This window comes from Paenibacillus sanfengchensis (assembly GCF_036864765.1).
GTDB classification, from domain to species: Bacteria; Bacillota; Bacilli; order Paenibacillales; family Paenibacillaceae; genus Fontibacillus; species Fontibacillus sanfengchensis.
Genome location: NZ_JBAGJC010000001.1, coordinates 403,701 through 519,043, shown reverse-complemented (window position 1 = coordinate 519,043; position 115,343 = coordinate 403,701). Strand labels below are relative to the sequence as shown.

The window sequence follows — 115,343 nt, the reverse complement described above, 5'->3', positions numbered from 1 at the left end:
TTAATAGCCCTTCTTTAATGCTGGCATCGGTTGTCACGAGATCATCGCCGCAGAAAGGAACAGGCGAGCGGGAGAAATCTCCGGTAATTTCTCTGGGAATGTGCAGTTTTTCCAGGTGCTCGTAATATTGCTCCGCATTCACAGGGACATACTCCAGGTCTTTGCCGGAAACTTCCTTGATGAGGTTGCACAGATCCCTTACGGAAACGGACTCTGATCCGACGATGTTGTAAGCCTTGTTGTTCTCGCCCTTTCCGAGCAGCGCTGCGGCTGCGGCCCGTGCGCAATCGTCTTTGTGGACGAGAGTAGCCCGCTCTTCACCGGCTGTGCTCAACCATTTATTGTCGGACATCAGCGCCAACATCGTATACATGGTCAGATAGTTTTCTAAATATAAGTTATTTCTCATTGCATTGTAGGCAATGCCTGTCGACTTTAAGTAGTTTTCAGTCGCCGTATGGTCCGGAGTTACAAAAACGTGAGCGTAATTAGGATCTGTCGCACCGATAAATGAACTATACGTGATGTGAGAGACTCCTGCTTTGATTGCCGTGTCAATCGCATTTTTGTGTTGTTGGACTCTTCTGCCTACTTCAAGGCCGGAGACAATATAGATACGATCCCCATCTTTGAAAGCCCGTTCCATGGATGGAATGTCATCATAATTGATTTCAAAGATTTTGACGCCCGCATTTTCCCAACGTTGAACCGTATCTTTGGGAATTCTGTCTTTCTTCATGCAGGTGAAGGTTAAATTGCGACCATCCACTTCTGCGAGCACCGTTTCCGCCACACGGCTTGCTAGTTGACCATCTACGCCTGTTACAATATAACGCATGTTTATTCCTTCTCTCTAGTGATTATTTTCACAACTAAAGAGTAGCACAGGTTGACACTTGAGTGAAATTACCCTATGTTATGAGTTATAAAAAGGATTTATATATTAAAAAGGGTGTTTCGAGTGAATATACAGCAACTCAAGTGTTTTGTTTCTCTTGCTGAAACACTGAATTTTTCGACAACGGCGGAGAAATTAAATTTGACCCAGCCCGCTGTAAGCCATAATATTAAAAGCTTAGAAAATGAACTGGGAATCACTTTATTTGTTCGCAACAAAAGAACCGTAAATTTGACGATAGCCGGCCATAGCTTCTACGAAGATTTAGAAGGACTTCTATTCCGATTGGACCAATCCATTAAGAAAGCACAGCGGCTTTCGGAGAAATATGAAAGTACCTTGATCATCGGATACACGGAGACGGTTTTTGAAAAGAATTTCTTGCCGGACCTTATTAAGCGATTTAAGGAACAATATCCGCAGATCCAAATCCAGTTGAAAAAGTCTAATTTGACAAGAGAGAAAGAAGACCTTTTGAACCAAAAGTTTGATATCGTCTTTACTACAGAAGATAATTTGGGAAAGGATACTGATTTTTGTTTTTACCCCGTACATCGAGGGTCTTATGGTTGTATACTGCCCCCCCATCATCCTTTTGCGAAGGAAAGAGAGTTGTCCGTCGAACAATTAAATCATCAATCGCTTGTTTTGTTTGATGATCACCAATCCCCCCCAACCCTAAAAAGGCTGCACAGGCAAATCATTGAGAATTGTCCGGATTCCGTTTATACCTACGGAGATACCATCAATACCGTACATACCATGATAAAGAGTGATCTTGGCATTTCGGTTCTGCCGGACTTCGTAATTGGAGAGGATCATGAAATCGTCTTCGTTCCTTTAAGCCATACTGAAGAAGTGATCTACGGTATCGCCTGCCTCAGAAGCGAAGAGCGCTTGGAAGTAAAACGCTGGATTTCAAATATTAGAGAGTTATTCACTTAAATCCAACCTGAACCGGGCAATGGGAAATCCTTGCTTTGGCTTCAGGTTTTTTATAGCTTTACGGCAACAAGGCGGGCTCTCGAATTAAGTTCACCAAACATATCCATGCGCAATAATATGGAGTTTTCGTGAAACTTCCCGATCATCGCCGCTGAACAGCCGTTCGGCGGCGATTTGTAGTTGAAGGGCTGAGACGACATTCGATATAATACGGGTCTGAGTTTGAATTATGGGGTGGATCATGTGAAATGGGGCATTGGTTTACGCAATATGAAGACAGGACTGGCCATCTGCATTTGTGTCTTAATATCGGCGATGTTGAAGCTGGAATATCCGTTCTACGCGGCGATCGCCACGATCATTTCGATGGAAAATTCGGTGACCAATTCATTTACGGCGGGCAAATACCGGACGATGGGCACGATAGTCGGGGCGATTGTGGGCGCCGGCTTCGCGTTTGTCGAGCCGGGAAACGCGGTGTACTGCGCCCTCGGTGTCATGATTGTGATCTATATTTGCAACCTGCTGAAATGGAACAAATCGGTTTCCATCGGCTGCATCGTATTTCTCGCGATCATGCTGAATCTTCAGCCGGGCGAGAGCCCGCTATTCTATGGGATTAACCGAATTACGGATACGCTGATCGGGATCGTTGTCGCCGTGGTCGTCAATTATGCCGTCTTTCCGCCCAAACATGAAATCAGCCTGCACAAAAAGCGTAAAGCGCTGGCCAGGCGGATGGCCGACGTATTTGAGCAGATCGCCGAGCGCGGGGAAGAAGCCGATTTAAAGAGCCTTCGTTCTGAACTTGGCAACCTGGAGAAATATTACCGGCTGTGTAAGGACGAGTTTCACCTGAAAAAAGACGTCAGTGAAACGATGGAACAAATCGGCGAGGAAGTTGAATCCTACCGGCATATTTACGAGCATTTGATTATTTTGCGGCGGCTCATGGATGAGCATCGCTTGGAGCTCGCGGCAAGCACGGAAGTTGCGGCCTGCAACTCGGATTGCGCTCGTGCCGGTCAGATCCAAACCGCAGCTAAAGCGGAGGCGGAACGTACGGATGTAGAGATTCGGAGCAGTATAGCCATCGTTTATGATTACCACGTAAATTGGATTTATAACAAATTGCAGAAGCTGGGGATGCCGGTCCCGCTAAAGGAAATGATCCGGCGGGCGAATGGAGCGGATCTGCGTCCCGTCAAGGAGGTAGTGCAATAATAAAATGCAGTCAGAAGGCCTTTGTCCAACGGGATAAAGGCCTTAATTTTGCCTGCAATTGTTTCATTCGTGAAATGAAGGGTCGGGAATGGTTATAATCGTTCTTAACATACCGTAAACCCGGGCGAGCTCGTCATAAGCTTCACGTTGAGCCAGACTAATCTTGAAATAAAGCACCATTTCACCGATAAAGAGCACAATCCGTTGTTCGACCCGCTCTTCCACATCTGCTGAGAGGAAAATCGCTGCTTTTTTGAAAAAAGGATCGCGGTCGTTCTCTTGAATTTCGTTAACAGGTCCCAGCGAGCTTAATTCTTTCCTCAGAAACTCTCGCATTTCGTGGACGTTCAGTGTTTCGTAGAATAGCCGGTTTATCGATACATGGGATTGTTCATCATAGGAAACAAGATGATCTTCCCGGGGTTTAATGGAGATTAGAGGAGTATATTCAGGTAATACATAGAAGTAATAACCTTGACTGCTGCTCAAGTAATAGGCCGTTTCAACAAGGCCATACCCGGTATCGATTCCTTTGGATTGTGGTAGAGCGGCGTTCCAATAGGGCAATGGGATGCACAAGTTTTGTCCGGGAACAAGAGCTTGAGGCGCGATGCCGGGATTTGCGGACATCAGTTTGTCCGGGGTGATTTTGACCCAATGCGACAATTCGTAGTAGGTATCTCCTTTTTGTATGGTATAGTTCCAAGAATGGAGACCGCACTGGCTGCGGTTGGGAAAGGGATATCCGTTGTATCGTGCCGGCGATAGTTCATACGATGGAATACAGATGACTTGGCCGATCATTAACCTATTCGGATTTAGAAAGGGGTTGGCCTGAATCAGGTGGGGTAAGGGCACCTGAAAAAACTGAGCGATTCGGTAAAGGGTATCCCCGGCCTTAATAGTATACGTAAAGGAACCTGGAGGACAGGTCCCGGTAGGGATGCATAGCTGTTGCCCCACATATAGAATATTCGGATCCTGAATGGACGGATTATAGTATAAGATGTCCTCCCAGTACACATTAAATTTATCGACTAAAGCTAACAAGGTATCCCCCGGCTGAACGGTATAGGGCATTCCCCAAGGGCACTGACTGGTTGGGCGATACATAAAAACTCTCCTTCATTGTTGGGATGAATTATTATATTCGCCTATTTATTTTTGGTGAGAGGGTCGTCCATTTACTTTAGGGCGACCCCGGAAGCGAATTTATCTATTCATTTGTATCATTTCTTTATAAGCGGGATAGTCATGAATCGCAATTCCGCCAAACCCGAAATGGTCCGCAAAAAAAGAGGATACCGTCCTTAACTGCTGATTCATATAATCCCGTCCTCCGTGATAGTACGTAATTTCGCTCGGGATGGTGCCGTCGTTGGGAGCATTGGTCTCCGCGCCGATGTAAACCTTCTTGCCCAGTCTCGCTGCGTAATCGATTTCCGCTTGGGTGGCGCGAATTTGCCGATCGGCCGTATTGCGGTACGCCATGATGGATACGGTGTCCACGATATCTATGACAAAATAACTCAACGGCTTTTTTTCTCCGCCCGTCTCTACAATGACCGGGTTTTCCCCTGTGGCGTACCACCACGGAATCGCCGCGTTAAACTCCAGAGTATTGTCGTTTAGGGCAATTTCGTTCGCTATTTTCTTAAGAATCTGAATAAATTGATAACTTACGGAGCCTCTTTTGGTTTTGTATTCGGGAAGGGTATGGGGTTCGATGTCATATTGGATCCCGTCAAATTTACTGGAAGGGTGGGACGTATTAAAGAGAAGGACTTGACGAAGCTCCTCCAAGGCTTCGCGATGATGGGTTTCGAGCGACCAGTTGGCTCTTCCGACGAGCGCAAAAACGCGAATCCCGTTGTCATGCGCTCTTCGGATCAGCTCTTCATAAGTAGCGGGTTGATCCGGCAACGTCCTTCGGGTGCCGATAAACAATAAGTTGATTTCGTGATCTTTTAGAAAACTCAATAACTGGGTAATCTTGTTTGAATCCGCGGCCGCTTCATAAAAGTCCCATACCCATAATGCTTTGGTATGCCCGCTGTCCGCGTTGACCGTGCTGGCCGTGTACGGGGTTGAGCTCATCAACAAACAAACGGAGAAAAACAGGATGGTTGCCATTTTTTTCACTTGTTCTCTACTCCATTCTCTATATATTTTCTAAACCAAAAACCAGATTATCATAAAATTGGAATTTGTCGAATGGTCTGTTTGGACTAATGTAGTGTGCTAATTAATTTTTAATTGAGTTAGTTCAATTGATATGATTGAGATAACTAGAAAAAGGGCTTAAAGGAGTGAGCTTGATGCAAGAAATGAGGTTGAAACTGGAAACCTATATCAATCAATACCTGGAATTATGGGACTTTTACGGTGTCATTCAAGTCAAACGAAAGGGAGAAGTGCTTTTTGAAAACGCATACGGTTACGCCAGTCTCGAATTTGGAATTAGGAACGAGATGAATTCCCGCTTCTCGTTAGCTTCCGTGTCGAAACAGTTTACGGCATTTGCGATCCTGCTTCTGCATGAGCGGCACCTGGTCGACATCGACGCATCCGCACAATTATATCTCCCACCCGAATTGAATATTGACGATTCGATCACGATCCACCACTTACTTTCGCATACATCCGGTTTATATAACTTTTATAATTTTGAAAGTGACTTTTTTGCCGGATACAACCGAATGAATTACTCGCAAACCGATTTCTTTCGGTTATATTTCGATAAGCCTGTCAAACCACCCGGCACGGTATATGATTACAATAACGCGAACTATAATTTGCTCGCTTGGATTATTGAATATGTCAGCGGAGAGACCTATGCGGATTTTATTCGCAACCAATTATTTTTACCTTTGGGGATGACGGACAGCGATGTGGATGACGGTTGCAAACCGATCCGAAACAAATCAAGCAATTATGTAAAAGATTTTGATGCGACGATTAAAAGCCCATATTATAACGAGAAATTCAGCATAGGTGCAGGCGCCGTCGTTTCCACATGCGATGATTTGTACAAATGGTATGCCTGTTTGCGCGACCGGAAGATCTTGTCGCGAGAAACATACGCCCGCTTTTTCAACAGGAATAAAAACAACTATTGTTATGGGCTGGAATATCGCCAACTTCGCGGCACAAACCAATATGGACATGGAGGTGATCACCTGGGGATAAGCACTTATGTGCAGTATGATTTCGGTGAAGATATCTGCATCCTCATTCTGTCGAATAACGAGGCCATCAATCAGTATAGACTGGGCGATGCCATTTCGAAAATCCTGAATCATATGGATGTTGAGGCTCCGGTTAAACGCGAAGAGGTTGTTGTCGAGGAAAATAAGCTTCATGAGTACTGCGGAACCTATTTGAAAGATAAGATCCGGGTTGAACGGATTAACGGAAAATTATACTTTACGCGATTCTCCGGCAATCTGCATATCGAGATTTATCCGGTAGGCGACGGGTTATTTGCGCGCAGATATAGCGATCAGATCGAACCTTACCGTTTTATCAAGAATGATAAGGGAGAGATGACGTTTTTCGGCTATCCCAAATTGGACTAGTGCCTCGTCAGGCATCGCAGTAGGGGAAAATGGGAACACGCTGTATTTAGTCCCACGGCGTTTAGGGTGCCTAGATCTTTTCGGCATTCTCCAATTCGAAAAAGATGCAAATCTGCAGGCTTTCAAAAGGGAAACGGGCTCCGCCGAATGGGATAAGGTTTGTTGGCCTAAAATTACAAATCTGCAGGAATTCTATGTTATCAAGATTGTCTAAAGGGACACTGGCTTGCGGAAGTAAGGAGGCCGGCCCGGGACGGGCCTGGCTACTTGATGGCACGTTTAAGAAAAATTGCGAAATCTTTTTCTATCCCGTATAATACTGAAGAAACGTTCAGTATTATTTTTTTTCTGAGCGACTCTTGATGCCCGGGGTCCTAATGAACTGCTTTAGAAAGGGGTGAGCGGGTGAACAAAAAGAAACAGCAGACCGAGCAGACCAAGAAGAGAATCGCCGATGCGGCCAAGGATTTATTTGTTCACAAAGGCTATAAGGCTACATCGATCGAAGATATTGTGAAAGCCACCGGATGCAGCGCCGGCAACATTTATTATCATTTCAAAAGCAAGGAAGGGCTGTTCTTCTATCTTATCGAAGATTGGAACAGGGAATGGGAAGAGAATTGGCTGACGAAGGAACCGCTCTATTCCACCACGGTCGATAAATTGTATGGTATGGCTGAACATTTGGCGAACGACCAAATCAACCATCCATTGACCAAGGCGATTGATGAATTCTACAACAATGCGGAGAAGGCTTCGGACATTGAGGAACGCATGAACGAAATGGTCAAGGGATATATCGCCTTTAATGAGCAGTTGCTGCAACAGGGTATCGATAAAGGTGAGTTTAAAAATAGGGATGTAACCGGACTGGCCATTATCCTGGACAGCTTGGTGCTCGGTTTGAACCAGCATACGCTGAGAATGGGACGCGAGCGAGCGCTGGCGACCTACCGTTTGGCGATGGATGTATTTTTGCATGGGATTGTTTAGCCGTCAGGCTAATTTTTTTACAAAGATATAGAATGAAAATTCAGTATTTAGGTTTGTTGAAGGAGAGTTAGAGAAATGGCACTATTACTTAAAAATCGGGGAGCTATACTGATCCTCATGCTCAATCTGTTTCTTGTCTTTACGGGAATCGGACTTGTCATTCCGATTATGCCGAAGTTCATCGAAAGTTTAGGCATTACCGGGGGCATCGTCGGTCTGTTGGTGGCGGCTTTCTCGCTCACCCAGTTCTTGTTTTCGCCGGTGGCCGGCCGCTTGGCCGATTTGTTCGGACGGAAAAGACTGATCGTCTTCGGGATGCTTCTGTTTGCTTTCTCGGAAGCGTTGTTTGGCTTCACGAACTCCACGGTACTGCTGTTTGCGTCCAGAATGCTCGGCGGCATCAGCGCGGCCATGATTATGCCGGCCGTTATGGCTTATGCGGCGGATATCACGACCAATGAGGAGCGGGCCGCGGGGATGGGATTTATCAACGCGTCCATCACGACGGGATTTATTATCGGACCGGGCCTTGGCGGGTATGTCGCCGAGTTGGGGCTGCGGGTTCCGTTTTATTTTGCGGCGATTGCCGGCGTGCTTGCGGCTTTAATCAACTTGTTGATCCTTCCCGAATCCAAGCCGGTTAAGCAGGAAAGCTCGAAATCACCGGCTGTGGCTAAGCAGCCGAGAGGCCTTTTGACACAACTGCGGTATGCGTATCGGGAGCCTTATTTTTTCAGCTTGATCATCGTTTTCGTCATGTCATTCGGCCTGGCCAACTTTGAAACTGTCTTTGGATTGTTCGTCGACCACAAGTTCGGATTTGGGCCGCAGGATATCGCTTTTATCATTACTTTCGGCTCCATATCGGGCGCGGTGATTCAAGCTACCGGCTTTAGCTGGATCCTCAAGCGTTTTGGGGAGAAGCGGGTCATCTCGGTTTGTCTGCTTTTTGCAGGCGTGTTTATTCTTCTGACGCTGTTTGTACACAAATTCTGGTTGATCTTTGCGGTGACCTTTATTATCTTTCTCGCGATCGACATCCTGCGTCCGGCCATCAGTACGCAAATGTCCATGGTGGCCGAAGATCAGCAGGGCTATGTCGCCGGCCTCAACTCGGCCTTCACCAGTTTGGGCAATATTGTCGGCCCGATCGTTGCCGGATTTTTGTTCGATCTGGATATCAATTATCCGTATACGCTCGCGTTTGTGGTTCTGTTGCTTTGCTTCTTCCTGTCCATTCGGACGGGTAAACCGGGGCGACAGGAAGCGCCGGCATCTTCTTGATAAAATAAATAAAAGGCAAAAAGGGGCCGTTCCTGAGCAAAGTCATTCGCTTGGAACGGCCCTTGGCGTAGGGTGAAAAGGCGGCAAAGCGATGGTTAGTTCTTGTCGGCGAAGTCGGGATATGCTAAACTTCTGAAAACAGGAGATGATCAGATGAATGGGAAGCTGTCGTTTAAAGCCTTGAACCACCCTAAGCTGGTGGACGAGGTGGTCAATCAGTTGCAGCAAAAAATATCCAGCGGCGAAATTCGTCCGGGAGATAAATTGCCTATAGAGCCTGAACTAATGGAACTGTTTGGCGTCGGCCGTTCCACGATCCGGGAGGCGATCCGGGTGTTGGTGCACGCCGGTTTGCTGGAGAAGAAACAAGGATACGGCACATATTTGAAGAGCGCTCCCGTTATTCAGGAACCGCTGGTTCATCGTCTGCATCGGGCGGAACTTATGGAAGTGTTCGAGGCGAGGAAGATGCTGGAAGTTGAAATTTCCAGGCTGGCCGCCCTTCGCCGTGATGAAGGAGATTTGCGGAACATGCGCGAACACCTGGACACACGCAGTTTAGCCCTGCAGCAAAACGATCGCGACCTTTACGTGAAGTCGGATATCGAGTTTCATTTGTCTATCGCAATCGCCAGCAAGAACGGCGTCATCATCGATATGTTCCGTACGTTTTCGCACGTATTAAGCGATGCTATGAGTAAACTAAACCAAGAGTACAGCTCGCACGATCCGCAATCCCATTGCCATGAGCAATTATATGAGGCGATTCGCGGCATGAATCCGGATGTTGCCGTATCCTGGACCCTGAAAATTTTGGAGGGCACCATGGCGGAGTTGTAATTCATTCAACTGCCAGTAAACAGCAGATGATATGATTGTTGTAACCCAGACGATGAGGAGGAGAAACAGGTGATGTCAAATATTGTTGAAGTGAAAGATGTCTATTGGAAACGCGAAGAGAAAGTCATACTGAAGGATGTCAACTGGACGATCTCCAAAGGCGAACACTGGGCCATCCTAGGACTTAACGGTTCGGGGAAGACTACGTTATTGAATATGATTACGGGGTATATTTGGCCGACGGAGGGGCAGATTTCCGTGTTGGGCGAACGTTATGGAACAGTGGATCTGCGGGAAATGCGGCGGCGGATCGGCTGGGTCAGCTCGTCTTTTCAAGAACGGATTCATCCCAATGAGCAGACGCAGCATTTGGTAATCAGCGGGCTTCACGCTTCCATCGGCTTGTTCGAGAAACCTACGGACGAGCACGTTCAAAAAGCCGTTCACCTTATGGAGACGCTGGGCTGCGGACACCTGGTCGACCGCCAATATCAGACCTGCTCTCAAGGGGAAAAGCAGAAGCTGTTGATCGCCCGCGCGCTGATGGCTTCCCCTGAGCTGCTGATCCTGGACGAAGCGTGCAACGGACTGGACCTCCTGTCCCGGGAATCCCTGCTGCAGAGCATCGCTAACTTGATGAAGGAAAAAGATGCGCCCACGCTTCTATATGTCACACATCATGTGGAGGAAATTTTGCCGGAGTTTACCCATTCCTTGCTGCTTCGGAAGGGAACCGTGTTTGCCAGCGGAAGAACGACGGAGGTTCTTACGAGCGAGCGGTTAACGGCTCTATTTGAAACCCCGGTTCAAGTGACCTGGAAAAACGAGCGGGCTTGGCTTTCGTTAACATAATGAACAAGAAAGGGCCGCCTAGAGCAACCATTACATTACCGGTTGTTCCTGGGCGGCCTCTCGTTATTTCAACACGATTCCGTCTTAGTTGGAGGGGGTGGGGGCGGGCTCTTTCGCTTTGGACAGCAGCAAGAGCTGGATGAAGGTTAGCAGCGCCGCCCCTAGGATACAGGCCAAAGCCGCGTACATGGCTGCAAGATAAGCCCCGCCGCTCGACTCGAGCACGGCGAAGTAGAGCGTACCGATGACCGCGACGCCCAATACATTGGCCGTTTGCATCATCGTGCTGAGAATGCCGGAGGCGGCGCCGATCTGGTTCGGACCAACCCGCGACAGAATGGCGGTAAACAAGGGCGCGCCGACGATTCCCTGGCCGATTCCCGCCAGAAAGAGCGAGGGAATGAAATGCGTCCATTGCAGGCTTTCCCCAAAATGATGGATCGTATAGAACAAATATCCGCAGCTGAGTGCCATCACCGCCGCACCGGCGGGAAGCAGCCGGAACCCCCATCTCTTAACACCGCGCGGCGCGAGCATCGATCCGAGAAAAAATCCGACGCCGATGGATAGGAAAGAAAGCGCCGATGTCATCGGTGAGAACGATAGGCCTTCTTGCAGAAACAAGGAAAGGGTCAAAAACAGAGCGGCATTTCCGCCTTGGTACGCCAGGATGGACAAAACGCCGAACCGGAACGATTTTTCCGCAAAAAGCGTGGCGGGCATCAGCGGAAACCCGTTCCGTTTCATCAGCCGCCCCTCATACCGAACGAAGCCGAACAGAAACAGGAGAGAAGCGGCAAGGCAAAAGAACACCCACAGGGGCCAACCTGCTTCACGCCCCATGACGAGCGGAAAAGTCATCGCTGTAAGACCTGCGGCGGATAGCAGGAGTCCTGCGAGGTCCAGTTTTTTGCTTCCTTCCACCATCGATTCCCGGACAAAGGGCAGGGACAGAGCCATCGCGATCAGACCGATCGGCAGATTGATCAGAAATACCGTTCGCCAACCGAGGCCGAACAAGTCGGCGTGAAGAAGAAGTCCGCCGGCGATTTGACCGGCAACTACGGCAATCCCGCTGATCGCACCGTACCAGCCGAGCGCCTTCGGCCGTTCTTCGGCCGGGAAACTGGCCTGGATCGTGGACAGCACTTGAGGCACCATGATCGCGGCCGCCAGCCCTTGCAGGATGCGGGCCAGAACGAGCATTTCCGCCGTGGGAGCGAATCCGCACAGGGCCGAAGCCGCAACAAAGCCGCCCATACCGGCGATAAACATCTTTTTCTGTCCGAATAAATCCCCGAACCGTCCTCCCGAAATCAAAAAGACCGCGTAGGACAGCACGTATCCCGCCAATATAAATTGCAGCTGAATCGAAGTGGCCTCCAGATCCTGCTGAATCGAAGGCGCCGCCACATTGACGATAAAAGAATCCAGGATAACCATAAATGTCGCCGAAAGGACGATGGCCAGCGACCCCCATCTTCGTGGATCGAGTTTAGTTAGAAGCTGATTTTGGATCAAGTGAATCACTCGCTTTCTTTTCTTTTTAAAAACATAAGGAGTATTTATGAATACCACTAATAAAACCGGAAAAATAAAGATGATTGGAATTAATACTAGTGTTATTTTGAAATACTACCATGGTCTAAGCGATTCGTCAAACCCCGCGAATTTAGAGCTTTTTGGAGTGGATAGGTGAAATATTCGCGCCGTAAAGCAAAGCAAATGAACGTGTTGCCTGCTTAAATCGCGGAACCCTTTGGGAGCAGCCCGGTAAATCGTTTGAAAAGCCGGGTAAATTGAGCCCGATCATGGGAAGGAGTCAACTTCCATTGGCTTAGCATGATATCAGTCCATCCGGCCCCACGGCCCGAAAGAAAGAGAGGACCTGCGCTGGTGTTGAAATCGAGTTCGGAAGGTTCTTTTCGCACTTTTGATCTGCAACTAATTGTTTGGTTCGAATTAAAGGGAATTCCTCCCGTTAATTTGGTGAATATGCGGCTGCAGAGGCGAATTAGCTGGAAAACCTCCCGTTAATTCGCCTGAAGTTGTGCATATCGGCAATCGGGCCGCGAAATAGATGGAGCTTTTCCAGCTAAATTCGGTCGAAAAGCCAAGAGCGGTACATTAACGGGAGATTTTCCCGTTATTGATGTAGACTCCGACGGTGGGGCTTTATATTAAATTTTGCGGATGTTAGCAACGTATCTCCTAGTTCAATCTATATAACTTGAATATAAAGGGCCACCTTTTGGTACTGGACGGTTCATACATATAGGGCAAGTGATTAAGTACCTTACACGCCGCTATTTCGGTGGCTAGGCTCCTCATTCGCATAGGCGCGAATTTACCGGAGAAGAAGATTTACTTTGTTTTTATTTGAAATTATGTATATTCAAAAATAAACAATAACGATATAATCATAAACAAACAAAAATAAAAAGGAGGCGCAACGTAAGTCATGGTACAAAATCTCTGGCAATCCTCTCAAGCTCCAACCGAAAAAAACGGATTGGCCGAACTCGTATACCGCTCCAACCTGATCGGGACGGACCGGCGGGTCTGTAACTGGGGCGGCGGCAATACCTCCACGAAAACCCGGATCATCGACTTTCGGGGGCGGGAAGTAGAGGTCATGTACGTCAAAGGCAGCGGCTCCGACCTCGCAACGATGGGTCCCGGCCATTTTACGGGCCTAAGACTGGAGGATATCGCTCCGCTCTTCGAGAGAAGCGAAATGTCCGACGAGGAGATGGTGGCCTACCTGGCCCAGTGCATGATCGACAGCAAGCACCCGCGGGCTTCCATCGAGACGCTGCTGCACGCCTTTTTGCCTTTTCCGCATGTTGACCATACCCATCCCGACGCGATTATCAGTATCTGCTGCGCGGACAACGGCCGAGAGATCGCCCAAGAGATTTACGGCGACCGCTTCGTATGGGTACCTTATATTCGCCCGGGGTTCAAGCTGTCGAAAATGATCGCCGAAGGCGTACGGGCCAATCCGAAGGCGGAGCTGGTTCTGATGGAGAAGCACGGTTTGGTGACCTGGGGGGATACCTCCGAAACCTGCTATGCGCAAACGATCAAGATCATCAATGAAGCCGAAGCCTATATCGAGGCGCGGATCGATCCGAAGACGCTGTTCGGAGGCGAAAAATACGTCCCCCTGGCGGCGGACGACCGTCGCAGCCTAGCCGCTCAAGTGCTGCCGGCTTTACGGGGATTCGTCAGCGACGACCGCACCATGATCCTAACCTTCGATGACGAAGAGGATGTTCTCCAATTCGTCGGCGGCCGGGATGCCTTAGCGTTGTCGCAAGTCGGGGCCGCCTGCCCGGACCACCTCGTTCATACCAAGGTGAGGCCGTTGTTCATCGACTGGACCCCGAATGCGGAGGATGCAAGCGGCCTCCTAAGCAAAATCAAGGAAGGGGTCGGCCGTTACAAGGAACAATACAAAGCCTACTTCGAGCGGAACAAGGCTCCCGGCGATGTCATGTTCGAGCCGGCGCCGCGAGTGATCCTGATTCCCGGCCTCGGCATGATCAACACCGGAAAGAGCTGGGCGAATTCCAAAGTGAGCGGGGCGCTGTACCGTCGGGCGGTCGCGGTGATGCGGGGGGCCACGGCATTGGGCCGGTTCGTTTCCCTGAGCGAGAACGAGTCGTACAACGTGGAATACTGGCCACTGGAACTCTACAAGCTTTCCCTGGCTCCGCCGGAAGCGGAATTTTCCCGGCAAGTCGCCTTTATCACCGGCGGTGCCGGCGGAATCGGCAGTGAAACCGCCCGCCGTTTGGTATCCGAAGGAGCGCATGTCGTCCTGGCGGATTTGAACCTGGAAGGGGCGCGAAAGGTCGCGGACGACATCAACGCCAAATACGGGGAGATGCGCGCGCTGGCCCTCCGCATGGATGTGACCCGCGAAGAGGAGGTTCGGGCCGCTTTTCTCGAGACTTCGCTGAATTACGGAGGCGTGGATATTTTAGTCAACAACGCCGGATTGGCGACTTCAAGCCCGTTTGAGGAAACGTCGCTGAAGGAATGGAACCTCAACATGAACGTGCTCGGCACCGGGTATTTTCTCGTGGCGCGGGAGGCTTTCAAAACGATGAAGCAGCAGGCCCTGGGAGGGAGTATGGTGTTCGTCGGCTCGAAAAATTCGGTCTACGCCGGCAAGAACGCCTCCGCTTACAGCTCGGCTAAAGCGCTGGAAGCCCATCTGGCCCGCTGCATCGCGGCGGAAGGCGGGGAGTACGGCATCCGGGTTAACACCGTGCTGCCCGATGCGATCCTGCAAGGGTCGGCGATTTGGAACTCCGGCTGGCGCGAGGAGCGGGCGGCCGCCTACGGCATCGAGCCGGACCAGCTCGAGGAATATTACCGCAAGCGGACGACCTTGCAGGTCAACATTTATCCGCGGGATATCGCGGAAGGAATCGCCTTCTTCGCCTCTTCCAAAGCGGGCAAAACGACAGGCTGCATGCTGACGATCGACGGAGGGGTTCCGGCGGCGTTTACCCGTTAAGGCTTTGATGGGTTACGGCCGCATACGGTATAATTTATTTCATGATTGGAACAACGTACGTGGTTTCATCAAATCCGGATCGAAAAGAGGATGTCAGATGCTGGTTGCAGAGCGTTACGAAAAAATCGTTCAGCTTGTGAATGAAAGGGGAAGTATCCGGGTCACCGAGTTAAGCGAGCTTTGCTCCGTCACGGAGGAAACGATCCGAAGGGACCTGGATCGGCTGGAGCAGGCGGGACGGCTCAAAAGATCCCACGGCGGAGCGGTTAGCGTAAAAGAAGCCCAGCTCGAGGTCCCTTACTTCGAGAGAGAAGTAACCCGGTCGGAGGAGAAGAAACGCATCGCCGAGGAAGCGGTCAAGCTGGTCCGGCCGCATGACCGGATTTTGCTGGACGCCAGCACCTCCGCCTGGTATATGGCGAAAATCATGCCGGATCTCCCGATGACGGTCCTGACCAACTCCATCAAGGTTGTCACGGAACTGAGCACGAAGGAGAAGGTGGAGGTCATCTCCGTCGGCGGCCGGCTGTCCCCCCGTTCGCTGTCTTTTGTCGGGCCGCTCGCCGAAAAATCGCTGGAGTCCTTCCATGTCGACAAGCTGTTTTTCTCCTGCAAAGGGGTACACCTCGAACGCGGCATCAGCGAATCCGGCGAACTGCAGGCCCGGCTCAAGCAGCAGATGATGGGAATGGCGGATCAAAAAATTCTGCTGGCGGATTCCAGCAAGTTCGGCGTGCAGGCTTTTACGCAGGTGGCGGATTTTTCCAGTGTGGACACGGTGATCAGCGATTCCAGCCTGGCACCGGATGTCGTGGAATCCCTCGGCGCAGCCGGGCTTACCGTCAAGAGGGCCTGAGTCTAAAGAAAGGCAGATCATCGCAAACTTTTACATGGGATAGAGGGTGAACGGGTTGAAGGTGTCCATGTTCATTACTTGCGTCAGCGATGCGGTGTATCCCCGGGTCGGGGAAACGATGATGCGGCTGCTGGCCAGGTACGGGATCCTGCTGGACTTCCCCAAGCTGCAGACCTGCTGCGGGCAGCCGGCCTATAACAGCGGGTACTGGGCGGAAGCGAAGGCGGCCGCTAAGACGATTCTTGCCGCTTTTGAGGATAGCGACTTCGTCGTTTCCCCTTCCGGTTCCTGCACCTATATGGTTCACCATTACGAAGAGCTGTTCAAGGACGAGCCGGAGTGGCGTGAGAAAGTGCGGCAGCTCCAGCTTAAAACGTTTGAATTTACGCAATTTCTGGTCCAGGTGCTTGGCGTGACCGATGTAGGGGCCCGGTTTCCCCATAAAGTCACGTACCATCCCTCCTGTCATGGGAGCCGTTTGCTGGGTGTGAAAAACGAGCCGATGGAGCTGCTGAGTCACGTTAAGGATCTGGAGTTCGTTCCGCTCCCTTTTGCTGAGGACTGCTGCGGTTTCGGGGGCACTTTCGCCGTGAAAATGCCGGATATTTCCGGGGCCATGGTTACGGAGAAAGTCGATCATCTCAAGGAGACCGAGGCCGAGGTTCTGGTCGGGCTGGATATGGCCTGTCTGATGAACATCGCCGGTCACTTGCGTTACCGTAACGAGCCGGTTCGGGTGATGCACCTCGCGGAACTGCTCTATGAAGGGGTGAAGCTGGTATGAGTGCGACGGGCAAAGCGGAGAAAACGGTACAGGAGCGGGCCGGCCTCGCCTTGAACGACGATTTTTTGCGGAAGGCGGTCCGCTTTACGACGGAACGGCTTCGCAGCGGCAAGCGGAAAGCGGCCGAGGAACACGGGAATTGGGAGGCATGGCGGGAACGGGGCAGGCAGATCCGGCTGCATACGATCGCCCATCTGGATTACTATCTCGGCCTGTTTGCGGACCAGGCCCGGGAGAACGGCGCGCATGTCCATTTTGCCGATACATCTGAGGAAGCCGTTTCACTCGCTCTTGAAATCGCTTCCAGACATGCGGCGGCTTCAGCAGTGAAATCCAAGTCGATGGTGACGGAGGAAATTCACCTGAATCAGGCTCTGGAGACGGCCGGGATCGAGGCGGTCGAAACGGATTTGGGCGAGTATATTATTCAACGGGCCGGAGAAACGCCGTCTCATATCATTATTCCGGCGATTCACAAAAACCGTTATCAGATTGCGGACCTGTTGTCCGAGGACGCCGGCGAACGGCTCGCTCCCGAAACGACGATACTGGCGGGGTATGTCCGGAAAAAACTGCGCGAAAAATTTCTGGCCGCCGACATCGGCGTTACGGGCTGCAATTTTGCGATTGCGGAAACCGGCTCGATCGTCCTGTTCGAAAATGAGGGGAATGCCCGTATGGTCACCACCCTGCCGAAGACGCAAATCTCTTTTATGGGCATGGAGCGGATTATCCCCTCCTGGAGCGATCTCGAAGTGATGGCCACGCTGCTTCCCCGTTCCGCGACCGGTCAGAAACTGACGGTCTACATGTCGGGAATTACGGGGCCGAAACGCCCTGGCGACACGGACGGCCCGGAGGAGATGCATGTCATCATCCTCGAAAACGGCAGGTCCTTGCAGTTGGGCGATCCCGAATTCCAAGAGCTGCTGAACTGCATCCGGTGCGGGGCATGTTTGAACGCTTGTCCCGTGTACCGCCATATCGGGGGTCACGCCTACGGCGGTACCTACAGCGGGCCGATCGGGGCGGTGCTCACACCGGCACTGAAGAGGAACGTTGCGGACTGGGATGATATCGCGGGTGCTTCCAGCTTGTGCGGGGCATGCTACGAGGCCTGCCCGGTCAAGATCCCGCTGCATGTTATGCTCGTCTCGCTGCGGCGGAGAAAGGTCGAGCAGGGATACGGCAATGCGCTCGAGACGGCGGGAATGAAAGCTTTCGGCTCGCTGATGTCCCGCTCCAAACGCTACCACGGGGCTTTGAGACTGGGGAGGTTTGGACAGAAGTTGATCGTGCGGGACGGCGGCATTCGGCTGAAACTGGGGCCGCTGAAAGGCTGGAACCGCTACAGAGTGGCCCCAAGCTTGGCCGCCGAACCGTTCCGGGAACGTTATCCAACCTTGGAGGCCGAGCTGCGGCAAGGACTTCGGGAGCTGGTACCGGAAATCGAGGCGCGGATGCGGGAACGGATCCGCGGCCGGGAGAAAAGCGCAGGAGGTGAGGAACATGGCGGAAGGCCACCGGGAGTGGCTGGATCACCTGAATCAACGCTCGAGGGCTAAACAGGAGGAGTTTCTGGGCAAGATTGCCTCACGGCTGCAGCGTCCGCGTTTGACGGAAAAGCCGCGGCAGCCGTACCGGGGAGCTCCCGAATTTTGGAATCGTTACGAAGGTTCCGAGGACGATAACATTCAACTGTTTACGCGGAACTTTGAGGCGGCCGGGGGGGATGTGATTCGGGCGGACAGCTTGCAGGACGCCGGCCGGTTCATGACGGAGAAGGCGCTGGAGCTGAAGGCAAAGCGAATTCTCCGTCATGACCGGCCGGCATTGGCGGAGTTGGGCCTGGAATCGTCTCTGCCGGAGGCGGAAGTGCACGTGTGGAACCGGGGATCGTCCCGGGACTGGAAAGCCCGTGCGGCCGAAGCGGATATCGGCATCGTCCTGGCGGATTACGCGGTTGCCTACACCGGCTCCATCGCCGTGCTCTCCGGCCCCGAAAAAGGCCGCTCGGTCAGCCTTCTGCCGATGCTCCTCTTCACCGTCATCCCGGTTTCTTCGCTGGTCACCAGGCTTGGCGAGGTGCTGACGGAGTTCGACCGGGTCGGGCGGGAAGGCCTGCCGGCCGGCATTCATTTCATCTCGGGGCCGAGCCGTTCCGCCGATATCGAGAACGATCTCACGATCGGCGTGCATGGCCCGGGCGTGGTCTATGCCGTGTTGGTTTCCGGTTGACGCCGTGCCGAAAAATTACTAAACGGCGGTTCTCCGGGTCCGGAGGCCGCCGTTTCCATATCGCAACGCGGATCGTCATTCCACGCGGTAAGCTTTCATATATAAATCCATGATATCCTGTTCCGTCACCGGCTTCGGGTTCCCGCCCGTACAAACGTCTTGCATCGCTTGGCGGGCCAGCTTGCCGATATCGTCCGGATGGAAGCCCGTTTCCTTTAAAGGAGGAATACCCACATCCCTGGACAGCGCTTTCAAACCGTCCAGGGCCATCCGTGCCGCTTCGTGAACCGAAGGTGCCGAAGAGGTGTCCAGGTCCAACGCTTCGGCGATCTTGGCAAATTTCTTGGGGCGGGCATCGAGGTTGTATTCCATGACATAGGGGAGCAAGATCGCGTTGGCAACCCCATGCGGGAGATCGTATTCGGAACCGAGTTGATGGGCCATGCTGTGAACGATGCCGAGGCCGCAGTTGGAAAAAGCGAGGCCCGCGACATAAGAGCCCCACGCCATCTCGGAGCGGGCTTGCAGGTTGGACCCGTTCTTCACCGCTTCGCGTAGAGAACGCGAGATAAACCGGATCGCTTGTTCGGCCAAACTGTCGGTAAGTTCAAATGAGCCTGCGGCCACATAAGCCTCAATGGCGTGGGTGAGCGCATCCATCCCGGTTGCCGCGGTTAGGCCGGGCGGCTTGTTAAGCATCAGCTCCGGATCGTTAACGGCAACGGCGGCCAGGGAATTCGGGTCAACCATCACCATTTTGATTTTCCGCTCCTCGTCGGTGATGACGTAATTGATGGTGACCTCGGAGGCGGTTCCCGCTGTCGTATTAATCGCTATGATCGGCGCCGATTTGTGGGCTGATTTGTTGATGCCTTCATAATCGGTAATCTTGCCTCCATTGGTGGAGAGGATGCCGATCGCTTTGGCCGCATCCTGCGGCGAACCTCCGCCGACGGAAATGAGTCCGCCGCAGGCATGGTCCCGATAGACCTTCAGCCCGTCATAGACATTTTGCGTGGTCGGGTTCGGCTTCACGTCGGAGAAAATCACGTAGTCGATCTTTTCCGCATCCAGGATGTCGGTCACCTTCTTGACCACACCCAGCTGCAGGAGCGTTGGATCGGTAACGAGCAGGACTTTGGACTTTGTTATTTTTTTCACTTCTTGACCGATCTCTTGGATACAGCCGGGACCGATCAGGTTAATCGATGGCCAATACAATTTGCGGGCGGTTAGCATATAAACCACACTCCAATATGTTGTTTTGTTTTTGATTATAAAATCGATTTCAAAAATATTCAATCTAAAAACAAACATAAAAACATATAAACAAACATAATTTCGTTGACAATCGGAAGTTCAGCCATTAGGATGAAGGAAAATCGTTCACTTTATTTGACCATAAGGGGAAAAACCTATGTTAAATCATATCGCGGTGGATATCGGAGCCTCCAGTGGAAGGCTGGTGCATGGCGCTTTGATTGCCGGACAGTTGATTATCAGGGAGCTGCACCGGTTTGAAAACCGGTTTCATAGGGTTGAGGGCCATGATTATTGGGAGATCGATCATTTGTTTGCAGAGATTTTGGCCGGCCTCGTCAAAGCCAAGCAGGAGGGCATCGCCCACTGCACACTCGGCATCGATACCTGGGCTGTGGATTACGTCCTGCTTGACCGGGCGGGGGACCGGATTCACGAAGTGTATGCTTATCGGGATTCCCGGACAAACGGAGCGCCCGATGATTTTCACCGGGTGATCCCGCGTGAGGAGGTCTACCGCAAAACCGGGATCCAGGAGCTGTCGTTCAACACGATGTACCAGCTTTTTGTCCACGATTCCGAACAATTGAAGCGAACGGATTCGATTCTTCTCGTGCCGGATTATTTATATTTCCGCTTGACGGGAAGGAAGATCAACGAGCTGACGAATGCGTCCACCACGCAACTGCTGAATTTGCAGGATGGAGAGTTCGACGAAGAGCTGCTGGGCATTCTGGGGCTTGACCGGACGCAGTTTGCGGAGCTGACGGAGCCGGGGATAAGACTGGGACCTCTCCTCCCCGAATTGAAGGAAGCTTACGGCCTCCCGGAATGCGAGCTGATCGTGGTACCGACCCATGACACGGCTTCCGCGGTCGTCGGGGTCCCGGCGGCCCACGATCGGCCATGGGCGTTTCTGAGCAGCGGGACCTGGTCCCTGCTTGGGGCGGAGTTGACGGAGCCGCTAAACACCGAGTCCGCGCTGACATGCAATTATACGAATGAACGGGGAGCTTACAGAACTTATCGGTTCTTGACAAACATTATGGGGCTGTGGATGATCCAGGAAACCCGCAGGGTTTCGGGGATGGACTGCAGCTTTGCGGAGCTGGTGCAATGGGCTGAGGAGGCTCCTCCCTTCCAAAGCCTGGTTGCCTGTAATCATCAGAGGTTTTTAAACCCGGTCGATATGGTCGAGGAGATTCGCAGCTTTTGCGAGGAGACAGGGCAACCGGTGCCGCAGACGCTTGGAGAAGTGGCGAGATGTATCTTTGAAAGCCTTGCGCTTACGTACTGCGATTATATGAAGGAGCTTGAAAGGTTAACGGACAGCACGTTCAAAGTTCTTCATATCGTCGGGGGCGGAGCCAATAACGGGCTGCTCAATCAATGTACCGCGGATTTGATGGAAAAAACGGTGAGTGCCGGGCCTTCCGAATCCACGGCCATCGGCAATCTCGCCGTGCAAATGATCGCGTGCGGGCGCCTTGGCAATGTAAGGGAAGCGCGCGAAGCCATCGCCAAATCCTTTCCGGTTACCCGCTATGTGCCGCGTCCCGTCGAGAACCGGAAGCAGTTGCTGGAGCGGTGGGAACGGGTGAAAGCAAGCCCGGTGTTTTAGCGGCGGTTGGAAGGAACTTGAATCTCATGTGAAAAAGGAGAGAACCAGATGGATGCCAAAATCGTCGGAAATTACGAATATGCCAAAGATCTCTATAGCAAGCACGGGATTGATGTCGATGAGGTATTGAAAAAGCTTGCGGATATCAAAATTTCCTTGCACTGCTGGCAGGGGGATGATGTTCGCGGATTCCTTTTTCGGGATAAAGACTTAAGCGGCGGAATCGCGGTTACCGGCAGTTATCCCGGGCGTGCCGGGACTCCTGGCGAGCTTCGTCAGGACCTGGAAAAAGCGCTCTCGTTGATCCCGGGGAAACATAAAGTAAACCTGCATGCCATCTATGCGGACACCGACGAGAAGGTGGATTTGGATCGGCTTGAACCCAAGCATTTTCAAAGCTGGGTGGACTGGGCGCGGGAACAGGGGCTCGGTTTGGACTTCAATCCGACTTGTTTCTCGCATCCCAAGGCGGAGGACGGGTTTACGCTGAGCCATCCGGACCGGGAGATCCGCGATTTCTGGATCGCCCATTGCCAAGCCTCGCGCCGGATCGCGGCGCATTTCGGCAAGGAACTCGGCCAGACTTGCGTGACGAATTTCTGGATTCCGGACGGTTACAAGGACATCCCGGTGGACCGGCTGTCGCCGCGCAGAAGGCTGAAGGAATCCCTGGATGAGATTTTCCGGGAGGATATCGATCCCCGCTACAATATAGATGCGGTCGAAAGCAAACTGTTCGGGATTGGGTCGGAGAGTTATGTGGTGGGATCGCACGAGTTCTATATGGGATATGCCATGTCTGCGGGGAAAGCCCTTTGTCTGGATGCGGGGCATTTTCACCCGACTGAAGTGATCTCCAACAAAATTTCGTCCGTTCTGATGTTTGTGGACCAGCTTCTTCTGCACGTAAGCCGCCCGGTCCGGTGGGACAGCGACCATGTCGTCATTATGGACGACGAGCTTCTGGAGATCGCCCGGGAGCTGGTGCGGGGCGAGCTGTTGCCGAGAACCCACGTGGGCCTCGATTTCTTTGATGGCAGCATCAATCATGTGGCCGCGTGGGTCATCGGGACACGCAATACGATCAGGGCGCTCCTGCGGGCCATGCTGGAGCCGGTCGAGCAGTTGAAGGTAGCGGAACTGGACAAGGACTACACGACGCGGCTCGCTCTGACCGAAGAGTTTAAAGCGTATCCGTTCGGAGCGGTCTGGGATTACTACTGCGCTATGTCCGGGGTCCCCGTACGCGAGCAATGGCTTTCGGAGGTCAAGGCGTACGAGCGGGATGTTCTTTTGAAAAGGTAGGGAACAAGTCCAACGGCCGATATACGCAATTTCAGGCGAATTAGCGGGAGGTTTTCCAGCTTTTTGCCTCTGCTGCTACGCAGGCATCAAATTAACGGAAGGAATTCCCGTTAAATGGGCTGATAGTTTAACAATATAAACGAATTTTTATAAAGGGGATAGGATGGTCATGACAGCTTATGTCACGGAATCGCAAAATTATATCGGGTCGGGGGAAGCGCCCTTTATCCGGGAAATGTCCGAGGTAACCTCCAATATGTGGAAGTACGGATGGGATGAGCGAAACGGAGGGAACGTCAGTTACTTGCTGGACGAGGCCGAGGTCGCCAAACACATCGATATTCACCGTGTGCTGCGGGTGATTCAGCCTTCTTTTCCGGTGCATGCTTTGGCCGGAAGGTACTTCATTGTGACGGGATCGGGCAAATACTTCAAAAATGTAAGCGATGATCCGGAAGTGAACCTGGGTGTCCTTCGCGTATCGGCGGACGGCGAGCGGTTGGAGCTGCTCTGGGGCTTCAAGGATGGAGCGGTGCCGACCAGCGAACTGGCCGCCCACTTCATGAGCCATATCGAGCGGCTTCAGGCGGACCCGGGCCATCGCGTAATCCTCCATACCCATGCGACGAATGTGATAGCGATGACCTTTATCCATGATCTTGACGAGAATGCTTTTACCAAAACGCTGTGGGAAATGTGCACGGAATGTCTCGTCGTCTTTCCCGACGGCGTCAGCATCGTGCCGTGGATCGTGCCGGGCACTACGGAGATCGGCCGCGCGACGGCGGAAAAAATGCGCACCAGCCGTGTGGTCATCTGGCCCCAGCACGGGATTTACGGCGCCGGCAACACGATGGATGAGGCCTTCGGCCTGATTGAGACGGTCGAGAAGGCGGCGCAGATTTACATGCTGATCGCTCCGCATGAAATCAAACAGCGGATTACGGAAACGCAGCTTTGGGACCTGGCCCGTGCGTTCGGAGTCACGCCGAAGCCCGGGGTGCTGGGGCAGGCAAAGTAGCCGTAAGCGCGAGATTCAGGCGCGTCGTCGGACGGCCGGACATGAATGAACCGGTCTAACGCACGATAACGCACGGGAATACAAGCAGGTCAGGGCACTATTTGTTCTCCGCGAATAACGCCTTTTTGGGGCGTTATTTTCCTTTTTTGGGAGGATGGTATTTCTCGGATTCGCTCGTTTGTCCGTAATCAGGGGGAGGTGGGAGCCGCCGAGTCAAAAAGATGCAAATCTGCAGGAATTTTCAGCGATTGAAAGGGCCATGCGAGAAATTGATGCAAATCCTGCAGGAATTTATTGAGATTTTTTTGAAGGGGGAAGACTTTGCCCAAAAAACCTGCAGATTTGCAGGAATTATTAAATTCCGGCCGCACGGAGGAGAAAAGCCTGCAGATTTGCAGGAATTTGCCAGAGAGGAGGGAAGTTCGCGGTCACATTTTGAGATTTCAGCATCTAAGCGTTTGACATCAGCTTATTGAACGTAGTATTTTTTAATAACACTATAATTAAAAAACAAGAGGTGAGCCAAGTGATCGAGCAGCTTAGAGCCATCGGCCTCTCCGATTTGGAAGCCCGATGCTATTTGGCGCTGCATGAAGAGCCGGGAATTTCGGGATACGAGGTGGCCAAAAGGGTGTCGGTGTCCCGGACCAATGTGTACTCCGCCCTCCGAGTGCTCGGCGAGAAAGGGATTTGCCGGACGATCGAGTCCGATCCGGTTCTTTATGAGCCCGTTCCGATCGGTCAGGTTATAGCTCTGCTCCGGTCGGATTTTGAGCGGACGACGCAGCAGCTGTTGGGGGAACTGAAAGCGCCGCCCAAACGGGCAGCTTCCTTCGGAAGCTGGAAAGGGGACAAGGCGGTGGAGACGACGATCCGGCGGCTGATCGCGAATGCCGAGAGGAATATTCTGGTCGATATTTGGGCGGAGGACTTGCACTGGGTGGAGACGCCGTTATTGGAGGCCGAAAGCCGAGGGGTCGCCGTCGTGGTCGTCGTGATTGGAGAAGCCCATTCGCCATTAAAAGGCATCATCGCCCACCAGCGGCTGGAAGAGTGGGGAGAACTCGGATCACGCAGATTTTCGCTCCTGTGCGACCATGAGACGGCCCTGCTCGGGAGCTTCGGGCAAGCCGTTCAGTTGACGGCGCTGGAAAGCGATCACCCGTCGGTGCTGGAATTGCTGCATACCGCCTTTTTCCACGACATCGTCATGGAGCGGATCGAACAAGATTTGTCGGAGGAACTCGCCGGCAGGTACGGCAGGCATTATGAGAACATCAAACGGGAGTTCGGGGGCGTTATTTAAATGGCAGACGAAGACAATGGCGGTTGAGCTGTTGTCTTTTTTATATGCAAGTGTTGCGGGCCTGATCAAATTGGAATATTATAAGTAGTAAGTAGTAAGTAGTAAGTAGTAAGTAGTAAGTAGTAAGTAGTAAGTAGTAAGTAGTTGAGTAATTAGCATGCCCTAATCGCAAATAGGGAGGTCAAGTCCATGCACGATTTTAGTCTGGTTCAGGAGTTCTCAATGATTTCGCTAAATGCGCAGCGAAGCCGGCATATGACCACAGCGAAGAAAGTCGCGCTGCGCTGCATGGCGGCGGCGGTGATTTTGGAAGCTTATATGGAAGGGTTCATGACGGGGCCCGATGATCAGCTTGGTGTGAGTAAGGAGATTCAGGCCACTTTTTCATCCGTTCCTTACCGGGAAGTGTTTTTTCAAGACCCTTATTTTGCAAAAAAAAGAGGAAGCCTGGGCGGGTGGTTAAAAAGAGCTTCAGGGTTGTCCAAAAGAAAACTAAACCGATTAGAGATGGCCGTCTCCGCATCGTTAATTCAAATGGGGCTGTTGGAAGAAATTCCGCATCTGATGGGGTGCGATCTTTATTTTCATTCGGCGGGACTTTCCATCAAAGAATACCGGTGTCACAAGCAGATGTACACGAGAATTACCGAGCACTGTCGAGCGGAGATTCTCGAGGAGGGAGCGGTCGATGAGAAGACGATCTGTATGTTGTGGCTGCTCCAGGAAAGCGGATGCATGCATGATCTTTTTTCGAGAAACGAGTTGGAACGGGTTGCTGTCCGCATGAATGAACTGCATAAAAATAACCCGCTTGCCCGGCTTGTGTATCCGATTCGCATCCGGCACGGCTGGGAATTGACGGTCAAGCGCTTACTTCGGGCGAAAACGCAGTTTGTTAAAACACCGGTGGGCAGCGGGGTAAACTTCATATTCCCGGTCATGGAGCGGGCGCAATCGGTATTTATCGAAACGGAGGTCTGGTTCTCCAATCCCCAGGAAAGGCTGAGCGATGTGACGAGACGGCTGGAATCCAACGGCCATTCGTACTCCATCCTAAGGACAGGGCCGATTCCGACGCTGAAAATCGATAATGTAGAGTATGAGGCGGTCCCGCAGGCTATTTACGGCAGAGTTCCTATTCATGGCGTACGCCTGCTTCCCAAGCGCTCTATTTAGAGGAGAGAACCCTACATGTCGAGACAACGATCGATGGAGGCGATTCTGGCGTCAGAATACGTATCTATCGGAGAATTAGTCAGGTTGACGGATTCCCGCTACAGCACGCTTAAATTTTACACTGAAGAAGGTTTGCTTCCCTACGAGCAGGCGGAGGAAAACTTAACGCGCCGATATAAAAGGGAGGAGACGATTGCCCGCATTCATTGGATCCGTGAGAAAAAAGCGGCAGGATTATCCATTTCCCAAATTAAAGAGGCGCTACAAATGACCGGAGATTCCTGAACCGGACTTTCCGGGCGAGCGGACGGAAAATTTATATCCGTTATTTACAATCCCTTTACTTGGATCAGATACGGTGAAAATAATTCCGTTTTAAAGTGTAGGTATCGTGGGATGAGGACAGACAGCCCCCTGCGCGAGTAGGGCGATGCTTTTAGCGATCCAGGCGGCGAATGTGTGATCATGCCGGATTGCAAAACCCAATCGAATACCGGGTAGAGACCAGGAGAAAACCCTCTTTTCGCTACGGAAAGCCGGAGGCCCTTTAGGGGCGGGCTTAACGAAGCGGACGGACGGTTTTTTTGTGCTGCCCAACGAAGCGGATGGCTGAGGCTAATGGTTCGGCTCTGGCCGTGACCGGGAGGGGAGTCTGCCGCATCCTTCAACCTATTCCTAGGAGGGATACCTAACGCATGAAAAAAGCGAAAAAGCTGCTGCATCTTATCACGGTTTTGTCCCTATTGGCCGGTCTTGCGAATATTGGAGCGGGAACTTCAACGGCTGCGGCCGCGGCCGCGGAGAAGGAACCGGGAAGGGCAGAGATGCAGGCGGTACGGACGCTGACGGCACCGGTCATTGACGGACGTTTGGAGGAATCTTTCTGGAGCGTGAGCGAGCCCCTTTCGGTGCGCACCGACCCGGTTTCAAACGAGGATCATCGGTTCGGGCTGCTGTGGGACGACACTTACTTGTATATCGGGGTGCGGATCGCGGACGAGACGCCGATCACCGGGGGCAGCGGATACTGGTTCGACCAGGACAGTCTCAACCTGTTTTTCGATCCTACCTTGCACCGGTCCTCTCCCTTTGCCCCGGAGGATATGCAGATCGGCCTGCTTTACGGGCAAGACGGAAGCACGCCGGAGTTCCGGTTCGGCGCGGCGCTGAACAATCATGCGGACAAGGATGAGAAGAAAGTGCTTCGGTCCATCCATACCACACCCGAAGGTTGGAGCGCGGAGCTTGCCGTGCCATGGGACATGCTCCACATGGACCCCCGGCTTCAGAAGCAGCTCGGCCTCGAAGTGGGCGTTACCAACCGCTACGATGCGGCGGATACGGCCAAACAGCGAACGAACTATTGGAGCGCCTACAATTCATCCAGCTTCTGGAACGATACGACGGGGTACGGCGTGGTACAGCTCTCCGATGACGCCCCGGTCTCCGGCTTTGTGGATCCGGTGCTGCTGGAGGAGAACTTCGAAGGCTATAACGAGGGAACGATTCCGCCAGGCTGGGTGTCCGACGTTAATGGAGGAAGCCCGGCGTTTACGGTCACCCGGGACACGTACTCCTCCGTGACGGGAGACACTTATGGCGAGGCTGCGGATCCGTCCCTTTCGGGCAAAAGACTGCGCTTTGACGGCAACGGTTCTGGATGGCAGGCGCGAATCACCGCGCCCGTGCAAGCCGACAACTACACCGTGGAAGCGGATGTCCGGTTTGAAAGCGTGCTGAACCCGGCGCGCTGGGCGGCGCTGATGTTCCGCGTTCCTTCGAACGGCAAGGCGCCGTACAATCAAATGGCCGTAAGGCAAAACGGCGCTTACGAACTGGCCTACCGGAACCCGGCCAACCAGTGGTCCGTACCGGAAAGCGGGACTTGGCAGCCGCTTACGCTCGGCAAGGACTACACGCTGAAAGTGCGGGTGTTCGGCGATCATGTCAAAGAATACATCAAGGCCAGGGATGAAGCGGAGTTCGCCCTGCTGGTGGACGCGACGCTGGACAGCGGGCTTCTGAAGCGCGGAAAAGTAGGCTTCCAGGCGGACCAGGCCGCTGTTTCTTTCGATAATCTGAAGGTGACCCGCCTAACGGCCGACCGGCTGGATCTCCTTTTGCCGAATTCAGCGGAAGCGCTGAGCGGACCGCTGACGGTGACCGCTACCGTGTATTACTCCGACGGGGTGGTGGAGCCACTCCAGATCAAGGACCTGAAGCTGTATTCTTCGGATGAGAGCGTCGTCAAGATCGTGGACAACCGGCCCGTACCGGTGAAGGAGGGCGAAGCGGTGATCACGGGGGTTTACCACCAGGCGGAATCCCGCGTCAATGTCACGGTGACGCCGTCGCTGACCGGGCCGAAGGTGTTGAAGCTGGCTCATGATCCCGGCTATTTGCTGATGGAGGCGGGCAAACCGGTACCGCTGAAGGACATCCGGTTCACGGCGGAATCCAGCGATTATACCGCGGCGGAAATCGATGGGAGCCAGCTGAACTGGAGCGCGTACAGCGGTGAGGTCACCGCGGACGGCATGGACTTAACGGTGAAAAGCCCCGGAGTCTATGAGGTGAAGGCGGCGAAAGACGGCGCGGAGTTCCGGTTGGTTTTGGTAGCGAAGGCTGCGGATCAGCACGAATATGTCCTGTTTGCGGAGGATTTTGACGGCATGGCGGACGGAGCGTTCCCGGAAGGCTGGACCCGTAAGCAGGGCGCTTCCGAAAGTGCGGCGGGCGTGCGGGACGGGGCGTTCGAAATGCGGGCCACGGTTTCGCCGGACAACCCCTCACGCGTTCTCCTGCCGGATTACTTAAGCCTGTTCGGCGACTATGCGATCGAAGCGGACATTACGAATACGGCGGCCAACAACTCCGGCCGTTGGAATTCGATCATGTTCCGGGTTCAAAACGGGGATTCCCCCTATTACCAGATGGCCGTGCGCAAGGATCCATCCGTTTACAATGGGGTGGAATTTGCGGAGCGGACAGCCTCCAATCAATGGAACGTGATGGAGCGCGGTTCCTACCCCGAGCCGATGGAGGAAGGAAAGCCGCTTCGGTATACGGTGAAAGCCTACGGCAATCGGGTCCAGGAATGGATCAACGAATTGTTGATTATCGATACGGCGAAGGCGGAAGCGTACAGCAAGGGGCATATCGGTTTTCAAGCAGACGGCAGCACCATGCGGATCGATAATATCCGGGTGACTCTGCTTGAACAGCCGCTTCCGGTGCCGGACATCAAACCGTTTGTCAAGGTGTCGGAGCCCGCTACGCGGATTCCGATGGCTCCTACGGTCGTAACCGAGGTAGTGTACGGCAAAGACCTCGCAAAGCTCGAGGGCGGGAGCCTGCCGGCGACGGCGATTTTTCATGTCAATGCCGATCTGGCCGTTACGGAAAAGAACGGCGGCAAGGTAATTTCCCGTCTGGATGAGGTGATCGCCGCCACGGGCGAAAAGGTAATCCCCGCCTTTTACGTCACAGAGGAGCTGGCGGTGGACCGGCTGGTTCACGAGCTGCGCGAGCGCGGTCTGGAGGATGCGTTCGTCATCTCCGACCGTCCGGATTTGATCCGGCGGGCCAGAGCGGCTTATCCGGTAATCCGCGGGATCGCGGACTTCACTTCTATGGTCAATCCAACACCGGAGCAGTTGCTGGACATCCGCAGACAAACGGCTTCGAGCCAGGCCAGGGTTGCACTGCTGCCGGCGGGAGCGGCGACCCGGGACAACGTTGCGTTCCTGCAAAAGCTGGCGGTGATGGTCTGGGCGCAGAGTGCCCCGAATACGACCGGAGGGTCGCTGCCGACTCACCGCTTGATCACGGCCGGTGTTAACGGGCTTGTGACGGCCGACCCGGCAAAGGCCCGTGAAGCGCTGGAATTGTACGGCCGCGACACGACGCTGATCCGCAAGGTGTACATGATCGGGCATCGCGGCATGCCTTCCGTATCTCCGGAGAATACGATCGAGAGCAATATTTTGGCGATTGAGGCCGGTGCCGATTACATTGAAAACGACATGTTCTTGACCAAGGACGGATATCTTATCATCACCCACAATACTTTGCTGGAAACGACGACGGACGGACGCGGACAGGTCGAGAATTTCACGCTTGAGGAGTTGAAAGCTCTGAACGCCAACAAGCCTTATCCGCAAGGTTTTCCGCTGGTGAGGATGCCGACCCTGGACGAGCAGTTGCAGTTGGCCCGGGAGCGGGGGCGCTTGGTTTATGCGGAGATCAAGACCCAAACCCCGGAGGCGGTAGATGCGTTCGTGAGCACGGTCAAAAAATACAAGGCGGAGGATATCGTCAATGTGATGTCTTTTTATCCGGCCCAACTGGAGCGCCTGGCTGTCTTGATGCCGGAAATGAACGCGGGTCTGCTGACCGGGTATATGGCGAGCGAAGCGAATGTGGAAGGTTCGCTGCGGGAGACGATCAAAGCGCTGTCCCGGCAAAATTGGACTTATAATACGGATTATAACGGCCTGGGGCCGAAATTCTTGGAAGCCGCCAAGCACCGCGGGCTGTTGATCTCCCCGTGGACCCTGAACAAGCGCGAAGATATCATCAAGTACTTCAAGATGGGCGCCTTCGCGATTACGACGGACTATACGTACTATGCCTCCGATTGGGCGGCTGCGCTGACGGCCAAGGAACCGGCGATAGTGTTGAACAAAGGAGAGTCCCGGGCTTTAAACGGGGTGGCGGAAACCTATCGGGGCGATAAAAAAGAGGTTCAGCCCGACATTGTGGTCATCGAGGGGGGCAACCTGGTGCGGGCGGACGGCAACACCATCAAGGCGGTCGGATCCGGAAAAGCTTACGCGCTGCTGCGTTACTCGGCCTCGATCGAAGGGGGCGGCACCTATGACCTGTATTCGGAGCCGGTTGAGATCACGGTTCATGGAGGTAATGACGGCGGCGGTGGAACGCCGGGCAACGGAGGCGGAAACGGAGGCGGCGGGAACTCTGGCAGCCATAGTGGAGCGCAAGGCGTTCCCGGGACGCCGATAGGGAATGAGGCCGAGCAGCCCGACGGAAGCGCCGATACTACCGTAATTGAAGCGATAAATGGGGCCGTCAAGGCGGAAGACTTGAAGCAAGCTCTTGAGGCGGAAAAACCTATCGAGGTCCGCTTCAAGGGGGAGAGCGTTAGGATTCCATTAGCCGGTCTGAAGCCGGAATCGTTGAAGCGGGACGAAGCTGTGCTTACGCTGGTCAACAGCGAGCTGCAAGCCGGCTACCGATTGCCGCTGCGGCGGATCGACCCGGCGGTGGCCACGCGGCTCCTTGGCGGCTCCGCTGCCGATACGGCGGAGCTTGTCGTCACCGTCCGCGAACTGAAGGAATCGGAGAAAGCCGCTGTGGCGGAAGCGGCCGGGCGTGCCGGAGGCACATTGGGCGGTCCGGCGGTGGAATTCGGACTTCGTCTTTCCTCCGGCGACGGATCTGCGCCACAGCGCAGCGTGTCCTTCTCCATCGAAGGAGCCGTGCAGTACATCGGAGCCTTGGGCGATGCGAAGAGCCGTACTTGGACAGGCGTTCGTTTTGATCGGGCCGGGAAGAAACTGGTTTATGCGCCGAGCCGTTATGTCTCCGAAGCTTCGGAAGTGATATTGACGCGCGGCCAAAGCGGAATCTATACCGTGTTGGCCGAGCAAAAGGCATTTGCCGACATGAAGGGCCATTGGGCTGAAACCGAAGCCAGCAAACTGGCGGAGCGGCTGCTGCTGGAGGGAACCGGCAGCGGCGCGTTTGAACCGGGGCGTGCCGTGACGCGGGCCGAGTTCGCGGCGATGCTGGTTCGGGCCCTGGGGCTGGATGCCGAAGCCGAAGCCGTTTTGGCGGCGGGGAACGGGGAAGCGGCTCCTCCGGCCATGAAGGATGTTGCCACGGCGGCTTGGTTCGCGCCTTATGTGCGGGCGGCGGTCCGGTCCGGGCTCGTCGGCGGCTACGGAGACGGAACCTTCCGCCCCGATGCTCAAGTCACGCGCGGGGAACAGGCGGCGATGATGGCCAGAGCGATGCGAATCTCCGGATCGGCTGCCGTATCCGGCCCTGCTGACGGCTCCGGGCGTCTGGCCGGGTTCAAGGACGCCGGGGAAATCAGATGGGGGCGAGCGGACTGGGAAACGGTCCTTGAGGCCGGCCTGTTCAACGGCGTTGCCGGGAATCGGCTGAATCCCGCCGCTGCGTCCTCACGCGCGGAATCCGCGGTGCTGCTCTATCGGTTCCTTCAATGGAGCGGCGATTTGGAGTAAATGTTAATCCAGCGCTGATAAACGGCCTCTATACTAGGGACAAACAACAAGGAGGCGTAAGAATGAAAAATGGACTATTCACGGGAACCTGGGGCCGGACGATTATTCCCGCCGTGCGAAAGCCCGAGGATCTGGATGCGGCTTGCGACAGCGGTTGGCCGATCCTGTTCCTGCTGACCGGGGATTTGTTTACGGTGCAGGATTATGTCCGACAGGCCAATGAAGCGGGAAAACGGGTGTTTCTTCATGTCGATTTCCTGGCCGGCTTGGCCAGTGATCCCGTCGCCGTGGAGTATATCGCCGACAAGGTTCGCCCGGCAGGCATTATTTCGACCAAAAGCCATATGGTCAAGCAGGCCAAAAAATGCGGACTCCAGGCGATTCAGCGGCTGTTCCTGATCGATACCTCCGCGCTGGAGCACGGGATTCATACGGTCCGCCAAAACCGGCCCGATGCGCTAGAGGTCATGCCCGGCTTGATTCCGCGAGTGATCAGCGAGCTGCGGGCAAGCACGTCGTTGCCGATCATTGCCGGAGGGCTGATCAAAGACCATGAGGAAATCGAAACGGCCCTGCGTGCCGGGGCCGCCGCGGTCTCCATGGGGAACAAGAGCCTGTGGCATTCTTTTGCAATGGCTTAACACGACGTTAATACGCCCTTGACAATGCGGAGCTAAATTAAAGAAGCAAGAACTCTTCAAGTTCAATTTTATAATTACAGGGTCGGAGACGAGGAGAAAGCCCTTATGCAGAACGCCGGAAACGGCATGGTTCGCCATGTCCGTTTCCGGGGCGGCTGCATAACGGGCTTTTTTGTGTTGTCCGCACCGCACCAAAGGAGGCTGCTCAATCATTGCCGGACACGCTGTCATTTGAGACGTACTTTTTTGATTTGGACGGCACGATTTTTCTGGGTGACGTCTTGCTGCCCGGCGTGCGGGAAACGCTGCGTTTTTTAAGGAGCCAGGAGAAGAAGGTCAGATTCTTAAGCAACACGACCATCAGGACAAGAAGGGAATGCCGTGACCGGCTTAGGCGGCTCGGACTGGCGGCCCACGAGGATGAAATCATCACGGCGGGGTCGATGTCGGCCGCTTATTTCGGGGAACGGCCCGAGCGGGCCCGGGTTCTCGTCGCCGGGGAACAAGCGCTCGTCCACGAGCTTGCCGCCGGGGGTGTGGATACGACGGAGAATCCGTCCGAAGCGACGCATGTGCTTGTAGGCATGGACCGGGAGTTCAACTACGGGAAGCTGCATCGGGCGATGAAGGCGGTCCGGGACGGGGCGCTGCTGATTGCCGCGAATCCCGACCCGAACTGCCCGGTAGCCGGCGATTTGATTCCCGACACCTGGTCCATGGTCAAAGCGATCGAAGCCGCGAGCATGGGGACGGTGGAGGAAATCCTCGGCAAGCCGTCCGCCTATTTCGCCGCCAAGGTGCTGGATTGGAGCGGAACGAGCGGGGACCGCTGCCTGATGGTCGGCGACCGGCTGGACACCGACATCCTGTTCGGTGCCAGTCACGGGATGCGCACGGCGCTTGTACTGACAGGTGTTTCGACACTCGAGGACCTGGACCGTTTTCAGGTTGTACCGGATTATATCTGGGCGACGATGGACGAAATGCTTCCGCGATCAAAGCGGGCCGGAACCGTAGTTTAACCGCGCGAATTTAACAGCGTTTTTACCCCGTGCTTACGAAAGAATTATACGGGTTTGGTAGAGTGGAAGAAATGCCGGTCTCTCAGCACGGAATTGTTCCGAAACATCAGCTTAACTAAATTGGAGGAGATGGAGCTATGCGGAAATGGAGTTCGAAAGTACTGGCGGCGGCGCTAGGGTTGTCGCTGCTTGCGGGATGCGGCGGAGGAAGCGGAAACGGGAACGGAAATAACAACGGCCATGGAGACGGGAACAACGCGGCGGCTTCGCAAGGGACGGCTCAGACGGCATCCGCGGCAAACGGCGGAAAAAAAACGGAGCTGACCTTCTACTATCCGATCGCGGTCGGCGGACCTTTGACCACTACGATCGAAGCGATGACTGCGGATTTTGAAAAAGAGCATCCCGAAATCGATGTAACCCCCGTATATACGGGCAGTTATGCGGATACCGCGGTGAAAACGCAGGCGGGCGTTCAAGCGAAGCAGCCGCCGGATGTGGCTGTACTGCAGTCCACGGAGCTGTTCAGCCTGTTGGATATGAACGCCATCGTTCCGCTGGACGACTTCATTGCAAAGGAAGGCAACGCGTATTTGACGGATTTCTATCCGGCCTTCATGGCGAATTCGCAAACGGACGGCCATACCTACAGCATCCCGTTCCAGCGCAGCACGATCGTCCTGTACTACAACAAGGAAATGTTCAAGGAAGCCGGACTGGATCCGGAAAAAGGGCCAAAGAACTGGGAGGAAATGCAGGATTACGCGATCAAGCTGAAAAAAGACGGACGCTACGGACTGGAAATTCCGGTCACGGGCTTCGCCTACTGGATGATGCAGACTTTCGCGCTGCAAAACGGGGAAAACCTGATGACCCAGGACGGGAAGAAAGTGATGTTCGACACGCCGGAAAACGTGGAGGGACTTCAATATTGGGTTGATCTTGCGGCCAAGCACAAAGCGATGCCGGAAGGCGTGACCGATTGGAGCACGGTGCCGTCCGACTTCCTGGAAGGCAAAACCGCGATGATGTACCATACGACGGGGAACCTGACGAATGTCAAGAAAAACGCCACTTTTGATTTTGGCGTCAGCTTCCTGCCGGCCAAAAAGCAATTTGGCAGCCCGACGGGCGGGGGCAACTTCTATATTTTCAAAGATATCAGTCCGGAAAAGCAGCAGGCAGCCTGGGAGTTCGTCAAATTTATGACCGAGCCGGAGCGCGCGGCCCAGTGGAGCATCGACACCGGCTATGTCGCGGTGCGCAAGTCCGCTTATGAAACGGAGCGGATGAAGAAGTATGCGTCCGAGTTCCCGGCGGCACTGGTAGCCCGCGAACAGCTGGAATACGCGGCAGCCGAGCTGTCCACACACAATAACGGCAAGGTGATGAAAATTTTGAACGATACTGTCCAGGCGGCATTGACCGGCGCTTTGTCTCCTGCCGAGGCCCTGAAGAAAGCCCAGACGGAAGCCGATCAGGCTCTGGCTTCCTTCAATAAATAGCATGGCCGGAAGCCGCTGGAGAAACAACGCCTTTGCCTGGATCTTGCTGCTGCCTTCTTTGGTTGTTTTGGCGTTGTTTACCTTTTATCCGATTTTCCTGACGCTTCGTCTAAGTCTGTATCAGGCCGACCTCGCTGCGCCGGAGCCCATATTTGCCGGATGGGATAATTTCCGCAGGTTGGCGGAGGACGAAGTGTTCAAAAAGGTGATGGGCAACAATACGATTTTTGCGCTGGGGACGGTTCCTGCGGGGATCGCCCTGGCCCTCTTGATGGCGGTGTTCGCCAATAAAGTCATGCGGGGAAGAGGGTTTATGCGGACGGCCTTTTTTTACCCGACGCTGATCCCCATGATCGCGGTAGCCAACATCTGGCTGTTTATTTATACGCCGGAATACGGTATGGTCAGCCGGCTCCTCTCCTGGACCGGACAGGCCGAACTGAACTGGCTCGGTACGCCGGGTCTAGTGCTGTGGGCGATGATCATTATGATCATTTGGAAGGAAGCGGGCTATTTTATGATTTTTTATCTGGCCGGCCTGCAAAATATCCCCAAAGAGCTGTATGAAGCCGCCCAGATGGACGGGGTCGGGAGCTTTACCGTGTTCCGAAAAGTCACATTCCCGCTGCTCATGCCGACCACGCTGTTTGTCAGTATCGTAGCCTTGACGAATGCGTTCAAGCTGGTCGATCACTTGATGATCATGACCCGCGGGGGCCCTAACAACTCGAGCAACTTGCTGCTCTACTACATTTACGAGACGGCCTTCAGCTTCTGGGACCAGGGTATGGCTTCCGCGCTGACGGTGGTCATGATCGGGCTGCTGCTGTTGTTTGCGGCGGTGCAATTTTTCGGGCTCGACAAACGAATTCACTATCATTGATTCCGGACGGATCGTCCGGAAGGAAAGGCAAGGCTTAGGATATGCCGCAGAAATATGTCTCTAAAATCTGCAATTTGCTCATGCTGCTGCTGGCCGTTATCTGGCTGATGCCGCTCGTCTGGATGACGGCGACCGCGTTCCGCTCGAGGCAGACGGCGCTTTCGGGATTCTGGTCGGCGGACTTCACCTTGGACAATTTTGCCACGGTTTGGTCGGCGGCTCCCTTCACCGTGTATTACCTGAATACGCTGCTTATCGTGTTCGGCGTATTCGCCGTACAGATGCTGACGGCGACGATGGCCGCCTTCGCGTTTGCGCGGGTGCCGTTCGCTGGGGGCGGGATCGTGTTTCTGGTGTTTCTGGCACAGATCATGATTCCGGCCGATGTGCTGATTTTTCCCAACTACAATATTCTGAAGCAGTTCTCGCTGCTCGATACGAAACTGGGTATTATGCTGCCCTATCTCGCTTCTTCCTTCGGGATTTTCCTGCTCCGTCAGGTTTTCAAGACGATCCCCCTGGAATTGGAGGAGGCGGCACTCATGGAAGGCTGCAACCGGTGGCAGGTGTTGTGGAAAGTGTATTTCCCGCTGTCCCGGCCTACCTATGTCGCCTTTGCGCTTGTGTCGATCAGCTATCAGTGGAACAATTTCTTGTGGCCGCTGATTGTCACGAATTCCGTGGAAAACCGGCCGCTGACGGTCGGGCTGTCGATTTTCGCCCAGTCGTTCGAAGTCGGGGTTCAATGGACCGAAGTCAGCGCGGCGACGCTGCTCGTCATCGTACCGCTGCTGGCGATCTTTCTGGCTTTTCAGCGTCAGTTCATCGACAGTTTCATTCATTCCGGGATTAAGTAGCTTCCATCAGGCACCGGATCGTTCCATAGGGCAAAGCCACCCCGCGGGAGCTGTCAAAGGAGAGTTATTTCATCCCAAGTGGCATGTTCAGGAGGTTTTAACTTAGAAGGACCATCCCCATGTGAAGGAGAGATCCGGATGATCACACGCGAAGACTGTTCCGTTTCCACTTATGCTTACATCGACCGTCCGCTTCAAGAGGCGGTGCTGCTCCTGGCCGAGGCCGGCTGGAAGCAGATTGAAATAATGTGCGAGGGCGGCCATGAGGAGATCCTGGTCTGGCCTGAAGCGCAGCTTGCGGAGTTTAAGCGGATCGGCGAGGCTTACGGCATCCGGTGGAGCCTGCATGCGCCCATCACCGGCTGCAACCCGGCGGCCGGGGACGAGGCGGAGACGGCCCGATCCGAGCATCTGCTCGTGGAAACGCTGCTCGTCGCGGAGCATTTGGAGTGTAGCCATGTCGTCCTCCATGCGGGGAGCGAGGGAGGGGAGCCGGCTGGCACGGAGGAGCTTCCCGGGGCGGGCCCCAAGGCGGTGAGCGAGGCTAAAGCGGAGCCTGGGCGTGGGGCGGAACTCGCGGGGGCCGCGGCCGAAACCGGAACCGGGATAGAGGCGGGAACCGAAGATGCGAAGCGCCGGATCGTCGGCTTTCTCGCCCGGGTACTAAAGCGAACGGCCGGCAGCGGCACGGTGATTGCGCTGGAGAATGTCCCGCCTTATCCGGGCTTGCTTGGCGCGGAGGTCCCCTTTTTGCGGGCGATCGCCGACGAGCTCGATTCCCCGCGGGTCGGCCTCGTCTTCGATTGCGGCCATGCCCATATGACGGGCAGCGGCCGCTGCCTTCTGATGCTCCAGCAGGCGATGCCCCGGCTGGTGGCGCTGCACTTCAGCGACAACGCCGGGGAGGCGGATGACCATTTGGGGCTGGGCGGCGGCACCGTGCCGGTCGAGGCGATGGCGGCCTGGCTGGTGGCCTGCGGATACCGGGGCTCCTGGGTGCTGGAGATGAGGAAGCCGGAAGATTTGCTGCCATCCGCAGACAGGCTGATTAGTCTGACCCGGCAGTTCTCGAGCAGCTTTTAGCCCTCATCATACAACCTTGACCTATGGGACTTTATTTGCTGGAGAAGTCGTGCCGAATCTCGAATTGGGGCTCGCATCGGGGGAACAAGGCACGCAAATGTGCAAGAATTTATTGTGATTACGGAGAAAGCGGCATCTTAACATCAAAAAACCTGCAGATATGCAGGTTTTTTTGTATAAGCATTTGGCCGATCAAGATCACCTCAAGAGCAACCCCGTTACACGGGGCGAACCCGGAACTTGAAGAAGTAAGGCCGGTTCGCGGGAAGCGTGTAAGCTTCATGCGTCCGGGCTCCCCAGCTGTCGTCGCCGCCGACGCCCATTTGTTTGAAGTTGATTCTTACGATCGTATGGCCGGTTTCGGGCAGCTTATAGACATGGTCATGCGCTTCCAGTTCTTCCGGGGACCAAGGCAGCGCATTGAAATCGAAAGGCATCGGACTGTCGAACCGAAGAATGGCCGCATCGCCGGCGCTCCGCGAGATTTCGGCAAACCGGACATCGGTCTTGTTGCCGCATTCCTGCGGGCGCAAATAAGGAACGAACTGGTCCCGGACGCTTCCGGTGTAGTAACCCAGGCGAGCCCCGGTCTTCCGGTCCCAATAGTTATCGTGGGGGCCGCGGCCGTACCAGCTGACGGTATCATGGGTCTTGTTCAGGGTGAACAGCAAACCGAACTCCGGCATTTCAGGCAGACTGCCGTCCGGCACTAAGGTTTGTTCCACCTCGATCGCTCCATCCGGGAATACGCGATAGACGAGGGAGAGGGTACACGAAGGCTGATTCTCCCACGCGTAATCCGCACAGACGGCCCAGCCGTCGCCTTCTGTCCGGTGTTCGAACCGGGTTAGCTTCAGGTTGAACGGAGCGGTTTTCCAAAAAGCGCTGCGCTCATGAAGCTTGTTGCCGAGATCGTTGTCGGTAACCGCGCGCCAGAAATTCGGCCGTACGTCCCCGGCGAGCTGTTCTTGGCCCGCTATTTTATAGGAGACCAGGTTTCCTGAATTTCGGTCAAAAGTAACCGAGACGTTGTCCCCGGTGATTCTAAGCTCCTCCGCCACGGTTTCCGTTTTCAGCGGGGAAAGTCCTTGAGCCTCTGGGGAACCCCACGGCACCATGCGAGGTTTCAATACGAACTGCTCCCAGGCGACTTCGTGTCCGGCCTTGGCCCATTTATGTTCGGTCTTTGTGACGAAAGAAACCGTCAGGACGGCTTCCCGCTCATCCGCGAAAGCGGTCTGGAACGGAATGCGGATCTCCGCCGTTCCTCCGGGAGGCGCTGTGGCTTCCAAGGTGCCGCTCTGCGCAGGCACGCCATCCAATGCTACGCTCCATACGCAGGCGTATTGACTCAGATCCGTAAATAACGCTTTGTTGCGAATCCGAATGAGCCCTTGACGCAAATCCACGGCTTCGAAGCGGACGTCCTGATAGCATTTTTTTACCTCATGCAGCTTTGGAGTCACGGTCCGGTCGGCAAAAATAAGCCCGTTTCCGCAGAAATTGCCGTCGTGCGGCGACTCGCCGAAATCCCCGCCATAGGCAAGATACTCCGTACCGTCCCCCGCGGTCGTTCGAATGGCCTGGTCGATCCAGTCCCAGATAAAGGCTCCCTGCAAAATGTCGTACTTGTCAAACAATTCCCAATAGAGATGAAGTCCGCCGCAGGAATTACCCATGGCATGGCTGTATTCACAGAGGATATACGGCTTTTTGGGATGGTTCAGCGCGTAATGCTCGACATCGCGAGGTTTGACGTACATGGTGGATTCGATATCGCTGGCCGCTTCCGATTGGCGGTAATGAAAGACGCCTTCATAATGGACAAGCCGCGTCGGGTCGGTCTGTTTCAGAAAATCGTACATGGCGATAAAGTTGTCTCCGCCGAAGGATTCATTGCCGAGCGACCAAATGATGACGGACGGGTGATTTTTGTCCCGCTGGAACATGGAATTGCAGCGGTCGAGCACATTGTCCCGCCATTCCGGCCGGCTGCCCGGTACATTGAATTCATTCAATTCCTGCTGTCCGTATTGCCAGGATCCGTGCGTCTCCAGGTTGGTTTCATCGATCACGTAAAGTCCGTATTCATCGCATAGTTCGTACCAAAGCGACTGGTTTGGGTAATGGGAGGTCCGGACCGCGTTGATATTGTGGGTTTTCATAAGCTCGATGTCCCGGATCATCTCCGCCTTCCCGATCGCCCGGCCGGAGTCTTGCGAGAATTCATGGCGGTTGACGCCCTTGAATACGATCCGGCAGCCGTTGATCTTCATCAGTCCGTCCTTCAGTTCGAATTTGCGGAATCCGGTCTTGCAGCGGGTCGCTTCGAGGACGCGGCCTTCTTTGTCCTTCAGGGTCAGAATCAGCGTATACAAATGGGGCGTCTCCGCGCTCCACTTCAGCGGATTCCGCACCGCCGCCGAAAGTTTCAAAGTGTGGGATTCCTCGCCTTGAAGGATGGAGGTGAAGGACAGCGGCGCGTCGAGAACGGCCCGCCGGTCTTCATCGTACAGTTGAGCTTCCACGGTGATTTCCCCGGTGCTTTCCGCGTTGTAGTTCGTGATTTTGATATCGAGCTGCAGTTCGGCATCGCGATAATCGGCATCCAGGTCGCTGCGCACAAAGAAATCGGCAAGATGTACCGGGCCCGGCGAATAGAGGTACACGTCGCGGAAAATCCCGCTGAGCCGCCAAAAATCCTGGTCCTCGAGCCAACTGGCATCGCACCAGCGGTAGACCTCCACGGCCAGCTTGTTGTCTCCCTCCACCAGGTAGGGGGTGATGTCGAATTCGGCAGGGGTAAAGGTGTCTTCACTATAACCGACAAGCTCGCCGTTCACCCACACGTAGAACGCGGATTCGACGCCTTGAAAGCTGAGGAACACGGGGCGCCCATTCCAGTCCTGCGGCACGGTAAAGGTGCGGATATAAGAACCCACCGGATTGTACAAGGCCGGCGCAAAGGGGGGCTTCAGCTCAGGCTCGGAGACCGCCCAAGGATACCTTACATTCGTATATTGCGGGTAATCGTAGCCTTGAAGCTGCCAATGGGAAGGGACCGGCAGTTCTTCCCAGCCGCTGGCGTCGAAATCGGTTCGATAAAAATCCCGGCTCCGCCGCTCCGGCGTCTCCGCAAACGCAAATTTCCACACCCCGTTCAGCGATCGGTAGTAGGGGGAAGATTCCGGATCTGATGAGAGCGCTTCCGAAACGGTGGGAAAAGGCATCATGGTCGCATGGGCTTCGAGCCGCCCCAATTGAAACAGCTCCGGATTGTTGTTCCACTCGGGATAGCCGTTGGCCGGGGGCGTGTAAACGAGTTTTTTGCGCATGTAACGTAACAACTCCTCTTGCTATGTTATAATATATTAACATTATAAGTTTCCATTGGCCTTTAGAAAATAAAAGAATATTCGCCCTGTGTATTAAAATATGAAACAAGAGGAGGATTTTCCGATGAAGTCCCGGATCATCTTCGGAAAGACGGAGGAGACGTCCCGGCTGCCTATTTTTATGACGACGCTGGGCTATTGGGAGCATCAGAACGAAACGCACCGTCCCGCAGGCTTTCCCGATTACCAGGTGCATCAGGTGATTCAAGGGCAAGGGAAGCTGGTCCTCGGCGAGGAGGAGTTTCTCGTGGGTCCGGGGGAGGTGTTCTTTTTGTTCCCGGATATTCCACACAGGTACATGCCGGTTAGTGAGCGCTGGGAGCTGGCCTGGGTTTCATTCCAGGGCAGGGAGGCGAGCCAACTGCTCGCGTATGCCGGGGTAAATGGTTCAGGCGTTGGTCGGCTGCGCACCCGGACTTTGATGGACGGCCTTCAACGCATGCTCGAGGCGGAGGAACACGGGGACGAGAATTTCGAAACGGAATGCTCCAAGCAGTTGTACAACCTTTTGCTGGACTTAAATAGAGAACTGATCGCGGCTGAGGCAAAAAACGATGAGCTGGAACGCATGCGCCCGGTGCTTACCTACATTGCGCATAACCTGCCGCGACCCTTGCCGCTAGGCGAACTGGCGGAGATCGCGGGCGTTTCGCCGCAATATTTGTGCCGTCTTTTTCAAAAAACGCTGAAACTCCGGCCTTTGGCCTATATCAACCAAGAACGCGTCAATCTGAGTAAAAAGTTAATGTTTACCGAGCGAGACAAAAGGATCTACGAGATCGCCCAAAAGGTGGGTTATGAGAACTCCAGCTACTTCTGCGCCGTGTTTAAGCGGCATACCGGGATGAGTCCCGAGGAATTCAAGAAAATGCACGGGCTGGGTTCTTGAGGTAAAGCGGCCTACCGCTTAGCGGGAAATTCTCCTGTTAATTGCTGAGATTTTGCCAAGGGCAGTTCAATTAGATGGAAATCCTCCCGCTAATTTTGCCTAAAGCGGCTAGATGTGTCTCGGAGCCCCGGAATAGCTGGAGCTTTTCCCGCTAATTGTTGGGAGAAAGCCTGAATGAGTAAATTAGCGGGAACAATTCCAGCTAAACCAGCTAAATTGTCGAGCGCCTCTTCGGTCTATGATTGCGGCCAAAGAGGGGTTCCGTCCGAGGCTGCCCGATGTTTCCGATCCGATGCGGACTGGCGTAAGGTGGATCGGTTTGAGCGAGCTTGCGGGGGTTACGCTGTATCCGAACATTAGCAAACAGATTCAAGCTTATGCGCACAACCGGCGAAATATCGACCTTATTGAGGATTTCCGGTTGGAGAGTTACAAGAAGAGGGGGAAAAGCGGTGAAAAGTGAAGCCGTCCGCGTACTGGAAGCTAATGGTAATGGACAAGAGGGCAGTTTTATTTACTATTTGCACGAAAAAGATACGTTCCATGAGGATTCCTACTGGGAGCTGTATCACGCGATGATTGATCTTATTGAAGCGACGAAACAGGAACCGTATCTGGAGCGGGGCATCAGCACTACGGTGAGTAAGGTGTTTTCTTATATTTACCGCAGTTTTATGTGGAATTTTTGCCCTCACGACCAATATTCGATCCGGGGCCTTCCCGATGAAGGACGTTTTCCGGATAGGGTGGACCGGTTGGAAGAGGTGTTTAGCGCCTATTTTAACGGAATTTCCGTGAACCGGGCAGTGATGGAAAGCGACATTCCGACCCGGATCGGTAAACCGGCGGCGCGGGCCCTTGCCCATGCGGGATATGGGCGGTTGGACCAGCTCGCCTCGATCAGTGAGCGAGAACTCCTCAAGATGCATGGCGTAGGCCCCAAAGCAGTGGAGATTCTACGCCGGGCGTTGGAGGGGAAGGGGCTGTCATTTACCCCGGATGCCGCTCCCCGTAAGTCGTGATCAAGAGCGCATATTCGGCATCATTTCAGACTTTCCCCGTTTAGCCGCCCGATCCCGTTTCCAGTACAGCTGCAGCGCGAACAGGGCGCACCAAAGGGAAACGACGATGAAGACCATCGACCACACCAGAGCGGGGACCAGGGTCAGGCCGGCCAAATTGGCGGCGTCTCCGGCCTGCCGGGGATCGATGATGGAGCGCTGCAGCAGGGTGACCGGCCCCATCACGGACTCCTCGAGACATAGGAACGCGAGCAGTAAATAATAGAAGTTTCGAATCTTTCCGCCGATAAAGTAAACTACCGCGTTGATCAAAATAAAGACGATCAGCCAACCTAACCCGTACCCCGATCTCACAAAAAAGACGATCATCGCAAGCGCCAGCGCGCTGACTACGGCAAGCCCCAGGGCTTGCTTTTGTTTGGCATAGCCATAAAACAGGCCGACGGCAAACAACGAAGCCGATACGTAACCGGCCAAGGAGACGGCAATTTGGCTCCATCCGGAAGCCAGCATGGAGTAGGTGACCCCGCTGTGATCGGGATTCAGTTCAATGCGCAGCACGCGGCCGGAGACCAAAAGCGTCGCCACCGCATGACCGAGCTCATGCACCATCGTGTCGAGCATGCGAAACCAGTCGGAAAAAGGGATCAGCCGGGTCAAAAACGCAGCCCCCAGCAAAAACAACAAGGCTTTCAGCCATTTATTCATAAAGGGCTCCCTTCACTTTTACTTTACTTAACGGAAGTTGAATCTTCCCATCTTTCAGCCTGGAAGACCCGGTTGCCACTCAATTATAATAGAGAACAAAAAAGCATTCAAAAAAGCGAACAAATTTTCGCTTCGATGGTATAATGGAGTCGTGATGGAGGACGTTGGACGATGAACGAAGGAGCGGACAAGCACGGCATGTCTCAAGAAAAAAAGAACCCGCGAACGACCCGGGAACAGGGTCTTACGTTCGCCGAACTGGAGCTTGACTTCGCGGATCAAGCGGACCATGCGGATTATGCGAGGCCTGTGGCCCGGGAGGAGCCGCAAGCGTACAGCCGGATTGTGATGCCGGAAAGCGTGGAACGGGAAATCGACTGGAGGGAGAACTTCAGGTATGTTTCCCGCGAGGAGCAATTTGTCCGGAAGGCTAAAGAATTGGAAGGAGAGACGGTCGAGTCGGCCGAATTCGTTCCTTTTCAACATTATTGGCCGACCTATGAGGAAATGCAGCCGGCTCAGCTGAAATGGTATTTGCATTGGCGCGGTGAGGTTCGTGCGGGAAGGTACCCGGATACGGATCTGTCGTATCTTTTTGTATACTTGTACGAGTTGATTCACGGAATCGGCTGGCGTGAGCCGTCGCAGGGGTTTGAGCTCATCCGCCGGGTTTGGCAAGAATACCGTCAGCGGTATCCGAAGCTGGATTTGTACGCGCGGGAATGGCTGTACGATTTTGCGCTGGTGTTCGGGCTGGATTTGCCTAGGATGGAACCCTTGCTGAAGTTTCCCCGGAACCTTTCGACCGAGCTGAGGGAACTGGAATGGTACCGGAGATTTACCGCCGAACCGCTCGGGCTTTCCTGGGACATGCTGACGCCGCTCCTGGATTACGAAGTGGAGAAGAGCCGTTTTTATACGGGGCAAGGACGGAAGGACTTGCAGCAGTATGCCCCGAAAGTGGTGTCCCTGGTAGACGGCTACATGAGCAAGGCGCAGGGAAATCGGCTTTTGGCCCGGTTTAAGCCGCGGGAGAAAAAAGTCAAACGTCATTTGTTCCGCAGCGCCGTCTACGATTTCGAGCTGCACGGACGCAGCGTGCCGGTCACCGTGCTGCCGGTGAGCGAGCATCCGCCGCTGCGCGATTATGTGACCCAGCTCGTCCGGCTCACGGAGAACAAACTCCGCGAGCTGACGGGATTCAAAGGCAAGCTGCGGGGGATCGCGGTGGAGCCGGACGTCGAGCAGCTTGTCGACCGTTTTCTGCGGAAGGAACTGGAACAGCGCAAAGCCGAAGAAGCCAAGGCCCGGGCTCCCAAGGTCAAAATCAACACGGTTAAGCTGCGCAAATTGCAGAAGGAATCCGATGAGGTTCGGGATCTGCTGCTGGCGGAGGAACTGGCTGGTGCCGGGGAAGCGCCGTGGGGTGAGCCTGCGCCGGTGGCGGGTCCCATCGCGGGCAGCGAGCCGGGCCGGCGGAAGCCGGGCAAGCGCAAGCAGGCCGGGCCGGAGCAGGCGGAGCTTGATTTCGAGCGGGGCTGGCTGGCCTTTGTGGATGAATCCGACTCCGAAATCCCGGTAACAGAGCCGGAAATGAGGGAGTTCCCCGCGGCAGCGATAGAAATGTCCGAACCGCCGGCGCCTTCCTCCGATCGAAACCCGGAAGCGGAAGGGCTGCCGGCGGAGTGGCGGGAGATGTCTGCGCGGTTTGGCGGAACGCATCTTCAGATGCTGTCGGCCCTGCTGAATGGGGAAGACGCGTCCTCCTTGTATGCGATCGCCGAACAGGCCGGCTCAATGCCCGAGCTGCTGCTCGACGAAATCAATGAAATCGCGATGGAAGAAATCGGCGATTTACTGGTGGACGGCGAGGACATTCCGGAGGAATACCGGCCGGATCTCGGCAAGCTTCTTGGGAGAGCGGCTGATTAAAGAAAGTGCGAAGAAGAGAAGATCAATGAGGTGAAATCTCGATGAAACAGGTGCAAATTCCGAAGCGGCTCACCACCGCTTTGGTGAACTCCCTGACGGCCGGGGTAGTGCCGCGGGTCGGGCTGGAGCATATCGCGGTCGGGCGAAAGGCCGAGGTGGCGTCGATGCTGCAGGATATGGACAATATCGCGGAAGGCGGAGCCGCTTTTCGGTTAATTGCCGGGCGATACGGGAGCGGCAAAAGCTTCTTGCTGCAAATGATGCGCAACTATGCGATGGACCGAGAGTTTGTGGTCGCGGACGGCGACCTTTCCCCGGAGCGGCGTCTCGTCGGTGCGAAGGGGCAGGGCCTGGCGACCTACCGGGAACTGATGATGAATATGTCCACCCGGACGCGGCCGGACGGCGGCGCTTTGGAGCCGATGCTGCAGAAATGGATCGCCGCGCTCCAGCAGGAAGAGATGCGTGCCACGGGCCTGCGGCCCGGCGATCCGCAGCTGCTCGAAGCGGTGGAGCTGCGGATTTACGCGGTGAGCCAGGAGCTGCAGAGCCTGGTGCACGGGTTTGATTTTGCCAAGGTGCTGGCGGCTTACTGGAGCGGCTACAAACTGGGGGACGATGACCGGAAAGCGGCGGCCCTGCGCTGGCTGCGCGGCGAATTTCCGACCAAAACGGAAGCCCGCAAGGAGCTCGGCGTCGGCGTAATCATTGACGATGACAACTGGTACGACTATATGAAGCTGTGGGCTGAGTTTGCCGTGCGGATCGGGTATAAAGGGCTGCTGCTTTTTATCGATGAAGGCGTGAATTTGTACAAAATCACCAACAGCATCTCCCGCCAAAGCAACTATGAGAAATTGCTGACGATGTTCAACGACACGATGCAGGGGAAGGCACAGTACCTCGGCATTTACCTCGGCGGGACGCCGCAGTTTGTGGAGGATGAGCGGAGAGGGCTGTTCAGCTACGACGCTTTGCGCTCCCGGCTCATGGACGGGCGTTATAGCAGCGGCACGCGGCGGACGTACACCTCGCCGATCCTGAAGCTCGATATGCTGTCGCATGAAGAGATTTTGATTCTCCTGCAAAAACTGCGGGATATCCATGCCATGCATTTCGGCTACGCGGCGAAGCTGACGGACGAGCAGTTGATCGCGTTTATGCAGGCGGCGGTTGGCCGGCTGGGCGCCGAGGAGCTGCTGACAACCCGGGAAGTCGTCCGCGATTTCATGGACGTGCTGCATATGCTGCACCAGCATGAGTCGCTGACCTTCGAGGCGTTGATGGGAGAGCGGGAGCAGGAATTTGCGGCATCGGGCGGTGGGGCTTCGCGCAAAGAGGCGAAGGACGAACTGGACGACTTTTTGGCGGAGTTTGACCTATGAGCGGAAACCATTCTTTTTCCAGGCTGGCTCCGTTCATACAGGAATATATTTACCGCAAACAATGGGACTCCCTGCGCGAAGCTCAGGTCGAGGCCTGTCGGGTGCTGCTGGACACCCCGCATCATCTGCTGATCGCTTCGGGGACGGCGTCGGGGAAGACGGAGGCGGCCTTTTTTCCGGCGTTGACGGAGCTGTTCGAACGGCCGTCGGAATCGGTCGGCATTCTGTATATCGGGCCGCTCAAGGCGTTGATCAACGACCAATTCGAGCGGATCACCGAGCTGCTTCGCGAGGGGGAGGTGCCCGTCTGGCACTGGCACGGGGACGTTTCCCAGGCGGAGAAAACCAAGCTGATGCAGCGCCCCTGCGGCGTGCTGCAGATTACGCCCGAATCGCTGGAAGGGCTGCTGATGAACCGGCCCAATGCGATCCCCGCGCTGTTCCATGATCTAAGGTATATCATGATCGATGAGGTGCACGCGTTTATGGGGGCGGACCGGGGGATTCAGGTGCTGAGCCAGCTGACCCGGCTGACGCGCATGGCGTCCTGCTCGCCGCGCCGGATCGGGTTGTCGGCGACGCTGAGCGATTATGACACGGCCGCGCGCTGGCTGGGGGCCGGCACGAAGCAGCCCGTCGAGGTCGTCTCGCCGCAGGGCGGGCGGAAGCTGAAGCTGTCGGTGGAGCATTTTTCGTTCCCGGACGCGCGGAATGAACGGGAAGCGGAGCATTTGGAACTGGCCAAGCAGAACTATTACAGCTTCATTTACGACCATACGCACCGCAAAAAAGCGCTCATCTTCACCAACAGCCGCTCGGACGCGGAGCTGACGACGCTGGAGATGCGGCGGATCGCCGCGAAGCGTGAGGAGCGCGACGTGTTTCATGTGCATCACGGGAGCATTTCCGCGATGCTGCGCGAAGAGACCGAGGCCGCGCTGCGCTCCGGCCCCGGGCCCGCGGTCGCCGCTGCGACGGTCACGCTGGAGCTGGGCATCGACCTCGGCGAGCTGGAGCGGGTGATCCAGCTCGGGGCGCCGTACAGTTGCTCCAGCTTTGTGCAGCGGCTCGGCCGCTCCGGACGCCGGGGCGACATGGCGTCCGAAATGATGTTCCTCGTCGCGGAGGAAGAGGACGAGGAGGCGCAACTCCCCGCACGCATGCCGTGGACGCTGCTGCGGGCGATCGCCGTCATCGAGCTGTACGTCCGCGAACGCTGGGTGGAGCCGCTCGATCTACGGCGGAAGCCGGTCGGCGTGCTCTACCATCAAACGATGAGCACGCTCAAAAGCATCGGCGAAGCCGAGCCCGCCGAGCTGGCGCGGGCGGTGCTGACGCTGCCTTCTTTTCGCGGCTTCGAGCCGGAGGAATACAAGCAGCTGCTGCAGTATTTGCTGCAGACCGACCACATCCAGCAGACGGAGGAAGGGACGCTGATCATCGGGCTCGGCGGGGAGAAGGTGGTCAACAACTTCCGCTTCTACGCCGTGTTCAAGGATGACGAAGAGCATGCGGTGTACAACGGCTCCGAAGAAATCGGCAGCATCACCACCGTGCCGCCGCCGGGCTACTGCTTCTCGCTGGCCGGGAAGCTGTGGAAGGTGGAAGAGGTGGACAACAAGCATAAAGCGGTGTATGTCAAATCCTCCCGGGGCAAGGTGGACACGCTCTGGCTCGGCGCCGGCGGGGTTGTGCACACCCGGGTGATGCAAAAAATGCGCCAGGTGCTGGAAGAATCCACGCTCTACCCGTACCTGGCCCCCGGCGCGGTGAACCGGCTGGAACGCGCGCGTCGGCTGGCCCGCGAAAGCGGGCTGCTGCGAAGTCCGGTGATTCCCGCAGGGGGCGATTCGGTGTTTATTTTGCCGTGGACGGGAAGCAAACAGTTCCGCACGCTGGAGCGTTTGCTGAAGCACAACCTGACCGAGCCCATGGGACTGCGGCAGGTTGTCCCGATGGAGCCGTATTACATGGTCGTCGCCGGAAAGACGGCAGCGCCGGAGCTTCTGGCCGCGATCCAGGCCGAGTTGTCCGAGGTGAGAGATGCGGAGGCGCTGCTCGATGCAAGCGAGGCCCCTTACCTGGGGAAGTACGACGAGTTTGTTCCGCCTGAGCTGGTGCGGCGCGCTTTTGCCGTGGACGGATTGGATTTGAAGGGCTTGAAGGAAGCGTTGAACGGCGTTCCGGGGGATGGTTTTGCCGGATAGTGGCACCTTGTTGAGTTTACTTGTTTGCGGTGATCGGGTCCGTGCTTTTTGTGGCAGTTTTACCGGTTGAAAACTGAACAGCTAGCGGAGCAGGAGCGCTTTAGATACGCATTAAATTTAATTTTTGAAGGGGATAAAGACATGGCAGCGAAAATAAAAATGATGGCACCTCAGCTTCCGGCGGAGTTGAACGAGGCACGGTGGGAGGATGTCCTGGAGGACGAGGACCGTGAACTGGTGAACGGGCTGCTCAGCGGCGACCGGTTCGAACATGAGGTCATGGATCGGTGCATTTTGGCCAAAGTGAGACTGCGCGGATGTTCTTTTGCCCATACCACCTTCGACCGGATGGACCTGACCGACGCGGTTCTGGAAAACTGCGACCTGTCCAACGCCGTCTTGCAAAAAGGCGTGATCCACCGTGTCCATTTCAAGGACTGCAAATTGACCGGCATCGATCTGAGCAAGGCCAACCTCGGGTTCGTCACCTTTGAAAACTGTGTCATGAACCTGTCCGATTTCGGCGAGGCTTCGCTCAAGCAGGTGCGCTTTACCGGCAGTGTTTTGCAGAATGCGACGTTTTATGGCTGCAAGTTCAAGGATGTGGAGCTCGACGTGTGTGACCTGAACGAAGCGGACTTCAACAACACCTCGCTGAAGGGGATGGATATCAGCACGTGCACGTATGACCGAATCGATATTCCGGTAGACGCACTGGCGGGTTGCACTGTGGCGCCCGAGCAGGCGATCGGGTTTGCGAAGTTGCTCGGGTTGAAGGTGAAGGGGTAGAAGAGCGCCCAGATCATACATAAACGGGTATCCGAAAGCATCGGAAGGCAGAACTCTGCGGAGGGCTGTCTTTTTTGTTGGGAAAAAGAAGGGAAGGGGTAAAGCGATGATCATTCATATCGGGCGGGTCAATGACAAGGGGTTATGGGTAAAATTACAGCATTTTCAATCAGAGGATTTGAAGAGTATGCGTTCTGCGCTACCAGGTTGTCGTTGGGATTCAGAGTCAAAGAGTTGGCGATTTTCTTCTTCAGTGGATATGATTCGCCGGTTGTATGGATGTTTTCCGAAAGGACAGTTTGTGCCTAGCGGTGAAGTTACCCGGGACTTGCGTTTTTTGGAGGCGAGAAGTGGGGCGGATTCCAGTCTAGTCGATCCTATTCGACGGGATTGTGCTGTCATCAAGATAGAAGAATGCTTAGTGCGGACACTCAAGGCAAAAGGTTACAGCATTAAGACGATCAAAGCCTATCGGGGGCATGTTAGGAGATTTTTGGAATACAGCGGTGTGTTTCGTGAACGCATATTGCAACAAGGTTTTGATGAAAACGGTTTGCCATTTTTTGAACGCGTGAAAGTTCAGGAATACGCCTTAAAGCTATTGGATCAGGGCCATTCCCATGCCTATGTCAACCAAGCGATAAGCGCTTTGCGCTTTCTTGTAGCCGATGTTTTGAAATGGCCCACAGAAGAAGCCAGTTACCTGCGTCCCAAAAAGGAAAAGAAGCTTCCTTACGTTTTATCCGAGCAAGAAGTGCTTCGCGTTCTCAAGGCCTTGAACAATTTGAAGCATCGTACCATGCTTTTTTTGGCCTATTCCTCCGGATTGCGTGTAAGTGAAGTGGTACGGCTTAAACTTACCGACTTGGATTGGGATCGGGGAATCATTTCCGTTCGGCAGGGAAAAGGAAAAAAAGACCGCCATACCCTTTTGTCGCGAGCGGCATGGGAACTGGTGCAACAATACATGAAATCAGAGAAGCCATCCGCATGGCTTTTTCCGGGTCAATATCCAGGAACCCACCTCCATGAACGATCGCTTCAAAAAGTTTTTACGGAAGCACTGACACGCTCCGGCGTCAAGAAAAAGGTCGGCATCCACGTGCTTCGACACTCCTTTGCCACCCATTTACTCGAAAACGGCACCGACCTCCGGTTTATCCAAGAACTGCTGGGCCATGCCAACCCTTCCACCACCGAGCGCTATACCCATGTCAGCACTAAGAACCTTAAGAAAATCCAAAGCCCGCTGGATCGGATTTACGAGCAGTCGGATGAGGAGGAGATGGTCAATAGAAAGGATGTGAAATATTCGCTTACAGAAACATGAAATGGAGATATAATTATGGATAATAGTCAGGTGCGCGAATACTAAATTGTAGAGGATGTTCGCGACGTGCAGAGATATAGGAGTTAGGTGAAATCAACGATAGTGAAATAAGAACCCCAAAAATTTTTTCAATCTTTGGGATAAGCTTGTTTAATGTTAGTTCTATTAAGAAGATAATCGGTGCTGGTTTGGTGGAAGTCGGCAAGTTTAATGAGTATGGCGGTTGGAATATCAACTTCACCGCGTTCATAATTACTGTATATACGTTGACTACAGTTGAGATATGCAGCAATTTGAGATTGAGTTAAATCCTTATCTTCACGCAAGCTTCTAATTCTTGGGTACATACAAACACCTCCAACATAAAAATACTCTAGCGAGTAATTCGCTATTGAGATTTAGCGATAAAATCGCTAAAATGCTCTTATGAGAAATACAATGGAGGGAATGTAGGATGAGTAGCTTATTAGAGCAATTGTATTTTGGAGAAATTAGACCAGAAGAAAAGATTATACCAAAGAATCCAGAGTATAAATTGTTGAATAGCGAAATTTCAAGCTTCAAGGAGAAGTTAATAACAAGCCTGACGGAGGATGAGGTGGAGCTTCTTGAAAAAATATATGATCTATTGGGAAGGTCTTCTTCGATATATTCAACCGAAGTATTCATCTATGGTTTCAAAATGGGTGTTCAAATTGTAACGGAAGCTTATGCTGATGGAAAATAAAGAAGAATTTTAAAGACGGATGATATATTAGAGAGTAACGTAGCTCGAGGAAGTCGTTGACTTCAGTTAACACCGTATTCACGCATCGGGGCTTTCGCCCCTTGGTTATCAGATGTATAATCATGGAAGAAGCTCAGATAACAAACGCCCCAGCCTAAGATAAAAGCTATCTAAGGCTGGGGCGTTTCGTGAATAAAAGAACGTTAAGTGAAATTACTGCAGACAACATTACAGACCTTATATAAATAAAAATAATCAACAAAACCTATAAAAGCGTTATAAAATGAGTTATACTGAGGTAAGAATAAGTAAGGAGCCGTGCGCTAACACGGCTCCAAAGTACAATAACTGCATAAAGAGCAGTCGGCCACACTAGTCAGGTCGCAGAATAGACCGTTTCCTTAGGCAGGGCGGTCTATTTCTTTTTCATGTAGGTAAGCAATGCCAGAATGAACATGCCGAACATGAACATTAAGGAAAGTGCATCTTTGACCTCCATGGGCATCACCTCCCTTCTGGGAGATTAGCCGACCGCCCTTATAGCCGTATATTGTACTAGAAAATTATAACATATAAGACATGATCAAATACCATTAATATACTATAATTATCTAGAATACATAGGAAACAAAACCGTATATGAGAATGTAAACACAGAGAAGGCAGTAACATCACTTAACAATGCATCTATGCTGCGGGGCATTCGCCCCTTGGTTGTCAGAAGCAAACTCACAGACATAGATTCAGACAACACACGACCCGGCCTAAGATAAGAGTTATCTAAGGCCGGGTCGCGTCATAGATGCGGAACGTTATAGGAAATCAGCGCAAAGAACACAAGAAACAGGAGATGCTATATTTATGCTCGCAATAGACGCAAAAAATAAGTTCTTCGAGACATCTATTGATGGGGAAAAGATCATCAAATTTATTACTGGCGGAAAGTGTGAAGTCGAGGTTCTTGTTGATGTAAAACCATGGGTAGAATATCTTCACAAACATCATTGGACTGCGATAAGAAAGGATAATTATATTCAAGTTAAAACCAGTATAGATAAACATTCTCATAGACTTCATAGAATGATAATTGAGAATGAATACTCCGAACTAGATTACTGGGGAAATACTATCGATCACGAAAATAACAATCCATTGGACAATAGACTATCTAACCTTCGGATTTATAATAGTAAGCTAAACGTTACTAACATCAGAAGTAAATACAAAGATGATGATATGCATTTGATCTATCCGCAATACAGTAAAGTAAAGAATGGGAAACGGATTTATGGATACAAGGTTCATACTAATATCTCAGATGAAACAAAATATAAGAATTTCAAAACCAAAGAAGAAGCAAAAGAATACCGTGACAATATTATATTGCCCTTAATTGAATCCAAAATTGAAGAGGTCAAAAAAAAGTCAAGGGATATTGAGTTTGAAAGAGGATTGAGAGACAAGGTAGTAAACAATGAAATAGATGAAATTCTCCAAGTTCTTGAGAAATATAATCTAGTGAATGTTACTCAAAGAAGTCGCTGACTTCCAATAACACTGTATTCACGCATCGCAGCCTGGTGGCTGCTCGGTCCGCCCGAAGCATTTTCGAAGAAGTGAAAGCCAGGCGGACAACCCTGCGAACCTAACCGCGCTGCGACCGGCTCCTCCGGAGCCTTAAGGTTCTCAGGTTCGTGAATACAAGAACGTTATCTACAATTACTGCAAACCTAAAGAAAGAAATAAGTGAAATATAAATTACAAGAATGAAATGTAAAGCAAATTAGTGAGTGTAGTTTTGGGCAATCATTCAGGTTCTTACCATTACTAAGATTAGAATGGATGATAAATAATTAATAGGGTGGGTGAAATCCTTGAGTATTGTTTTTAACGACTCAATTAAAGATTTACCATCCGACCAGTTGCATGGACTATTTATGTCAGTCGGCTGGGAAACTATTGAAATGCTGAAGTGTTTTAATTTACCGTTTAAAAATTCAACTTTAGTAATCTCTACATGGAATGATGATAGATTAATTGGTGTTGTAAGAGTACTGAGTGATAAAATTTTCAGATCAATAATTTATGATTTGGCTATTGATCCGGAATTTCAAGACCAAGGAATAGGACGTGAATTAATAAAGCGATGTGTTGAACATTTTCCGGATTCGGAATGGTTGGTTCAAACAACAGAAAAGATCTCTGGTTATTATGAAAAGATAGGATTCAAAAGACAAGATGATGTTTTTTTGAGTATTCCTTCTAAGTGGTTTGAATAACATCGATTAAGGATGAAAAAGAGTAGTTTAAGAGAAAGGCATTAACTAGTTTCCGCCTTATTCCTGAGCAATCTAGTCCTGTAAGCAGAAAACATTGATGATGATGTGGTTGCCGGGACAACCCTGCATTGGCTGTTCACTGTGCCTGATTGGTAGGATGCTTAAGTGCGTATTTTTTTATAAGGAAGTGTAAGAAGAGTAATAAATAAACCTGGCTAGATTATTCGAAGAAGGCAGTAACTGCAGATAACATAGTATTCACGCTGCGGGCCTAACTGCCCTTGGTCTGCAAGAGGCATTTCGTAGAAGCGGATTCAGCAGACAACCCTGCGAGACTAAGTGGCAGTGCCACCCGGCCTTAGGGCCTTAAGTCTCTCGGGTTCGTGAATACAAAACGTTATCTGAAACATCCGCAAAGACTAATAGACATTAAAGACAATAAAACCATAGAAAATAATTAACTGGAAGTGGTTTTCCATGAAGAAAGTAGCGGTAGTTAGTTTGTACTTTTTGAGCGAAGAAGAGGGCGGTCAAAAAAGATTAATTACTGGAGATTTTTCAACACCCATTGTTTTTGATTCAGATAAGGATTTGAAATATGGACTTTGGAGTGCAGTAGTTGAATTACATAATAAACCTAATGAATACAGAGAAACCAAAGCAGATCTATATTTTTTATTTCATGACTCAAGTGAGGTACCGCATCATTTATTAGAACCCAACAACAGCTTTTCTTTAAGGAATAATAAGATAATAGCTAAAGGAAGGATAGAGTATATAAAAAAATTTAAGGATTAATAAGGATGAATACATTTTGAGAGTTAAATCGAAGATGGCGGATGCATCAGATAACACCGTATTCATGCTGCGGGCCTAAAGGCCCTTGGTCTGCAGAGGCATTTCGACGAAGCGGAATCAGCAGACAACCCTGCACTGGCTAAGTCCGTCGGACCTGGAGCTTACGCCCCTAAAGCTAGTGAGGGTTCGTGAATACAATAACGTTAGGTGAAACCAACGAAAATCATTTAAACAAAATAAACATATTACTGGAGGGATCTCTATGGAAGATATTAACTTCAACAATTATTTCTGGCAAGATGGAGTAATTAGATTGCGTGCAGTACAACCTGAGGACTGGGAAAGCATTATTACAATCGTTTTGATACACCTGCTAGAAGGCTACTTGATTATCAAGTTGAATTGCCTCCAACAAAAATTGAAGCTATAAGTTTTGCAGAGTAATTTGCAGATTTTTCAAATAAACATGGCAGGATCATGTTCACAATTGAGAATTTAAGAGGAGAAAACTTAGGAGGAATAAACCTAAATAGCGTTGATGAAAGAAATGGTACCTTTAGTATTGGTATACAGATAAATCAGGACCGCAGAGGTAATGGTTATGGAACTAGGGCAATGAGAATTGTATTAAGATACGCATATTTCGAGCGTAGGCTTAATAAGTTTAACGTCTCTGTTCTTGAAGGCAATGATGCCTCTTCGGAGATGATGAGGAAACTAGGATGTGTACAAGAAGGTGTTCGTCGACAAGTAGTCTATACTAGTGGTCAGTATCTTAATGAGATTTTTTATGGAATGACTAGAGAAGAATTTAAAGAAGCTGAAGGCAAAGATACAGTTAGCTGATTCGAAGAAGTCGTTGGCATCGCATAACACCGTATTCACGCGGCGGGCCTGATGGCCCTTGGTCTGCAAGAGGCATTTCGAGGAAGTGAAATCAGCAGACAACCCTGCACTGGCTAAGTCCATCGGACCCGGGGCTGGCGCCCCTTAAGCCAGTGAGGGTTCGTGAATACAACAACGTTATACGACAGAATCAAATGAATGAAACGTCAAATGGCTCTCAATCAGTAGATATATTTAATTCGTTATGTAATTGGAGAGCATCCTTAAACCCTTGTAAGTAGATTTCACGTTCTAAGATTGCTTGCACAGAAAGGTCAGCATCGCCGTAAAGAAATAAAGTTTTTTGCATATTCCCTGGCAGAAGTTCGTGTAACTGCTTCAAGTAAAGACTTCGTTCGGATGAAAATTGGTTATAGCTGGAGTTATTTTTGATCAGCGCTCCATATAAAGATTCAATTCGTTTGCGTATTAGTGAATCGAGTAAGATATCTAAAGAGGTATACATGAATGAACACCACCTAATATATTTCATATTACGAATAAAAGTTCAACTAAATAAATATAATTTTAACATATTGAATATTGAGGTCAAGATATATTAAAGATGTTTTTGATAAAGGAAATATACTTTCATATAATTAAAGAAAAATTCAATGAATGTTTGAGAGGATATCAGATGATTAGTTACAAACCATTTCAAAAGTTATTGATCGACAGGGAAATTAAAAAACAGGATTTATTGAAAATGACGGGTATTTCATCTGCTACGATGGCGAAGCTCAATACGAATGAATATGTTTCGTTAGAAGTGATTGATAAATTATGTACGGCGTTAGGGTGTCAGCCAGGGGATTTATTGGAACATATACCAGAGCAATAGTAGAAAGTAGTAATGATACTAGCAACGAAATGCTAGGAATAATTAATACAGTTTTAGGATAAGAAATTAATAGAAATTTTTCTAGGGAGTGTATAAATTGACTTTAGATGAGCAATTGCAGGAACAAAAAAGAAAAGTGGATTTTAATTCATTTGATATTTCAGTTAAAGAGTTAATCAGTATGTTTGAGAGTGATATTATCGACATAGCTCCCGAATATCAAAGGCAGTTTAGATGGGAAGAAGAAAGGGAATCTGCCCTAATTGAATCAATTTTTCTGGGCATACCTATTCCTAATTTGTTTATGGCAACAAATGCCGATGGAACATGGGAACTTATTGATGGGGTACAGAGATTAAGTACTATTATTCACTTTGCAGGAGAAGAAAAATTATTAGAAAAAATTAATAAAGAAAGTAATTTGAAATTAATGGGTCTAAAAAAAATAACTGAACTAAATGGTAAGTCTTTTAATGATCTAAGTAAAACTCATCAATTAAATTTTCTCTTAAATAGCCCATTAAAAGTAATAACACTCAGTGATAAAAGTGATGTGGAGGTTAGATTCGATTTATTTGAAAGATTAAATACAGGAGGAGTCAGACTTTCTGATCAAGAAATTCGGAGTTGTATTTTTAGAGGAAAATTCAATAACTTTCTAAAAGAGTTAGCTGCAAATCCCGATTTTCAGAGTGTAGTTAAATTGACTGATAAACAAGAGAACGATGGTACAAGGGAAGAGCTAGTATTGAGATTCTTTGCTTATTTAAATAACTCGCATAATTTCGAACATAGTGTTGTGAATTTTCTGAATGAATATATGAAGAATGCAAGAGAAGATTTTGATTACCAATCCAATAAACAGATATTTGAGATCGTTTTTAAAAAATTAGGTGCTGCTTTAGAACATGGAATAGTCAGAGGACAACGAAACTTAACACCCTTTAACCTATTTGAAGCTGTAGCAGTTGGCGCGGCTTTAGTTATTAAAGAAGGACTAGACTTAAAAACCGAAGGCATCTTTGAATGGATGAATAGTGATGAAATGCAGAGCTTAACTTCTGGTGCTACTAATTCAAAAAAACGAGTTCAGGATAGAATTAATTATGCAAAGGATAAATTAATATAATCCTATGTTGAACTCTATTTCAAATGAATTGAACTTACGAATTTTTGAACTAAAAAAAATGATAAATGCACTAGAAGCAAGTTCTAATATTAATTCTATTGATGAAGTTAAGAATGCTAATAAAGGTTTAATTATGGTTGGAATTTATTCTGTAATGGAATATACCGTAGTAAATACGGTATCCCAAGCGATAGAAATAATAAACAATGAGGATGTTAAATATAACCAACTGACTGAAAGGTTCAAAGGTATTGCACTCCAAAGTAGACTCCAAGCATATTCTGATTGTAGTATAACGAAAAAATGGGATAAAACTTGGGAAATCACAGAAACTTGGAATTCTGAAGAGATAGTTAGTATAAGCAATTCTTTATTACCATCAGATGGATCAAACATAAAAAGTAAACAGCTTCAAAGTATTTGGAAAAGTTTTGGTATAGATTTAGAAGATGTTAATTATTTTAATATGATCTCTTTACTGTTGAATGAACTTACGGATTCTAGAAATGCTATTTCTCATGGACGCTTGAAGGCTAGTGATGTTGGTAGAAGATTTACATTTGAAGAATTAAGAAGAAAGGTTGATGAAATACAAAGAATTTCTAATTTTGTGGTTGAGAGCTTTTCTGCTTTTCTAATTGAAAAAAAATATTTAAAGTGACTTTGGAAAATACCAAATTTAAAGTATGAAAGGGAGTTAGAACATAAAAGTAATATGAGAGCAGTGACTAGAAGTAATTCCATCGTATAACACAGTATTCACGCAGCGGGGCTATCGCCCCTTGGTTGTCAGATGTACAATATGGAAGAAGCTCAGACAACAAACGCCCCAGCCTAAGATATGAGCTATCTAAGGCTGGGGCGTTTCGTGAATACAAGAACGTTATAGGAAATTCTCTGTAAAAGCATCTATAAGTGCTAAAGGACAAAAGCACAAAAAGCTTCAGTGATGATTTTAACATTTGACTACCGGGCAGATTACGCTAATCACGGTAGATGATGATTGAGAAAATACAATATTGGACTTACCTCCCCAATTATATAATAGAAGTATTATGAAACAAAATCCATATTCTTCCGTATATGATGGTAAACTAATAAAGGTGTGAGGATTCACTATGAGATTAAAGAATAAAGTTAGTGAAACAGGCGAAGTTCTCGCTCAACCAGTTGTCGATATTCTGTCCAGTTTGCTTTTAGAAGGAGTTGCGTCCCAATTACTTCCTGGTGTTACCACAACGATATTATCATATAGACAAAAACGTTCTGAAAGAATGATTAGGAAATTTCTAGAGGAAATTGAATTGCGACAAGCGAGAATTGAGCAATTAGTAGCATTGTTAGACTTGGAATTTATTAGACGATTTCAAGATGCCTATTTGCCTATCATTTTGGACCATGTATTTGACAATAATCAAGAAGAAAAAATAACAATAATTGTGGATGGCTTCATTAGCTTGCTCTCCGAGAAGGAATTAAATGAAAACGTAGTATTGAACTACTATAGAATATTAGCTGACCTCAATATGTTAGATATTAGAGTTCTAAACGAATTGAGATGTGAGGCGACTATTAAAGTTAATAAAAATCCTAACGTAATTCAAAGTAGAAGTAATTCTTATTCTTTCGAAGAGTTACTTGAGAAAACAAATATTAAAAGTAGTGACCTCTCATATATCGTCACTAATTTAGAAAAAAACAGATTGATTGAAAACACCCAATTCTTCAATTATGAAGATCTTGTTGGCCAAGTTATAAAACTTTCTTCTGGTAATGGCTTAACAAACAGATCAAGAACTAAAGATGTAGATGATATTATGAGTCTAGGAATGCCCTCATTGTTTATTCTGACTGATTTTGGGGTTGAATTTATTAGATTTTTTTATAATAAAGAGACATAAACTCAGATCAACTGAAGCATGGAAATAATGGCTTAGGCTAACAACCGTACCGACTAAGCGCATCGCGCCCGGCTCCTGACAGAGCCTTGAGCCAGTGAGGGTTCGTGAACACAACAACGTTAGATGAAATCAATGCAAAACTTATAAGGAGCAAGGACAAACAATGATGGAACCAACAATCGAATCGGTTAATTTAATATTTCAGAAGCATCTTATTAATATTGAAATTGTAAGTTTCCAAATATTATCAGGTACTACTTCTGGATTAGTTTTAAGATTGAAATCAAGGGATGGAAATAGATACATCTTGAAGTTTGATACTCCAAACCAGATTGAATTAGTTGAAGAGCTGCTTATTATCTATAAGGATTCAGTATTATTACCAAATGTTCTTTTATCAGCTCAAGACAAATCATATTTTGCTTATACATATATTGAAGGGACCACTCATTTTAATCGTGGCCCAAAGATAAATTGGATGAAGTTATTAGTAAGAGATTTACTCAACAGGTATGTAGAACAAAAAGGACCAAGTACATGGGGAAGAATTGAATGGCCACGAGAGACATGGAAGGAATTTAATGAGATTAGTATTAAAGAAGCACAGATGAATCTGAAGAATGTATTATCACTAGAAGACTACAATTACGTGAAACTGTTAGCTGAGAAATTGTTTAATGATGAATCAAAGCAAGGAAAAAAATATTTATTGCACGGTGATACCGGCGTACATAATTTTGTTTATAACAATTCAACATTAATTGGTGTGATAGATCCGTCCCCAATGGTGGGGCCTATCATATATGACTTTTTATATGCATTTTGTTCATCGCCAGATGATATTAATACCACTACTTTGTTTGCAGCAGCTGATTTGCTAGAACAAGGGCATGTCGAGAGAACAAGGATGGTCGAAGAAACCTTGATTCATCTTTATTGTCGAGTAGGCCTCAGCGTACTACATCATCCACATGATTTGCCCGATTACTTACAGGCATGGGGACAATGGAAACAACTGTGTAAGAATATCGAAGAGGGCATTGTCATCATCTAACACCGTGTTTACGCATCGGGGGACGAGCCCCTCGGTCCGGCAGAGAGAATTCGAGGGAGCAGTGGCCGGACACATCCGAACCGACAAGCGCATCGCGCCCGGCGACTTTGTCGCCTTAAGTCGGTGGGACGTCGTGAACACAACAACGTTAGCTAAAATTGTTGTAATTACTAGAAGATAAGAAGGGAGGCATTAACTTTGAAGCATATTGATAATTGGTTCACAGTAGAAGCAATTGACTCAATGACCTATGCCATAAGTGAGTATGGACATTGGGAGAATGTTCATTCATATCTTGTAATTGGAGACAAATATGCAGCATTAATTGATACAGGGATTGGAATTGGTAATATTAAAGAAGTAGTTGATCAGTTGACCTCTCTACCTATAAAAGTGATAACAACACATGTACATTGGGATCATATTGGGAATCATGGGCTTTTTGATGAAATTTATGTTCATGAATTAGCGAAAGATTGGTTATTGAGGGGAATACCAGGATTGCCTATTGAGGTTATCCGCAGGGATGTGAGTAGGGATATTACAAAATCTCTGCCTAAAGGATTTAATTTTGATGAATATGAGCCCTTTTAAAGGGGAACCTACAGGATTATTAAGGGATAATGATAATATTGATCTAGGAAATAGAGTGTTAACAATTTTACATACTCCAGGCCATTCACCGGGACATATTTGCTTATATGAAGCAGAGAGGAGTTATTTATATACTGGTGATTTGTTATACAAAGGTACTTTGTATGCCTTTTATCCAACAACGGATCCGTTGCTGTTTGTTAAATCTGTTGAAGCAGTAAGTAGAATAGATAATATCATAAAAGTATTACCTGGGCACAATGAATTAGATCTAAATAAAGAATTTATATTGGAAGTTTATGAAGCTTGTCAGAATTTATTATACAAAGGATTAGCCAAACATGGTTCTGGAATACATGATTATAAGGATTTTAAAATTCAATTTTAGCTTATCGAAGAAGTCAACAACTTCAGCTAACACCGGATTCACGCATCGGGACTACCACCTCTTGGTTGTCAGATGTATAATAGTGGAAGAAGCTTAGACAACAAACGCCCCAGCCTAATATAAGAGCTACCTAAGGCTGGGGCGTTTCGTGAATACAACAACGTTATGAGCCATTACCGGCAAATATTAAAGATTTTAAGGAGATAATTTATGAAAGGTAAGATACTCTTATTATTTTTTATTACGATAGTGTTTTCATCTTGTCAAAATATTAGTCAATCGACTACCTTGAACAGCGAAACTAAATCAATAATGAATTCTGAACTGCCTCCTGATGTAGTGAGTACAGGTAATGGAACAGAATCAAAAGAAATAACTGAAGGTCGATCAGATTCTTCTAACAATGAAGTGTTATCCATGAGCATTGGGAACTATGATTTGACTGGAGAATTTTATGATGAAATGCTTCGAAATCCTATAGATCGTGATTATGAAGTGGAATTTAATGAATTACAAAACTCCGATGAGGTTACAACACTTGGATGGGGGGCGTTGGAAAGCAAATATACAGAGATTTGGGATAAAGAGTTGAATCAAATATATAAAAATCTTCTTTCTAAGTTGGATAGAGAACCAAAAGAAGCACTAATTGAATCGCAGAAAGAATGGTTAGAGTATCACTTAAGGGAAACAAAATTTGTAGAGAAGACATTTATTAATAATGGTTACCTAGGATCACAAGGATCGGTAAGCCTAGGGAAGGTTATAAAGGAGAGAATTAGGGAAAGAACAATGCAATTATTTGAATATCGCTATTTGCTAGATGGTGAAGTTGAGTTTTTATACCAAAGTAAAAAATAGAGCTGGAATCTTGATCAAAGGTTTTTAGGTGATGCTTCGAAGACAGTAACGGCGCATAACACTGTGTTCACGCTGCGGGGCTACCACCCTTGGTTATCAGATGTATAATCATGGAAGAAGCTCAGACAACTAACGACCCAGCCTAAGATAAGAGCTATCTAAGGTCGGGTCGCGTCGTAGATGCGGAAAGGAATGTAAGAGAGAGATTATAAAACAAATTGAGAACACTTGTACGCAGATGTAAATAAAGGTAAAATATAACTACAATTGAATCTTGGGTGGGCATGGTTTCCCTTCGAAAGGAGGTGAAGCCATGGAAGTGAAAGATGCATTAACGATCATGTTCCTCTTTGGGACATTCATTCTTGCTCTTTTAACATACATCAATAATAACAACAAGAGAAAGTAAAAACCCACCCAAAGGTTGAGGCCAGAGGTGGGTTTTGTTCCTGTACGACTTAGAAGGGAATAGACCATCCAAGCCAATTGTACTGACCAAGTGTTCGCAGCACTTGGTCTTTATTACGTATATAATAACACAAAGAAAAAAATGTATCAAAGCGTGAAATAATATTGAAAGTGATAATAAGAAAAAAGAGATAAGTTGAAAGTCAAAACGAAGATGGCATCCCATCATATATAACACAGTACTCACGCATCGGCGGACAGCCGCCTCGGTCCCGGTAGATAACTCGAAGAAGTGATTGCCGGGATACATCCGCACCATCCAACCGCATGGTGGCCGGAGTCATCCCATAACATAATATTCATGCTGCGGGCATACGCCCTTGGTCCGGCAGTCGCCGGACACCCAACATTCGTTGGGTCGTGAATACAGGAACGTTATGTGAAACCTATGCAATGAATGTTTCAGAGGAGATAGCTCAATGAAGAGAATAGTGCAATTAATGCTGACAATGATGCTCTTTTCGGGTTGTGATATCAAGGAACAGTATAATAACCAGTCTATATATGAAGACGAAGGTTATATTTTGGAGATAGCTGAAAACCGTATCTTAGTAGTTGAAAATAAATACTTGAATAAGACCTGGAAAGAAATAATGAGTGATTACCGCATTCACGCATCGGGGCTATCGCCCCTCGATTATCAGATGTATAATCATGGAAGAAGCTCAGACAACTAACGACCCAGCCTAAGATAAGAGCTATCTAAGGCTGGGTCGTTTCGTGAAATACAAAGAACGTTAAGTGAAGTTCAAATAAGAAATTGGAGGAACAACAAATGCTAAACATGGAGAACATATTGCTTATAACAGATATTCCCGGTTATACCCCTCAAATCAGTCGTTTATTATCAATGATGAACTATGCTAGATTTACAACACTAGATGCTGTAAAGAATCTTTCACAAGAACAGCTTGATTTTTTGCTTGATTCCCAAAGTAACTCTATTGGAGCATTATTATTGCACTTTGCAGCGGTTGAATATGCTTACCAGGTCTCTACATTTGAAAAACGGGAATTGAACGAAGAAGAACTCTCAATATGGGGTCCTGCTCTGAATTTGGGGAAGGAAGGTCAAGAAAAAATTAAAGGTAATGATTTAGCATATTATCTCAATAAATTAGATGTTGTAAGAAATAAGACGCTTGAATTATTCAAAACAGTTAACGATGATTGGTTATATATAGAGGAGAAATTCTGGTGGAATAAAGCTAACCATTATTTTATGTGGTTTCACGTGTTTGAAGATGAGATCAATCATAGAGGACAAATCAGAACGATTAGAAAAAGATTGAAAGTGTAACCAGTAGATATGAACCTCACCTAACAATGTGTTCACGCATCGGGGCATACGCCCCTCGGTTGCCAGAAGATAACTCATGGAAGCGGATTCGGGCGATACATCCATTTACCCAACCGCGGTCGAATGCAAAGATATTCGTTTTTTTGATCTTGATGGTTTGCCAGAAACGATAAGTCCCCCTGTTCGGGCCATAGTTAAGAGTTACTAATAAGTAAAGGGGCCAAAATATTTGAAAGCTTTCATTAGCATTCTGACTGTTATTTTTGCACATTTCATTTTTATTTTATTTTTGAGGATCCGAGTGGAAGATTTCACATCCGAGACCGTGCTGTTTTTTATGTTATTTTATACCGTCCCCTTCTTGCTATTAGTGTCTAATTCTGCTTTGGCTTATAGATCAAATAATAGAAGGAAAAGATGGATTTGGCTTGTAACAAGCATTGTCCCAGGTTGCCTTTTTATTGTCTGGGCAAAATATCAACCGACCTCACCAGGTGGGTTTTCAATTTTCCCGGATTATCAAATAGAATTGGGCGTTTTTTTACCTGCTATGCACCTCCTTATTCAAATCATTTGGTTACTGGATTGGGTAGTAACTAGAAGGCACTAGTGCCGCATCAGCCATTTTTTGAGAAAAGAGTACGGATAGTCGGTATAAGCAAAGGAGATGAACCGCACCAAATGGATAAACTTCTTGAGAAAAAATATTCAAACCGGATAAGGAGCGATTTGGCAAAAAAACTAAAACCTTATGGTTTCAAGAGGAGTAAACCTACTTTTTATACCAGGGTGAAAAGTGACCGAATCGAATTTATTCATATTCACAAGTTTACTTCCGGCCCATCATTTAGAGTGCATATTGGTGCGAGATTTTTTTGTGATGACTTTGAAGCAGTTGCATTAAACGGTATTGATAGTGATGGGTTCCGTAAAGAGTACAGTTTGTCTTATGGAAGGACTGAAGATTCTGTACTGAAATGTGTTGAAGAAATGATGGAATTTATCCTAAGGGAAGGTTTTGCATGGTTTGATTATTGGATGGATCCCATGAGATTACTAAACGAAAATGAAAAAGATTCGCCGATTCATAGATTTAAGAATGAGTACTTTAAGTTCCAAGCGGGTGAAGAAGATCAGGGGAAGGTAACCTTATCAAAAATGCTTTTGGGGATTAAGGATGAAACCAAGAAGGGAACGAGTGACGAAAAAAGTACGTGGAAAGGAAACTCGGAGAGATGACCTTAGTGTTGATTATCGTACTGATTATTGGGTTTGCAGGGATTATTGGGAATCAATATGCAAGCCTAAAAAAGATGGAGGAACTTCAAAGATCGGTAAAAGAGATAGATATGCAAGGCTTGCCAAGAGCTGTTAAATAAAGGACTAGCCAGACATGGAACCGGGATACATGATTACATAGATGTAAAGATCTATTTTTAGTAATTTAAAGAAAACAGCAAGATCGGTTAACACCAATGCAAGAATGTTATGTGTAACTAATTTTAAAGGACGGTACTCATGACTTATTACTTGTATCATTATTGCGAGAAAGAAATTGGTCCATTCAAAAACTTATCAAAGTTATCAATGAAATCTCTTACGGTGATTTATCAAGGCACGTTATCAGAAATCAGCACGGAGAAAATATAAAGATAAATTTATGAAGAACAGTTTAAAGGAGATTACAATGAAGATAGAATTAGCAACAGAAAAAGATTATAAGTACATAGTTGAAAGAGATAAACATGTTCCTAAGACACTTGTAAGTACAAAGATTAATGAAAAGGAAATTTTTATACTTAGAGATGGAGAGCATGAAATTGGATGGATGAGATACGGATATTTCTGGGATAACACTCCTTTTATGAATATGCTATGGATTGAAGAAGAATATAGGGGACAAGGTATCGGTAAAAAAATTGTATTGTATTGGGAGGAACTTATGCGTCAAAAAGGATTTGAGTTAGTAATGACGTCAACGCAATCTGATGAAGGAGCACAGCATTTTTATAGGAAAATTGGTTATCGTGATGCTGGATGTCTAATACTGGAGACCCAACCCCTTGAAATAGTGCTTACAAAAAATCTCTAAGAAGGTTACTGTAGTTTACATGGAAGAACTAACGTCTGATAACAAATAATAAATGGAGGTTTACTAATGGACGTAGCTTATGAAGTTATTGAAAGTATGTTGGTTAAATTTAAGTCTGAAAGGAAATGGACTCTTCAAGCAATTGAACAACTGTCAGAGGAAGATATCTCCTGGTCTCCGAACTCGGAAAGCAACAGTATTGCGAATCTAATTGCTCATATTCGAGGTTGCGTTCACTCACGAATCGAAACAATCTTTTTTAATATGCCCGATACAAGGGACAGGGAAAAGGAATTTGAACACGGACTAATAATGACTAAAGAGCAAGCTTATAACCTGATGAAGGAAGCATTCGATGTAATTATTCAATATCTCGAACACCTCAATAGAAACCCGGAATTGTTATTGTCTCAACCATTTCTCAATCGTCCGCCTCTTACCTATAGTCAATTCAATAATGAGACATCCGCTCTTAACCTAATGATAGCCATGGTTAGAGAAATTCATTATCACACAGGGCAAATAATATACATAGCAAAAATAAGGAAGGGACAGCTTGTATGGCAGTATGATTAAACAACGTAAAAGCTAATAGGCGTGTGAAGAGGCAGCCTGGGCGATAAAACAAGCCCCAGACTGCCGCTGGTTTAGTAAACTAACATTGTAGTACTATTGTCTTATAATCAGGATGTCACGAGGTGGTCTTCCAGTGCTTTGAATTCGAGATATTTCGCTGTTAGTTAAATTGCGGCCTACCAAAATTAGCGATGATGTGACGTTGTTGAAGTTGAAATTACCCAAGTTAGCCACATTTTGACTGCCACGGAAAACCCGGAAGGACCCCTGAAAGTTAGTTCCCGAAAACAGTACCAGTGTTACTTGAGTGCTTTGCACAACATTTCTGAGTCGGAAGCTCGAAAGCGCATTGTTGAACCGAAACGCTCCAAGATCACGAACCGCAACCCCACCACGTCTGAAGAGGATCCGACGACCAGAAAAATTAGTACCTGACCAAAGTGCAAGGCGTACATCACTGTTTGCCAACTATATCACTCCTTTTTTAAGGTTGATATAGTGTATTGCAGTTTTTGAGAATGGTGTAGACACATAGAGCAGGGGAATAGCTTGATTTTTCTAATCTGGGGTACGTGTTATTTAAAAAAATGGAAAAACCTTCATCCATCCCCTAAAATAGAGTAGAGATGGTATGGGTTAAGCTGCCGACTTCAGCATTACATCTGAGGTAATGATTTCACAGCAAATTATCAAGGACAGGAGGAAGTCTGCCAACCTCCACCTAATCCGTGATGACGTCATGACCATGTGAATTTAAGTGTGTAAGCAAGCCATTTTGCTATGAGGAGTTGTACCGAGTGTTCTCAATAATACCGATGTTTCTGTTTATTGTCTACGGATTGTTCATTCTTCTTGGGCTATATTGCTTATATTTGCTGATTAAATTATTGATTCGTGCGATCGAAGCGTTGGACATCCATTTGGAGGAAAAAAGAAATAGGCGGCTATAGAGCACAGATCCGCAGGGACCTCGGCAGTCGGTTTGGCGATTTAATAGTAATGAATTACCTCAAATCCACAAGACTAAATAAGAGAGGTGTGTTCTGATGAAGATTGTGAAAGCGGATCCGTCCAACCTAAATGAATTAACGGAGCTAGCGTTGAAACTTTGGCCAGACAACGAACAGGAGCATTTAAGAGCCGAATTTGAAGAGCTATTGGATTCGGAGAGAGACATCGTTTATTTAGCAACTGTTGAAGGTGGTTTTGTGGGATTTATTCATATGTCACTAAGAGTCGATTACGTCGAGGGCTCCAATTCGTGTCCCGTCGGATATGTTGAAGGAATCTATGTTGAAGAGGACTACAGAAACAGAGGCATTTCCAAGAAATTAGTTGAAGCCGGAGAGCAATGGTCGAAGTCGCTCGGTTGCCATCAAATCGCCTCGGATACGCAGTTGGATAATGTTATAAGTCAGGAATTTCATAAGAAGATAGGATTTAAAGAAGCCGGTAGAATCGTCGCTTTTATCAAGGATATAAATTGATTTTAGCTTGCGATGTAAGGAGGGATTCCCATGCAGGCTTTAGCTCCAGAATATTATTATACGATTGAAAAATTACTATATGACGGGTTTCAGCACCCTGAGGTTCTATCCATAATTGAACGGAATAATCCGGGTGCTATATACGTGGATCAATTATTGAATCCAAGGAGTGCATTAGTTTGGAGCCAGGGGATTCAAGGATTTTATCTTATCGGGGATTACAGAAATGATTACTTTAACCAATCTCTAGATGGTTTTATAGCTGAGTATATTGAGCCCAGGATGAAGGCGGTTTCCTTAACCCATTTTGAAATCTCGGGCCATCACGAGAAGTGGGATTTTGAAAGCATGTTTGCTTCCAGAAAACTTTATCAGTTCGAGCAATTGGTTTTAGAAATGCGGAAGGAACCCCTAGAAACGATTGAAAATACGGGCACATACCAAATCATCAATCTAAAAACTGATGAGTGGAATAACGGAAGTATAAGAAATGTAGAACTTATAAATAGCCATATCGATTTGTTTTGGTCCTCCAAAGAAGAATTTAAGAAAAAGGGATATGGGTATGCTGCTCTAGACGAATCAGAAGTCATTGGAGTGTGTTACTCCAGTTTTGTGACTAATCAAACTCATGCCATTGGTATTGAAACGGTATCTCGATATCAGAACAAGGGGGTGGGAACCTATTTGGGATATCGATTAGTAAAAGATATACGTGACAGTGGGTATACTCCGTATTGGGACTGTTCGCTCGATAATGAAGCATCAAAAAAACTGGCCTGTAGATTAGGCTTTGAACAGGTACACCGCTACAAATGCAGAGGTTTTGATATTGAAGTAGTTGAACAATAAGAAGAGTAGAAAAGATGTGGTGCAAGCTTGAAAAAAGTGGTGGCGCTTGCTCTTTCCTTCATAGTTGTGATTATAGGCATCGTGTATATCTCGAACAAAGCAACCTACACATCCATGAGAAAAGAAGTTATGGACGAGATCAGCCTAACTAATATAGTTAAAGTTACTTTTAGAAGATATTCGGACGATAAAGAAACGATCATTAAGGATAAGAGAAGGATCGAGCAGATGTTAGCCGGACTGTCGGATATGAAGTTGATAAAAGTGAGAGACATTTCCGCGGATCGGGAATATGCAGTAAGGATATATTTGAAAGATAAAAACATCGGCTTTGAAGTTACAGAGGATATGGAGTACATGGTTATTTTTAAGGGGTCGGGCCACCAACTCTACAAGGTGCTTGATGGTAAAGATCATTTAAAAACGATTGAAGCCTTAGACTATCGGTAAAGTTCTGATATTGTAGGAAACGGAGCAACCGCAACCCAGGCCCCCCGATATAACATGCTCTGCGGAGGTTCCGTTGGAAAGCTAATGTTTAAATTTCTTGAAAGGTGTGATGTGGTATGAGAAGTAACCCTAGTATTTTGAAAATCGGCTTGTCGGTGAAGGCTAAATTTTAGGTGGAGAGCTTGAAAACAGGTCTCTCCACGAATCGGAGGGTTCCTATGATTAGATTAGAAAGAATTGATAAAGATAATTGGGAAGAATGTGCTGAGCTGGAGCCGGCAGAAGAACAACAATCCCTTATTGCGCCGAATGTATATTCTATTGCTGAAGCCCAGTTTTTGCAGGGATTTTCGAGTGTGGCCATATTTAAGCAGGAGACGATGATTGGGTATGCTCTATATGGAATAGATCCGGATGATCATAATTATTGGATCTATCGTTTTATGATCGATCGGCGTTTTCAAGGTCAAGGGTACGGGTTCCAGGCTGTTTGCAGCATCATTGAAGAGATCAGAAACCGCGCGGATCGCACGGAGGTACTGGTTTTAGGGTATAAACCTGAGAACGAGCGAGCAAGAAGATTGTATTCGAAAGCCGGATTCATAGAAGATGGATTGGCTCCGTGGGGAGAAATGATTGCAAAATACAGCTATGTGAGAACAGAGTAAGCTAGACACCAAGCGGCTCAGCCTAGATACGAGTGATCTATGGCTGGGCTCATCCCTAATCGGGGGAGTGTTCCATATTGAAGAAATTCATAAAATTGAATGTTGTTAGTATCCTCTTTGCTTTTACCATCAATTTCATAAGTTTTTTAACTGACTATGAATAGGACGGTATTCATGGCTTATTATTTGTATCATTATTTTGAAAAAGAAATCGGTCCATTCAAGAACTTGTCAAAGTTATCAATGGATGATGCAACAAAAGTATCTAATCAAATTAAGAAAGGGGGTAAGGTATTTGCCAGTCGAAGAAATGATGAATATTTGATGATCAGAAGAGAATTGGAAAGAACAGCGAGAGATCTATTTATTAGTAAAGGCGGGAAGCCAGTCAATACTTTTCCTCACTATATGACTCTGGGAGCTTGTAGTTGGCTTCAGACATGGTATTTGGAACCGGGGATCATCACAATAGATTGGAATGAAATCGCTAAGGAATCAATGAGTTTTACATACGGTGATTTATTCCCAACTATGCGATATCCCGATGAAAAACCATACAGAAAACAAGTGTATACTAAAGATGAAATTATTAAAGTTATTGATCAATTTGGCTTACCACAAGATTGGAACTATGATGGAGCCAAGGGACCGGAAAGATACATAGAAGTGCAAATATGGGATGAACAAATTATTCAAAGATATATGTAAGTGATGCAGAACAAGTAAATCAGCCGAGTCGGAGAGGAAGGGACGTAATACATGAATACAATCATTTATATGGTAAGACATGGCGAATCGCCAAAAGTTGAGGGTAATGAGCGGACTCGGGGGTTAACCGAGAAAGGGAAGACGGATGCAAAGCGAATTACAGAATTGTTGAAGCAAGAAGGAATCGATATTTTTTTCTCAAGTCCGTACTCCAGAGCAATAATGACTCTCGAAGAATTGGCGCGGACGGCAGGAAAGGAAATGCAACTTCATGAAGACCTTAGAGAGTTAACGTTCTCGAGCGATGACAAGATCATGTCAGACGGTGAACTGTACCCTCTGGTAAGTAAGATGTTTTCAAATCGGGCAGCACTCTCGCCTGGTGGAGAGTCCGCTTTCGGATGTCAAACACGTGCAGTAGCTGTCCTCAAGGAGATTTTAACGAAAAATCGCGGTCAGCGCATTGCGATAGGGACTCATGGGGCCGTGATGACTTTGATCATGGAACACTTTGATAGCAGCTATGATTTTGATTTTTTAATGAGAACTTCAAAACCGGATGTTTACAGGATGGAATTTAAGGATGATGAGTTAATAGAGGTTGAGAGATTATGGAAATGAGGATAGCGAGAATGTTATGATGAATATCATAGAGAAAGACGTGAAAAGCGAATGAAAACCGGTCAAGCAAAATCTTTAGTAATTCTTCTCCACGAGATCTATGGTGCTAACAATCATATGGATTTCATGAAAGATGTCATGACGCAAGAAGGTTATGATGTCATTACTCCAAATCTATTACATAGGGATCCTTTTTCTTACGATCAGGAAGAGGAAGCCTATCACTACTTTATTAACGAAGTCGGATTTAACGGACCGAAGGATGAAGTAAAGCAAATTGTAGCGGCAAACCGAATGAACTATGAGAAAATTTACATTATAGGCTTTAGCGTCGGAGCTACGACGGCATGGATATGCAGCGAGTTTGAGATTGACGGCGTGATTGGGTTCTATGGATCCAGAATTCGGGACTATGTTGAGATGGAACCGGGATGTCCGACCTTATTATTTTTTCCGGAATCGGAAAGATCGTTTCATGTTCCGGAGCTCATCGACAAACTGAAGAACAAGAAGAATATCCATGTAACAGCCATACATGCCGAACATGGTTTTATGAATCCGTTTTTCAGAGCCTATAGCCGTAAAGACTATATGGAATGCATGCATCAATGCTTAAAATTCCTGAAGCAACTCGAAGAGATCGATACAACCATCTTGTCAGGGTAGCCGAAGAAAATGAAATCAATAAACAAGGGAGGCCGCCATATGAAACAGGATTTTGCTTTTTCAAGAATAGGTTACGTCTATATTCCCACCACGCAAATCGATGAGTCCATTCATTGGTATACAGAGAATTTGAATTTTAAACTGATGAATAAGTTTCAAGACCGGGGGACATTCGTTGCCGTATTACACCACCCGCATCAGAACTCCATAGCTTTATTGCTCATTGAAACACAAGACAAGCAAACCATGGAAATCACAAGAAACGGAAAACCATTTCCCGTCATGGCCATGAACTGTCTCAATATTGAATACACGTATCAATTATTGAAGGACCGAGGCGTAACGGTGGAGGATCTACATACGCTGGGTAATGGAGAAGCCAAGTACTTTTATTTCAGAGATCTTGAAGGTAATCTGTTAGAAGCAGCCTGGTCCATATGGGATCCCGTGGACGAATTTAAAGAAGACTTTGTAGTGTAAGAGTAAAACATCAGGTCGGTGAGCCGGGTTGTACATGCCGAGCGTTGTATCGCTTGGCTTTTTTTAAAGGGGGAGAGAGATTATGCAGGATGCCATTGCTATTATCTCGGATATACATAGTAACCGTTTTGCATTAGAGGCGGTATTAGAAGATATATCCACGCGAAACATTCAACGAATCGTAAATTTGGGGGATAGTCTGTTCGGTCCCATTGACCCATTGGGTACAGCCAAAAGGTTAATGGAGCACGATAAGATAGTGCATATCATGGGAAACTGTGACGCGGCTTTACTGGAAAAAGAGATGGATTCCGCTACTTTCCAATACGTTAAACCTTTACTGGGGCGTGAGATTGAGGAATGGATAAGAACGTTTAAAGATACGTGGGTGTATAAGGACCTGTTCTTTTGTCATGGAACTCCTTATGCAAACGATCGATACTTATTAGAGACCATAGATGAAGATGGGGTTAGTTACAAGAAGCATGAATTACTCATGAAAGAACTAAGCTCCATTTCGCAAAAATATATTTTTTGCGGCCATAGCCATGTCCCCCAATCCATATTTTTGCCCGATGGTAAGCTCATAGTCAATCCGGGCAGTGTGGGGTTGCCCGCCTATGAGGAGGAACTGCCACATCCGCATAAAATGGAGTCGCTGTCCCCTTATGCGGATTATGTCATTGCCTATCAGACGGAGATGAGCGTATGGAATATAGAGCATGTTATGGTTCAGTATGATTGGGAGAAGGCCGGCTCAATGGCCGAGTCAAACGGACGGATGGATTATGCTGTGGCGATAAGGACGGGAAGAGTGACGTGATAAAAAAATTTACACTTTAGGAGTAACCCTATGACAGCAAATAAGCATAAGAAAAATTTCTTTTTGTCAGCGGATCAAATTGTGCAGTTGATCGATTCCAAGGAAGGCTGCATTGCTAGCGATCGAATCACCGTAGATGGATGCAAAGTCGGTTTTATGTACAGGGAAGAAACCTCGAATAGTCCATACCCCGATAGCGGGTGGAGGTTTATGGCGGGGGATGAAGACGAAGATTACATGGACAATGCGGAAAATCATGCCATTTACCTGGTAAATACCATTTGTAATTACGACCCGGAGATTATCCCCTTTCTCAACGCGCCACCGGGGAGCGCCTTTATTCGAAATGAAAGCGGCGCATTGGTGCCTGATGAGGAATGGGAAGTTCCTAGCGAGTAATCACACGTATTCAGTAACTTAAAAGGTATGTTATGAAAACCGGGAAAAAGCGATTTTTAGGGGGGATGCAAATGAAGAAATTGCCTGCAATTCAACTGGAACGGCTTATATTAAGACCTTTTTGTTTAGATGATGCCAAAGAAGTCCAGGCCTTGGCCGGTGAAAAATCTGTTGCCGAAATGACGTTAACAATTCCACATCCATATGAGGATGGGATGGCGGAACAATGGATTGAAACGCATGCTAACAATTTTAATGAAGATCGGGCACTTCAATTGGCTATCGTACATAAGGATGAAAGTTATTTAATCGGTGCTATAGGATTAAGTATTAATAGAAGGTTTGAGCATGCAGAGCTTGGATATTGGATTGGAAGCAAGTATAGAAATCAGGGTTATTGTACTGAAGCCGCCAGAGGAATCATTGATTACGGATTTAGAGAAATGCAGTTAACCCGCATTTTTGCATGCCATTTAGGGAAAAATCCCGCCTCGGGAAAAGTAATGACCAAATTAGGCATGAAATATGAAGGAAAATTAAGACACCATGTTAAAAAGTGGGATCATTTTGAGGATCTTGTTTATCATGGTCTTTTAAAGGATGAGTATGAATGATGAGAGCTTATATTCAGACAGATAGGAACGGAAATTTTTACAACGTAAACGCGTTTATTGCTAATGAGGGTTTTACTTCCTTGGGTTGGGAGACCGTTAAATTCCATGACGTACAGGAGATTAGGGAGTTTGATCCTGAACATATCCTGGTTGGAGGAATCGGAAACGTGAGAAAGCGCCTTGAAATTTTAGGGTTTGAAAGAAAACAGGGCGAAATCGATTATCCGGCTTCCTTGTCACGCTATTTCGGCAGAAAAATTTGGGCCACCACCCTTCAAGAACTTATCCAGAAACCACAGGACTGGGATGTATTTATTAAACCTAAAGACACGACCAAACAGTTTGCCGGGCGAGTTGTGAAAGAGTATCGGGATTTTATAGGATTGAATGACGAGGATGAACTGACGACGATTTGGTGCTCCGAAGTGGTGCATTTTAAAACGGAATGGCGTTGTTTTATCCGATACGGTCAGATCCTTGATGTCCGCTACTATAAAGGTGCTTGGGATTCTAAAATAGATCTCGGGGTTGTTGAGAATGCGGTTCGTGATTTTATCGATGCACCAGCCGCCTACGGGATGGATTTCGGAGTTGACCCCAATGGCGAAATGAAGTTGGTGGAGATCAACGACGGCCATTCTTTGGGGACTTACGGGATCAGCCCTTTAAACTATGCAAAGTTTCTTTCGGCCAGATGGTCCGAATTAACGGGGACGACGGATTATCTTAGAACTCTTTAGTGGAGGGACCTGGCATATGAAGCAAATGCTCCACATTATTTTGTGTTTAGCCTTAACGGTCGGATGTGCTTCCCCATACCAACGAGGAACTTATGATCTCTACCTTATACCGCAAGGTTACGAGGGGATTATTAGGGTCACTTATAATGTAAAAGAAGCTCCACTCCTCGAAAGGGAGGGGAAATACGACGTTATACCCGTAGATTCAAGCGGGAAATACGAGACATCGAACCCTATGTATGATTACGGAGAGGTTATCGATCAGTATTTTTATGTGGATGAAAAAGGCAACCGGATGGCCATCGACCCGACTTGTGTAAACATTAGGGGAACCGGCGGAACCAGTGTCGGAGGAGTAGAAACCCATCATACGGAAATTGAAGTAACAAAATCGCTTTGCGGGGAAGATTTTAGGCTTCATGGGTCGAACAGAAGCTGAGATATATTTTTATTAAGGAGAGCAAGATGGATAAACTAGACGACGTTGAATTGGTTCATTTGGCGGAAGAACATTTCGCTGAGTTGAACAAATTTGAGCTTCCTGATGAACAGCGGCAATTTACGGCACTGCCAAGTGAAGTGCTCAACGTAACGGAAGGCCAGTATCCCATCGTTATATTAGATGAAGGGGTGGCTGTGGGATTTTTTCTGCTCCATGCCACGGACCGGGTTAAAGACTATACCGCCAATCCAAACGCTATGCTATTAACGGCTTTATCCATCAATTCACAACAGCAGCGCAAGGGATATGCTAGAAAAGGAATGCTTGAGCTGCCTCTTTTTGTGAGAAAAGAATTTGAGCGTTGTGATGAAGTCGTCTTGGTGGTCAATCACAAAAATATTCCGGCTCAACAGTTGTATCTGAAAGTGGGATTTGTGGACACGGGGGAAAGAAGAATGGGACCGATCGGAGAACAAATCGTCATGAGTTTAAGCATAGCCTAAGATTTGCCGCCAGAAAGGAGAGGCCATGTAGATGGGGCTCGACTACAGTTATGTGCTTGTGATGAGAAAGGATAAAAGAGATGAATTATTTCATTTCGTGAAAGAGCATGGAAAGGTTGATCGGCCGGATTGTTTCAGAGCCTATCTCGAATTGGATTCCCATGTTCTAAAGTATTTGGAAGGGGGATATGATTGGAAACCGCACTACGATAAAGATGAAATTCAACAGTATCTGCTGCCGGACAACCGGGCTTGGATCGGCGGAATCGATTACGATGAACGGATTCCTCATGCAAATGCCGAGGAGCTCGTAGTTAGATTTACGGCGGTCACATCTGACATGAGCCGGCTATTCGAGGATTCCATGTCCGTGAGAAGCTGGTTTGTCGCATTGAGCAAAGAAGTAGATGCAAGGATTACCTATTTGGATTTAGAGTCCGAAGGACATAGAATCATCTATTTAAATGGAGCTGAAACTTTTTTAGAGTTAAAAAGGGATGGCATTTACCATGTAAGTAAACATAACTTTCGCCAGATGATGGACGAATTCGTTAAGCATTTACCCGGTATCCTCACCTCGTATGAGACGAGTTACAAATTTGAAGAGGAATACACGTTGATCATTAAGAAAACCCATATGGATAAATTGCGGAACTATATTGAGAGGCATGGATACTTTGACAACAGCCAGGTCGTTTTAAAGTTTGATTTGGACTCGACACTGATGAAGTATTTGGAAGAGGGTCATGGCGAACAAGAGTATGGTATAGCTCAAGGCGTCGTTCCGCATTTTAGAAAAGATATCATCTATAAGTATATTGAGCAGGGTTATAAAGTAAAAATCGAAAAAATCGAATATTTGGTTGAAGAGCTTAGCGGCGAAGAAGATATGGTCAAGGTACGCCTTATTCCGAAAAAGTGGAAGACGGATCAGCTGTTCTCCCAATCCATATCGATTCGGAAGTGGTTTGAAGATCTGAGCAAAGAGGTCTCCGCCAAGATGACCTATCAGAGTCTATGGAATGGCGGATATGCTCATAGAATTATCTACTATGAAGGCGAACAAACGAATATGGAGTTTACGGGGCATTACGAGTTGGATGTAAATTGTTTTACAGAGATCTATCGACACTTCGCTATGTATTTTGAGCATTTTCATGAGTAGGAAGCGGTTTTGCGCAACTTTTTTTGAGTGGGGGAAAAATTCTTGATATTTAAAGACATCAGCGAAGTAAAAACCATTCATACCTCCGATCTTTTCGATGGCGCTATTGTTGCTACAAACGGGAGGCTGCATGATTTATATGCCCTCCCTGGCTTTGTGGCGATGTCAGACGAGGGAACGCTTGGCACTATCTCTTACCTTATTGAGAATGAGGATTGTGAAATCGTTTCGCTTGAAAGCAAAAAAGAAAACCATGGCATAGGTTCAGCGCTGCTCCAACTAGTAATCGATCATGCCAAGAAAGCAAATTGCAAGAGAGTTTGGTTAGTGACAACCAATGAGAATATAAGGGCGATTCGGTTTTATCAAAAGCGTGGCTTTGATATGAAGGCTATACACAGACATGCGGTGGAGGCGGCAAGAAAGCTTAAACCGTCTATCCCCTTAACTAGTGAAGACGGGATCCCGATAAGGCATGAGATCGAATTTGAAATTTTGCTGTGAGAGGGGGGTTACTTATGAAAGGACATCGACCCGTTTTTATCTCCGTGTAATTTCGGCGATTGAAGACGAATTTGGTCCAATGATTGATATATCTTTATGACACGATGCCATCAAATAAATAAGGGGCTGCTGACATCTTAGAAAAGTGAGTTAGAGTAAGAACTTCTCATAGACAGCAAACCAAGGGGAGAATAAACCATGGAGGCAATCATCAATTATTATACGATTATGATGAATCATCCAGACTCACAACGGACTATTCCAGAAGACTTGAATTCATTACTACCACCCATGTGCTGGACCAGCATATCTCGAAGAAGCATGAAATTCTTGATCTAGGAGCGGGTACGGGGATTTATTCTTTTTATTACGCGGAAAAGGGAAACACTGTTGTATCAACAGATATAACGCCAAAACATGTTCAGATGATAAAGACCAAGGCGGATGAATCATGGGTAAGTAAAATATTGGATGAGGGCAGGATTTTTTCGCATGATGCTCCGGGCTTTTGGACGGATGCCTATTTTCATTCGCCAAGCGAGATCGACAAGCTGCTAACAAAACAAAATATAAGAAAAATCGCAAATATTGCCACGGATGGTATCGGGCTATATCTGCGAGATACGGTGAATACATTAAGTGAGGCAGAGTTTGAGCAATGGGTCGCATACCACTTACGGACCTGCTCGGAGCCCTCGATCCTGGGGATGAGCAATCACGGGCTCTTTGTGGGTCAGAAAGTGGATTAGTAGTCTCCAAAAGATGACTGGGAAATGGAAGGCAACGGGTGCTAGCTTCGAGAAGGCGTATCAGCAGATCAAGGGGTTCTTGGAAGAGCATCGAACAAGGATTCGTAGAATGTTTCCTCCATATGGAGTATTTGCACAAGCGGGCAGCTCAAAAAAAGAACCGAGAGCGATATGCTCTCGGTTCTTTTTCTTTAAACCTCAGTTCCTCAAACGTTCTCCGCTTCGGACTTTTACTGATAGTTCACTTCTTCAGCGAAGTAAATCTCCTTCAAACGATCCTTTATGCGCTGAATTTCCTCTGCGGTTAACGGAGCCGTAGGACTTAGCTTGAAGTTCCTTCCGGTGATATAGCTTACATCTGTTTTTTTGTTCAGATTGTAAGGTGTCTTTGGAACCGGGCTGCGAGTATAGTCGGTGAAATCAATAACGGACCATGCCTCGTCTCCATCCTCTTTGGATAAAATAATCCGCTGTGAGGCGTTTTCCGTCCACAAATAGCGCAGATTGGCCGGTGAATTATTGGAGTCCATAGCCGTTTTAAAGCCGGAGCCTCTGAACATGAGCGTAAATTCCGCATGATCATTATTCGATCCGGCTGATGATTCATAAATCTGTTTCAGTCCGTCCACGCCTACAACCTCGACCTCCCGGTCAACAGGGAAGTGGTTCACAAAGTTCTCCCATATTTCAGACATGTTATGATTGCCGGCAAGCCAGTTAATGTCCAAAATAATGGACATATAATTTACCGTATTTATACGTTGAAACGGATTATCCAAATATTGTTGTGCTATATACAGTTGTGGTGCCGCATCCGTTTCATATACATAAGGGTCACCCGGATGGAGAGTCCAGCGTGAGGAATCTTTGGTATAGCGCGATCCAATCGGATCAATCGTAATCGAATTCATGAATACGGTGCCGCTATTATCCGAAACTCTCTGCGCAGGTACCATCGGATTGTCTTTATTGGACCAGTAAGGCATCAACGGTGAACCCTCACCAAACATGCCGTTCACATTATATTGTGTAGCCGACCACCCCATCGCGGAAGTGATCTTAAAGTGATCTTTGAGCCATTGGGTTTGCTCGGGATTCACCGTAAAGCTGGTCAATGATTTAGGCAGATACTTCCGATATTGGTCTGTATCCATGCTTTCAAACACCGAAGGTGATCTCATCGTACCGGATTGGTGCAGCTCAGTGAGCGCATTATAACGATACATATACAACCACTCGTTCATCCGCAATTCCCATAAAGGGAGCTCATACAGGTTATTCGGATACCCGTCCAAAATACCGACTTCATCCCCATACTGGTCGACGTATTCCAAAACCTTTTTAAGCTGCGGGCGATTCGTTTCTACGAAAACAAATCTATTCTCCATGGCCCAAGTTACTTTTATGTTAGGGCCAAAGTGGTCCATCAGCAATTGACGAGCCTGCTCGATTTGTTCCACCGTGGTCGTACTGCCCGGATCTTGCCCCTGCAGCATTAGTGAGACAGCAAAATATTGCTTTTTGCGTTCTCCCGGTACTACCGTCAATTCGGCATCGGAGATGAAGTGAATTCCCTGGGATGGCGATTCAACCTCAATCTTGAATGGAATGACAGAGCCCACTGCAGGAATAAGATGCAGGTTGGCAATGTGCCCATCCTTATCAAATATTCCCTTGGAATCCTCGATCCGAAGCTTCAAGTCTGACGGTAACAAACCTGATGGTATTACCTCTCCTTTTGCATTCTGAAATACATAGGGCATACTCCAGGATGCAGGATCTAGAGCAGTAGACTGCGGAATGTTATTCGTCGCCAAGTACACGGACCTGATTACACTCGGTTCCTCTGCTGGCGGAGTCTTCCCTTTCACGATTAGCTTGGTCTGTGCTGTAAGTACCTGATAGGGCTTGGCAATGGTCATTTTTATCCCTACAGGAATGAAGCTGTCAGCCGTCGGTATATTTTCGGCATGGGCGATTTTTCCTTGTTCATCAAAAACACCTAATTCATCACTAAATGTATAAGTTACACTTGTGACGCTGGCAGCGGGAATGGTTACCGGTCGCCCAACATTGTAGAGTTGAAAGGACAACTGATACGAAGGATACGTTTCCGGTTGATTTACCAGCTCCGGCGCCTTGATGACGACCTCATCCGCTACAAAATCTTCAGAATCACCCACTGGAAGCACCGGTGGTTTTGACGGAGTTGGTCTTGTCACTGGTGGTTTCACCGGTGGTGTTTCTGGTGGTTTGGGGTCAGACCCTGGTGGTTTCTCCGGCTGCTCCGGCTTCGGCTCAGTTGGCGTTACCGGCTCTGTCGGTGTTACCGGTTCTGTTGGTGTAACTGGACCTGCCGGTGGATCAGGTCTAGGACTATGGCTTCTAGGCCCCTTGGTTTCCGAATTCGCACGCTGGCTGCTAATTTCCGGCGCCAGGTCAACCGCTGCCTTCTTCGGTTCCGTTGGGATGGTCGGCTGGTTCGTCGTTGCAGCTCCTTTTCCTAATGACTCCAGTAAGCGCTGGGCGCGTTCTCTCAGATCGTCCCCGCCAAGCCATACTCGATAAGCAACTAGCGCAGCATCCTGCCGGTTCACAAATTGTTTGGGGTGGAAATAATGATTCGTATCCCCCTCAATCAGCTCTAATTGCTCCATCAGCCACACGCTCGTTTGGGCATAGTCCGATACATCGGACCGATCCACAAAGCTGGAGATCCCAGCGGATGGGGTATCTTCAGAAACTCCGAAATACCTGGCATACCAAACGGCCATATCCTGGCGCGTCAAATTGTACTTGGCACCGAATAATTGGTCACCGATTCCCTTAGTAATGCTCTCTTCCTGCAAGACCTGTACATAAGGGAGAGCCCATGTTGACACATCACGAAAAGAAATTAGACCTTTGTTATTAGATGTTCGCTTTAAGGCTTTGACGAAAATGCTTGCGCATTCCTGCCGCGAAATAAAACGCAAAGGCCGAAAGCTCCCATCCTCATAACCGGTTACATAACCTTGAGCAGCCATGGCCTCAATCGCATCGGCCGCATAGGAATGTTCAATATCGTTAAAGGCTCTGTTTGCAAAAGCGGGAACACTATGTATACAGAACAACCAAACAACCAGTAACCCAGCCACGTAACGACGAATTCGTTTTATTTTATTTTCACACTTCATTATTTCAGATCATCAACCTCCTCTGTGAGACATCATCGTGGTCACTTTCGCCTGCACCTCCGTGTCAACCTTGAAAATCGGTCTTTTTTCAAAAAGTTTTCATCCCCATTACAATAAACACCAAACTGTATATACTTGAATTATCGGAATAATCCCCCTGGGATTGAATAAAACCAGCAAAAAAATGGTTTGAGAAACGCACCTTTTTTAAGCCGCAATTCCCTATCAATTTACAATGGTTTTCATTGGTAATTAGGGAAAACCCTATATCCGATATAGTTTTAAAGCTGCCAAAATGACTTTGTAGTCGCTAGGGCTACCCTAACGAGGGAGTTTGCCTGTATAATCATGGAAGAAAATCATCCAGTGACCCAGCCTGTTTTTGATTTAGGGCTGTTTTTTTGCGCGAGTAAGGGGTTGCGGTGTCGGCCGAAATAGCAAGTAATTTCCGATATAGCAGAATGAGAGGGGATTTTCGGATGGAAAATCAAGACCAGCCACAGAAATACCACGTATTGGCTCGAGGCCTCATACTGGCGGGTAACCATCTCTTGGTTGCTCATTGTAAAGGGATGGATAATACCTTTTTACCGGGTGGCCATGTGGAGTTTCATGAAAGCATTCGAACCTCACTGAAAAGGGAGATCTACGAAGAGCTTGGCTTGGAGAGTGAGCTTGGAGCATATATCGGGGCAGTAGAAGCGGCCTATGAAGACAAGGGAGTGTATCACCAGGAAATCGGCCATGTTTTTGTTGCCCGTTTGGAAAACGCAGACCCCACAAATAATCCGGTATCCCAAGAAAGCCATTTGGAATTTTATTGGATTCCTATAGATGAGATGGGTATACATAATCTGCTACCCTTACCGGTAAGAAATATGATTGAGAAGTACATCCAGGGAGGTACGGGTCCATTTTTTGAAAGTACGTTCGGGGTTGGATGAACTCGACAAAACTAACACCCTCCCCAATGCGTTTAGATGTTAAGGCCATCTGATGATTACAAAGGGAAAAGGAGCGATCGACAATGTCAATGTCCGTGGAGATGAAAGATTTAATCAAATCTTTTGAAGAATGGATTACTTTCGTAGGCACGTTAAAGGATCTGGATGGGGGAACTTGGGCTTCCAGCCTGGAACCCGGAAAATGGGCGATAAAAGATATCATCAGTCACATGATGTTGTGGGATAAGTATTTTTACGAAGAAGCCATCAACAAAATTGCAACGAACACCGAACTTACGCTCAAACATTTGAACTATGATGACTTTAACCGGGAAGCGATGGTTTACAGTAAAACGATAACGACAGACGAGTTGATGGAGAAGGCCATATATTATCGTAAAAAGATCATAGAAACGATCGAAGCGCTGCCGGAAGAGGCGGTGGAACAAAATTATACGGATGGGGACGGTAATGTCTTTCATATCCCGCAATACTTGAGGGATTTTATTTGGCATGATCAGCACCATATGAACCCCTTAAAGGACTACCTTAGAAAGTGAGAGTAAGCCTATGAAATTGAATATTTTGTTATATTTTTTGTTGGCCCTTTTATTTTCGAATGCTTCCCCTTTTGATATGAACGTACCCGAAGAAACACAGTCAAACCCGGACAAAGTAGAAGTGACCTTTCAAGACAAAGAAGGAACTGTAATGGCTACAGGAGCTGATCTTAAAGCGGACTCCATAAAAGTTGAACTAGGTCAAGAATATAATCAATATTTTGTCGTTGGGCAATTTAAAGACTCGAAAAAGCTGGAAGAAATAACCCGACAGTTGTACGGTGAAGAATTGTCGATTTATTGTAATGGGGAGTTGATCGCAGCTCCAACGATACAGGCGGTTTTAGTTTCTGGGGAATTTAGCATTTCGGGAAGTTTCACTTTAAGTGAAGCCAAAGAGTTGAAGGAGTTGATCAAAAGAAGCGCTGAATGATGGATAAAGTCACTAAAGGAGAAAATGAACGGAATTTGTCGGATTAACAGAGAGCTGTAAAATTACTCGGGAAAGAAGTCGTGATTCGGATGAAATACAAATTCATTTGCGGATGGGTTTTGCTGATCTTGTTGGTTGCATGCAATGCCAATCAAAACAACGCAAATAAGGATGAGCCTATAGAACTCTCAAAAATAGATCTGCAAAATTATGAGGGATCATGGACAGACAAGGATTTTAATCAATTCACATGCAGTGATTGTTTAAATAGCGCGGAGATAGATGTGAGTCAAAATAATGGAGATCTAGGGAGTATCAGTATATTCCTATATAATCCGTACAGACTAACGGATTCAACGAGTGATTTTCAGTTGGAGGGGAATAAAGCTAGTTTTATATTTGATGATTCCGTCGGAAAAGGTAGGGGAATCCTTACTTTTTTAAAAGATGAAATACATATTCGATTAGACTTGGAGCAAGCAAGTGATGAAATGAGTGAAATATATCATAAAGAAAGAATATTGGTTAGGGATCCATATAAGGGCTTAAAACGATTCGATCCCCTTGAACTTCTTAGGAATTATTTGCATTTGAAGGATGTAAATAATCTAGAGATTAATAGCGGTGCGGAATGGAATGAAGAATTAGACGCCGGCCCTGAAGTCGAGGTGGTGAATAGAAAAGATGAATCCGGTAATGTCGTACAGATGTATAGAGTAAATACGTTGAATCAAAAAATTGAAGAATTAGAGCTATGAGTAATTTTAAGTTCATTTTTGTGAAAGGCGGGAGAACACCATTACTCAAATTTCCGATATCCAATGGGTCGAAGCTGACCAGGCGGCGATTACCCATCTAACAAGTCGCCGCGAGCTGTTTTCTCTAAAGCCGGGACTTGAAGCTGAAGTCGTCAAGGTAGAAACCGAACATGGCGCATATGTTCTTAAGATATGGAACAAGGATTCGAAACCGAATGTCGGAAAGCAATATTACTTTCTATCCGAACTGTATAACAAGGGGGTCCGTGTTTCCAAACCGTACGGTTGGGGAACGGATGTGAATCAAAATCCCGTATTGCTGACCAGTTACGACGGGGTGCCCATTTCCAAGTTGGACAAAAGTAAATTGAAAAGAATGGTACATATGCTGGTCCAAGTCCATAACTATCATGTAAACGGGGATATGACGTCTATTCCGAAGCACGATTTTGTGGCTTACTTTTTTCCTCGGCTGGAGCAACATCATGATCTGAAAAATACTATGGTTAGGCTGTTGGACCGGATAGAACTTCGGCAGGATCGTTTCATCCACGGCGATTATAATTTAGGCAATATTTTGGAGCATCAGGACAAGTTAACGATCATCGATTGGACGAATGGTCAGTTGGGCGACATCAGATATGACATAGCTTGGTCTGTTTTTTTAATACGGGTTTACGTCGGTGAACGATACGGCCGGATTTATGCCTCTGAATTCAGGGCATCCATCCCTGATTTTTCCTTGGAGGATGCTGAAATTTTTGAAGCTGTAGCGTGTTTGCGCTGGATTTTGCTAAGCCGGATGTCAGATTTGTCTCAAGGGTCGGCCATCCTAAAACGCGTGAATAAAATCATTCAGAGCAATCCATGGTTAGATGAGGAGCTAATCTTGATAGGAAAGTAGAGGCAGCTATGAGCCACGGATCCACGATTGAAAAGGAGGAGATTATACCGGTGTCTGTCGCGGCCATGATCATCGAGCCTAAGGACAGGGATTTCTATGTCCCCGTAGCTTCTGAGGCTTTCTTTTGTAAGTGCTGGATTCCAGCGTCTATTGAACTCAAATTGCAATACATCCCTCTTTTCCAATCCGGGGTGGATATCCAAAAAGAGGATCTCCCCCTTTTATTTCAGGAGCTTTCGCAACTCATGAAATGGTCTAAACAAAATTTAAGTAAGGAAGATGGCTTACATCTTTGTTCCCGAGTAGAATTATTAAAGACCAAGCTGACGGAAGCCTTCTCCGAAGAAGGGGTTATAGTATTTATAGGATAAGACTGATACGGCGTTTACGTCCGGCGCAAAATGTTAATTCGTCTCGAAACGAGGTAGTGGCAGATGTCGCAACAAAAAGAGCTTACGAAACAAGAGATCGAGAGTTTAATCAGTTTCCTTGATTACTTTCAGAATACCGACAATACGTTTTACGAAGTGGTCAACGGATATTATAGGGAAAGCCCGGAAGTGAGACGGTTTCGGGAAGAGTTGGATCGCACCGGCTTTCTGATCGTTTTTAACTGGCACGAATGGTTGGCTGAACACAAGGTTTTCACGGATTTGGCCAAACCGATCGAAGAACCCGTCAGGAGTGCGGATCTGGACACGCTGAGAAAATTAATGACCAGCTATATCCGCGGAGACCGGTACAACGAAGGCTTGTTTATTCAGGCCATTTTGAACGGACATATCACCTGTATTTTGTTACGACTCAAAGCGTTAAAGGATTAAGTGTAACCCCCGTCTCGGAAAGGCTTTCTTGGGAGCGGGGTTCTTTCTGCTTCATATGGCTAATCTTTCGTTTGGGAGAAAATAGTGCCGCACTGCGGGCATGTTACCTCGTAACGGGCACCTAACGGCAAATTGCCGATGTGGGCGACCGTCTCAACTTGGCATTCTGGACATTGGACCACAGCGTAATGGTGGTTGCGTGGTGGATGATTCCCGTGATTTTTATAGGCGCTGCAGAAGCATTTTCGATTAACGATAGTGTAGATGGTCTTTTTGTCGGTGATCCACTCGTCTTTCCACTGCTCATAGTTGTCGAATTCCTTTTTTGTAATTCGGTAATACTCGGGGACATCCGCGATCCCTGTCTTGATTTCAAATACATATGTATTCTCCAGAATCCCGACGCTTTGATAGCGGCCTTCCTTAAGCAACTTATAATTTCTATAATCCATTCTTATCCTTTTCTCCCCATGGTAAATTAAGGTACTATGATTATAACAAATTTCATTTGGAAAAGTTGAGAAACGCGCCAAAATGGGGGGACGACAGGGGAGTTTCTATGTCCGCAAGAGGAAAGGAAGAATCATTCGTGCAAGTTACCATCAAGAATACCATAGTCGAATTAATTCAAGGTGATATCACGAAATGCGAAGTGGATGCGATCGTCAACGCGGCAAATACAAGTTTGCTGGGCGGGGGCGGAGTGGATGGTGCTATCCATCGCGCTGGAGGAAAGGCGATTCTGGAGGAGTGTTTGATAATCCGCAATCAGAAGGGCGGCTGTGCCGTAGGCGAGGCCGTGGTAACAACCGGAGGGAACTTGAAATGCCGTTATGTCATTCATACGGTGGGGCCGGTTTGGAACGGCGGAGCCAAACTGGAAGAAGAGAAATTAAAAAGTTGCTATAGAAGCTCATTAAAGCTGGCTGATTCCAAGAACGTCGAAAGCATGGCCTTCCCCAATATAAGTACGGGAATATACGGATACCCGAAAGAACGGGCCTGTATTGCAGCTATTGATGAAGTGGCTGCCTATTTGGTAAATAGCGGGACCAACATAAAGAGGATTATTTTCGTATGCTTTGATGAAATCAACTACGAACTATATAAACAAGAATTGAAAAAGACCGCGAGTAATTTGAAGGAAGGTTGAACCCTCTGAAACCGTTCGAAGTAATAAGTCTCGATATGTTTCAAACCTTAGTCAACGTAAATTCTAGAAGAGAATATGTTTGGAGGCCGATCCTAAATGGGTTCTTTACATCTGACCTGGCTGAACAATGCGGAGAACGGTTACTGGAGCTTTTTTGGGATCATTCCAACGATCTAAGGGCGACGAAACAATTTCATCTCACCCAAGACATTTATAAACGGTGTTTTGAAAGTTTGTTTAAGGAAAAGGGCATGACTTACGATCCGCTAGAGGCTACCAGGATCTTGATCAACGAACACACCCATTCGGAATTGTACGAAGATACAGTGGGGTTTTTAGAAGGAATTGTAAATAAATATAAGGTTTGTATCGTTAGTGATACGGATGAAGCGATGCTGCCCAAGTTTTACTTGGACTATAGGCTGCGCATATTCACTTCCGAGCAGTATCAATCCTATAAAAATGATGACCACAATGCGATGTTTAAACAATTGCTTCTTACCTATCGTGTAAACCCCAGTCAAGTGATCCATATTGGAGATTCCATATCCGATGTTGTGGGAGCCAAGCGGGAGGGTATCGTGAGCTGTTGGTTGAATCGGGAGAGGAGATCCTGGGGGCACGAAGTGAAGCCTGATTTGGTCATTCATTCACTTGGAGACCTGGATACATTGTTGTAACGGGTGCAATTCGTAAAAAAAGATATAGAAGCAGATAGGGAGCAGTCATGTGAAAAAGGCTATGATACAGATCTTATACGGGACGGTTTTACTTTCTAGTTTACTGTCTGGGTGCGGGGAAAGTTCGAACCTTCAACAGAAAAATCAAATTTCGAAGGCGTCTTCTCAGCCGGAGGTGTCTAAACCCAATGACGAAATAGCCCATAAAGTCGATTTGGCTTCGTTGATTCCCCCAGGCTGGCACATCCTTTTAGTGGAAGATAAGCCCGCTAAAGCCGAAGGCGATTTAAACAAGGACGGCATCATGGATGTCGCGGCCGTGATTGAAGGTACCTCAAGTGAGGATTCCGCACCTCCGCGTTCCCTTTTGATTGCTTTTGGGGACGAAGAGCGGGGGTATCGCTTATCCATTATTGCGGATAAAGTTCTATTGAAAGCCGATGAGGGCGGCGTGTGGGGCGATCCTTTTGAAAGTTTGGAAATCAACCGGGGATCGGTCGTGATCAGCGACTACGGTGGAAGCAACTGGCGCTGGTACCATAAATACAGATTCAGGTATCAGGATAACGATTGGTATTTGATCGGGGCGACGACAGGCAGCTATTTTAATGGGACGCCGATGGAAAGCGTGGAAGAAGACGACTATAATTTGCTGACCGGCGACTATATTCAGAAAAGAACGAATGACCAAGGACGCACCGTAACGAAAAAAGGGAACAGAGGCGTTAAAGCTTTGGTTACACTTAGGAAATTTAATATCGAGGACATGTGACTGAGGGGTTGCCGTGTATGGAAAAGTTAAAATTTAAGGGGAAAAATATTAAAGCAATCTTATTCGATTCGGGCAGGGTGTTAAATGAACCTGTTACAGGACAGTGGTTTATGCCTCCAAATTTCTTTGCGTTCGTGGACCCGGAGAAGTTCAGAGCCATTGACGATATAGCTTTGCATAGGGCGTATCAAACCGCACAAACTTATTTGTCTCAGCAATATTGGATTACTACGGAGGAAGAAGAGTACGCGCATTTCGCGGAATTCTACCGGTTATTTGCCGATGCGTTGCCCGAACTGGGGTTAACCCCTGATTCGATCGCTTCCATTACACACGATTTAGTATATAACTACAAAAAATACAGGTTCTACAGCGATGTTATCGAGGGATTACCTGAACTGAGCAAAACGTATCGACTGGCTGTTGTCTCCGATGCCTGGCCGTCATTGGAAAGTGTGTTTAAACATGCGGGGCTACGGGATTATTTTTCGTCATTTGTCATATCTTCCGTCATCGGTGTGAGCAAGCCCCATGAACGAATGTACCTGACAGCTCTGGAAGAATTGGAACTGTCGCCGGAAGAGGCCGTGTTTGTGGATGATAACGTGCGGAATTGCGACGGCGCCGCAAGGCTGGGGATTGCCGGAATTGTTTTGTGCAGAGACCTTGAGCAGTACCGCCAAACTGTAAGCTTAAACATGGAATATCCTGTCGTACGGGATATGAACGAAGTTCTTGAAATCTTGAAGTTAGGGACTGGAGGGTAACCATCCTTATGATACTTTATGGAAACCGTGTTAATCTTTCGAAAGTTACCGTGGATGATCTTGATTTTATTAGCGACCTGGAATGCAACAAGAAGATATGGGTTTATGAGGAGTCCGTGGAATCGGATCGCGAAGCCGTAAGAGAGAATTATCTGGAAAAGATGGACTCGGAGTCCTATTATGACTTTCTTGTCACATCGGAAATAGAAGGGAAGACCGAGCCGATTGGCTTGGCGCAAATTTGGAGTTACGTCGATCATCGAAACAGTTGGGAACTCGGCTTTGCCGTCCTTCCTCCCTACCAGGGGCAGGGGTACGGAGCGGAAGCGACGAAACTTTTACTGGATTTTGCGTTCGAGCAATTGGAAGCCCATAAAGTTGTCGGCATGTGCCATTGTCTTAACCTCAACTCCGTTAAACTTATGGAGCGCGCAGGGATGAGGAGGGAAGGGATTTTCCAGGAAGAATTGCTTCTGGATGGACAATGGCATGATCAATATTTTTATTCCATCCTGGATAAAGAATACAGAAAGATATACAGTGGGGCTTAACTAAAGTCAACGAGGAGTTGGAGAACATGTTTTTCAAAGACGGCATTAAATCTCTAAACATAGAATTGCCTGATGAGACATTGGAGTCATTGAACAGACACTCCCGTCTCCAGGAAGAGGCGGATTTTTTCTTGCGAATGTTGAGTCATGAAGAGATCGTGGAGATGCTTGAATTTATGTCCGACCTGGACGGGTTTCAAGACTTGCTTCCCCTCTGGACCGATGACAATTCCAACTATGTCTGCATGTATTATCGAGGCCCGCTAAGTTACCGAGTATGTTACATGAATCATGAAGAGACCGATCTTTCCCCGGGTTTTAGAAATGTCGCTACATTTATTGCCGCCTTGGAGTCGAATCCGCAGAGCGAATGGGATGAATTGGAACGAGATTATCCGAATGCGCATCCCGAAAATAGCGAGTGGATCGCCGCGGATCTTGAAAGTATCGAGCAGACCCATCACATTTTGCAAAACTCCGATTTGGAAGACGAAGTGAGATGCCAGTATATATACAGTGTCATGGCGCTAACCCCCTATGACCATTTGGATTCTCTAGTGCAGTTTTTGGATGAAGACGATATGTTTGTTCAAGAACGGGCCTGCGATATTTTGGGGTATCACCAATATGCACCGGCCAGGGAAAGTTGCGGGAGATCGCGGAGCATGGACTGCCTAATGCCCGCTCAGCCGCTAAGCGTGCGCTTGCTCGGATGGGTTGATTTTCAATCCTATGAACTCGACGATGGCAAAATAACTTGGATTGGGATGCTGTGGATGCCGGAGAGTTCGCGGTAAGCAAGGAGGAATTTGCGGCTTCCATGTCCCTTCTGCATATCGACATTCGGACGGACGAGATTTATTTCGAGTATGATGATGGTGAGATGTTTGGCGGGCACCGGATACACGCGCACTTTGATTTTGACTACAATTTCATCAAGGCGGATGTATAATGGGAAATTACATTGGATTGCCGGATGACCCGGCCTATGACATTGAAACATTACATATGTCGAACGGATTGACCTCCGTTTTGTTGGAAGTCGTTGTTCTAAGCGGGTCCATTCTGGCCGAAACCAATAGGGAGAAAGAGTTGATTATTTGGCTGGCGCAAAGAGATCAGGCTGCCGTCGGGATCGGGACGGTGGGTTTCGACATTGATGAGATGCCGTGGACGTTGGACTCTTTTGAAGCGGAAAAATCCTTTATGCTCCGTACGATTGAGGCCGCCAAAGAGGGATTGGGATGGGAACGGCTCGATTATGAGCCCAATAAAGATATAGTCCTGAATTGCTTACGGCAATTTGGATTCATGATCCAGGCTTTTGAGAAAAGAAGCGTGAATCTGGAGAATTACCTGGAATGGTCGGAGATTGAAGAAGGGGACCCGTGTCCCACGATTCCTTACGGTTATCCGAAGTGCGAGAAACATGGAGTTTACCTCTCCTTGTTCGGCTGCATTATTTGCAATTAATTTCGATGGCGCAGGACGGGGGCATTCTCATGGGCATGGATTTTACGGCGTTCATCGCACATCGTTTGGATGTGTCCAAAATATATGATTTTAGCGAGGAACTTACTACAGATGCGTTGTCGCTTCCAAACATCCTCGACGATTTTGGGGATTACAAAATATGAAGATAGAGCACGATACGATCACGGTTCAGATTGAGGCGGAAGTCAGGAAAGAGTTCAGGAATGTAGCCAAACATAAAAGAGAGTTATTGCCTGTGCTGAATTACAGAATCGACCTTTACGTAAATGGTCACAAATTCGATGAGGACGAAGTATTTGTAGTGGACGTGTTTTTTCAATCGCTGTTGGCGCCGGGCAAATACCCGATGTTTACCTGTACTTGCGGCATATTCGGGTGCGGCGGTTATTACGTGGATGTTTATCATGAGGACCATTCGGTGATCTGGATAACGGAACAAACGCCGTTTATGGATAAATCCGTTCCCGGTCAGCGGCGATTTGTTTTCCCATTTCACGAAATGAGCGCATTTGCTCAGGCTTTAGTATATAAACTGGAAGAAGTCAGAGAAATATGCCTTTCACATGGGTTAGATTTTCAATATGATAGAGAACAATATACTGCGGTCATTCAAAGTTATAAAAGCAAGAGGGGCTAAAGAATGAATTCCCAAGAAAAAAAGGAGCTGGCGTTTCGGATCTACCCCTGCCCCATGGAACGAGCTACGGGTATACCGATTTGCTCCAACCAGAAATGGTTGAAATCCTGTTCGATTACTGTCAGATCATGGAGGCTGTCATTTACAAAGAAGGATGGGAAATGTTATTGAGTTACCACGGCCTTGATACCTTATATGAACTGAATAAAAAGAGCGGATGGTTTGATTGCGGCAGCACGGACGAGTTTTTACAATGCATAGAAGCTAACACCCGGGATACAGCTAATAGAGGGCGGCTTTCTTAGTAAGGAGGAACGGACGTTGGGAGACTACTGGGAGCAAAGATTCAGCAGTGAAGGAATGATTTGGGGCGAATCCCCCAGCAGGACGGCTTATCACGCACTTGAGATCTTTAAGGAGCATCATGTGCAATCTGTACTCGTCCCCGGTTCGGGTTATGGAAGGAATACCAAGGCGTTTTCGTCCATGTTTGATGTTGAAGGGATCGAAATATCCGCCGAGGCCCTTGCGATAGCTGAAAAGTGGGACCCGGACAGTCGATTTATTCGAGGTTCTTGCCTGGATCCCATTTTGCAGAATAAAACATACGATGCGGTCTATTGCTTTGACGTATTGCATTTATTTTTAGCGAAGGAACGAAAGCAATTGATTGGGAATTGCCTGCATCATCTTAACCCATCCGGCCTTGTGTACTTTACTTGTTTTTCGGATCAAGACAAGAATTATGGAATAGGCCCGAAGGTCGAAGAGGGAACGTTCGAATACATAGAGGGGAAATATGCTCATTTTTTTAGTGAGAAGGATTTGCTGCACCATTTCAGTCAACTTCAAATTTTAGAAATAGGATCCTGTATGGAGATTTTGACTTACAAGGATAACAGCACGAAGGAATATAATTTGAGATACATCATTGGCCAGAAAATACAGAAGGTGAGCCATGAGGAACATTAGGGATATCGTCATGGAACTACTGCCCGCTTCCACGGATCTCGAGTCATTTTCACCCCAAACATGGATCGAACATCTCGCCCTCGAAATTTATAAGCCAGCGTACGGCCGATTGAGGGAGCAGGAAATCTTGTTGGGGCTGCCTGCGATCATTCAGGATATCATCGTACTTTTCGATTTGGATACCGAGCTGGCGATAAACGGGATCTTAGGTTATTTGGGGAATTCATCCGGCAGATATTTAAATGAAACGATAGAAGTATTGCGAAAAATCGGCGCTTTGGAAGATAGTATGATCTTAAAGCAAATTCGGAAGGTTCTTTTCAGCGAAATCCGTGGTCTGGAAGATATGGATGACGAAGCCGCGGAACAAATACAACGACTCGCGGATGGCCTATACCTGTACAGTGCCGATCGGGATGTTTTTCGGGATCTTGTGGAGTACCTGGAAATGAACAGACATACACTCCTTATGGATTTGAATGCATGGATTGGAGAGGAGCCAAAGGATTCGGGGGCTGTGGAATGAAGCAAAAGATAAGAAACATCATGGTGCGTGATAAAGAATACGTATATGTGCTGACCTCCAAGTATTCCAACGGAAAGAGCTTGGTCAGACTAACTGTTTCTTGGAAAGAATGTAAGCGATTTGCCTGCACCTTCAAATTTTCCACATGGGATCATCCCTTGGCAGGTAGTCCGCTTCTAACTGGGGTGGACCTTAGAAACAAAAAGACGAACAACACGGAGCGTTTTAATTTGCACCACCCTAAACGGATTGAGGAGTTTATTATATACGCCTTGGATCAGGGGTGGAACGGAGAAACAAGTATCGAGTATCCCAATGGGCTGGATATTTTGAATCAGATGGGATTTGATACTGAATTCCTGTTAATTGGATGGGCCAATATTGAAGCCGACGTTTAATAGCGAACTATGGGAGCTGATCGAACGTTTAAATACAAGAGAACTGCTCCCCGAGAGAGGGTTAAGACGCAAATCGATGCACTATCCATTATGTTAATCATACCATCGCACTGCTGCTCAGCGGTTCCTATGATGAAGCAGCATTATTTATTCTAAAGGTCAGTGCCTCATCAGACATCGTAGTAAGAGAAAATGAGGATACGTCGCTGCTTCAACTATGATTTGGAGTGAGGTGCTCGATAAGTACGCAGTCTCACGCCCATAGACATCCAAATCGTTTTTAGCCCATGGCGTTCAAGGTGCCTAGCGCACTTTCCAATACTTCTTCCAACTCCAAAAAGATGCAAATCTGCAGGTATTTAGGCTGATTTCCGAGGGGATGCGAAAAAAGATGCAAATCTGCAGGCATTTCTAGCGATTTTAGAGAAACGAGCCGGATTCGTCGAAAATTCCTGCAGAATTGCACGGATTTTGAAATTTTTGTTCCAAACAAGAAAAAAACATGCAGATATGCACGAATTCTATGTTATCAAGATTGTCCGATGGGGCACTAGGAAGGAAATAAAAGCGAGGAATTTTGAACAAACCGAATACATCCTCATGTGTCAAACCTATCTCGCTCTGCTGCAAGAGCATTTGGAGAAGCATGAGTTGCTAAGCCCAATAGGTGAGGAATGGCTAAATACGGAATAGGAGGCCTTTGTAAATGATCGGTCCCGTTTTTCTAAGAGCTGCATTAATTCAGGAATTTATAGATCACCTCATCAAGTTTCCCTATGCATCGGTAATTCGCCGTGGAATAAGTGACCTGGATGCCGTCCCCAAGACGTTCACGCAGGAAGAAGCTGAGGCCGTCGTTCACGATTTTGCCAAGCAGCGCTTTCCGATCATATGTCGGGCCGGAAGCAAGAGTTCCATCCCTTTTTTTGATTTTCATGTTGCTCTGGAGCATGCTGGGAATGAGAGTGAAGTAAGGATCGTTGAAATGTTGGTATGCGAACCGGTTCGCGAAAATGCCGCTAAAGGCATGATGATGGCTTACTACACCCTAGTGAATGACAAAACGGGAATTGAGAAGCTATGGGTTCCTTTTATACCCGAAGGTTTAGATGAGGGATTGAATATTGAGCCGATGGGTGAGGTCAAAAAATAGTCGGGGGCATATATAGCCATCACCTAATCTATCGCAATAGGAGAAAAAAACGATGAATCTCAAAGATATTATTTACGACTATTTCCAAACTAATAATCCTAACTCACTTGTGGAAAACACAGATTTCCATGACATCTCAATGATCGAGCAGGTGCTGGGATTTAAACTTCACCCTGATTTGCAGGCGTATTTCGGTAGCTATTTTTTCGATGAAATTGAAGGAATCCTGGCTTCGTCCAAGGTCCCGGCCACGGAGAAATGGGGACATTGGTTTGAATTCAATCATGAGTTCAAACTTCCCGTCACGCTACACGGACCGGAAAGAGGCAAAGATTTGAAAGAACAGATCTTGCGCGCCTATCAAGTTTGGACCGGCGGATATGACTTCGGCCAGCGGTTTTGGGTCGGGGAAATCTTTGCGAATATCGGTCAAATTCTGCTGGTCTTTAATAATGAAACGGGAGCCGTGGAATGGATCGATACGGATTACGGGAGTTTCGGCAATCTGGAACAGGATCCCAACGGCATTTTTACGCCTACGTTAGCCGATTTGATCGTTGCCTTAACCGGCAATAATTGACCCACTTTCGACCCGGCCCGCACCCGAAACAACAAGACAAGGGCCGGGTCGTGCCATATTCCCTGATTGACATCAACGGAGGTGAAAACGACATGTTTGGATGAGTTAAGCGATTAAATCTATCACGACGTTGAAAAAATAAATTGGCAATAGCCATTTAAGCGAAGTTGGTGCGGGCGATGATAAAAAGATTGATGAGACGGCTCCCCAGTGACTTACTGGTGCGTTTATACAGAGCCATGCCCTTTAAAGGACTAAAAAACTGGATCGTCTACAAAGCCCAGGATAAGTTCCTGGTTGCGGTCCTGGGGATTATCACGAATGAGTCGGGCCAGGTTCTGTTGCTTCACCATGTTTACCGGGAGGAACCTTGGGGCATCCCCGGGGGCTGGATGGAGCTGGAAGCGCCGGAGAGGGGGCTCAAGCGTGAAATCGAGGAAGAAACCGGGCTTTCCGTAGAGATTACGGGGATTTACCGTGCGGTCTATCAACAAGATCCCGACCGTGTGGAACTGATTTTTCGCGGAAAAGTACGGGGCTGGACGTTCAGACCCTGTGCGGAGATCTCGGACATCCTTTTTTGCAAGGTCGGCTCGTGGCCGGCGGGGTTACCGGATTCCCAAAAAGCTTTGATTCAAGAGGTCCTTGAAAAGACCTCGGTATGACGTTTTTTTTTTCTAAATGATACGTAAATGGAGGATTTAAGATGAATATCACGACGGTTCAAAAAAACGGGGCTGATATAGCCCTAATTCACAGCAGCGAGGAACTGATTACGGATGTTCAATCGGCTTTGGACCTCATAGCGACCGTCCACTATGAAACCGGGTGCCATCGGATCGTACTCCATAAATCGGCGATTACGGAGACTTTCTTTGATTTGAAAACGAAACTGGCCGGGGAGATTTTGCAAAAGTTTATTACCTATCAAACGAAAATTGCCATCGTGGGCGACTTTTCCGCTTACTCCAGCAAGAGTCTTCGCGATTTTATCTACGAGTGCAACCACGGTAAAGACATCTTTTTCCTGGCCAGCGAGCAAGAGGCGGTAGAAAAATTGAGCCATCTCTAAGGGGGAGGGGAAAACGTGAGAAACGTGAGAATCACTTTGCTTCTCGCAACTACCTTTGGCTTCCTTATCGCACTGGGATTCGGGATTTTTGAATCATGGAGTATGTCTTTAAAAGTGACAGGTGGAATCGGTATTGGTTCTTGGCTGGTGGCTGGGATATTTACCGGGTCTTACATCAGCGGAGACCGTTCCAGAGCCAATGAAAGCATTGAGACTCCCGAAGACAGGGCGTTCAGAAACAAGGCGGCGAAGGTGTTGTTTCTGTTTGGGATTCCGTTTCTCATCGTTGCGCTTGTTACGTACTTAGTGACCGGATAACCTGGAGGGAATAAACGATTAGGTGCGAAGATATGGGGTAAGGGGAGCGGGCTAAACATGGGATTGGATGCTTTTGTGAACTGCAACTGTCTCAAAGAGGGCAAGGTAAAGCCGGCCCCCTTTGATTTAAGTCTGTTGGAGTGGACGGATGACGGGATTGAAATGCCGGACACGGTGGACGACGAGATCTATTATCTTTTTCATGAATGGAAGGAACATGCTTGCTCTCATGAGGATATGCAAATTTACTCCGACCGAGTCGGGAATACGTCCGGAATGAACGTCTATTATGGCGTGCTGGAGCGGTTGGGGGAAGAGCGGTTTCCGCTTTTGCGCCGCATATGGGGCTCTCCCTTCACCTCCGAGGAATCGCATAAGGCTCTCTCCGAGCTCGAGCAGCTCGAGCGCAGGATGGGGGAGGCGGATGGCATTTTCCTGCTGGAATCGGGATCCATGGAAGAATATCAGATGACGCTCGTTGGCGAGGACAGATGGTTTTACTCAGCGGGTAACGAAATCACTTACCGGCTTGACGAGCGGGGATTTTGCGTGCAGGACCGGGAGGAACGGGTGTTGTTTCAGTCTAATGCGTTTACCCAGGAAATCATTGACACTAACCGAAGCGGCTGGCAGCGATTCAACGCGCGGTTCTGCGATACGGAATCCGGAAGCACCTGCGAAACAACGTCTCCGATCTCCAAGAAAATCTGGGGGGTCGAGGAACTGTATTATCCCGCTTCTTTTCAGGTTCTGACCCGATCGCTGACAAGTTCGGATGTGCGGGCAATTCGAGTATTGAGAAAGCTGTTTGAAGCCTCGATTCAGACCGGAAATCCGGTGATTTGGGTCTAAACTACAGTGAATAGGGGAGAACGACCGGGTCATGACTAAGGATCTAGCATTACTGGAAAAGCTGGAACAATTCGCCGAAGCGGATACAGGCGGCAGAGGTGCGATAAAAGCGGAATTGATCGAAGAGATTTGCGGCTCAGGCGCGGCATCAAATGCTGCCGAATGGATCTCCGATTCCGGGGAGCGATAAAACCTGCCACATTTGGCTTTGGCATCTTGTCACAAGCCGTGTGGCGAAGATGAAGAAAAAGATAGACGAGGAAACAAGACTAAGGGCGGTGGGGTGCCTCCTGGATACAGCCTCTCGCTATCCCGAAACGCAGAGCCTGATTCTCGAATGTATGGAAAATTGGGGGATTCCCGAACCCAAAAAGCCGCGGGGCGATTTTCAAATCGATCTGAAAGAACTTTATGAGCGCTGCAAAAACCACCCCGGCACCACGTGTTTACCGGAGGGACATGTGATTACGAAAAAGGGGATCATGACGTTTAGCCGCCGAACTTAAGCATCCGAAAAAGTGAAGCGTTTTAAAGCGGGCAGGGATGAAAATCGGGTACACCCGAGCGACCTGAACAAAGCTGTAATGCTGTTAACAAGCGGAGAGGAGAAAAGATCGATGAATCTAGAAACAACCCGAGTAAGGCTGGAAGATTTAAGTCAAATCGATTATGAAATACATATCGGCAAGTCGGCGGCCGTGGAATACCGTGAAGTGATGATTCTGAAATTTATCGGCAGCTACGGGTTCGGTTCGGGCGGTAATAGTGACGCCAACTATATGCGGGCCATGGGGGAAGCGGCGTTGGAGGCTTGGGATCCGGACGCGCTTATCCTGGATTTGAGTCATCTTGAGTATGAGTGGGGAGATATGTTGGATTATGTCTTTGATCTGGGGGTGGATAAGTATGCCAACCGCCCTTTCCCCAAAGCCATGGTCGTCAGCGAAAGATGCGAGGAAGGCATAAGAACTTTGCTGCTGGGGCTGTATAGTCCCAAAGGCATCGAAGAAACGGGCTGGGTGTTCCGCAATCTGGAAGACGCCTGGAATCACGTGGAAATGAAGCTGGTGGAGTACAAATCGAAATAAAGAGGGTACCGAGGAGATAAGAAAAATGGGGAAAATGCTGGAATACGGCTTTTTGTGCGAGGCTAAAGATGAGAAGAAGCTGATCAACGCGCTCTTGGGATTTCTGGAGCCTTTAAACCGGACGTTCTCCAAGACGAAAAATAAAGGGATGCTGGAAGCCAGACTTCCTTATGTCTATCGGCATTTCTACTGGAATTTGAACAAAGAGATGCAGGTTTACGTCGAGATTTATCCGAACCAGGATGCGGATGGGAAAATTAAGTTTTCCCATCCGGACGTAGGCTGGGTGCTGTTCGTAAACTTAAAGGAGGTTTCGGGCCCCTATCACGTCCCTTTGGACAAGCAGGAGGCCTATTTACAGGACTTCTTGCAAGCATCGGGATTTGAGTTTGTCGAGTTAAAAGAGTACCGTGACGACGAAGAGCGGATATAACCAGAGCATACAATAAGCTGAGATAAACAGGCCGGGGTGGGGGCGGATTTCCCGCCTCGGCCGTTCCGTTCATAAGCTCCCGGACGGCGGTGACAACCAGGCTAATGGGATAGCTAAGTATGATAGAATGAGCATACTCTTTCGTGTAGCAGACCGTTTTGACCTCCAGATGGCCGTCGCGAACCAGGTATTCTCTTGGAAACTGCTCCATCGCGCGCAGCCTGACCCCCGGTGCAAACCTTAGGTGCACCCCCATGCCTTGGGGATGTTTTTCCTCGTCTTCCTCCGGCTCTGCGTTCCTCGCCGTAAACTTTTCTTCGGTCACCTGCAACCCGGAGATTCTGGAGACCCGGAACATCCGGTTGGCCTGCCGCAGCAGGCAGTATCCCTGCCTGTAGCGGACTTTCACCGCCAAGTTATCGCCCATGCCGGGCGCACATGAAAAAAGACGCTCCTCACAATTCCGGCAACGCCCTTTAACGTTATGATTCGTAAGTTACTAATTTTTAAGAAATAAACTACATATTTTCAACTTTTTGTGGGTTATCTATCATGTATAATGATCTCTGTAAAATTTACTAACATTTAGAAAGGAAGCGTTTGTAATTTTGAAGAAGCCTGGATTCGTTCTAAACTCCGTAGTTGCAGTAAGTACATTAAGTATTTTATTTTCTGGATGTGGTACTGGGAGTTCAGAAAAACCTATTGTCAAACAAGAAACTTCGTCGACGGAAACGAATAAGAGTAATGAATTGGAAACTCAAGATCCCAATTCGGTTTATACTAATATAATTAAGATTGATACCACTCAAGAAAATCCGACAGTTCGTGCACGGATAGACACGGATAGTGGTGAGCTTTATGTTGTTTCTAAAGGAAAAGAAGCGATTGGCCATATCACTATACCAAGTGTTCTGGGTAGGGAAGGCGATTTTTCTTATCAAGGTAATTACTCCGTGAATTACAAGCATAATGAGGAAATAAAAGAAATAAAAGAATTTAAGAAGCTTGTTTTTATTCAACCTTCTGAGCAACCCATTTCCTTCGAGAAAATCAGCTTTAAAGAAATGGACGTTTTCTTGCTCACTCCTGAATACACAGCTTCAAGAGGATATAATTCTTATGCTTTTGGCATTGATAAAAAAAGTGGAGAAGGATTTGCAATCACTTTTAAAAAGGCTGAAAATGTTCAAGAAACTATTAACTATGAAAAAGGTAGTATTCCTGTTAATACAAACGAAATGCTGGCCGTAACCACGAGAAATACCGAAGGACAGACAGAGAGTGATACATTAACTACAAAATATAGCTTTGACAAAAACAGTAAACAATTCGTTGCAGAATAGAATAGTGAGATGCACACCCTATGGTAGTGCATCTCTTTCATTTTAAGAACCAAGCCCCTTGCTCCCAGTACAGCTGGAGCGGGCTCAACCGTTTTTATAGATGATTGACAAGAGTATAGTTTAGTAACTATACTTAATTTAAAGTTTAGCATCTAAACTAAACTATGAATTGAGGTGGACTCCTTGCATAAGAAAATGACTCCAGCCCATCCGACGGCCATGAATCATCCCGGCCTGATGATGACTGCAATCTGCATGGGGGCGTTTATTTCGCATTTCACGGCAGGGGTGGTGAACGTCTCGCTCCCTGTCCTGGTCGGTGTTTTTCATTCCAGCCTGGGAACCGTCCAGTGGGTGACCACTGGCTACCTGCTCACGATCGCGTGTTTGCTGCCGATCATGGGCAGGCTGGGGGACCGGTACGATCTCCGCCTTATCCATAATTGCGGCTATTTGGTGTTTACCGTCACTTCCATACTGGTAGCCTTCTCCGCAAATCTACCCGTGCTGCTGATGTTAAGAGTGTTTCAGGCTGTAGGCGCCGCCATGTTTCAAGCGACCAATATCGCCCTGTCGCGCAACACCGGGATGGCCACAGGAGCGGCGATCGGGCTTGGGGTGTTGAAGCTGACACCCCGCACCGCTCCGCTTCCGGCGCTTGGCGGGTTTCGACTGGCGTTCGCAACCGGTTTTTTGATCAGTATCGGCGTATTGATTCTTTTGAGTCATGGAGTTATTAAACAGCGTACAAAGGAGGCTTCCTCATGAGGGAAAATATCATCGTGATCGGCGGATACGGACATGTGGGGCAGAAGATATGCCGGCAGCTCGGAGAGCTGTACCCGGGCAAGGTGTTTGCGGCCGGAAGAAGCATGGAGCGGGCGGAGAAGTTCTGCGGCTCTACAGCCGGAAAGGTCAGGCCAATGCAGTTGGATATCGGTAAGGAGGTCGAACCGGCACTATTGGAGAAGACGAAGCTGATCGTGATGTGTCTGGATCAAACGGAACTGGATTTTGTCCGCCTATGTATGGAGCAGGGCATTCATTATGTCGATATTTCCGCGGATGACCGGTTTCTCTCCAGGGTTGAAAGCTTAGGCGGCCTGGCAAGCGCCCGGCAAACGACCGCCGTTTTAAGTACAGGGCTTGCCCCCGGACTGACCAATTTACTGGCGAAGTATGCCCATGCCCGGTTGGATGAGACAGATGCTATAGAGATTAGCGTCATGTTGGGGCTCGGGGATGAACACGGCAAGGCGGCCATGGAGTGGATGCTCGACCATCTCGGCACCCGTTTTGAGGTGCTGCACGAGGGCAAGCGAATGCAAGTGGCAAGCTTTAGCGACGGAAAAGTCGTGGACTTCGGCACGGGGGTGGGACGCAAAAAAGCGTACCGGTTTAATTTTTCGGATCAGCATGCCATTCCGCGGACATTGGGAATCCCTTCGGTATTAACCCGACTTTGCTTTGATGCGGCCTGGGGAACTCGATTGCTAAGATGGATACGGGCGTCGGGATTGTATCACGGTTTACGTACTGCACTGGTTCGCAGCGCGGTTATCAAGCTCATTAGCGGAATGCGACTTCCGTTTGGGGCGGAGATTTATGCGGTAAAAATCGAGGCTTATGGCAAGCAGGGGGGCGAGAAAGCCATTCTGGAATGCTCGATCCACGGGGATCGGGAAGCCGAAATCACCGGTAAAGTAGCCGCCGCAGTAGCTGCCGCGCTCTATGTATCCCGATTCCCGCATGGCGTGTTCCATATTGAGCAGCTCTTTGAGCTTGAAGACGTGCTGCCGTCCATTCGGGAGTCCGTCACCATGGAGGCCAGACTGAACGGCAAACCCGTTCCCTGGGCGCCCGCTCCGATTAATCCTTCATAAATTCAATCAGCTTTTGGATGCTGGTTTCGAAAATAAGCATTTCTTCTTCGCTTAATTGCTCACTGAGCTCCCGATAGAAGCTTTGATGCATCCGCTCGTGAGCCCGGTAGGCATTTCGTCCGGATTCCGTCAGCGAAAGCAGCACGGCCCTGGAATCCTGCGGATGGGGGGAACGCCGGACAAGCTGCTTGGACACCAGACGGCCGATCAACTGGGTTACGGCCCCTTTCGTCACGCCGAGCCGGGAAGCAAGCTCGCTCATTAGTATCCCGTCACCGCAGCCAATGGCGTCGATCGTATGGATTTCGCTCGGTGTCAACGGTCCCGCATCGCCATAATGGCGGGGCTGGCGATCCATTTTTTGCAATTGCATAAACAGGCGTCCCAAGAGTTGGCTTCCCGTGATGACTTCTTTGCCGGTAGAACGGGATCCTTGTTTTTCGTCCATGTTTGTAACTTCCTTTCGCTTCTTCTCACATGGCTGATGTTTCTCCCATAGTTTAGTGTTTAAACTAATTAGTTGTCAATGAAGCGCTATTCTCCCGGTTGGCAGAAGCTGGTACAATACTCGTATCAGGAGGGGAGGGATTATGAGAAATTTAGATTCGGCCATCCGTTTAAGAGAATCGGGGAAGCTGGAAGAGGCCCGGACAATGCTGCTAGAATTGGTGGAAACGGAGCCGGAGAATCCGTCCGTTTGGTATCAATGCGCCTGGGTTCACGATTCCTTGGGTTTGGAGAAGGAAGCCGTTCCCTTTTATAAAAAAGCCTTGGCCAGAGGACTTGCTGTGGAGGAGAAACAAGGAGCTTATCTCGAAAGCTATTATGCCGATAAGTTAGACCAGCGATGGGACGGATAAGGGAGGACAGTTCATCCATGACAAGAAAATTAGAAGAAGACATTAGATTCACGGCGGAGAGCCTTGCCCGTAACTTTGCGGATCGCGGGAATTTTGATTTTAGTATTGAAAGTCTGCAGTCGCTCGATGAATTGCTGGAAGAGGCTGGCGACTTCGATCTGGAAGAAGAACAACTGGACTCCATCTCCTCTATGGCGGGTTGTTATGTGTTTGAGGTGGCCCGAAGAAATTTTGGCGGCGTCTACGTTTGGAGCCCAGATCGGCAGCAGCCTGTTTTGATTACGGGGGAACCGGACTTTTCGGTCTCGCTATTCGCTTTCGATAAAGTAAGGGGGCGAATTCGAAACGGGACGGAGGACAATATCCCCTTTTATTTTTCGGGCTACATTCAGGCAGTAGAAAAAGGGAGAGGCACGGGGTACTGTGCAACGATAATATAATTGAAAAGACGGTATTTGGGAGGATTGGATCCGGAATGGAACTTGAAATTAGAAAAATCACACAGGCAGACGAATTTCCCTATGATTTGCTGCTTCTGGCGGACCCCTCGCAGGGGATTGTGGAAGAGTACGTAAATCGGGGGATCTGTTATGCGGCTTATCTGAATGATGGAATCATCGGTGAGTACGTCTTGATCAAAACCCGTCCCGAAACGGTTGAAATCGTCAATGTCGCCGTGCGTGAAGATTATCAGGGCAGAGGCATCGGAAAGAAGCTGGTCCTGCACGCGATTGAAACGGCCAAAAAGGACAATATGAAGACCGTGGAGATCGGCACCGGCAACTCGGGGGTCCAGCAGCTGGCGTTATATCAAAAATGCGGGTTTCGTATCGTAGGCGTGGATCCGGACTTTTTTGTCCGACATTATGATGAGGAAATCTTTGAAAACGGAATTCAGTGCAGGGATATGGTCCGCTTAAGATTGGAGCTTCCGTAGGGTGGCCGATGGTTAAGGGCGTTATTTTTGATATGGACAATACGCTGCTGCGGTCCCGGATTGATTTCGAGGCGATGAAACAAGACGTATATCAATTTTTAGTGTCACACGGCATATTACCGGATGGCTTTGATTTAAACCGGCACACGGCCTCCACCTTGATTGAAGCGGCCGTAAAGACAAACCGGATGAATGAGTCTTTGATGAAGGACCTGTGGGATGTTCCCAAAAAACACGAGCTTATTGGCATGAAGGATGCGGAGCTTGAGCCCGGCGTAAAAGAACTGCTCAATGAGTGGCAGGGCCTGTATCATTTGGTCGTCGTCACGAACAATTCCCTCGAGGCGGCGGAGGCAGCCCTTCGGGACCATGACGTTTTGCGCTTTTTTGATCAGGTCGTCGGCAGGGAACAAGTTCGGCTGCTCAAACCGGCCCCCGACGCTTTTTTACACGTGCTGCGCCACTATGGCGGTTTGTCCCCCGGGGCGTGGATTTCGGTGGGCGACTCCTGGATAGACGGCAAAGCTTCCGCGCTTGCGGGCATCCCGTTTATCGCCTATTGCGGGGACGAAGCTAAAATGAAGGAGATGGAGGTCTTTCCCCGCGCGTTCATCCGGGATCTCCGGGACTTGAACGGTTATCTATGAGGAAAGGAGGGACTCCCGTGAGCTGGTTGGGTTTGCTGTTCGGGGCCGGAATAGCGGCGCTTGAAAAACAAATGGTATCTCCTCACCCCTGAAGAGGAGGAACGTAGACCTTATTTTGTTTTCAGCCGATGACCCGGGATTTGGCCGTCGAGATTTCCGGCTGGACCTATGCGGAACCTTACTCGCTCTACAGCATGGACGGAAGTGAAGCTTGCAGCCGATTCGTATAGAAGTGTGCCGGAGGGATCCCTCATTTGCAAAAGATGCAATAGTGCAGGAATTTCCGCTAAATGAGGAGAATTAAGGTAAAAAGATGCAATGCTGCAGGAATTTTCTTCGCTTCTAAGAAATTAGGGCTTCTCGTATAAAAAAGCTTGCAGATTTGCAGGAATTTCAAAATAAGTGGTTCATTGCGCCAAAAATACCTGCAGATTTGCAGGTTTTTCTTCCGTTCTTTCCTTGGATATGTGCGGAACATAAATATTTCTTCATAGGAGGCCGTACCGGCATGTTTGAAGTTAGAATCGATGAAGAGGTGCATGTAAAACAGTTGGATCAACGGATGGCCAAGCCACTGTTTACCCTAATTGACGGACAAAGGCCGTATTTGCGGGAATGGCTCCCCTGGGTGGACGCCACCAAGACCTGGGAAGATTCCCTCGCCTATATCGAATCGGCCGAACAGCAGGCGGCTGCGGGAAACGGATTTCATGCCGGTATCTTCTACAAGGGCGAGATCGCTGGCTGTATCGGCTTTCATGGCATCGAAAGAAGCAACCGAAAGACCTCCATCGGTTACTGGCTCGGCCGCGATTTCCAAGGAAAAGGGATTATGACCCGCTCCTGCCGGGCGGTAACGAGCTATGCGTTTCAGTCGTTGGACATGAACCGGGTGGAGATCCGGGCCGGCGAAGGCAACCGCCGCAGCCGGGCGATTCCGGAACGGCTCGGTTTTGTGCTGGAAGGCAAGATCCGGCAATCGGAGTGGCTGTATGATCATTTTATCGATCATATGGTGTACGGCATGTTGGCCGAAGATTGGAAGGAGAACTAGGTCCCGCTTGGGAGGAGGATGTAATATGGGGTGGATCGCACCGATCAAAATCGTCGACAAATACAACCGTTACATTGATCTTCGGACCGCGGAAGGGAAAGACGCCGAGAACATTTTGGAATATAACCGGACCGTCATTTCATCGGAAGCCCATCTGCTGACGGTGCCCGAGGAGTTTACGTTGACGGTCGAGCAGGAAAGAAGCTGGATTGAACAGATGCGCGGCAACGACAATAACCTGGTCATCATTGCGGAGGACCAGGGGCGGATTGTCGGTTTTCTGGATTTTAAGAGTGGGCGGAAACGTAGGATTGCTCACACCGGTTCGTTCGGAATGAGTGTTCATGGCGATTACCAGGGGGGAGGCATCGGAAAAGCGCTCTTGCAAGCGCTTATCGAGTGGGCCGGGAAGCACCCGAGGCTGGAAAAAATCAGCCTGGAGGTGTTTGCGACCAATGTCAAAGCCATTGAGCTTTACACGAAGATGGGGTTTATCCGGGAAAGCCTGCTGCGCCGGCAAATTAAGCTCCAGGACGGCCATTATGTCGATGTTATCGGCATGGGGCTGCTCTTGCCCGAAAAATAACCGAGGAGAGGGAGCGGACTATGAGTTCATATTACAAGGAGAGAATGGACGGCGTAGTCGGTTACATGGAGAAGCATTTCGCGCAAAAGATCACGCTGGATCGTCTTGCCGATATTTCCGGTTTCTCCAAATATCATTTCAGCCGGATTTTTTCCTCCATAACCGGCAGCACGCCTGCCGTCTATTTAACCCGCCTGCGCTTAAGGGAGGCCGTCCGATTGTTGGTGGAAACGGACAAGACGGTATTGGAAATTTCGATGCTGTGCGGATTCGAGTCGCCGTCGGGCTTTAACTCGGTGTTTAAAAGGCATTTTCAGAAGACGCCGAGCGAAATCAGAATGTCTTCCCGGGCGGATCGCAATATTCCGCTATTAGACCGCAAGATGCAGGATGATGAATCGAAGCGATCCTCCTATGCTAGAGAAGTAACAACAAACTTTTTAAGGAGGATTTGGGACATGAACATTTCCATTCGTCAATTAGCCGATGTTGAGGTGGCCTATGTCAGGCATGTCGGTAGTTACTTGGACACTTATCAAGCGTGGGATAAACTGGGGACATGGGCGGCCAGAAACGGTATATACGCTCCGGAGCAGCAATTTATCGGGATCTCGCTGGACGACCCGGCACTGGTCGAGGAGCATGCTTGCCGCTATGACGCCTGCGTCACCTTGCCGGAGGGATTTGACCGGACGGGACACGCGGATGAAATCCGGTTCGTTACGCTGCAAGGGGGGACCTTTGCGCTGTATTCATTCTACGACTCCATAGACCAATTAGGCATTGCCTACCAGACATTATTTGGGCAGTGGCTTCCGCAAAGCGGGTATGAGGCGGAGGATAAACCTTGTCTGGAATACTGCATGAACAATCCGGCGACGGATCCGGAAGGGAAAAGTAAGGTGGATCTTTTCTTGCCCATTAAGCCGAGAAGTTAATTCAAATTTAAAACGAGTCATACGTGAATGGAGGGTGGAAGAACATGAGCGAAACGGTCAAACGCTACTATGACGACAGCGTGGAGCGGGAGTGGCTGCGCTTGGAGCAGCCCTACAGCAAGGTGGAGTGGTTGTCTACCCTCCGTTTAATGGATCGGTATCTTCCGGATACCGGTCACATTTGCGATATCGGTTCGGGCCCCGGGAGATATGCCGTCGAATTGCTTCAACAAGGTTACCGGGTTACCCTGATGGATTTGTCAGCCAGGGAATTGGCTTTGGCGGAACAAGAGATCGGCAAGCTTGGACTGCAAGCGGAAGCTTATATTTGCGAGGATGCAAGAAATCTTCATCTTCTGGAGGCGGATCAGTATGAAGGCGCACTGGTGCTTGGACCGCTATACCACATCTTAGAGGAGGAGCAACGCTTGCAGGTGATCCGGCAGACGGCCGGGATTTTGAAGGCGGACGGCGTCGCTCTGTTTTCTTACATTAATTCCTGGGGCGTCTTGAAGGCCGGGGTCACCGAGTTCAGTGAATCTTATCGGGACCCCGAGCAAATATACGGTTATTTGCGGGAGCAGAAGTTGGATGACAACCGGGGATTTACCGAAAGCTACTTCACGATACCGGGAAAAGCGCTGGAAGAGGTCCGGGCCGGCGGGTTTGACATCCTTTCCTATGCCGGAGCGGAAAGCTTTTTGGCCGGAATGTCGGCGGAGGTGACCCGGTTATACCGTGAGGATCGGCAAGTCTACGACAATTTGCTGCAAGCGGCCAGCGAAACGAGTGAAGCGCCGCAGTACCGTGAATCAACCGAACATCTTATCATCGTTGCCCGCAAAAAGGCGGCCTCATTAGAACATCATGCATGGTAAAACGACTTCCAGGGCAGGATGAAGATAGTACATAAGGTAAGGATGATATGCGATGTGGTCCAAAGTACTTTCTTACATCCCTGACTGGAAAACGTTTATGCAAGCGGGATTGGTGCTGCTGATCCCTTTGATCATAAACTTTGGATATAATAAAATTTCCTCGCTTATTTCAAATAAGAACAACCAGACGAAACGAACGACCGCCGGGCGCACAACCTCTCCCAAAGACCCGTTATCCGGAGAATACGAGCGTGATTTGGGGTTTCTTAGACAAACGATCGGAACGAACAGCGATGTTCATTTCCGGGAGTTTAAAATCACCGGATTAAACGTCAGGGCCACCCTTGTTTTTGTGGACGGCATGCAGACCGAAGATTTCATCAATACGCATGTAATGCAAGTGTTGATGCGGGAGGCCGATCCGCAATTGAAGGGAAAGGAGGGGGCCCTAAATACCCCCGAGTTTACTACTCACCTCAAGGAAAAGGTTCTGCCTCTCATCGATATCATGGAAGTTTCGGAGAAGCTCGAGTTGACCCAATCGATTCTGAAGGGATTTACGGCCCTCTTGATGGATGGGATGCCTCATGCCCTGCTGGTCGGTTTACCGAACGGAAAAACAAGGGCCATTTCGGAGCCGACCTCGGAGGCGCTTTTACGCGGTTCGCGGATCGGGTTTACGGAAGTGCTGGGCGAGAATACGGCAATGCTGCGCATGCAGGGGAAAAGCGAAAACCTGGAGATAAAAAAATATGTGGTCGGCAGTCTGCTAAAAAAAGACCTTGTCATCGCTTACTTCAGGGATATCGTACACCCGGAGCTGCTTCAGGAGGTGGAGGAACGGATATCCCAAATCGATATCGATTTTATCGCCGAGTCCGGCTATGTCGAGCAGTTGATTGAGGACAATCCGCTCAGCCCGTTTCAACAGGTGCAAAATACCGAACGTCCCGACCGGGTAATCAACGCGTTATTGGAAGGCAGAGTGGCCATTTTGATGGAAGGCACTCCTTTTGCTCTGATCGTACCCGTTACGTTCAGCATGCTGCTGCAGTCGCCGGAGGATTATTTTGAACGATGGATGCCTGGGTCGCTTTTGCGGACGCTGCGGTTTTTTGCATCCTTCTTGGCGCTTATGGCCCCCGCTCTATACATTTCCTTTATCTCGTTTCATCCCGGCTTGATCCCGACGGAGCTGGCCATCACGATCATTGAGGCCAGGCAGGGAGTCCCTTTTCCGTCCCTGATCGAAGTGTTGATTCTGGAGATTTCCATTGAAATCCTGCGAGAGGCCGGCCTCCGGTTACCCAAACCGATCGGTCCCGCGATGGGGATCGTCGGAGGTCTCATCATCGGGGAAGCGGCGGTACAAGCCGGGATCGTCAGTCCCTTTCTGGTCATCGTCGTTGCGGTCACCGCGATCTCCTCGTTCTCCATTCCCATGTACAGCGCGGGGATCGCTTTGCGCGTTTTAAGATTTGCCGGCATGCTGTTTGCCGCCACGCTAGGCATGTTCGGTACCATACTGTTCTTCCTGCTGATTTGCAGCCACATCTCCAAACTGAAAAGCTTTGGAGTTCCCTATATTACGCCATTTTCGCCGTTCCGCCTGAACGATTTTAAAGATTTGTTCATACGCGCGCCCTTAACTTTAATGAAACGCCGACCGGAAATGATGAAGACCAGGAATCACCGCCGCAGATCTTAGAAAAGCAACGAGAGGGATGTGACCTGCTGTGTTTTTACGCAAAGACGACAAAATCACGACAACTCAAGCCTCCATTTTTCTGACGGATACCGTATTGGGAGCCGGCATTCTAACGCTGCCCCGTTCGGTGTTGGAAGCGACGGAGACGCCGGATGTCTGGCTCTCCATTCTTGTGGGCGGCGCGATTATCCTGCTGCTCGTTCTTGTAATGGTGAAATTAAGCCAGCAGTTTCCCGGGAAGACGATCTTTGAATATACCAAAAGGATTCTAGGCACGATTCCCGGGGCCATATTATGTCTGCTGTTGATCATCTACTTTATCATCGTCGGCGGTTTTGAAATTCGTGTACTCGCCGAAGTCGCGATGCTCTATTTGCTGGAGGGAACGCCGATATGGGCGATTTTGATACCGTTCATTTGGACGGGGGCTTATTTGGCCTGTGGCGGAATAAACTCGATAGCCCGCGTTTTTCAGATTGTTTTTCCGATCAGTCTCTTTTTTCTGATTCTGTCCTATTCGTTTAGTACCCGGGTTTTCGATCTCAATCATTTGCGGCCGGTGTTAGGCGGAGGAATTATGCCTGTGATCAAAGGGTTAAAGAATACCATCCTGGTGTTCACGGGCTGTGAAGTCATCATGGTTCTGATTGCCCATATGCAGCACCCTGAGCGGGCGGTTAAGGCTGCGCTTACCGGTATCGGGATACCGATCATGATATACCTTGCCACCATCGTGATGGTGATTGGGGGGATGTCCGTGGATGCGGTTTTAAGGAGCACGTGGCCTACGATCGATCTTTTGCGGAGCTTTGAAGTGGCGGGACTCTTCTTTGAGCGTTTGGAATTTCCGTTCCTGGTCATTTGGATGATGCAGATGTTTTGCAATTTCACGAGCTTTTATTTCAGCGCCTCTCTTGGGATCTCGCAAATTTTTCGGATCAGGTTCGGTCCTGTCCTTTTCGCGCTGATGCCCGTCATTTTCCTCTCCGCGATGGTCCCCAAGCGAATTAATGATGTGTTTCAACTTGGCGGGGCGATCGGTTACATCGGCATCTTTTTTTTCGCCCTGTTACCTGCGCTTCTCTCGGCGATCTACTGGATTCGGAAGAAGGGGTTGAAGCAGAATGTGTAGGCGTTCGATACGACTGGGATTCCTTTCTGTTGCATTGATCGCGCTATTAAGCGGTTGTTGGAGCAGTAAAGAAATCGAGGATTTGAGTATGTACGTGGGCTTGGCTCTGGATGTCGGGGAACCGACCCCGTTGGAACAGGAACTGGAACGAAAAGGTGCCACCTATGACAAAAAAAACGAGATTACCACAACCATTCAGATCGTGCCCGCTCATTCTCTCGGGAATAATCAGGACAAGTCGTCGAAAGGAAAGGCGCCCGAATTTTTAAACACAACGGAAACCGGGGACTCTTTGTTTGAGATCATGCGGACCTATTCGATCCGCCGGGAACGGGCCGTCATCGGCCACCATCTCAAGACGCTCGTCGTTTCGACCCGGCTTCTGCAAAAGCACGGGATTGATTCGATCATGGATTTCGTGCTCAGGGACAATGATATCCGGCCCAGCTGTGTTGTCTTTTTGACCGAAGGGCGGGCGCTCGATACGTTTGAAAAAAATACGTCAGGTACGGTACCTGCCCAGCAAATGAGGGACTTTCTGCAGAACCGCTTCAGAACGAACAAAATCATGAAAGGCGTGAACTTAACCAGCCTCAATGCCATGCTGAGCAGCCGGCAAAGTTTTGTGCTGCAAAATGTTATTTCCGCCAACGGCGAATTGGAGTTTTCGGGTGCCGGCATCATCAAAGGACACAGCGGAAAATGGATCGGTGCGTTGAGTCAGACCGATGTGGAGAGTATATCCTGGATTCAGGGCAACGGACAAGGCGGAGCCTTAAAAACGTATGACTGGCGCGGGGAGCCGATTGTTTATGAAATTGAATCCATGAAGAGTAAGAGAAAGGCGAAAGTGAAGGGCGACGACATTTCTTTTCATGTTGAGATCAAATCCGAAGGGCGATTGATCGAAAATTGGGATATTCAGGAGAACCCGTCCAAACAGGAGTTTATGGACAAGGTGGAGGAGCTGTTGGAAGAAAGGCTGAAGGTGATGCTTCACGAACTTATGGGCAAAATGCAATCCCAATATGAAGTGGAGGTCGCCGGTTTCGGGGAGAGCTTGCGCATTCAGTCCCCCAAAACCTGGGAAAAAGTAAAAGACCGATGGGATGACGTGTTTACCGAGGTTCCGGTGACCTTTGATATCGATTTGCATATTACCGATTTCGGGTCCTCGACCCGATAAGCCCGCGATTCTTCCTAAACATCATTAGCAAAATATGCTAAATTAAAAGACATAGCCTAATTTGTTTTGGGAAGAAGAGGAGGCCAATATGGAGAGTCAAGAAAATCGTGTGCCGCAAACCGGAGTGAGAGCTTTCTCGGCAGGTTTGGAGTTGACAGGAAGCCTGCTTCAGGATGTCGGCACCTTTTTTAAGCTGCACAAAGACCAGGATACCTGGGACCATACGCTGAAGGTAACCTCCCAAGCGGTCCGCATTGCCCGGCTTTACGGCGCCGATGCCCGGAAAGCGGAGCAAGCCGCTCTGTTACATGATATCAGCAACGTTATCCCGGTCGGCTTGATGCCTCAGGTGGCCGAGCTGAGCGGGGTTAAGGTGCTGGAGGAAGAACTGCGTTATCCCCGCATTCTGCACCAGAAGCTGTCCCGGGCTATGGCTGAAGCGATCTTCGGGATCCGGGACACAGACATCTTGCAGGCCATTGAATGCCATACCACGTTAAAGCCTCAGGCCTCCCTGTTTGACAAAGTGGTCTTTATCGCCGATAAGGTGGCCTGGGATTTGCCCGGCGAACATGCCTATCTCCAGGAGATTCGCCGCCTGGTGGATGATTTGCAGTTGAACGGTGCCGTACTTACCTATCTTAATCAGGTATGGGAGCGGAGGGAGCAAATGAAGCTGGTGCATTCCTGGCTGATCGGAGCCAGAGAAGAACTGTTGGAGCGGGAGCGGGCTAGCCTGGAGGAAGG

Annotated in this window: 126 protein-coding genes and 1 pseudogene (2 of these 127 cut by a window edge); 113 read left to right on the top strand and 14 right to left on the bottom strand. The window is 48.6% G+C overall.

Annotated elements, in window-relative coordinates; translation table 11 throughout:
• Positions 1-838 carry the 5' portion of an NmrA family NAD(P)-binding protein gene (locus tag V4U84_RS02445; RefSeq protein WP_334076704.1) on the bottom strand. It extends 122 nt beyond the left edge of the window, so the window shows 838 of its 960 coding nt (coding positions 1-838); it begins with the start codon at positions 836-838; the stop codon falls past the left edge of the window.
• Between the two features lie 123 nt (positions 839-961).
• Here V4U84_RS02445 and V4U84_RS02440 point away from each other — a divergent pair, with 123 nt between their 5' ends.
• Together V4U84_RS02440 and V4U84_RS02435 are read left to right on the top strand one after the other, a co-directional pair.
• Entirely contained in the window at positions 962-1,843 is an 882-nt protein-coding gene (locus tag V4U84_RS02440; protein WP_334076703.1) for a LysR family transcriptional regulator, read from the top strand.
• A 243-nt stretch (positions 1,844-2,086) separates the two neighbouring features.
• Positions 2,087-3,067, top strand: coding sequence for an FUSC family protein (locus V4U84_RS02435; RefSeq protein ID WP_334076702.1), 981 nt, complete (start codon positions 2,087-2,089; stop codon positions 3,065-3,067).
• Between the two features lie 63 nt (positions 3,068-3,130).
• Here the strand turns inward: V4U84_RS02435 and V4U84_RS02430 are convergent, their stop codons facing one another.
• Complete coding sequence (locus V4U84_RS02430; protein ID WP_334076701.1) at positions 3,131-4,180, bottom strand: LysM peptidoglycan-binding domain-containing protein; 1,050 nt, start codon at positions 4,178-4,180, stop codon at positions 3,131-3,133.
• 99 nt (positions 4,181-4,279) lie between these two features.
• Complete coding sequence (locus V4U84_RS02425) at positions 4,280-5,209, bottom strand: TraB/GumN family protein (RefSeq protein ID WP_334076700.1); 930 nt, start codon at positions 5,207-5,209, stop codon at positions 4,280-4,282.
• Between the two features lie 176 nt (positions 5,210-5,385).
• Here V4U84_RS02425 and V4U84_RS02420 point away from each other — a divergent pair, with 176 nt between their 5' ends.
• From V4U84_RS02420 to V4U84_RS02400, 5 genes are all read left to right on the top strand, one after another.
• Positions 5,386-6,645 carry a serine hydrolase domain-containing protein gene (locus tag V4U84_RS02420; protein ID WP_334076699.1) on the top strand — a complete coding sequence of 420 codons (1,260 nt, stop codon included), beginning with the start codon at positions 5,386-5,388 and terminating at the stop codon, positions 6,643-6,645.
• 405 nt (positions 6,646-7,050) lie between these two features.
• Positions 7,051-7,638: a TetR/AcrR family transcriptional regulator gene (locus V4U84_RS02415; protein WP_334073174.1), complete on the top strand. Its 588-nt coding sequence runs from the start codon at positions 7,051-7,053 to the stop codon at positions 7,636-7,638.
• 75 nt (positions 7,639-7,713) lie between these two features.
• Entirely contained in the window at positions 7,714-8,922 is a 1,209-nt protein-coding gene (locus V4U84_RS02410) for an MFS transporter (protein WP_334076698.1), read from the top strand.
• Between the two features lie 153 nt (positions 8,923-9,075).
• Entirely contained in the window at positions 9,076-9,762 is a 687-nt protein-coding gene (locus V4U84_RS02405) for a FadR/GntR family transcriptional regulator (RefSeq protein ID WP_334073172.1), read from the top strand.
• A gap of 72 nt (positions 9,763-9,834) precedes the next feature.
• Positions 9,835-10,614, top strand: coding sequence for an ABC transporter ATP-binding protein (locus V4U84_RS02400; protein WP_334073171.1), 780 nt, complete (start codon positions 9,835-9,837; stop codon positions 10,612-10,614).
• An 84-nt stretch (positions 10,615-10,698) separates the two neighbouring features.
• Here V4U84_RS02400 and V4U84_RS02395 read toward each other — a convergent pair whose 3' ends face one another.
• A complete protein-coding gene (locus V4U84_RS02395) occupies positions 10,699-12,144 on the bottom strand; it encodes an MFS transporter (protein ID WP_334076697.1) in 1,446 nt (481 codons plus the stop codon).
• 931 nt (positions 12,145-13,075) lie between these two features.
• Between V4U84_RS02395 and V4U84_RS02390 the strand changes: the two genes are divergently transcribed.
• The 5 genes from V4U84_RS02390 (at position 13,076) to V4U84_RS02370 (ending at position 19,023) form a co-directional block, all read left to right on the top strand.
• The gene (locus tag V4U84_RS02390) at positions 13,076-15,145 is read left to right on the top strand and encodes a bifunctional aldolase/short-chain dehydrogenase (protein ID WP_334073169.1); all 2,070 of its coding nucleotides are present in this window, start codon (positions 13,076-13,078) and stop codon (positions 15,143-15,145) included.
• A gap of 97 nt (positions 15,146-15,242) precedes the next feature.
• Positions 15,243-16,001 (top strand): DeoR/GlpR family DNA-binding transcription regulator, encoded by a 759-nt coding sequence (locus V4U84_RS02385; protein WP_334073168.1) that lies wholly within the window; start codon positions 15,243-15,245, stop codon positions 15,999-16,001.
• Between the two features lie 55 nt (positions 16,002-16,056).
• A complete protein-coding gene (locus V4U84_RS02380) occupies positions 16,057-16,785 on the top strand; it encodes a (Fe-S)-binding protein (RefSeq protein ID WP_334073378.1) in 729 nt (242 codons plus the stop codon).
• On the top strand, positions 16,782-18,350 hold the full coding sequence (locus V4U84_RS02375) for a LutB/LldF family L-lactate oxidation iron-sulfur protein (RefSeq protein ID WP_334073167.1): 1,569 nt from the start codon (positions 16,782-16,784) through the stop codon (positions 18,348-18,350). The genes V4U84_RS02380 and V4U84_RS02375 overlap by 4 nt, the downstream gene beginning before the upstream one ends.
• The gene (locus tag V4U84_RS02370; RefSeq protein ID WP_334073166.1) at positions 18,295-19,023 is read left to right on the top strand and encodes a LutC/YkgG family protein; all 729 of its coding nucleotides are present in this window, start codon (positions 18,295-18,297) and stop codon (positions 19,021-19,023) included. Before V4U84_RS02375 ends, V4U84_RS02370 begins: the two co-directional genes overlap by 56 nt.
• A 75-nt stretch (positions 19,024-19,098) precedes the next feature.
• Here V4U84_RS02370 and V4U84_RS02365 read toward each other — a convergent pair whose 3' ends face one another.
• Complete coding sequence (locus V4U84_RS02365) at positions 19,099-20,262, bottom strand: iron-containing alcohol dehydrogenase (RefSeq protein ID WP_334073165.1); 1,164 nt, start codon at positions 20,260-20,262, stop codon at positions 19,099-19,101.
• A gap of 178 nt (positions 20,263-20,440) precedes the next feature.
• Here V4U84_RS02365 and rhaB point away from each other — a divergent pair, with 178 nt between their 5' ends.
• The 13 genes from rhaB (at position 20,441) to V4U84_RS02300 (ending at position 38,975) form a co-directional block, all read left to right on the top strand.
• The gene (rhaB, locus tag V4U84_RS02360) at positions 20,441-21,904 is read left to right on the top strand and encodes a rhamnulokinase (protein WP_334073164.1); all 1,464 of its coding nucleotides are present in this window, start codon (positions 20,441-20,443) and stop codon (positions 21,902-21,904) included.
• Positions 21,905-21,952: 48 nt separating this feature from the next.
• Positions 21,953-23,209 (top strand): L-rhamnose isomerase, encoded by a 1,257-nt coding sequence (gene rhaA, locus V4U84_RS02355; protein ID WP_334073163.1) that lies wholly within the window; start codon positions 21,953-21,955, stop codon positions 23,207-23,209.
• Positions 23,210-23,378: 169 nt separating this feature from the next.
• Entirely contained in the window at positions 23,379-24,230 is an 852-nt protein-coding gene (rhaD, locus tag V4U84_RS02350) for a rhamnulose-1-phosphate aldolase (RefSeq protein WP_334076696.1), read from the top strand.
• 526 nt (positions 24,231-24,756) lie between these two features.
• Positions 24,757-25,536: a TrmB family transcriptional regulator gene (locus V4U84_RS02345; protein WP_334076695.1), complete on the top strand. Its 780-nt coding sequence runs from the start codon at positions 24,757-24,759 to the stop codon at positions 25,534-25,536.
• Positions 25,537-25,725: 189 nt separating this feature from the next.
• The gene (locus tag V4U84_RS02340; RefSeq protein WP_334076694.1) at positions 25,726-26,712 is read left to right on the top strand and encodes a hypothetical protein; all 987 of its coding nucleotides are present in this window, start codon (positions 25,726-25,728) and stop codon (positions 26,710-26,712) included.
• Between the two features lie 15 nt (positions 26,713-26,727).
• Positions 26,728-26,997, top strand: a complete 270-nt coding sequence (locus tag V4U84_RS02335; RefSeq protein ID WP_334073158.1) for a helix-turn-helix domain-containing protein — start codon at positions 26,728-26,730, stop codon at positions 26,995-26,997.
• A 410-nt stretch (positions 26,998-27,407) separates the two neighbouring features.
• Complete coding sequence (locus tag V4U84_RS02330; RefSeq protein ID WP_334076693.1) at positions 27,408-32,984, top strand: glycerophosphodiester phosphodiesterase family protein; 5,577 nt, start codon at positions 27,408-27,410, stop codon at positions 32,982-32,984.
• A 62-nt stretch (positions 32,985-33,046) separates the two neighbouring features.
• Positions 33,047-33,625: a glycerol-3-phosphate responsive antiterminator gene (locus tag V4U84_RS02325; RefSeq protein WP_334073156.1), complete on the top strand. Its 579-nt coding sequence runs from the start codon at positions 33,047-33,049 to the stop codon at positions 33,623-33,625.
• Positions 33,626-33,837: 212 nt separating this feature from the next.
• Positions 33,838-34,647, top strand: a complete 810-nt coding sequence (locus V4U84_RS02320; protein ID WP_334073155.1) for an HAD-IIA family hydrolase — start codon at positions 33,838-33,840, stop codon at positions 34,645-34,647.
• Between the two features lie 137 nt (positions 34,648-34,784).
• Positions 34,785-36,152 (top strand): ABC transporter substrate-binding protein, encoded by a 1,368-nt coding sequence (locus tag V4U84_RS02315; protein WP_334073154.1) that lies wholly within the window; start codon positions 34,785-34,787, stop codon positions 36,150-36,152.
• 1 nt (position 36,153) lies between these two features.
• Entirely contained in the window at positions 36,154-37,035 is an 882-nt protein-coding gene (locus V4U84_RS02310) for a carbohydrate ABC transporter permease (protein WP_334073153.1), read from the top strand.
• 41 nt (positions 37,036-37,076) lie between these two features.
• Positions 37,077-37,892, top strand: coding sequence for a carbohydrate ABC transporter permease (locus tag V4U84_RS02305; protein WP_334073152.1), 816 nt, complete (start codon positions 37,077-37,079; stop codon positions 37,890-37,892).
• Positions 37,893-38,030: 138 nt separating this feature from the next.
• Positions 38,031-38,975 (top strand): sugar phosphate isomerase/epimerase family protein, encoded by a 945-nt coding sequence (locus V4U84_RS02300; RefSeq protein ID WP_334073151.1) that lies wholly within the window; start codon positions 38,031-38,033, stop codon positions 38,973-38,975.
• Between the two features lie 218 nt (positions 38,976-39,193).
• On the opposite strand, the gene lacZ is transcribed toward V4U84_RS02300, so the two are convergent.
• A complete protein-coding gene (gene lacZ, locus V4U84_RS02295; RefSeq protein ID WP_334073150.1) occupies positions 39,194-42,310 on the bottom strand; it encodes a beta-galactosidase, LacZ type in 3,117 nt (1,038 codons plus the stop codon).
• Positions 42,311-42,434: 124 nt separating this feature from the next.
• Between lacZ and V4U84_RS02290 the strand changes: the two genes are divergently transcribed.
• The 3 genes from V4U84_RS02290 to V4U84_RS02280 all read left to right on the top strand — a co-directional run bounded on the left by V4U84_RS02290 (position 42,435) and on the right by V4U84_RS02280 (position 44,281).
• Positions 42,435-43,259 carry an AraC family transcriptional regulator gene (locus tag V4U84_RS02290; protein WP_334073149.1) on the top strand — a complete coding sequence of 275 codons (825 nt, stop codon included), beginning with the start codon at positions 42,435-42,437 and terminating at the stop codon, positions 43,257-43,259.
• A 319-nt stretch (positions 43,260-43,578) separates the two neighbouring features.
• Complete coding sequence (locus V4U84_RS02285) at positions 43,579-43,722, top strand: hypothetical protein (protein WP_334076692.1); 144 nt, start codon at positions 43,579-43,581, stop codon at positions 43,720-43,722.
• Positions 43,712-44,281 (top strand): Imm41 family immunity protein, encoded by a 570-nt coding sequence (locus V4U84_RS02280; RefSeq protein WP_334076691.1) that lies wholly within the window; start codon positions 43,712-43,714, stop codon positions 44,279-44,281. Before V4U84_RS02285 ends, V4U84_RS02280 begins: the two co-directional genes overlap by 11 nt.
• Here V4U84_RS02280 and V4U84_RS02275 read toward each other — a convergent pair whose 3' ends face one another.
• Positions 44,282-44,989, bottom strand: coding sequence for a M50 family metallopeptidase (locus tag V4U84_RS02275; RefSeq protein WP_334076690.1), 708 nt, complete (start codon positions 44,987-44,989; stop codon positions 44,282-44,284).
• Positions 44,990-45,160: 171 nt separating this feature from the next.
• Between V4U84_RS02275 and V4U84_RS02270 the strand changes: the two genes are divergently transcribed.
• The 5 genes from V4U84_RS02270 (at position 45,161) to V4U84_RS02250 (ending at position 52,632) form a co-directional block, all read left to right on the top strand.
• Positions 45,161-46,921 carry a TerB N-terminal domain-containing protein gene (locus tag V4U84_RS02270; protein WP_334076689.1) on the top strand — a complete coding sequence of 587 codons (1,761 nt, stop codon included), beginning with the start codon at positions 45,161-45,163 and terminating at the stop codon, positions 46,919-46,921.
• 41 nt (positions 46,922-46,962) lie between these two features.
• The gene (locus tag V4U84_RS02265; RefSeq protein ID WP_334076688.1) at positions 46,963-48,306 is read left to right on the top strand and encodes an ATP-binding protein; all 1,344 of its coding nucleotides are present in this window, start codon (positions 46,963-46,965) and stop codon (positions 48,304-48,306) included.
• Positions 48,303-50,513: a DEAD/DEAH box helicase gene (locus V4U84_RS02260; RefSeq protein WP_334076687.1), complete on the top strand. Its 2,211-nt coding sequence runs from the start codon at positions 48,303-48,305 to the stop codon at positions 50,511-50,513. Before V4U84_RS02265 ends, V4U84_RS02260 begins: the two co-directional genes overlap by 4 nt.
• Before the next feature lie 141 nt (positions 50,514-50,654).
• Complete coding sequence (locus V4U84_RS02255) at positions 50,655-51,302, top strand: pentapeptide repeat-containing protein (protein WP_334076686.1); 648 nt, start codon at positions 50,655-50,657, stop codon at positions 51,300-51,302.
• A 106-nt stretch (positions 51,303-51,408) separates the two neighbouring features.
• Entirely contained in the window at positions 51,409-52,632 is a 1,224-nt protein-coding gene (locus V4U84_RS02250) for a tyrosine-type recombinase/integrase (RefSeq protein ID WP_334076685.1), read from the top strand.
• Positions 52,633-52,760: 128 nt separating this feature from the next.
• Here V4U84_RS02250 and V4U84_RS02245 read toward each other — a convergent pair whose 3' ends face one another.
• A complete protein-coding gene (locus V4U84_RS02245) occupies positions 52,761-52,979 on the bottom strand; it encodes a helix-turn-helix domain-containing protein (protein ID WP_036714644.1) in 219 nt (72 codons plus the stop codon).
• A gap of 107 nt (positions 52,980-53,086) precedes the next feature.
• Between V4U84_RS02245 and V4U84_RS02240 the strand changes: the two genes are divergently transcribed.
• Positions 53,087-53,359 (top strand): DUF6809 family protein, encoded by a 273-nt coding sequence (locus tag V4U84_RS02240; RefSeq protein ID WP_068783347.1) that lies wholly within the window; start codon positions 53,087-53,089, stop codon positions 53,357-53,359.
• Between the two features lie 415 nt (positions 53,360-53,774).
• Here the strand turns inward: V4U84_RS02240 and V4U84_RS02235 are convergent, their stop codons facing one another.
• A complete protein-coding gene (locus tag V4U84_RS02235) occupies positions 53,775-53,858 on the bottom strand; it encodes a putative holin-like toxin (RefSeq protein ID WP_220687457.1) in 84 nt (27 codons plus the stop codon).
• Positions 53,859-54,220: 362 nt separating this feature from the next.
• On the opposite strand from V4U84_RS02235, the gene V4U84_RS02230 reads away from it, so the two are divergent.
• The 4 genes from V4U84_RS02230 (at position 54,221) to V4U84_RS02215 (ending at position 57,282) form a co-directional block, all read left to right on the top strand.
• Positions 54,221-54,904, top strand: a complete 684-nt coding sequence (locus V4U84_RS02230; RefSeq protein ID WP_334076684.1) for an HNH endonuclease — start codon at positions 54,221-54,223, stop codon at positions 54,902-54,904.
• A gap of 329 nt (positions 54,905-55,233) precedes the next feature.
• Positions 55,234-55,638: a GNAT family N-acetyltransferase gene (locus V4U84_RS02225; protein WP_334076683.1), complete on the top strand. Its 405-nt coding sequence runs from the start codon at positions 55,234-55,236 to the stop codon at positions 55,636-55,638.
• Between the two features lie 477 nt (positions 55,639-56,115).
• Entirely contained in the window at positions 56,116-56,436 is a 321-nt protein-coding gene (locus V4U84_RS02220; RefSeq protein WP_334076682.1) for a hypothetical protein, read from the top strand.
• Positions 56,437-56,913: 477 nt separating this feature from the next.
• Positions 56,914-57,282 carry a GNAT family N-acetyltransferase gene (locus V4U84_RS02215; RefSeq protein WP_334076681.1) on the top strand — a complete coding sequence of 123 codons (369 nt, stop codon included), beginning with the start codon at positions 56,914-56,916 and terminating at the stop codon, positions 57,280-57,282.
• 217 nt (positions 57,283-57,499) lie between these two features.
• Here V4U84_RS02215 and V4U84_RS02210 read toward each other — a convergent pair whose 3' ends face one another.
• Positions 57,500-57,787 (bottom strand): hypothetical protein, encoded by a 288-nt coding sequence (locus V4U84_RS02210; protein ID WP_334076680.1) that lies wholly within the window; start codon positions 57,785-57,787, stop codon positions 57,500-57,502.
• Between the two features lie 171 nt (positions 57,788-57,958).
• Between V4U84_RS02210 and V4U84_RS02205 the strand changes: the two genes are divergently transcribed.
• The 14 genes and pseudogenes from V4U84_RS02205 (at position 57,959) to V4U84_RS02140 (ending at position 68,525) form a co-directional block, all read left to right on the top strand.
• Entirely contained in the window at positions 57,959-58,162 is a 204-nt protein-coding gene (locus V4U84_RS02205; protein ID WP_334076679.1) for a helix-turn-helix domain-containing protein, read from the top strand.
• Between the two features lie 97 nt (positions 58,163-58,259).
• Complete coding sequence (locus tag V4U84_RS02200; RefSeq protein WP_334076678.1) at positions 58,260-59,291, top strand: DUF262 domain-containing protein; 1,032 nt, start codon at positions 58,260-58,262, stop codon at positions 59,289-59,291.
• Between the two features lie 4 nt (positions 59,292-59,295).
• A complete protein-coding gene (locus V4U84_RS02195) occupies positions 59,296-59,952 on the top strand; it encodes an MAE_28990/MAE_18760 family HEPN-like nuclease (protein ID WP_334076677.1) in 657 nt (218 codons plus the stop codon).
• Positions 59,953-60,409: 457 nt separating this feature from the next.
• Complete coding sequence (locus V4U84_RS02190; RefSeq protein ID WP_334076676.1) at positions 60,410-61,192, top strand: hypothetical protein; 783 nt, start codon at positions 60,410-60,412, stop codon at positions 61,190-61,192.
• 163 nt (positions 61,193-61,355) lie between these two features.
• A complete protein-coding gene (locus V4U84_RS02185) occupies positions 61,356-62,246 on the top strand; it encodes a phosphotransferase (RefSeq protein WP_334076675.1) in 891 nt (296 codons plus the stop codon).
• 243 nt (positions 62,247-62,489) lie between these two features.
• Positions 62,490-63,228: pseudogene (locus tag V4U84_RS02180) on the top strand (MBL fold metallo-hydrolase).
• A 210-nt stretch (positions 63,229-63,438) separates the two neighbouring features.
• Positions 63,439-64,089, top strand: a complete 651-nt coding sequence (locus tag V4U84_RS02175) for a lysozyme inhibitor LprI family protein (protein ID WP_334076674.1) — start codon at positions 63,439-63,441, stop codon at positions 64,087-64,089.
• A 313-nt stretch (positions 64,090-64,402) separates the two neighbouring features.
• Complete coding sequence (gene comI / locus V4U84_RS02170) at positions 64,403-64,498, top strand: competence inhibitor ComI (protein ID WP_019639195.1); 96 nt, start codon at positions 64,403-64,405, stop codon at positions 64,496-64,498.
• A 478-nt stretch (positions 64,499-64,976) separates the two neighbouring features.
• Positions 64,977-65,234, top strand: coding sequence for a hypothetical protein (locus tag V4U84_RS02165; protein ID WP_334076673.1), 258 nt, complete (start codon positions 64,977-64,979; stop codon positions 65,232-65,234).
• 98 nt (positions 65,235-65,332) lie between these two features.
• On the top strand, positions 65,333-65,857 hold the full coding sequence (locus tag V4U84_RS02160; protein WP_334073135.1) for a DinB family protein: 525 nt from the start codon (positions 65,333-65,335) through the stop codon (positions 65,855-65,857).
• 681 nt (positions 65,858-66,538) lie between these two features.
• Positions 66,539-67,096, top strand: coding sequence for a DUF4304 domain-containing protein (locus V4U84_RS02155; protein WP_334076672.1), 558 nt, complete (start codon positions 66,539-66,541; stop codon positions 67,094-67,096).
• Complete coding sequence (locus V4U84_RS02150; RefSeq protein ID WP_334076671.1) at positions 67,093-67,236, top strand: hypothetical protein; 144 nt, start codon at positions 67,093-67,095, stop codon at positions 67,234-67,236. The genes V4U84_RS02155 and V4U84_RS02150 overlap by 4 nt, the downstream gene beginning before the upstream one ends.
• 308 nt (positions 67,237-67,544) lie before the next feature.
• Positions 67,545-67,949, top strand: coding sequence for a GNAT family N-acetyltransferase (locus V4U84_RS02145; protein WP_334076670.1), 405 nt, complete (start codon positions 67,545-67,547; stop codon positions 67,947-67,949).
• A gap of 66 nt (positions 67,950-68,015) precedes the next feature.
• Entirely contained in the window at positions 68,016-68,525 is a 510-nt protein-coding gene (locus V4U84_RS02140) for a DinB family protein (RefSeq protein ID WP_334073133.1), read from the top strand.
• A 93-nt stretch (positions 68,526-68,618) separates the two neighbouring features.
• Here V4U84_RS02140 and V4U84_RS02135 read toward each other — a convergent pair whose 3' ends face one another.
• Positions 68,619-68,993, bottom strand: coding sequence for a hypothetical protein (locus V4U84_RS02135; RefSeq protein ID WP_334076669.1), 375 nt, complete (start codon positions 68,991-68,993; stop codon positions 68,619-68,621).
• A 578-nt stretch (positions 68,994-69,571) separates the two neighbouring features.
• Between V4U84_RS02135 and aac(6') the strand changes: the two genes are divergently transcribed.
• From aac(6') to V4U84_RS26885, 17 genes are all read left to right on the top strand, one after another.
• Positions 69,572-70,012, top strand: a complete 441-nt coding sequence (gene aac(6'), locus V4U84_RS02130) for an aminoglycoside 6'-N-acetyltransferase (protein WP_334076668.1) — start codon at positions 69,572-69,574, stop codon at positions 70,010-70,012.
• A gap of 30 nt (positions 70,013-70,042) precedes the next feature.
• Complete coding sequence (locus tag V4U84_RS02125; protein ID WP_334076667.1) at positions 70,043-70,864, top strand: GNAT family N-acetyltransferase; 822 nt, start codon at positions 70,043-70,045, stop codon at positions 70,862-70,864.
• Between the two features lie 27 nt (positions 70,865-70,891).
• Positions 70,892-71,314: a hypothetical protein gene (locus V4U84_RS02120; RefSeq protein ID WP_334076666.1), complete on the top strand. Its 423-nt coding sequence runs from the start codon at positions 70,892-70,894 to the stop codon at positions 71,312-71,314.
• A 218-nt stretch (positions 71,315-71,532) separates the two neighbouring features.
• Positions 71,533-71,982, top strand: a complete 450-nt coding sequence (locus V4U84_RS02115; RefSeq protein ID WP_334076665.1) for a GNAT family N-acetyltransferase — start codon at positions 71,533-71,535, stop codon at positions 71,980-71,982.
• Between the two features lie 174 nt (positions 71,983-72,156).
• Positions 72,157-72,690, top strand: a complete 534-nt coding sequence (locus V4U84_RS02110) for a hypothetical protein (RefSeq protein ID WP_334076664.1) — start codon at positions 72,157-72,159, stop codon at positions 72,688-72,690.
• Between the two features lie 51 nt (positions 72,691-72,741).
• Positions 72,742-73,311, top strand: coding sequence for a histidine phosphatase family protein (locus V4U84_RS02105; RefSeq protein WP_334076663.1), 570 nt, complete (start codon positions 72,742-72,744; stop codon positions 73,309-73,311).
• A 51-nt stretch (positions 73,312-73,362) separates the two neighbouring features.
• Complete coding sequence (locus V4U84_RS02100; protein WP_334076662.1) at positions 73,363-73,977, top strand: dienelactone hydrolase family protein; 615 nt, start codon at positions 73,363-73,365, stop codon at positions 73,975-73,977.
• Between the two features lie 39 nt (positions 73,978-74,016).
• Entirely contained in the window at positions 74,017-74,457 is a 441-nt protein-coding gene (locus tag V4U84_RS02095; protein WP_334076661.1) for a VOC family protein, read from the top strand.
• 82 nt (positions 74,458-74,539) lie between these two features.
• Positions 74,540-75,280, top strand: coding sequence for a metallophosphoesterase family protein (locus V4U84_RS02090; RefSeq protein WP_334076660.1), 741 nt, complete (start codon positions 74,540-74,542; stop codon positions 75,278-75,280).
• Between the two features lie 30 nt (positions 75,281-75,310).
• On the top strand, positions 75,311-75,679 hold the full coding sequence (locus V4U84_RS02085) for a DUF2185 domain-containing protein (RefSeq protein ID WP_334076659.1): 369 nt from the start codon (positions 75,311-75,313) through the stop codon (positions 75,677-75,679).
• A gap of 71 nt (positions 75,680-75,750) precedes the next feature.
• On the top strand, positions 75,751-76,293 hold the full coding sequence (locus tag V4U84_RS02080; protein WP_334076658.1) for a GNAT family N-acetyltransferase: 543 nt from the start codon (positions 75,751-75,753) through the stop codon (positions 76,291-76,293).
• On the top strand, positions 76,290-77,033 hold the full coding sequence (locus tag V4U84_RS02075; protein WP_334076657.1) for an ATP-grasp domain-containing protein: 744 nt from the start codon (positions 76,290-76,292) through the stop codon (positions 77,031-77,033). The genes V4U84_RS02080 and V4U84_RS02075 overlap by 4 nt, the downstream gene beginning before the upstream one ends.
• 16 nt (positions 77,034-77,049) lie before the next feature.
• Positions 77,050-77,472 (top strand): DUF6843 domain-containing protein, encoded by a 423-nt coding sequence (locus tag V4U84_RS02070; protein ID WP_334076656.1) that lies wholly within the window; start codon positions 77,050-77,052, stop codon positions 77,470-77,472.
• 26 nt (positions 77,473-77,498) lie between these two features.
• On the top strand, positions 77,499-77,978 hold the full coding sequence (locus tag V4U84_RS02065) for a GNAT family N-acetyltransferase (RefSeq protein WP_334076655.1): 480 nt from the start codon (positions 77,499-77,501) through the stop codon (positions 77,976-77,978).
• 31 nt (positions 77,979-78,009) lie between these two features.
• The gene (locus V4U84_RS02060; RefSeq protein WP_334076654.1) at positions 78,010-79,143 is read left to right on the top strand and encodes a hypothetical protein; all 1,134 of its coding nucleotides are present in this window, start codon (positions 78,010-78,012) and stop codon (positions 79,141-79,143) included.
• A 42-nt stretch (positions 79,144-79,185) separates the two neighbouring features.
• On the top strand, positions 79,186-79,647 hold the full coding sequence (locus V4U84_RS02055) for a GNAT family N-acetyltransferase (protein ID WP_334076653.1): 462 nt from the start codon (positions 79,186-79,188) through the stop codon (positions 79,645-79,647).
• 293 nt (positions 79,648-79,940) lie between these two features.
• Positions 79,941-80,396, top strand: coding sequence for a methyltransferase domain-containing protein (locus tag V4U84_RS26885; protein WP_416367200.1), 456 nt, complete (start codon positions 79,941-79,943; stop codon positions 80,394-80,396).
• 230 nt (positions 80,397-80,626) lie between these two features.
• Here V4U84_RS26885 and V4U84_RS02050 read toward each other — a convergent pair whose 3' ends face one another.
• Positions 80,627-83,572: an S-layer homology domain-containing protein gene (locus tag V4U84_RS02050; protein WP_334076652.1), complete on the bottom strand. Its 2,946-nt coding sequence runs from the start codon at positions 83,570-83,572 to the stop codon at positions 80,627-80,629.
• 479 nt (positions 83,573-84,051) lie between these two features.
• On the opposite strand from V4U84_RS02050, the gene V4U84_RS02045 reads away from it, so the two are divergent.
• The 7 genes from V4U84_RS02045 to V4U84_RS02015 all read left to right on the top strand — a co-directional run bounded on the left by V4U84_RS02045 (position 84,052) and on the right by V4U84_RS02015 (position 87,995).
• The gene (locus tag V4U84_RS02045; protein ID WP_334076651.1) at positions 84,052-84,516 is read left to right on the top strand and encodes an NUDIX domain-containing protein; all 465 of its coding nucleotides are present in this window, start codon (positions 84,052-84,054) and stop codon (positions 84,514-84,516) included.
• Between the two features lie 83 nt (positions 84,517-84,599).
• Positions 84,600-85,076 carry a DinB family protein gene (locus V4U84_RS02040; RefSeq protein WP_334076650.1) on the top strand — a complete coding sequence of 159 codons (477 nt, stop codon included), beginning with the start codon at positions 84,600-84,602 and terminating at the stop codon, positions 85,074-85,076.
• A gap of 10 nt (positions 85,077-85,086) precedes the next feature.
• Positions 85,087-85,509, top strand: coding sequence for a SecDF P1 head subdomain-containing protein (locus tag V4U84_RS02035; protein ID WP_334076649.1), 423 nt, complete (start codon positions 85,087-85,089; stop codon positions 85,507-85,509).
• An 89-nt stretch (positions 85,510-85,598) separates the two neighbouring features.
• A complete protein-coding gene (locus V4U84_RS02030) occupies positions 85,599-86,267 on the top strand; it encodes a hypothetical protein (protein ID WP_334076648.1) in 669 nt (222 codons plus the stop codon).
• Between the two features lie 40 nt (positions 86,268-86,307).
• A complete protein-coding gene (locus V4U84_RS02025; protein ID WP_334076778.1) occupies positions 86,308-87,171 on the top strand; it encodes an aminoglycoside phosphotransferase family protein in 864 nt (287 codons plus the stop codon).
• Positions 87,172-87,221: 50 nt separating this feature from the next.
• Positions 87,222-87,542: a hypothetical protein gene (locus tag V4U84_RS02020; protein ID WP_334076647.1), complete on the top strand. Its 321-nt coding sequence runs from the start codon at positions 87,222-87,224 to the stop codon at positions 87,540-87,542.
• A 63-nt stretch (positions 87,543-87,605) separates the two neighbouring features.
• Positions 87,606-87,995 (top strand): DUF6508 domain-containing protein, encoded by a 390-nt coding sequence (locus V4U84_RS02015; protein WP_334076646.1) that lies wholly within the window; start codon positions 87,606-87,608, stop codon positions 87,993-87,995.
• A 59-nt stretch (positions 87,996-88,054) separates the two neighbouring features.
• Here the strand turns inward: V4U84_RS02015 and V4U84_RS02010 are convergent, their stop codons facing one another.
• Positions 88,055-88,447: a hypothetical protein gene (locus V4U84_RS02010; RefSeq protein ID WP_334076645.1), complete on the bottom strand. Its 393-nt coding sequence runs from the start codon at positions 88,445-88,447 to the stop codon at positions 88,055-88,057.
• Positions 88,448-88,584: 137 nt separating this feature from the next.
• Between V4U84_RS02010 and V4U84_RS02005 the strand changes: the two genes are divergently transcribed.
• From V4U84_RS02005 to V4U84_RS01885, 25 genes are all read left to right on the top strand, one after another.
• Positions 88,585-89,148 (top strand): O-acetyl-ADP-ribose deacetylase, encoded by a 564-nt coding sequence (locus tag V4U84_RS02005; RefSeq protein WP_416367199.1) that lies wholly within the window; start codon positions 88,585-88,587, stop codon positions 89,146-89,148.
• A gap of 35 nt (positions 89,149-89,183) precedes the next feature.
• The gene (locus tag V4U84_RS02000; protein WP_334076777.1) at positions 89,184-89,828 is read left to right on the top strand and encodes an HAD family hydrolase; all 645 of its coding nucleotides are present in this window, start codon (positions 89,184-89,186) and stop codon (positions 89,826-89,828) included.
• A gap of 175 nt (positions 89,829-90,003) precedes the next feature.
• A complete protein-coding gene (locus V4U84_RS01995) occupies positions 90,004-90,600 on the top strand; it encodes a hypothetical protein (RefSeq protein WP_334076643.1) in 597 nt (198 codons plus the stop codon).
• A gap of 17 nt (positions 90,601-90,617) precedes the next feature.
• A complete protein-coding gene (locus V4U84_RS01990; RefSeq protein ID WP_334076642.1) occupies positions 90,618-91,367 on the top strand; it encodes an HAD family hydrolase in 750 nt (249 codons plus the stop codon).
• Positions 91,368-91,375: 8 nt separating this feature from the next.
• The gene (locus V4U84_RS01985; protein ID WP_334076641.1) at positions 91,376-91,918 is read left to right on the top strand and encodes a GNAT family N-acetyltransferase; all 543 of its coding nucleotides are present in this window, start codon (positions 91,376-91,378) and stop codon (positions 91,916-91,918) included.
• A gap of 131 nt (positions 91,919-92,049) precedes the next feature.
• Positions 92,050-92,715 (top strand): HEAT repeat domain-containing protein, encoded by a 666-nt coding sequence (locus tag V4U84_RS01980; RefSeq protein ID WP_334076640.1) that lies wholly within the window; start codon positions 92,050-92,052, stop codon positions 92,713-92,715.
• A gap of 23 nt (positions 92,716-92,738) precedes the next feature.
• A complete protein-coding gene (locus V4U84_RS01975) occupies positions 92,739-92,870 on the top strand; it encodes a hypothetical protein (RefSeq protein ID WP_416367198.1) in 132 nt (43 codons plus the stop codon).
• The gene (locus tag V4U84_RS01970) at positions 92,870-93,391 is read left to right on the top strand and encodes a hypothetical protein (RefSeq protein WP_334076639.1); all 522 of its coding nucleotides are present in this window, start codon (positions 92,870-92,872) and stop codon (positions 93,389-93,391) included. Before V4U84_RS01975 ends, V4U84_RS01970 begins: the two co-directional genes overlap by 1 nt.
• A gap of 160 nt (positions 93,392-93,551) precedes the next feature.
• On the top strand, positions 93,552-94,049 hold the full coding sequence (locus V4U84_RS01965; protein ID WP_334076638.1) for a hypothetical protein: 498 nt from the start codon (positions 93,552-93,554) through the stop codon (positions 94,047-94,049).
• A gap of 321 nt (positions 94,050-94,370) precedes the next feature.
• Positions 94,371-95,021: a class I SAM-dependent methyltransferase gene (locus V4U84_RS01960; RefSeq protein ID WP_334076637.1), complete on the top strand. Its 651-nt coding sequence runs from the start codon at positions 94,371-94,373 to the stop codon at positions 95,019-95,021.
• The gene (locus V4U84_RS01955; protein WP_334076636.1) at positions 95,008-95,547 is read left to right on the top strand and encodes a DMP19 family protein; all 540 of its coding nucleotides are present in this window, start codon (positions 95,008-95,010) and stop codon (positions 95,545-95,547) included. Before V4U84_RS01960 ends, V4U84_RS01955 begins: the two co-directional genes overlap by 14 nt.
• On the top strand, positions 95,544-95,945 hold the full coding sequence (locus V4U84_RS01950) for a hypothetical protein (RefSeq protein ID WP_334076635.1): 402 nt from the start codon (positions 95,544-95,546) through the stop codon (positions 95,943-95,945). Before V4U84_RS01955 ends, V4U84_RS01950 begins: the two co-directional genes overlap by 4 nt.
• Before the next feature lie 706 nt (positions 95,946-96,651).
• On the top strand, positions 96,652-97,098 hold the full coding sequence (locus tag V4U84_RS01945) for a hypothetical protein (protein WP_334076634.1): 447 nt from the start codon (positions 96,652-96,654) through the stop codon (positions 97,096-97,098).
• 52 nt (positions 97,099-97,150) lie between these two features.
• On the top strand, positions 97,151-97,678 hold the full coding sequence (locus V4U84_RS01940) for a hypothetical protein (RefSeq protein ID WP_334076633.1): 528 nt from the start codon (positions 97,151-97,153) through the stop codon (positions 97,676-97,678).
• Between the two features lie 179 nt (positions 97,679-97,857).
• A complete protein-coding gene (locus tag V4U84_RS01935) occupies positions 97,858-98,343 on the top strand; it encodes an NUDIX hydrolase (protein ID WP_334076632.1) in 486 nt (161 codons plus the stop codon).
• Between the two features lie 41 nt (positions 98,344-98,384).
• A complete protein-coding gene (locus tag V4U84_RS01930) occupies positions 98,385-98,750 on the top strand; it encodes a DUF4180 domain-containing protein (protein WP_334076631.1) in 366 nt (121 codons plus the stop codon).
• Positions 98,751-98,765: 15 nt separating this feature from the next.
• The gene (locus V4U84_RS01925; RefSeq protein ID WP_334076630.1) at positions 98,766-99,068 is read left to right on the top strand and encodes a DUF5316 domain-containing protein; all 303 of its coding nucleotides are present in this window, start codon (positions 98,766-98,768) and stop codon (positions 99,066-99,068) included.
• Positions 99,069-99,125: 57 nt separating this feature from the next.
• The gene (locus V4U84_RS01920) at positions 99,126-99,920 is read left to right on the top strand and encodes a hypothetical protein (RefSeq protein ID WP_334076629.1); all 795 of its coding nucleotides are present in this window, start codon (positions 99,126-99,128) and stop codon (positions 99,918-99,920) included.
• Between the two features lie 31 nt (positions 99,921-99,951).
• Positions 99,952-100,110, top strand: coding sequence for a hypothetical protein (locus V4U84_RS01915; protein ID WP_334076628.1), 159 nt, complete (start codon positions 99,952-99,954; stop codon positions 100,108-100,110).
• Between the two features lie 49 nt (positions 100,111-100,159).
• Positions 100,160-100,426 carry a hypothetical protein gene (locus V4U84_RS01910; protein WP_334076627.1) on the top strand — a complete coding sequence of 89 codons (267 nt, stop codon included), beginning with the start codon at positions 100,160-100,162 and terminating at the stop codon, positions 100,424-100,426.
• Positions 100,427-100,537: 111 nt separating this feature from the next.
• Positions 100,538-101,008 carry a hypothetical protein gene (locus V4U84_RS01905; protein WP_334076626.1) on the top strand — a complete coding sequence of 157 codons (471 nt, stop codon included), beginning with the start codon at positions 100,538-100,540 and terminating at the stop codon, positions 101,006-101,008.
• A gap of 25 nt (positions 101,009-101,033) precedes the next feature.
• Positions 101,034-101,441, top strand: coding sequence for a hypothetical protein (locus tag V4U84_RS01900; RefSeq protein ID WP_334076625.1), 408 nt, complete (start codon positions 101,034-101,036; stop codon positions 101,439-101,441).
• A 608-nt stretch (positions 101,442-102,049) separates the two neighbouring features.
• On the top strand, positions 102,050-102,787 hold the full coding sequence (locus tag V4U84_RS01895; protein WP_334076624.1) for a hypothetical protein: 738 nt from the start codon (positions 102,050-102,052) through the stop codon (positions 102,785-102,787).
• A 183-nt stretch (positions 102,788-102,970) separates the two neighbouring features.
• Positions 102,971-103,555, top strand: a complete 585-nt coding sequence (locus tag V4U84_RS01890) for an MFS transporter (RefSeq protein WP_416367197.1) — start codon at positions 102,971-102,973, stop codon at positions 103,553-103,555.
• Positions 103,552-104,670 (top strand): saccharopine dehydrogenase family protein, encoded by a 1,119-nt coding sequence (locus V4U84_RS01885; protein WP_334076623.1) that lies wholly within the window; start codon positions 103,552-103,554, stop codon positions 104,668-104,670. The genes V4U84_RS01890 and V4U84_RS01885 overlap by 4 nt, the downstream gene beginning before the upstream one ends.
• On the opposite strand, the gene V4U84_RS01880 is transcribed toward V4U84_RS01885, so the two are convergent.
• A complete protein-coding gene (locus V4U84_RS01880; RefSeq protein ID WP_334076622.1) occupies positions 104,657-105,118 on the bottom strand; it encodes a MarR family winged helix-turn-helix transcriptional regulator in 462 nt (153 codons plus the stop codon). The genes V4U84_RS01885 and V4U84_RS01880 overlap by 14 nt on opposite strands.
• Positions 105,119-105,260: 142 nt before the next feature.
• Between V4U84_RS01880 and V4U84_RS01875 the strand changes: the two genes are divergently transcribed.
• From V4U84_RS01875 to yqeK, 12 genes are all read left to right on the top strand, one after another.
• Positions 105,261-105,530, top strand: a complete 270-nt coding sequence (locus V4U84_RS01875) for a tetratricopeptide repeat protein (protein ID WP_334076621.1) — start codon at positions 105,261-105,263, stop codon at positions 105,528-105,530.
• Positions 105,531-105,547: 17 nt separating this feature from the next.
• Positions 105,548-105,970, top strand: a complete 423-nt coding sequence (locus V4U84_RS01870; protein WP_334076620.1) for a hypothetical protein — start codon at positions 105,548-105,550, stop codon at positions 105,968-105,970.
• Positions 105,971-106,005: 35 nt separating this feature from the next.
• Positions 106,006-106,467, top strand: a complete 462-nt coding sequence (locus V4U84_RS01865; protein ID WP_334076619.1) for a GNAT family N-acetyltransferase — start codon at positions 106,006-106,008, stop codon at positions 106,465-106,467.
• Positions 106,468-106,475: 8 nt separating this feature from the next.
• Complete coding sequence (locus V4U84_RS01860) at positions 106,476-107,114, top strand: HAD family hydrolase (protein WP_334073082.1); 639 nt, start codon at positions 106,476-106,478, stop codon at positions 107,112-107,114.
• 508 nt (positions 107,115-107,622) lie between these two features.
• Complete coding sequence (locus V4U84_RS01855; protein WP_334076618.1) at positions 107,623-108,168, top strand: GNAT family N-acetyltransferase; 546 nt, start codon at positions 107,623-107,625, stop codon at positions 108,166-108,168.
• A 25-nt stretch (positions 108,169-108,193) separates the two neighbouring features.
• Positions 108,194-108,754: a GNAT family N-acetyltransferase gene (locus V4U84_RS01850; protein WP_334076617.1), complete on the top strand. Its 561-nt coding sequence runs from the start codon at positions 108,194-108,196 to the stop codon at positions 108,752-108,754.
• Positions 108,755-108,774: 20 nt separating this feature from the next.
• Complete coding sequence (locus V4U84_RS01845) at positions 108,775-109,692, top strand: AraC family transcriptional regulator (protein WP_334076616.1); 918 nt, start codon at positions 108,775-108,777, stop codon at positions 109,690-109,692.
• Positions 109,693-109,736: 44 nt separating this feature from the next.
• Positions 109,737-110,570, top strand: a complete 834-nt coding sequence (locus V4U84_RS01840) for a class I SAM-dependent methyltransferase (protein ID WP_334076615.1) — start codon at positions 109,737-109,739, stop codon at positions 110,568-110,570.
• Between the two features lie 52 nt (positions 110,571-110,622).
• On the top strand, positions 110,623-112,278 hold the full coding sequence (locus tag V4U84_RS01835) for a spore germination protein (RefSeq protein WP_334076614.1): 1,656 nt from the start codon (positions 110,623-110,625) through the stop codon (positions 112,276-112,278).
• Positions 112,279-112,306: 28 nt separating this feature from the next.
• On the top strand, positions 112,307-113,410 hold the full coding sequence (locus V4U84_RS01830; protein ID WP_334076613.1) for a GerAB/ArcD/ProY family transporter: 1,104 nt from the start codon (positions 112,307-112,309) through the stop codon (positions 113,408-113,410).
• The gene (locus V4U84_RS01825; RefSeq protein ID WP_334076612.1) at positions 113,403-114,596 is read left to right on the top strand and encodes a Ger(x)C family spore germination protein; all 1,194 of its coding nucleotides are present in this window, start codon (positions 113,403-113,405) and stop codon (positions 114,594-114,596) included. Before V4U84_RS01830 ends, V4U84_RS01825 begins: the two co-directional genes overlap by 8 nt.
• Before the next feature lie 88 nt (positions 114,597-114,684).
• A protein-coding gene (yqeK, locus tag V4U84_RS01820; RefSeq protein WP_334076611.1) for a bis(5'-nucleosyl)-tetraphosphatase (symmetrical) YqeK crosses the window boundary here: on the top strand, positions 114,685-115,343 show its 5' portion. It continues 472 nt past the right edge of the window; 659 of the gene's 1,131 nt are visible here — the first part of the coding sequence; the start codon lies at positions 114,685-114,687; its stop codon lies beyond the right edge, outside the window.

Excerpts from the sequence above, each read along its gene's own strand:
- V4U84_RS02430 (WP_334076701.1), bottom strand. The coding sequence starts at position 4,180 with ATGTATCGCCCAACCAGTCAGTGCCCTTGGGGAATGCCCTATACCGTT.
- V4U84_RS02420 (WP_334076699.1), top strand. The coding sequence starts at position 5,386 with ATGCAAGAAATGAGGTTGAAACTGGAAACCTATATCAATCAATACCTG.
- V4U84_RS02410 (WP_334076698.1), top strand. The coding sequence starts at position 7,714 with ATGGCACTATTACTTAAAAATCGGGGAGCTATACTGATCCTCATGCTC.
- V4U84_RS02405 (WP_334073172.1), top strand. The coding sequence starts at position 9,076 with ATGAATGGGAAGCTGTCGTTTAAAGCCTTGAACCACCCTAAGCTGGTG.
- V4U84_RS02400 (WP_334073171.1), top strand. The coding sequence starts at position 9,835 with ATGTCAAATATTGTTGAAGTGAAAGATGTCTATTGGAAACGCGAAGAG.
- V4U84_RS02390 (WP_334073169.1), top strand. The coding sequence starts at position 13,076 with ATGGTACAAAATCTCTGGCAATCCTCTCAAGCTCCAACCGAAAAAAAC.
- V4U84_RS02385 (WP_334073168.1), top strand. The coding sequence starts at position 15,243 with ATGCTGGTTGCAGAGCGTTACGAAAAAATCGTTCAGCTTGTGAATGAA.
- V4U84_RS02375 (WP_334073167.1), top strand. The coding sequence starts at position 16,782 with ATGAGTGCGACGGGCAAAGCGGAGAAAACGGTACAGGAGCGGGCCGGC.
- V4U84_RS02370 (WP_334073166.1), top strand. The coding sequence starts at position 18,295 with ATGGCGGAAGGCCACCGGGAGTGGCTGGATCACCTGAATCAACGCTCG.
- V4U84_RS02365 (WP_334073165.1), bottom strand. The coding sequence starts at position 20,262 with ATGCTAACCGCCCGCAAATTGTATTGGCCATCGATTAACCTGATCGGT.
- rhaB (WP_334073164.1), top strand. The coding sequence starts at position 20,441 with ATGTTAAATCATATCGCGGTGGATATCGGAGCCTCCAGTGGAAGGCTG.
- rhaA (WP_334073163.1), top strand. The coding sequence starts at position 21,953 with ATGGATGCCAAAATCGTCGGAAATTACGAATATGCCAAAGATCTCTAT.
- rhaD (WP_334076696.1), top strand. The coding sequence starts at position 23,379 with ATGACAGCTTATGTCACGGAATCGCAAAATTATATCGGGTCGGGGGAA.
- V4U84_RS02340 (WP_334076694.1), top strand. The coding sequence starts at position 25,726 with ATGCACGATTTTAGTCTGGTTCAGGAGTTCTCAATGATTTCGCTAAAT.
- V4U84_RS02335 (WP_334073158.1), top strand. The coding sequence starts at position 26,728 with ATGTCGAGACAACGATCGATGGAGGCGATTCTGGCGTCAGAATACGTA.
- V4U84_RS02330 (WP_334076693.1), top strand. The coding sequence starts at position 27,408 with ATGAAAAAAGCGAAAAAGCTGCTGCATCTTATCACGGTTTTGTCCCTA.
- V4U84_RS02325 (WP_334073156.1), top strand. The coding sequence starts at position 33,047 with ATGAAAAATGGACTATTCACGGGAACCTGGGGCCGGACGATTATTCCC.
- V4U84_RS02315 (WP_334073154.1), top strand. The coding sequence starts at position 34,785 with ATGCGGAAATGGAGTTCGAAAGTACTGGCGGCGGCGCTAGGGTTGTCG.
- V4U84_RS02310 (WP_334073153.1), top strand. The coding sequence starts at position 36,154 with ATGGCCGGAAGCCGCTGGAGAAACAACGCCTTTGCCTGGATCTTGCTG.
- V4U84_RS02305 (WP_334073152.1), top strand. The coding sequence starts at position 37,077 with ATGCCGCAGAAATATGTCTCTAAAATCTGCAATTTGCTCATGCTGCTG.
- V4U84_RS02300 (WP_334073151.1), top strand. The coding sequence starts at position 38,031 with ATGATCACACGCGAAGACTGTTCCGTTTCCACTTATGCTTACATCGAC.
- lacZ (WP_334073150.1), bottom strand. The coding sequence starts at position 42,310 with ATGCGCAAAAAACTCGTTTACACGCCCCCGGCCAACGGCTATCCCGAG.
- V4U84_RS02290 (WP_334073149.1), top strand. The coding sequence starts at position 42,435 with ATGAAGTCCCGGATCATCTTCGGAAAGACGGAGGAGACGTCCCGGCTG.
- V4U84_RS02275 (WP_334076690.1), bottom strand. The coding sequence starts at position 44,989 with ATGAATAAATGGCTGAAAGCCTTGTTGTTTTTGCTGGGGGCTGCGTTT.
- V4U84_RS02270 (WP_334076689.1), top strand. The coding sequence starts at position 45,161 with ATGAACGAAGGAGCGGACAAGCACGGCATGTCTCAAGAAAAAAAGAAC.
- V4U84_RS02265 (WP_334076688.1), top strand. The coding sequence starts at position 46,963 with ATGAAACAGGTGCAAATTCCGAAGCGGCTCACCACCGCTTTGGTGAAC.
- V4U84_RS02260 (WP_334076687.1), top strand. The coding sequence starts at position 48,303 with ATGAGCGGAAACCATTCTTTTTCCAGGCTGGCTCCGTTCATACAGGAA.
- V4U84_RS02255 (WP_334076686.1), top strand. The coding sequence starts at position 50,655 with ATGGCAGCGAAAATAAAAATGATGGCACCTCAGCTTCCGGCGGAGTTG.
- V4U84_RS02250 (WP_334076685.1), top strand. The coding sequence starts at position 51,409 with ATGATCATTCATATCGGGCGGGTCAATGACAAGGGGTTATGGGTAAAA.
- V4U84_RS02245 (WP_036714644.1), bottom strand. The coding sequence starts at position 52,979 with ATGTACCCAAGAATTAGAAGCTTGCGTGAAGATAAGGATTTAACTCAA.
- V4U84_RS02240 (WP_068783347.1), top strand. The coding sequence starts at position 53,087 with ATGAGTAGCTTATTAGAGCAATTGTATTTTGGAGAAATTAGACCAGAA.
- V4U84_RS02235 (WP_220687457.1), bottom strand. The coding sequence starts at position 53,858 with ATGGAGGTCAAAGATGCACTTTCCTTAATGTTCATGTTCGGCATGTTC.
- V4U84_RS02230 (WP_334076684.1), top strand. The coding sequence starts at position 54,221 with ATGCTCGCAATAGACGCAAAAAATAAGTTCTTCGAGACATCTATTGAT.
- V4U84_RS02220 (WP_334076682.1), top strand. The coding sequence starts at position 56,116 with ATGAAGAAAGTAGCGGTAGTTAGTTTGTACTTTTTGAGCGAAGAAGAG.
- V4U84_RS02215 (WP_334076681.1), top strand. The coding sequence starts at position 56,914 with ATGTTCACAATTGAGAATTTAAGAGGAGAAAACTTAGGAGGAATAAAC.
- V4U84_RS02210 (WP_334076680.1), bottom strand. The coding sequence starts at position 57,787 with ATGTATACCTCTTTAGATATCTTACTCGATTCACTAATACGCAAACGA.
- V4U84_RS02205 (WP_334076679.1), top strand. The coding sequence starts at position 57,959 with ATGATTAGTTACAAACCATTTCAAAAGTTATTGATCGACAGGGAAATT.
- V4U84_RS02195 (WP_334076677.1), top strand. The coding sequence starts at position 59,296 with ATGTTGAACTCTATTTCAAATGAATTGAACTTACGAATTTTTGAACTA.
- V4U84_RS02190 (WP_334076676.1), top strand. The coding sequence starts at position 60,410 with ATGAGATTAAAGAATAAAGTTAGTGAAACAGGCGAAGTTCTCGCTCAA.
- V4U84_RS02185 (WP_334076675.1), top strand. The coding sequence starts at position 61,356 with ATGATGGAACCAACAATCGAATCGGTTAATTTAATATTTCAGAAGCAT.
- V4U84_RS02175 (WP_334076674.1), top strand. The coding sequence starts at position 63,439 with ATGAAAGGTAAGATACTCTTATTATTTTTTATTACGATAGTGTTTTCA.
- comI (WP_019639195.1), top strand. The coding sequence starts at position 64,403 with ATGGAAGTGAAAGATGCATTAACGATCATGTTCCTCTTTGGGACATTC.
- V4U84_RS02165 (WP_334076673.1), top strand. The coding sequence starts at position 64,977 with ATGAAGAGAATAGTGCAATTAATGCTGACAATGATGCTCTTTTCGGGT.
- V4U84_RS02160 (WP_334073135.1), top strand. The coding sequence starts at position 65,333 with ATGCTAAACATGGAGAACATATTGCTTATAACAGATATTCCCGGTTAT.
- V4U84_RS02155 (WP_334076672.1), top strand. The coding sequence starts at position 66,539 with ATGGATAAACTTCTTGAGAAAAAATATTCAAACCGGATAAGGAGCGAT.
- V4U84_RS02150 (WP_334076671.1), top strand. The coding sequence starts at position 67,093 with ATGACCTTAGTGTTGATTATCGTACTGATTATTGGGTTTGCAGGGATT.
- V4U84_RS02145 (WP_334076670.1), top strand. The coding sequence starts at position 67,545 with ATGAAGATAGAATTAGCAACAGAAAAAGATTATAAGTACATAGTTGAA.
- V4U84_RS02140 (WP_334073133.1), top strand. The coding sequence starts at position 68,016 with ATGGACGTAGCTTATGAAGTTATTGAAAGTATGTTGGTTAAATTTAAG.
- V4U84_RS02125 (WP_334076667.1), top strand. The coding sequence starts at position 70,043 with ATGCAGGCTTTAGCTCCAGAATATTATTATACGATTGAAAAATTACTA.
- V4U84_RS02115 (WP_334076665.1), top strand. The coding sequence starts at position 71,533 with ATGATTAGATTAGAAAGAATTGATAAAGATAATTGGGAAGAATGTGCT.
- V4U84_RS02110 (WP_334076664.1), top strand. The coding sequence starts at position 72,157 with ATGGCTTATTATTTGTATCATTATTTTGAAAAAGAAATCGGTCCATTC.
- V4U84_RS02105 (WP_334076663.1), top strand. The coding sequence starts at position 72,742 with ATGAATACAATCATTTATATGGTAAGACATGGCGAATCGCCAAAAGTT.
- V4U84_RS02100 (WP_334076662.1), top strand. The coding sequence starts at position 73,363 with ATGAAAACCGGTCAAGCAAAATCTTTAGTAATTCTTCTCCACGAGATC.
- V4U84_RS02095 (WP_334076661.1), top strand. The coding sequence starts at position 74,017 with ATGAAACAGGATTTTGCTTTTTCAAGAATAGGTTACGTCTATATTCCC.
- V4U84_RS02090 (WP_334076660.1), top strand. The coding sequence starts at position 74,540 with ATGCAGGATGCCATTGCTATTATCTCGGATATACATAGTAACCGTTTT.
- V4U84_RS02085 (WP_334076659.1), top strand. The coding sequence starts at position 75,311 with ATGACAGCAAATAAGCATAAGAAAAATTTCTTTTTGTCAGCGGATCAA.
- V4U84_RS02080 (WP_334076658.1), top strand. The coding sequence starts at position 75,751 with ATGAAGAAATTGCCTGCAATTCAACTGGAACGGCTTATATTAAGACCT.
- V4U84_RS02075 (WP_334076657.1), top strand. The coding sequence starts at position 76,290 with ATGATGAGAGCTTATATTCAGACAGATAGGAACGGAAATTTTTACAAC.
- V4U84_RS02070 (WP_334076656.1), top strand. The coding sequence starts at position 77,050 with ATGAAGCAAATGCTCCACATTATTTTGTGTTTAGCCTTAACGGTCGGA.
- V4U84_RS02065 (WP_334076655.1), top strand. The coding sequence starts at position 77,499 with ATGGATAAACTAGACGACGTTGAATTGGTTCATTTGGCGGAAGAACAT.
- V4U84_RS02060 (WP_334076654.1), top strand. The coding sequence starts at position 78,010 with ATGGGGCTCGACTACAGTTATGTGCTTGTGATGAGAAAGGATAAAAGA.
- V4U84_RS02050 (WP_334076652.1), bottom strand. The coding sequence starts at position 83,572 with ATGAAGTGTGAAAATAAAATAAAACGAATTCGTCGTTACGTGGCTGGG.
- V4U84_RS02045 (WP_334076651.1), top strand. The coding sequence starts at position 84,052 with ATGGAAAATCAAGACCAGCCACAGAAATACCACGTATTGGCTCGAGGC.
- V4U84_RS02040 (WP_334076650.1), top strand. The coding sequence starts at position 84,600 with ATGTCAATGTCCGTGGAGATGAAAGATTTAATCAAATCTTTTGAAGAA.
- V4U84_RS02035 (WP_334076649.1), top strand. The coding sequence starts at position 85,087 with ATGAAATTGAATATTTTGTTATATTTTTTGTTGGCCCTTTTATTTTCG.
- V4U84_RS02030 (WP_334076648.1), top strand. The coding sequence starts at position 85,599 with ATGAAATACAAATTCATTTGCGGATGGGTTTTGCTGATCTTGTTGGTT.
- V4U84_RS02015 (WP_334076646.1), top strand. The coding sequence starts at position 87,606 with ATGTCGCAACAAAAAGAGCTTACGAAACAAGAGATCGAGAGTTTAATC.
- V4U84_RS02010 (WP_334076645.1), bottom strand. The coding sequence starts at position 88,447 with ATGGATTATAGAAATTATAAGTTGCTTAAGGAAGGCCGCTATCAAAGC.
- V4U84_RS02000 (WP_334076777.1), top strand. The coding sequence starts at position 89,184 with ATGTTTCAAACCTTAGTCAACGTAAATTCTAGAAGAGAATATGTTTGG.
- V4U84_RS01990 (WP_334076642.1), top strand. The coding sequence starts at position 90,618 with ATGGAAAAGTTAAAATTTAAGGGGAAAAATATTAAAGCAATCTTATTC.
- V4U84_RS01985 (WP_334076641.1), top strand. The coding sequence starts at position 91,376 with ATGATACTTTATGGAAACCGTGTTAATCTTTCGAAAGTTACCGTGGAT.
- V4U84_RS01975 (WP_416367198.1), top strand. The coding sequence starts at position 92,739 with ATGTCCCTTCTGCATATCGACATTCGGACGGACGAGATTTATTTCGAG.
- V4U84_RS01970 (WP_334076639.1), top strand. The coding sequence starts at position 92,870 with ATGGGAAATTACATTGGATTGCCGGATGACCCGGCCTATGACATTGAA.
- V4U84_RS01965 (WP_334076638.1), top strand. The coding sequence starts at position 93,552 with ATGAAGATAGAGCACGATACGATCACGGTTCAGATTGAGGCGGAAGTC.
- V4U84_RS01955 (WP_334076636.1), top strand. The coding sequence starts at position 95,008 with ATGAGGAACATTAGGGATATCGTCATGGAACTACTGCCCGCTTCCACG.
- V4U84_RS01950 (WP_334076635.1), top strand. The coding sequence starts at position 95,544 with ATGAAGCAAAAGATAAGAAACATCATGGTGCGTGATAAAGAATACGTA.
- V4U84_RS01945 (WP_334076634.1), top strand. The coding sequence starts at position 96,652 with ATGATCGGTCCCGTTTTTCTAAGAGCTGCATTAATTCAGGAATTTATA.
- V4U84_RS01940 (WP_334076633.1), top strand. The coding sequence starts at position 97,151 with ATGAATCTCAAAGATATTATTTACGACTATTTCCAAACTAATAATCCT.
- V4U84_RS01935 (WP_334076632.1), top strand. The coding sequence starts at position 97,858 with ATGATAAAAAGATTGATGAGACGGCTCCCCAGTGACTTACTGGTGCGT.
- V4U84_RS01930 (WP_334076631.1), top strand. The coding sequence starts at position 98,385 with ATGAATATCACGACGGTTCAAAAAAACGGGGCTGATATAGCCCTAATT.
- V4U84_RS01920 (WP_334076629.1), top strand. The coding sequence starts at position 99,126 with ATGGGATTGGATGCTTTTGTGAACTGCAACTGTCTCAAAGAGGGCAAG.
- V4U84_RS01915 (WP_334076628.1), top strand. The coding sequence starts at position 99,952 with ATGACTAAGGATCTAGCATTACTGGAAAAGCTGGAACAATTCGCCGAA.
- V4U84_RS01910 (WP_334076627.1), top strand. The coding sequence starts at position 100,160 with ATGAAGAAAAAGATAGACGAGGAAACAAGACTAAGGGCGGTGGGGTGC.
- V4U84_RS01905 (WP_334076626.1), top strand. The coding sequence starts at position 100,538 with ATGAATCTAGAAACAACCCGAGTAAGGCTGGAAGATTTAAGTCAAATC.
- V4U84_RS01900 (WP_334076625.1), top strand. The coding sequence starts at position 101,034 with ATGGGGAAAATGCTGGAATACGGCTTTTTGTGCGAGGCTAAAGATGAG.
- V4U84_RS01885 (WP_334076623.1), top strand. The coding sequence starts at position 103,552 with ATGAGGGAAAATATCATCGTGATCGGCGGATACGGACATGTGGGGCAG.
- V4U84_RS01880 (WP_334076622.1), bottom strand. The coding sequence starts at position 105,118 with ATGGACGAAAAACAAGGATCCCGTTCTACCGGCAAAGAAGTCATCACG.
- V4U84_RS01875 (WP_334076621.1), top strand. The coding sequence starts at position 105,261 with ATGAGAAATTTAGATTCGGCCATCCGTTTAAGAGAATCGGGGAAGCTG.
- V4U84_RS01870 (WP_334076620.1), top strand. The coding sequence starts at position 105,548 with ATGACAAGAAAATTAGAAGAAGACATTAGATTCACGGCGGAGAGCCTT.
- V4U84_RS01865 (WP_334076619.1), top strand. The coding sequence starts at position 106,006 with ATGGAACTTGAAATTAGAAAAATCACACAGGCAGACGAATTTCCCTAT.
- V4U84_RS01860 (WP_334073082.1), top strand. The coding sequence starts at position 106,476 with ATGGTTAAGGGCGTTATTTTTGATATGGACAATACGCTGCTGCGGTCC.
- V4U84_RS01855 (WP_334076618.1), top strand. The coding sequence starts at position 107,623 with ATGTTTGAAGTTAGAATCGATGAAGAGGTGCATGTAAAACAGTTGGAT.
- V4U84_RS01850 (WP_334076617.1), top strand. The coding sequence starts at position 108,194 with ATGGGGTGGATCGCACCGATCAAAATCGTCGACAAATACAACCGTTAC.
- V4U84_RS01845 (WP_334076616.1), top strand. The coding sequence starts at position 108,775 with ATGAGTTCATATTACAAGGAGAGAATGGACGGCGTAGTCGGTTACATG.
- V4U84_RS01840 (WP_334076615.1), top strand. The coding sequence starts at position 109,737 with ATGAGCGAAACGGTCAAACGCTACTATGACGACAGCGTGGAGCGGGAG.
- V4U84_RS01835 (WP_334076614.1), top strand. The coding sequence starts at position 110,623 with ATGTGGTCCAAAGTACTTTCTTACATCCCTGACTGGAAAACGTTTATG.
- V4U84_RS01825 (WP_334076612.1), top strand. The coding sequence starts at position 113,403 with ATGTGTAGGCGTTCGATACGACTGGGATTCCTTTCTGTTGCATTGATC.